This window comes from Pedobacter lithocola (genome assembly GCF_042650845.1).
Taxonomy (GTDB): domain Bacteria; phylum Bacteroidota; class Bacteroidia; order Sphingobacteriales; family Sphingobacteriaceae; genus Pedobacter; species Pedobacter lithocola.
In genome coordinates this window covers 749,731-845,236 of the sequence record NZ_JBHSBW010000013.1, presented here as the reverse complement: position 1 = coordinate 845,236, position 95,506 = coordinate 749,731, and the positions used below count along the sequence as shown (strand labels likewise).

The following is a 95,506-nucleotide window of genomic DNA, read 5'->3' as shown; positions in this document are numbered from 1 at the left end:
AGAATGATCAAAAAACCACCTCACACATATAAAATGATTATCACTTAAACGCCTATTTCAATAAATCAATATGTCTATCTTAAAAGAAATAAGTCACACTGGACTTTCTGCAACAAGAACCGAACACGACAGCATGGGGGAAGTTCAGGTGCCTAAAAACCGTTACTGGGGAGCGCAGACTGAGCGCTCAAGAAATAATTTTAAGATCGGGCCCAATGCATCCATGCCCGAAGAGATTATTGAGGCTTTTGGTTTCTTGAAAAAAGCAGCTGCTTTTGCTAATAAAGATCTGAATGTTCTGCCCGAAGATAAAAGGGATCTGATCGCAAAGGTATGTGATGAGATCATAGACGGAAAGCTGTTCGGGGAATTCCCGCTGGTGATCTGGCAAACGGGATCCGGAACCCAGTCGAACATGAATGCAAACGAAGTCATCTCTAACCGTATCCATGCGCTGCAGGGTAATAAAATGGGCGAAGGTAAACTGTATGTTCACCCAAATGATGATGTAAACAAATCACAGTCCTCAAATGATACTTTTCCAACGGCTATGCACATTGCAGCCTATAAGATATTGGTGGATTTCACTATTCCCGGTATTGAAAAACTCAGGGATACCTTAAGGATAAAATCAGAAAACTTCAAAAACGTGGTTAAGATTGGCCGAACCCACCTCATGGATGCAACGCCCTTAACACTCGGGCAGGAAATATCCGGCTATGTTTCACAACTGGACCATGGGTTAAAAGCTTTGCGCCATACTTTGGATCATCTTTCTGAACTGGCCCTTGGCGGTACAGCCGTTGGTACAGGAATGAATACGCCTGCCGGCTATGATGTTGCCGTTGCAAAATATATCGCCGATTTTACCGGTTTACCGTTCCGGACAGCGGACAATAAATTTGAGGCGCTATCGGCTCATGACGCTATTGTGGAAAGCCATGGCGCATTAAAACAGATTGCGGTCTCACTAATGCATATAGCCAATAACATAAGAATGCTGGCTTCCGGCCCCCGGTGCAGCATTGGGGAATTGCATTTGCCGGAAAACGAGCCGGGGTCATCCATTATGCCCGGTAAAGTCAACCCGACGCAGAACGAGGCTGTTACTATGGTCGCTGCGCAGGTAATGGGAAACGATGTGACAATTACCGTAGCGGGATCAAACGGACAGTTTCAGCTTAATATTGGTTTACAGCCTGGAAAGGTTTTCAAGAAATGACAATTCAATCTGGCTTAGTGGCGAGCTGAGGCGTTTGGGAATAGAAATTATTTCTGTTACTCAACCTATTGATACATCGAGTGCTTCAGGTCAGATGCAACAAAAATTACTTTTCTTATTTGGTGAATTTGATAATCAGTTGAGAAAGCAAAAGTGTAGTGCCGGGATAAAAGAAATGTTGCTCCGTGGCGACTGGCCGACTAGCCCACCATTAGGATTCGAGATTGATAGGTCAAAGAATAAAAGGCAGATTGTTATAAATGCTAAGGGCAGGCTTATTCGTCAGGCATTTGAATGGAAGGCTTACGAAAACGTCTCGAATGAGGTTATTCGTGATCGATTGGCTGTCAGGGGCCTAAAGTTAATCCATCAACGTATCTCTGAGATCTTTAGAAATCCTTTTTATTGTGGCCTGATGGTACACAATATGCTGGAGGGCCAGGTAGTTGTGGGAAATCATGAGAAATTGGTCAGCAGGGAGCTTTTTCTAAAGGTTAACGGTATACTCGATCAAAGATACAATGGATTTTCGCTCAATGAAGAAAATGTCCACCTACCGCTTAAGCGGTTCATGATATGCGCTAGTTGCGGAAAGCCACTAAGCGGTTATCTCGCACGTAAAAAAAATATTCACTATTATAAGTGTAAAACCAAAGCCTGCTGCAACAATAAAAATGCAGAATCCCTAAATTCAACATTTGCTAACATACTTGATTTTTTTAAAATTGACGTCGCCAGGGAATACATAGAGTTATTGGTTGAGCAGGTTGCTGCAACTTTCAATCAGCTTACTCAAAACAAGGAAGCCGATCTTTTGGAATTGGAAAACAGCCACAGAGAAGTAAAGAGGAAAGTAGAACGATTAGAAGAAAGATACATAGAAGAAGACCTAAGTCAGGAACTCTACAAAAAATATCATGATAAATATTCGGAGGAAAAAACGGAAATAGAGCGTAATTTACTCATCCTCTCAAATAAAAGTTCGAACCTCGTAAAATGTGTTCGGTTGGCAATAGAATATGCTGCTCAGCTACCTTTAAACTGGCTTTCTGGTGACTACCATACTAAGCAACAACTGCAAGCATTACTGTTCCCTAGGGGTATGAGTTATGATAAGAAAAATGATAAAGTTCGAACCAGTGAAATAAATTTAGTGTTTTTGTATATCGCTCATTTTCAGCATATTATCCTTAAAAAAGAAAGAGGCATACCAGAATTAAATCTGAATTATGCCTCTTTCGCCGATTCGGTAGAGCCAATCCGCGGAAGTTCGACCTTTTACGATTATTAGGCGGTTGTAAAATTTGAAAAAGTGCTGAAAAACAAAGTTGAATGGTAGTACAGTATGAAGTTTGACCTATATGTTAAATCAAGCATAACAGCAACGGAAACTAATATTGATGATATAAAACTCTTTAGGCTTAATGATCAAAACACCAAGTATTTGATAAAAACTTGGTTTAGTCGAAGAAGGAAATTTTTTTCGTTTTGTTTTTTAAATACAAACTTTAGGTGCATATATGTTTTATTATCAAGGTGAGCTTATCCATAAGTTTGATGTATTGCCCGGGAAAGAGTTTGATGTATGGAATTAGCTCGTCACCATACGAATTACAAAACAATTGTTCAATAATAAACATTGTATAACTACACGAACGATGTTTTGATTATGGGAAAGATTATAGTGGTTTTGGAGGATGATGAAGGAATAAGAGAGGTTATGCATCTAATTTTATCCTTGGAGGATTACGAGATAGCAAGTTATGAATCGGTAAAACAATTTGTAAACAGAGAGGGATCACCGCCTGACCTTTATATTTTGGATGTTATGCTCCCTGATGGAAATGGTATTGATGTATGCAGGGATTTGAAGAGCGTTAATAAAAATGTTCCTGTATTGATGATGAGTGCAAATGTATCAAGAAATGAGATTGAACACGCCTGCTTGGCCGATAGTTATCTTGAAAAACCTTTTGATATTAACAGACTGCTAGATAAAGTGAGAAGTTTAGTTGAGATGACAAATTAAACTAATATCCCAGACCTAAAACCGAACGCTATTAGAGCTGCGGTATTTTTCGCTTCGCTTTTCGATATCAACATCATTCGAACTCCTTCAATCGTGCGTCTGCTTTTAAAAATTTTATCTCCAATCTCCTGATTTGTTAATCCTTCGAAATTAAATTCAATACCAATATTTCCTGAACATTAAACTTGAAGATAATAGATGGAAATTTTGAGTTATAAATCATTCTTAAAGGTATGATTTATAATGAGTTTTTCTCATTCTTGCTAATCTCATACGTCAAATTTTACTAATTTTGATTACCTCAAACAGATCGTTATGAAAACTATTTTCGATTATAATCCAACCGAATCAGAACTAATAGAATTGTTTGGTTTTGATAAAGAAACTGATACAATGGCTTACGGCTTTTTGGTATTCAAATTGCCAATAAAAAATTACGATAAAGAAAATAGTGAGGATGGTAAGCTTTTAGACTTAGCATTATTATTTGAAAAGCGAAAACTACTTAATGAGGCAAATGCAATCTGGAAGCAAATACCCGACATAGAAAAACAATATCGTGGTGGATTCGATTACGTTTCTAAATCGATTTAATTTTGGCATACTTGGTAAAGAAATTCTTAATTCAAATTCAATACTTCTACGATTCTTCATTAAGATTGATGGTGATTTTCAGCAACCCACTAGTTCAGATGCTTGGGGCTTTAATACCCAACTACCTAAGGTGAGGCGGTTGGGCGGGCTTATCTGTGGAGGATGGTAAGAAAAAAAAGCTATATAAAACACAATAATTTAAATTATTTATATACAATAATTTTGATATATATCGGGGCAGAGCTAACTTCAACTTTCAAAAACAGAGATTATAAGATCTATTCTAATATTGTAACAAAGCAACTGGAAACTCAGGCTAAACGTATGTTACTTATTATTGGTGTGGCGCATATCGGTTCTTTAAAAAGTATCCTACGAGACGATGACTTTATCACAATCGATACAAAAGCACATATTAAAAAATAGTAATCAAAAAACTTATTGGATAGGCTTTGGGTAATCAAGATTAAGCTATGCTATGGCATTGTTGTTCAGTTCGGTTACAAGTAAGCTGTATTAAAACTATCAGGGGGCGCATGCATGGGCTAGTAAGATGCAGGTTGGCTAGATTATACCATTTAGAAAAGAATTAACATGATTAATTTTCCATCGAAGTAGCCCATGATGTATACTTTAGTAATCTTGAAATTAAATGATCGATAAATTTTTTTGGTTCCTTCTTTGCTAATTCATCTATCAAACCGTTAAAGTCACTTTTCAAATTCTCCAATTACTGTTGCTTAATCGTTTAGGTTTTTATCTACAGTTTTTTCGGCAGTTTTTGCCTTATTTTCCTGCACCCTTTTTTCTTGACGTTGTTCGTTTGGAGATTTTTCCTTCGCTCTTTTTTCTTCTCGGATTATTTTATTGATTTTTCTGTTATAAATAGCCGTTAAAATTCCTTGCCCGGTTCTGCTAAAAAATTTAATTTTTGGTTTTTCCGCAGTCCCAATCACTGCAACGGGAATAGCTATCCATCCGGCAGGAGGTAAACCAACCTTAACAAGTATATCTAATAGTCCGTTTAGACTTGTTGTACCACTAATGGAAGGCCGAAGAACGGAGACTTTGAATTTGAATTCCTCGATATGGATTAGATTGTTCTTGATATGCGTTTCAATATTTACCCCCTTCATATCAGGATTATTGAAGGCGTTTGCGCCAACATTATCCCCAATCACAGAAAGCATTTTCAGATTTTTGACTTCCACATCTCGCAGGTTTACCACGCCTCCTCCTTCGAGTGATGGGTAAATGGGCATCATATTTTGGTCGAAATCACCTTTGAGTTTATAATCCAATGAAACAATGCCATTTACATCCTTGGCCGATGTTGCCAACTCACGAACCATATCGATTTTTTTGTATGCTCGCTGTACATCAAAGTCGAGCACCTTTAAGGCAACATCAAAATTTGCAGTCAGGGGTGATTCGTCCTGATATCTGGCATCAATAGTCATTCTGCTACCAATAATATCAAATGATGTATTTTTCAAATAGATTTGGCCCTTTTTCAGAGATGCCGTACCTCCGATCTGATTAATCGTCATCCCTTTAAACCCTACTTTTTTCGCATTTAAACGCAGCGATACATCCAGGTTTTTTGGCACAATGACTACTCCGCTACTTTTGGGATTTTCTGCTTTTGCATATTTTATATCCAAAGATTTATCATTATTGTCTCCGCTTTTCAGAGCCATAAATTCATCGATGAGGATATAATTAGATTGCAAACCAAAATTTCCATGTAGGGAACCTCTACGTTCGAGAAAGTAATTTATCGTATTATCCAAATAGCCATTTAAGGAGAAATCGGATTTGCCATAGGTTGCATAAAATTTCCTGAACCACATCTTTTCGTTCTGAAATTCGAAATCACCCTCCTTTAGATAAAAGGTCTTAGGCAGATATGAAGTAGTTGCTTTAATGTTTTTCAGGACCAATGTTCCTTTATTATCCAATTTACTGTATTGACCGCTTGTAGCATAACTTTGGCGGCCATTAAGAGATAAATCGGCCTTAACCAATCCGCTCACATCAAGCCCTTTTTTAGCAAATACCTGATAGATTTTCCCAATGTTTAATAATCCTTTTGCACGTACTTTATAAAGTAAATCTTCAAAATTTTGAAGGTCTGCATTAATGAAAACAGGATTGCCTTCAAAGTCAAACTTAAAGGGATCTATTTTTACCATTAAGCTGCTAAAAGTTCCATCTGTATTATTCACACTGGCGGCAAGATTAATATTACTTATTGGGTTGGGATAAGACGAAGTCTTCACCCATCCGTTTTTTAAGTTCATATATCCATTTGTTTTGGGAAATAGTTTCTTATCCATACTGAACAATCCGTTAGCCTTAAGGTCGGCTTTTAAAAGTCCTTTCATGTTAAAATTTTTAAGTCCCAGTGCTTCATTCAGAATGCTGAGGCTTAGTGCTCCTTTTATGTCTGCATGCACATCCATTTCGGTTAATCCTTTAGTTTTCACTACCGCCCGAAATGTATTTTTTTCACCAAGATCGAAACTCAGTGTTTTAAGGTTGACGCCGAGTTGTTCCGGATTTAAGGAAGGCAGGTCAACGTTCAAATCTAGATTTAGATTATTCATCGGCACAGGGGCTTTATTACTGGAGATTTTGCCATCTTTAACAAACAGTCTCGCTGTAAGCCTGGGTTTTAGATTTTTCGGTTTGCTAAACTTACCTTTCAATGTAAAAAACAAATCGCTCTGTCCTTCAAGCTTTGTGTCTTTCGCCCAATCGAGGTATTGAGGCGGCAAAACAGAGATCATATCACTAATTGTTGTGTTTTCTGAGGCTGCATTAATATCCAAATCGTAACCCTCTTTAAGTACACTAACCCAACCGTTAAATTTTAAGGGGAGATCATTGATTCTTAGCTCATTTTTTCTTAGCACAAGCGTCAGGGCGTTGGTATTTATCCTTGTAATCAGGTCAGCATGAAGGAATTTCTGTTGAGCATAATATATATCGTTCAAACTAAAATCAAGCTTATTGATTTCAAGGTCTGTTTTAAGGTCAAAAATATCTTCACTTAACCCACCTTTCCCAGTGTAGTCAAGACCCTGAGCATCAAGGAGTATCTTTGCGGAATGATCATTGTATTTGATGTGCCAATTCCTAAATTTTATTAGGTCAAGTCTTATTGAAGTTCCTTTCTCTGTTGTGTCTTTGGACGATTTAGCCGGGCCTGATACATATACATTATAATTTGCAACACCCTTACTATTTACAAATATGTTAGCATATGCATCCCCTACATATATCTCATCAATTTTTACCTCACCGTCGAAAATCAGGCTTTTTAAATTAATACCGGCAGCCACTTCCTTAGCCGAGAGTAAGGTATCAGTGATGAAAGGTTTGGAACCATAAAGAATCAAATCATCAACAGATACCGTAAGAGAGGGAAAATGCCTAAAAAACGTAAGGTGGGTCTTTTTATAATCGAGTTTTCCTGCCAGGTGCTTATTGGCAAAAACTTTTACTTGTTTTGAGATCGTTCCAGGAAACAGCAAAGGAATAAGGAACATCAGCAATAAAATAAATGCTACAAAAATCCCTAACCATTTTAAAGCCTTAAATGCTATTTTTTTTATGTGTGCCATATGTGAACTACTAAGGTGGGCTTGAGCTATACTGAGGATATTGCCCCTAAAACTATCTTCGAGAATTAGACCAGTTTGATAACAACATAGCTGTAAAGGTTGTTTTGAAAATCTCCTTCAAACCTGCTATCCATTACTAGTCCATATAAGCTATTATCAATTCAGCAACCAAATTAGAACACATCTATTATTGTAATTAAGGTATAAGTAAATCAAAACCAGATTGGTAAACTATCTCCAGGATTTCTATTTTAGTTTCGCTCGGGGTAAAATCTATTTTGAATGGATTTAGCGAAAGGGAGCAGACCAGCTTTCTAGTAAGAGTGGTATTTTGCATTATTAATACATGCCACTAATTGTAATCCTGGAGGGTATTTAAGTAATATTCAATTTTGACTGCTGTCATCCATCAAATGAAGGAAATGGTATCATCAGCACTGGCAATGAAGTGTTATTACCGGGTTGGTCAATTTGCTACAGGGATATATTCAAAAGTATTTTCGAAGGTAGCTACAAAACGACCAGTTTAATAGTTGGATTATTATTTGTGTTAAACGCTTTCAATTTAATTCCTCTTGTCAATAATAATTTTATGATGAAAGATTATTTAAAAAGCAATACAAATAATTAATAATTGATGCAACAATTGTCAAATAAGTGGATTGTGCATATTTGATAATAATGTCTTACGATTCAAATATTTATTTCTATTGCGAGGAGTAACTGCTTATCAATATAGATTTATCTGGATAAATTCTTTAGCTATCCTCTATCTAATTCTTTTAGTTGTAAGGGCTTTAAACCACTCTTCACCCTGGCAAGAAGGACACTGAGTTATATTGTTAGAAGACAAATTAATTTCGCCACATTTTGAACAGCAACAATGTTTTTCATCATTAGATATTTTTTGTTGATCGTGATATATCGGTAGCCCCGGACGTACCATTTCATCTTCAAAAAAAAGAACGCTAAGGTTACCTGATGTTTCAACCAACACCGATCGAACCTGGCCCAGGTGCTCTACATTTAGAACCCTTAATTCAGCAAAAACTTCTTCTTGGCTTAAGCCCGTACTGTTAAGGCCATTAAGCAATATTTTTCCAGATTGGATAACATATACTGGTTTACCTTCCATTATCCGCTCAAACCAACTAAAGCGGTCGGTCAACCGGGTTATACCCATATACATCAAAATTATCACAAGAAAAACCGTTATTGCAGGTAAAATAGCCACATCTTCATAAAACATCGGATCTCCTGCTGCAGAACCAAGTCCAATTATCAGCACCAGTTCAAAAACCGATAATTGTTTGACACCTCTCTTACCGGATGCCCTTAGGGTTAACAGTATAACCAGGAACATTACCACAGATCGCATCACCACCTCCAATAAGAAAGCAAGGGGTAGATCATTATAAAGTATCCTGCTCCAATCGAATATTCCTTCCATGCTGCAATATGAATATTATTAATAAGAATTTTTATATTTTAAACACCTAATCTTATGTTAATCGCTTTATATAAAACTAATATTTATTCTCATTCAATACCATCTGTTGATTTTCTAAATTTGTTGTGTTTAAACGGTATCCTTTTGTTAGTATCCTCTTAAAATAAGCAACAAACGTTTTCTTTAACTTCTCATTTTCTCGCCCGATCAAAAAGGTGTAAGGTTGCAATAGCAGATAGTGCCTTCCAGTGACTGGTAATAGATAAATATAAACATGAATACATTCTAAGAGCTCTAAAGTAGCTACACGGCATTTCAGCATGCGAATAAATAAGATCAGGAATTGCCAGATATGGTTAGATGTGCATCATATTTTTTATCTCAATTTGCATACCTTTGGATTATTGATGAATACCGACCAAAGATCCCAAGACTTTAATTTCACTGAAAAACTGATCATGCAAGCACTTCAGTTTTCTCCGGAGCCCACTGCTATTTACAGTAGTGAAGATATGGTAATTCGGTTTGCAAATGATGGCATGCTGGCACTATGGGGGAAGGATGTGACGGTAATAGGAAAAACGCTTATTGAGGCTATTCCGGAACTGGAGGGGCAACCGTTTCTCCCGATTCTACAACAGGTCTGGCGTTCGGGGGTAACCTACTCTGTAACAGATGCTCCAGCGCAACTGATAAAGAATGGGATACGGACAACTGACTACTTTGATTATGAATACCGACCATTAGTAAGTCCGGATGGGCAAACCTGGTGCATATTAAATACTGCTAAAGAGGTTACATCAAGAAGAGCATACTTAGAGCAGATTCAGCAAAAAGAAGAAAAAGAACAAGCCCATATTGAAGAAATGGCCGCTACAGTTGAAGAGCTGACTTCTACAAATGAAGAACTTAACTCTTCGCTTAAACTACTGGAAGAGAGCCGGGAACATGTTCGTACCATTATCGAGCAGGCACCCGTGGGTATAGCAGTTTTACAGGGGTCAGAGCACATCATTGAAATCGCCAATCCGGCTATCCTTAAAATCTGGGGTCGTATTGCAGATGAAGTCTTAGGTAAACCACATGAGATGGCAAGACCAGAACTCAAAGGGCAGCCGGTAAATACATGGCTGAGAAATGTTTTCTCAACTGGTGAGGCTAAGATTAACAAAGAATTTCTGGTAAAACTACATCATGAAGGCGGACTGAGGGAGGCAATAGTAAACTCAATCTATCAGCCCATTATTTCTGCAGGAGAAATAACCGGTGTACTGGTCATTCTAGAAGAAATTACCCAACAGGTTCTCGACAGGCGCCGAGGTGAGAAAGACCAACAAATGCTCGCAATGGCAATTGATGCGGGTGAGCTGGCAACGTTTTATTACGAACCCAAGAGCAACCTTTTCTCCGGCAACGCTTTGCTCAAATCATGGTTTGGGCTTACGGCCGAGGAGCAACTGGATCTTTCCTTAGCATTAAGTTCTATCCATGATGAAGACAGGGAGCGGGTTATGGATGCTATATATGAATCTCTTCGTCCTGGGTCAAACGGACAATACTTTATTGAATATCGAATAAACTACGCCCAAGAGAAAAAAGGACGATTGGTACAGGCACGGGGCAAGGTGTTTTATGGTTCCGACGGAAAGGCATTGAGCCTCAACGGCACTTTAAGGGATATCACCAAGCAGAAGAAAGATGAACAGCGAAAAGATGACTTCATGAGCATGGTGAGCCATGAACTTAAAACGCCATTAACTTCCCTTAATGGCTATCTTCAGGTACTTCAACGCTATTCATCGCTCAGTGAAAACACTACCCAGCAAAGCATTCTTGCCAAATCAGTGAAACAGGTTGGTAACATGAACAATATGATTAATGGTTTCCTGAATATATCGAGGCTGGATTCCGGAAGAATGTTGCTCGAAAAATCAGAAATTAATATCAAGAAACTCTTTGCAGAGCTGGAAGAAGAAATGCTTTCAACAATACACACCCACATCATTGTATTTGAACCTACAGATGAGCTGACAGTGATGGCGGACCGGGAGAAAATCACACAGGTTTTCCAGAATTTGGTGGGAAATGCAGTTAAATATTCGCCAATGGGAACAACAATAACAATTTCTTGTCAGCAAAAACAAGCTAATCAAATACAGTTTTCTGTACGCGATGAAGGAGTGGGGATTGCAAAAGAAGACCAGGAAAAGATATTTGAACGTTACCATAGGGTGCAAAATCCCCAGACTGGATCAATTGCAGGCTTCGGAATCGGTCTTTATCTCTGCCGGGAAATTATTGATTTGCATCAGGGCGAGATAAAAGTTGTAGGTGATCAGGGAGCTGGAACATCATTTATAGTTGAAATCCCACAGGGAATAAATTAGATATATATTGAGACAACATATTCTTTTATTTAAACCATTTAAATATTTTTCTTTACACATTCCAAGTAATCTATCAATTATAAGAATGAATGGTTTTAACTTTGCTGTGCATTCAGGTAAAGTACAATAATAAACCTTGCTGGATTAAGCAGTTAGAAGCCTTAAAAGCGCCCCGCTGCCTCGAATTTGTAGTCTCTTTAAAAACAATCAATCTACTCCATTTTGCCGAATCAATATTGTTAATACAAATAGAATTTACAACAAATTAATTGTTTGCGTATCGGGGCAAAATATACTTGATTTTCCATCACCGTTAAATTCCATCTTCGGTAAGCCCTTCAAGGAACCAACCAGATTTATATTCGAACGGCACCTCCATATCCCCGGATTCGTTGATTACCTTTGAGCTGAAATCGTGAGCAATATCCTTTTTATCTTCCAGATGCGCTTTGGCAAGTCTGGCGAATTCCTCGAGATCAAGACCATCACGGATCACATAATAAGGTTCTCCACTTTCAGTCCACCTTGTTTCTATTAGGCCATCGTTAAATTGTTGCCTGTCGGCTGCATTAAATTCAGCCCCTTTACTGTTAGTTTGCATATTTGTTAAGCTTTAGAATCCATCTTCAATTTTTTTCAGGTGCAAATACCTGGAACATTTCAATCCTTTTACTAATTTCAATGCCGTTAAGTTGCGGCGATGCTAATTTTTTTTTGTTCAATTTTTGCATTTCGTAGCGAATCTTTAAATTCAGTTTCACTTTTAAAGGTGATATCTGTCAGTGTTCGGCACTCGTACATTACCTCAAAACTTTTAGTTTCAAAAGGCCAGGGTGTTACAATCAGACGATCTTCTTTTTGAAAAAACTGATAGGATGCACCATTTGGTCCCCGACTGATTTCCAATTGCCGCTTTTCTGGCGGAACCTGGTCCTGGCAGATAAGGAGTGAAAAAGCATCGCAGAATTCCAGCAGCTCATATGCGCTGTCAATTTCTTGATTACTGCTACAGGCATCTTTTATCCATTTACTTTCCAGTTTTTTCAGTTCTCCAAGATATCTTTTTGCTCTCGGATCGTTTCCATGGGTAAAATTAATGTGCCTTAAAAATAGCAGTGCGATGAAGCGGCTTTTGCTCAAAGCCATCTCAATCATCTTCCTACATGCATCCTCGTTAAAAGAGGTCATTTTAAAGTCCACAGGACCTCCATTACCGGTAAGCAAAGGACCAAGCTGAAACTCATTGAAAACGTCATCATGTTCCGTTGTGGCGATAAGGGTTTCTACCCACCTAGAGGGTTGATCTGAAATTTTCCACCTAGCGCAGATTTGGCCTGCCAAAAGGCCATGAGTACGTTGGGTTATTATTTCCCAACCATTTTCTGTATAGTTAACAATCAAACTGATTTCTCCTTATCAATACGCCCGCAGGCTTCACATAATTAGTTTACTTTTTTCTAACCGCCAATATATATTGTCTAAACTGCGGTGCGCATCAGGGCCCGTCTTGACATAATTTTTTCGATTAGAACCTTAACCCGTACACGATAATCCTCCCCAAGCCATTTTATGTAGTTTTTGCTTACCGTTCCAATACATTTTCCATATTGTTTTATCCGCCAATTAATTTCCTTATCCAGCACCTCAAACAGTTCCATGGCCGTACATACCGAATCCGCATTGTTGGCGCACATCAGAGCGTGTTGATGTATCGAATCCCTGAGCACTGTTTTTGCCTTCTTTCCATTCTCAATTGCTGCCTGATGGGCCGAAAGTACATCGAATGATATTTCTTTACTGTTAGAAAACCTGGTTCGCATTTCTGCGGGCATCTGATGAATATCCTCCACAGATTTGTTTAAAGTATGGTGATAGATCTCAGGATTTTCGAAAACATGTTTCCAGTCAATTGGTTCATCCCATTCTCCAAATCTTTCGGTATTATTACCAAGGTCTATGATATTAAATTTTTTCTTGCCAGGTAACTTTCTTGCTCCTCTACCAATCATTTGATGATAAAGGGTAAGAGAGGTCGTTGCACGATTGAGAATCACTGATTGGACTGATGGTTCATCAAAACCAGTAGTAAGAATGGATACGGATGTTAGTATTGCGCCTTTTGATTTTTTGAACCATTTCAATATTTCCACACGTGATGCTGCATCCGTTTTATTATCGAGATGGCGAATGGGAAGACCGGCAGCTGAAAAAAGTTCAAAAACTTTTCGGGAAGTAAATATCCCATTGTTGAATATCAAAGTCTTTTTACCTAACGAGTGCTCCTTGTAGGCATGGAGTAAAAGCTCGAGCATTACTTCGGAAGCATAAAGTTCGTCTGAACTTCTTACCGTAAAGTCTCCATTTATACCTCTGGTTAAGGTATTAAGTTCCACATCGTAACCGTACGTATGTGGCTTTGCCAAAAATCCCTGCTCAATAAGAGCGCCGATTGGTTCACCAATCACAAGTTCATGATAAAACTGCTTCATAGGTAGGTTTACATCTGCCGAAAAAGGCGTTGCGGTTACCCCGATTACCGATGCATTTGGAAATTTACCAAGAAGTTTATGAAAGGAATTGTGGTGGGCTTCATCTATAATGACAAGACCTACATTTTCCGTGCCAATAAGGCCATCGTTTATGCGATTCTTTAGGGTTTCGACCATGGCAACATAACACTCATATAACTCTTTCTTAGCAATGCGTTTAACAGCACTGTTGATCATTTTATTATTTACACCTGTGACTTTAAGTGCATTGGAAGTCTGCTTACATAATTCATGCCTATGGGTAAGTACAATAACCCTTTTCTTGTACTTTTGTGTATATCGATTTGCGATTTCAGAAAAGATAACGGTCTTGCCTCCACCTGTGGCCAGCTGGTAAAGCACGCGGTGGTTATTACCACCGTTGCTGAGTTTTTCAAAAAGCACCTCGATATCGTTTTCCTGATAGGGATATAGACTGTTCTTACGCTTTTGCTCTGATGACTGAAATGGAATCTGCATAATCCTATAACCTTGCAAAAGAGGGAAAGTTTTGTTCACTATTAAAATCCATTTTTAGCAGAATATGGCCAGCCGCTTTGGGTGTTGCGTGTAAGGAAAACATAGCTGGGAAAGAAAAAATAGAATATATCCAGAGCAGTGGCAAACCAGACCGTTAACTTTAACTGTATTAATCTGTACGTTTCAATAAACCAACTTTAGGGTTAATTGGTTGGTTGCCTGCACCTATATAATCAGATAAGTGTAGCCTAAACGGTCCTAATATATTTTGTTGAAATCAATAATGGTACAGTCCTTTTTTTTCGCTTCCTCGTAATTATCCGGTAATAGTCTGCTAAAGTCTGCATTTTTTAACTTTACACCCTCCATCTGTAAGAGCTCACAAGATGCTGCCTCAACGTTATCTGTGTTTTCAACATAAATTACTGAAAGATTCAGTATCATTTCATCGATATCCTGCTTCTATTGAAATATAAAACAAATTCGTTAACCCTTGCAAATAATTTTTAAAGCAAGATTTAAGTTGACTACTCGAATGGTTTCAGCCTATAGCGTATATGCTGATTGTTCTTAGGTACATTAATATTCCTAGAAAATATATAACAATTCTGTTATTATTCGATTTATTTTTAGGGGATTTACTAATTTAATATTCGAATCATTAATAATGAGAAAATGACAAATCAATCCATTAATTTTGACATCTCATATAGCCCTGACAAGTCTTTACATGAATTCAAGGGTAGCTTAGGAATATTAAATATGTTGTCGGATTTTCTTATTAATGAACGTTTTAGCGAGGATAAAACACTCGAAATTTTGGATATTATGATTTCGATACTAGAGAGAAACATAGAATCTTATCAACAAGAAAATGTAGGTTGACAAAGTAATGGCTTGCTCTGATTGGTTAATTAATGCTACATAAAAAAGACTAAAGATTAAGTCTAAAAATCTTATATTAAAATAGGTTTGTCTAATTTATGGAAATTAAATGTTTCCATTGGAAGGCATGCTCTGAGAGATCAGTACTATGGCATTATAAGTCCCGAACAGTGTTCCTCTTGTAGTATATCATCTGCAACAATGGAACGGAACAGGCATCTTATAAAACATGTTCCAAGGTAGTAAAATATTGACTGGAAAATTCAATCTTCTTTCCTATTTTAAAATTAATAAGGATGTATAAATTAGTTCCGGAATCGAACAACCCCTTGGAACTGATGTGTTGTTATGGAATTTAGTTTATTCCTTTTTAAAATCCCAAACGCTCGACGTATCACTGATTATTGATTCGTTTAAAGATTCTTACTAGAGTTTGATATTTTTTTTAAAGCACTGTAAGACTTTTCAACAGCTTTAAGTCTTTTTACCTAAGGTTACACATCTGAATTATGGTGAATATCTACATAAAATACCAAAATTTCTAATTTATTTCTTTATAGGGATTCAAACTTTTATAGGAAAAACCAAGCTAGAATATGTTAACAATTACACTAATATTGTTAATAAATACTAACTATTTTAGTAATATATTTGTTTTTACTAAATTCTTGAGCAAACCAGTAGCTCAAGAAATTAATGATGATAGAGGAAAAAAAGAAAATATTAACTCGGCTTAGACAGCAGATCGCAGCAGCGCAGGGATTCAAACCTGTCCCTATCACCACTGGTGATGGCTTTGGATTGGGGCCGATCGAGGCATGTTTTCCTAACAACGTTTTCCCAACAGGTACCATTCATGAATTTTTAGCAGAACAGCCTGAGGATGCAGCAGCCAGCGAAGGATTTATTGCCGGGCTCCTTGCAAAGCTCATGGAAAATGGAAATTCCTGTCTTTGGATCAGCAGAAATCGAAAACTTTTTCCGCCATCGCTTGAAGCCTTTGGAGTTGACCCCCAGCAAATCATTTTCCTAGACCTATACTACATTAAGGAAATCCTATGGGCTATGGAAGAAGCGCTAAAATGCGAGGGCCTGGCCTGCGTAATCGCCGAGCTCCCGGATATTGATTTTGCACAGAGCAGAAGGCTGCAACTGGCCACTGAGAAAAGCCATGTCACCGGAATACTCCTTCGAAAAGAACCTAAGCGCAGCTTATCTGCAACAGCCTGTACCGCAAGATGGCAGATTACGCCCCAACCCACCGAAATATCGGCTGGAATACCAGGCGTTGGCAACCCAAGATGGGAAGTGAACCTACGCAAAGTAAAAAATGGTGAAGGCGGCAGATTCTACGTAGAATGGGCAGAAGACAGGTTCGCAACGTTTGAAACCCAAGATACAAAACCTCAGCCCCAAGCTATACCAATGCTAGAAAGGGGGTTGATTGCATGAGCAGGTACTTAGCTGTATATTTCACTAATTTGCTGGCAGATTATCTGGCTGTAAAAAAACCGGAGCTAAAAGACAAGGTCTATGTATTCACTATGTCCCAAAGCAACCGCATTATGGTTACCGCATCATCCAGGGAAGCAGAAAAACAAGGTATATTTTCTAGAACGGTGCTTGCTGATGCCAAGGCACTTGTGCCGGATATTTTGGCTTTTGATGACGAGCCGGATTTCAATAAAAAACTATTGATAAGAATTGCCAAGTGGGCCATACGTTATTCACCTATAGTTTCCATTGATTTGCCCGATGGAATCATTCTGGATTCCAGTGGTTGCAGTCATTTACTAGGCGGTGAAGAAAAGTATCTGGAAACGATTTTATCTAAGCTACAAGAATACGGTTATAATTGTCGTGGTTCTATTTCGGATACCATTGGTACTTCCTGGGCAATAGCCAGGCTGGGCAGCAAATCTCCTATTATCCAACCCGGTCAGCAATATAACGCCTTACTCAATCTGCCTTCATTGGCCTTGCGCCTGGAACAGCATATTGTCCAAAGACTGAATAAGCTCGGTTTCGATAAGATCGGAAAATTCATACAGCTGCCTGCCTCGATGCTCCGCAGAAGGTTTGGACAGGAATTACTGCTCCGCCTTGGTCAGGCCCTAGGCACTGAGGAAGAAGCTATTACGCCCATCATCGTTAAAGAACGATTCGAGGAAAGGCTTTTCTGCCTGGAACCTATCTCTACCAAAACAGGCATTGAAATAGCGGTAGAAAAATTACTCGATGCACTATGTGAAAGACTGGCAAAAGAAGGACTGGGGATAAGATCTGCTGAACTTAAAGGATACAGGCTGGACGGCCGCATAACCGAAACCAAGATCGGCACCAACCAACCAACCCATCAGATACCCCATTTGGCCAAACTATTTGAGCTTAAGATTGATCAGATAGAACCAGATCTTGGCATCGAACTTTTTGTATTGACCGCAACCAAGACCGAACCAGTGCACATCACACAGGAAAAACTTTGGAGCGGAAAACCTGGTCTTGCTGACCAAAGCCTGGCTCAACTGCTGGACAGGCTTGCCGGAAAGGTCGGACCGCAAGCCATTAGAAGATATATACCACAGGCGCACTACTGGCCCGAACGCTCCCTCCGCCCAGCGGTATCGTTAGAAGAAAAAACGGAAATCAAATGGCAAAAATCAAATCCCCGGCCAATGGAAATGCTCCATAAACCGGCATCGATTCAGGTGACTGCCCCAATTCCCGATTACCCGCCCATGAACTTTCGTTACAAAGACGAACTTCACCTGGTTAGAAAAGCGGACGGCCCGGAACGTATTGAGCGGGAATGGTGGATGGAACCGGGTGAACATCGTGATTATTACATCCTGGAAGATGATAAAGGCAGGCGGTACTGGGTGTTTAGATCAGGTCACTATCACGAGGAACTTTCCGCATGGTTCCTGCACGGATTTTTTGCATAAAAAAGATATAGGAGAAAAAGATTATGGGCTACTGCGAACTACAGGTTACTTCCAACTTCAGTTTTTTAAAAGGCGCCTCCCATCCTGAAGAGCTGATTGAGCAGGCAGCAATTTTCGGCTACCCCAAGATAGCTATTACCGACGTGAACACCATGGCGGGTATCGTACGAGCGCATTGCGCAGCCAGAAAACACAACATTGAAATCATTCCTGCCTGCCGACTGGATTTGCTGGATGGACCAAGCCTACTTGCATATCCCACCAACCGGGAAGCCTATGGCAGGCTCTCTGCCTTGCTCAGCGAAGGCAATTTCAGGGCGGAAAAAGGTAAATGTTACCTTTACAAATCTGATGTTTTTGCAAATAAAGGTGATATTATTTTTATTGCCATTTCACCTGATGCTTTGGGTAAGGGCTTTGATTTTGAACTCAGTTTCCCCCAAGCCTTAAAAGAATACAAAGAAAACCTAGGTTCTTCACTATACCTGGCCGCCAACCGTAGCTACCAGGGCCAAGACCAGAAACGGTTGTTCAGGCTAGACGAATTGAGCAAAAAGCTGAACGTGCCTATGGTAGCGACCAATGATGTGTATTACCATCATGCAGATAGAAGGGAATTGCAGGATATTTTAACCTGCGTCCGCGAGAAATGCACCATTCATAATGCGGGTTTTCGCCTAATGATGAATGCTGAAAGACACCTGAAACCGATTGAAGAAATGCAGCGGCTCTTCCGCCCTTATCCAAAGGCTATTGAAAACACCTTAATCATTGCCGAAAAATGCCAGTTTACATTAGATGCTTTAGAATATGTATATCCAGAGGAAATCCTTTCTGGCGACCGCGAGCCGCAAGATGAACTCGAATTTCTGACTTGGAAAGGCGCAGAAGAAATGTTCGGTAATCCTCTGCCAGAAAAGGTAATCAATAACATCAACCACGAAATGAAATTCGTAAGAGAAATGAACTACGCCTCTTATTTCCTCACCGTTTATGATATTGTCAAATTCGCCAGGGAACAAAAGATTTTATGTCAGGGTCGTGGCTCTGCGGCTAACTCCACCATCTGTTACTGCCTCGGCATTACCTCGGTCGATCCGACAAAATTCGATCTGCTCTTTGAGCGATTTATTTCCTCAGCCCGTAATGAACCACCTGATATCGATGTGGATTTTGAACACGAACGCAGAGAGGAGGTCATCCAGTACATCTACAATAAATATGGAAGAGACCGGGCAGCTATCGTTGCCACGGTTACCCAGCTCCACCAAAAGGGAGCACTTCGGGATGTAGGCAAAGCAATGGGTTTGTCTACTGATACGATCGACAGATTGTCGGCCTCCATTTGGGAATTTACCGATGAATGGTTTGAAAGTAATCGCGTAACTGAGCAGGGATTGAATCCCAGGGATCCACTCCTGATAAAAGTACTAGACCTGACCCGCCAGATGATGGGCTTTCCTCGTCAGCTCGGCCAGCATACCGGAGGTTTTGTGATTACAAGGGGTAAGCTCACCGACCTCTGCCCAATTTTCCATGCCCGTATGGAAGACCGTACCAATATTGAGTGGAACAAGGACGACATCGATGCGCTCGGCTTTCTAAAGATTGATGTACTCGCCCTGGGCATGCTAACCTGCATTCGTAAAGGATTTGATTTGGCGAAAAAACATTATGACCTGAACCTCACCCTTGCCAGTATCAATAAAGAAGATGACCCAAAGGTTTATGAAATGATCAGTGCGGCCGATACCATTGGCGTTTTCCAGATCGAAAGCCGGGCGCAGCAGCAGATGTTACCAAGGTTGCGTCCAAACTGTTTTTATGACCTGGTTATTGAGGTAGCCATCGTCCGTCCCGGACCAATTCAAGGCGATATGGTGCACCCTTATTTAAGGCGACGAAATGGCGAAGAGTTAGTAGAATATCCGTCGAAGGAATTGGAAGATATTTTAGGTAAAACGCTTGGCGTTCCACTATTTCAGGAACAGGCAATGAAGATAGCCATCGTTGCCGCCGGCTTTACTCCAGCCGAAGCGGATGAACTTCGTAGAAGCATGGCCACCTTTAAAGTTCACGGGATGGTAACCCGGTTTGAAAAGAAACTGGTTGATGGAATGACCTCGAGGGGCTATACAGAAGAATTTGCAAAACGGGTATTCAGGCAGCTCGAAGGATTTGGTTCCTATGGATTTCCTGAAAGTCATGCAGCTAGTTTTGCACTCCTTGTTTATGTATCCTGCTGGCTGAAATGTTATTATCCCGATGTATTTGCCTGTGCAATCCTGAACTCCATGCCTATGGGCTTCTATCAGCCTGCACAGCTTGTAATCGATGCCAGAAACCACGGCGTAGAAGTACGGGAGATAGATGTAAACGTTTCCTTTTGGGATAATACCTTACAGGAAAAATCAGGAAAGTATTGCGCCTTACGTTTGGGATTTAGGCAAATCAGCGGCATTCGAGAAGATGACATCGAAGCATTGGTGTTGAGCAGAAAGACGGGCTATCGTAACTTGCATTCACTGTTGGATGCAGGAGTTTCGATGGGTGCACTGGAAAGACTCGCCGATGCAGATGCTTTTCGTTCGATGGGAATGGACCGCAGGCAGGCGCTTTGGGAAGTTTCCGCACTGAAGGATAGGCCGGTTGCGCTGTTTGAAGGACTGCATTCTGAATCTGAAAAAGAACAACAGATAGAGCTGCCATTAATGAGCAAGGGAGAACATGTTGTTCAGGATTATGCCTCCACCGCATTATCACTTAAAGCACATCCGGTGAGTCTGGTAAGAGAGAAACTCAAAATGTTCAACGTGAAATCTTCCCAGGAAATCAGGGATACCCAAGATGGAAGGATGGCTAAGGTTGCGGGCCTTGTGATTGTTCGCCAGCGCCCGGGAACTGCAGGAGGAGTATGTTTTATTTCTATCGAAGATGAAACCGGGTTTTCAAATCTTGTGGTATTTGAAAAGCTCTTTGAAACCTACCGTAAGGAAATCCTGCATTCCAAGCTACTAATGGTTGAGGGAAAGGTGCAAAAGGAAGGTGGAGTGGTTAACGTAATTGTTTCCAAATGTTTTGATTTTACCAAGCTGTTGAAAGGAATAACCACAAAAGCCGAAGAAGACGAGTTGCCAATTCTTACCCTTTCCCGCTCGGATGAAAAATCTCCACCATATTCTGCAACTGAAAATAAAAGATCTCAGGTGCGAAACATAGAAACCAAGGAAGCCTTCCACGGTGGCAGGAATTTTAAATGATTAACAATATGGAACAATTATCTTTTTTTTCCGCATGCGGTCAGTCAAAGGGCCTGCCAACTGAAGTACTGGCGTTGCTATGATCTTAATTCTGGCCAGATAAGTTTTACCCTTACGGCCTGAATGAATATTATGATTTATCCAACCGCCCCGCTAGAGAAAACATGCCGCGTGTGCATTTAACGCCAACATAAACCATCCTAATATCAATTTCCATAATTCAATTGGCTTATTGTGATACGGCTATAACCGGCTTCGTTTTATATCGCCAATTTTAACCCTAAACGCTTGCATCTACCTATCGCAAGCAGGTACCTATCCAGAATAAATAGCAAATGCTTTTGAATTTTCTAACGTAAATTTTGTTCGATGGTTAGGTTTTTCATTTCTTTTATTAAAGCATACACTTTATATTTTAAAAGCTAAATTGGTTTTACTTATTATATGCTTTTAGTTTTAAAGCAACAGGAATTAACCTTTTGATTTCCTTATTTATGGTGACTTAAATAAACAAAAATTTTTACCAATGAAAAATCAGATTTAATTGGGTACGATATGGCGTTGATACCTTCATTTTAATGAATTCTTAAGCTCCATCGAGATAACAGGATATGGTTTTCCTACTGCATCAGTTTCTGTGATGTCTGCAACTTCAAATCCCATTTTTTTGTAGAAGCGTAGGGCGTTCACATTTTGTTCATTAACATCAACAGATTTTGCATTTCGGTGTTTGATAGCATATTCAATTAGTGAATGTCCAATTCCTTTTCTCATTTCGCCTGGTGCAACAAATAGCATCTGAATAAAATCTTTTTTTAAACCTATAAACCCGGCAATATTGCCTTCATTTTTAATAAAAAAGATTTTAAGTTGCTGAAAGTAATAGTCATAGATTAACAGTTTATATTGCTGTATATCTCTTTGGGTTAGAAAATGATGGGTTGCATTTACCGAAGCTTCCCAAAGAATTATAAGCGAATCATAGTCGGTTTTTTTTGCTTTTAAAATCTTGTGATTTTGCATCAGATGGAATGTTAATTGCTAAATATAGGGGTATTTTGCATCTGCTGCTTAGTCTATCACCATAGATGTGCGTTTACAGAGTACGGCCTTTTGTATTCACAAAGTACAAGTTACTTTTTACATCCAATATTAATTTATCTTAGCGTACAGCACTTTTAATTATCCAATTCCAGAGCTAAGGCTAATCTTTCCGAAGAAGTTGTATGCCAGTATATGTAACCAGAGAGCACTGGTAGAAACCTGTAGAATGTAATTTATAATCAATTAGCTACTAACCATCCTATTTAATGTGGCTTTCTATTTTATCTACAACTAATCCATATATCTTAAAAAGATAAACAGGGTTAAAAAATATCTTTCTTTATTTGTTACAGTTTAATTAATGAAATAATAGATAGTCTAATGAACTTATTTTGAGCTATAATGGGTTTTTTGCCTGTAATTTATCTCTGGTACACTCAATGGGACACTTTTATGCTAATCATTAGTTTGGTGATCAGCACACTGGTGCTAATGCTTCCTATGAGATTTTTAAACTTGGGATAAGCCGAAAGAACCTAGAGGAAATTGGGATACATTGTTCAGGATGGAAAGCTTATTAAAAGGCTTACTTCAGAAAGAGGCCTTATAAACAATTTTCTGCATGCTACTAGGAGAGAGAGTTTTAGGCGTTAATCAGTGATGAATGAACGCTTTCACTTTGTTTGCTGCTTTTTTTTCTTAATTAGCTTGATCTTGGCGCTAATTGTGCAAAGGTTCATGCTTTCCAGTTTTTTATTTACATCAAATATTTTATATAATATATTACCATTACTCTTGCAGCAATACTATCGCTTAAGGGTGCAGGGTATTCAGAAGCTAGCACTTGCAACCAAGTAGGCTGATTCGAAAGCAATGTATTAGAAGTTTTGAATTCTGTTGGTTTTGGATTAATTTATGCAAAAATAGATATTGGAAGTATGATATTCTGACTAGTTGAAAGAACTTACATTCATATACACTCCAAAAGCAATTCTAAAACTTTCTCTATAATGGCAACCAAATTAACCACTACGCAAGGCAATCCTTTTAATAAAGGATTGGTTTTGGTAAATTCTTGAGGAAGATCAGTGCCATTTTCGAACAGTCCACAAGCATTTCTAAGCCATTATTCTTGGATTTTTCTAAAATTAAATATTAAGAAATTACCGGGTTAGATTTGCCTGAAGAAAAGAACTGAATGCAAAGACGATTAGCATTTAAAAAATTCAGGGGGATTTTAGCTTATTTCTAAAGTAATTATTGCATCATTCACATGCTGGGTGTTAATAAAACCAACCGAATTAGACCAATTTAACTGTTTTCAATTCACCAATTCATGTGAACGATTTTTTATCGCATGGCGTAATTCATTAAATGTCCGTTCTCTATCACGTATTTCTCTTTTTCTATGATTTGCATACTGGCTATGGGTAAATGTATTGTTTCTGATTAGTTTTCATAAATGCAAATTTATGTATATGGAATTGAATTAAATTCTTTTGAGCGCTGGGTAATTGAGCTTATAACTCTAACTCTTCTCCATACTACCATATATATAATCGGCTTGATATAGTCTATTTTCTTTAATCAATGAGAATACCCTAAGGATTAGTTTTGATCTGATAGCATTATACACCAACATTTTATGTTTTTTTTCATTGACTGTCTTCCTAAGAAAATAGGCTTTTATTTCCGGAACAAATCTTACGGAGAGGACCGCACAGGTATGTAACAGGGATTTAGTTTTTTTATTGGCTATGTGAGATATTCTGCTGGTTCCTATGATTGATATACCGGATTGTCTTTTGAATGGTGCCACACCTGCATAACAGGCAAACTTTTTTGGAGAACTGATATTTTTGAATTCATTTGTAGATAGGATAATATTTAATGCAGTCAATTCTCCAATGCAAGGGATGGACATGATGATGCTCATTTGATGTTTAAGCTGCTCATCGGAAGACCAGACTAACTTTATACGCTTTTCGATAACTGAGATATCATCTTTAATCGCATCGATACTTTTTGCACAGAGCACGGTGTTTTGATGAGAAAGCGCCTTGGTAATAAATTCTTTCTCCTCTTTTAAAGGAACTTTGAGTTTAAGCGAAATGGCACTTAGGCGTTCTCTTAAGGATAGCAACTGGGAAAGCTCATTTAGTATGGGCCTCTTAGGTGACCATATGGTTAGCTTTTTTTGAAAGAGACAAAGATATTCTGCAATCCGGTTTGCATCCAACTTGTCATCCTTTCCCCTGATTAATCCTAAAGAATTTTTTATTAATACCGGATTTTCATTAACTACAGAGGCTTTGAGAGTGTGTAAAGCTTTTAAAAGATGGTTTCCGTAGTATCCGGTATTTTCCAGTCCAAAAAGGCTATTGGATATTTTGATTCCAGGGGTCTTTTTAAGCCCGTTTATAAATTGTAATAGGGATTCAGGATTGTTTTCAACCCTTGAATACAAACTAAAACCCTTTTCATCTACTACCGCAACATCTACATAAGGCTTGCTAACATCGATGCCAATAAAAAACTTAAAATTTTTCATAGATTGTCCCCCTTCCAGCTGGGCATTACATCGTAATCCAGGTCTTTCCTAATTTTGATACTAATTCAACCCAGCTAAAATTTATACATCCATTTGCTATCACAATAATCCTTAATCATGCTTTAAGTCATCCTTAATGGTGTGGATAGGTCACTTATGATGATATGGCATAAAGGAATAGTATAAATAAGGGACATTGAACTATGATTTTATAATGATTTGAATATAACTTCTATTTGTAGCAATTTACGTTGATTAAGAAACTCTTTTATTCTGCGAATTATTTTACATATTTAAACGTCTAAATTCAACTAGTTATTATTCTGATATGAATATCTCTAGATTTTAAGGTTAAATTATTTTGAGTAATAAGAATAAATTGGCATTTCGAAGTTATATGTTTGTCACAGCCAGTTAATAGAGTATATATCATCATGAAATTATACCTAAAAAATATTAAGCGAAATGATTTATCTTTCATAGAGTTTAAGGAGGTGTTGGGATTAAATGAAAACCCATATCAAAGCCAATCTTTAACCTTTCAAAATGGAAAATATATGGAGTTGAATTTATTTCAATTTTATCAGATAGGCGCAGGGGGAGAAGTCCATGACTTATAGCTGCTGTTGGTAAAGGGAGAAATTCCCTTGGCCCGTTGGAAGCTCCTTGGAACAAAGATAAAAGATTATGTTTTGAAAGATGTACAGTTAACCGAGGAATATCTGGAGTTAAAGCATCTTGTGCTAGAGGTCAAACAAGTTTTTGAGCTGACTGGTAAAGCATTCTTAGTAAATTAAGGCGTTTTGATAACACTTCATCATCCCGCAATTACTTTACTAAATACTTATAAATTTGTCTGTTATCTGAATAAACCAAAAAAGATTATCCGCATCCCAACACAAATAAGTTTGTTGTAATTATTCCTTGTATTTATGTAAGTATGTTAGCGGAAAGGGGTCTGCCAGATTTGTTTATACAACTTATTTAATATTTATAAATTAATGCTTCCCTGGAACTAAATTTTTATCGAATTTTTTCGGTTTTAAGATAGGACCTTTTCAAATCTTTAACCAAATTTTGGATTGGAATACTGATCACAAATATGATCAAGAAATATTCTTTATTAAAAGTTATTCTGAAGTAGGTTGTGCGCTTTTGCTCTAACGGGGCGGAGATGGATTTGGATGCTCGGCTGGCTCTGGATTGACTAGAACCAAAAAGAAAGCCATTAACAATAAAATTGCCTATAAAGATAATTTAATGAGAGCTCTGCTACAAAGGAATAACTTTTAAAACGTTTGTGCCGTAAATAAATCCGGCAAAAATCTATATAGTAATAAATGCAGCCTGCTTTTAATTTATTTCAAGATTGTTATCAGTGATTTATTAGACGTAATTAGTTGTATTTAAAAAATTATTAATATTAGATGATCGTTCAGTATAAATTCAGGATCTAAAGATTTAGAAACAAAAATATTACTTCTCCAGAATGTCAGGCAAAACAAGTGCTAAAAGACTTTTATTTGATATACCAAGGTTTTTACAATCAACAAATACTGCTTTTATTTTAATGCCCAAACTATTCGGGAATAGACCATTCGCAGAATACGGATGCCCATGGCAGGTGAGTCTTACGCGGATGATATCCTTCAAATGGTTTCTTTCGGTTAATAAACTACAATTTTGAAAATTATCTTTCCTTTTTGTTTACGTATAAGCTTTGAGCGGTGGGTTATCTAAGTTTGAGCATCTAAAACAGAATTATTTTGATTTCTGATCACTTGCCTTTAAAGCATCTATTATGGTTATCACAAAATGAGAACCACTACCGACTTCGCTGTTCAAGCTTATCGAACCCCCTGAGGAAGTAATGATATTGTATACTAAATATAGTCCGATGGCTGTTCCTTCGACCTCAGGATTCAGTCGTTCAAATTTTTTAAATATCGTTTTTAAATTGGCTTTAAAAATTGAATACATCTTATTTGTGTTCATGAAATAGCAACTGATTGTTTAGGTATACAACTTTGTATTTCTTTATTTATATTGACCATACCAAATAGTACATCTTTTAATATTAAATTTCTATGGAACTCCACACAAGGAAGGACTCTGGTCAGGCCATTTCTATGTTTTCTTTGCTTTTGCGGGATATTTCCCTTCCTGCAATAGCGATAGAAGTTGACAAATCTCTATTGTATATTGTTGCTCATAATAAACTACTTGAAGATTGGGGCAAAACTATAGGATCGGCATCTATCTTAAATACTATAAAGGAATTTTACGATACTGCTGAGGGCAAAAATCTTTCGAGTAATGTGCTGGAAACTGCACGTAGCCAAGGAAATAATTCTTGCCACTTGCGATTCCCCCGGCATTTCATTGCCGGAAAAGAAATAAAATTTATTGCAGAAACTTTGTATTTGGTTAGAGAAAACGATTGTAGCTACTTACTTCAAACCTTTAAAAATTATGAAGAAACGTTTTTAGACCAGGAAAATCTTTCATCTAAAGGAATAGAGAATCTTTCGCCAAATTTTGCTATCCAAGAGTGGAATCAGGAGCTTCCCGTCCAGGTAACCAAGGTTTTGGATTGTTTCCCGGATATTATTTGCACCATCGACTCGATGGGGTTTTATGCCAGCGTAAATCTGGCATGCAACAAGATTTTGGGTTATCATCCTGCATTGCTGGAAAAAAAACTGGTTAAAGATTTTGTAACCAAAGATTACCAGGCAGGATTTGAACAATTTCTTTTAAGGGTAATGTCAGGAAAACAAACCACGGTTTATGAAAATGAAATGCTTCATGCTAGTGGAGAAGTATTATCGATGATATGGTCGGCTAGTTGGAATGCTAAGGATGAGTTGATGTACTGCACCTTTCGAGAAGCTGCAGAGAAAGTCGGATCTGAGCAAAGGCTGATTGAAAGCGAAAAGCGGTTCCGGGCCTTGGTACATGATGGCTCTGATATGATTGCTATCCTAGATGAAACTGCAAATTACCTTTACGTAAGTCCCTCATCAAAGACCGTATTAGACCTGGATGCTCAAAGTTTCATTGGCCGGAATGCCTTTGAGTATATTCATCCGGATGATATCGAAAAAGCCAACCAGGAATTTGCATCAGCTGCCGGACAAAAGAAAGTTTCACTAAGTCCATTTAGATTTCGGCATAATAACGGGTCATGGCGGTGGGTACAGACCATAATCACGGACTTACGGGATTCTCCTGCTGTAAGAGGGTTTGTTGCTAATTCGCGTGACGTAACAAACACCATTGAAATTCAAAGCGAACTGCTTATTAGTAATGAAAGGTATAGCTATGTTGGAAAAGCGACCTCAGATGCGATTTGGGATTGGGATCTGCGCTCAGACTCCATACGTTGGGGTGAGGGATTCACCAAGTTGTTTGGATATGCTCAAACGATGCTCAACTCAGACAGAGAAACCTGGAAGAATACTATTCATCCCCTTGATGTGGCCCGGGTACTTGATTCTTTGAACAAATTTTTGTCTTCCGAGCGCTCGAACTGGAGAGAAGATTATAAATTCCTGAAAGCAAATGGTGAGTATGCTCATGTTGTGGATAAAGGATATGTCATTAGAGACTCCCACGGTAAGGCGATTAGGATGATTGGCGCGGTTCAGGACATTACACTGAGAAAAAATGAGGAGGCTAGGTTGCGGGTTCTTGAATCGGTTGTGACCAATACCGTAGATGCCGTTTTAGTTGCAGACATCCAGCCTTCCGGGGAACTAAGGACTAAAATCAGCTTCGTCAACCATGCCTTTGAAGAGATGACCGGATATTGCTCGAAAGACGTTATAGGACATAGTCCCTGGTTTCTTCAAGGCTCAGGAACGGATAAAACGGAACTTAAAAAGCTAATGGCAAGCATTAAGGATAACAAATCCTACATGGGTACTATCACCAATTATAAAAAAGATGGTACGCAAATTTGGGTAAGCTATTCTGCTACCCCGGTTGCGGACAGCAGAGGTAATTATGCTCACTGGATTGCTATTTTAAGAGACGTTAGTTTGCAGAAAAGGACGGAGTTACAGCAGACCTTGCTGGCTGATATATCTCTAATTTTCAATAACAGCCTTGGTTTTAAGGAAACCCTCAGAAAAGTGCTGGTTAACATATCAGCATATGGACGATTTGGATTTGCCGCCATCTGGACAAAAGATCCCATACTTGATAAATTGCAACTTAGCGCCAGTTATTTTGCAGATGAGGTGGTTAAGGCATCCGCAGATCCACGCATTTCAATGCAACAAGGAGACATATTTGCTGAACAAATAAGAGTTAACCCTTTCTGGACAACATTTAATCTTGATAGTGATTCAATCTTGGACCAACCTACAAGCATAAAGTTAGTTCTTGGAATCCCGCTTTTTCACCATAAATCAATTGTCGGTGTCTTATTAATTGGATCCATGAAAAGCGATAACCCAAGAATATTAGATATTCCAACAGATTTGGATAAGCATCTTGGTACAGAACTTCATAGAAAAAGATTAGAACGTGACCTTTACCATATTTTTAATGTCGCGCCGGATATTATTGCGATTTCTGATTTTTCCGGAAACTTCAAAAAGCTTAATCCTGCGGCATCTAAAGTTCTCGGTTATTCAATGAAAGAATTACTTTCCCATCCCTTTAATCATTTTTTGCATCCAGAAGATCGTCAAGCTACTGTTAAGGAATTAGATAAAATCCGCAGGAGTGGAAAAGCTTATTATATCGAGGAGCGCTATTTAACTGCAGAGGGTCGCACGAAATGGTTGGCCTGGACTTCACAGCCGCTTGCTAAAGAAAAATTAATTTATTCGGTGGCTAAAGATATTACCGAGAAAAAAGAATTGGAAGATCTTTTGCAGAGTTCTAACAGCCTAGCCAGAATTGGTAGTTGGGAGTTAAGCTATCCTGATGGTATTGTTTCCTGGTCTAAAATCACTCGTGAAATACTTAACGCGCAGCAGGATGATTTTCTTTCTGCGGAAAGTCCCTTTGGCAGGTTACGATTTGAGCAGGATGAAGAAGGGATGAAAGAAAAAATAGCACGCTGTTTTTCTCTTGGCGAGCCCTGGGACGAGACGGTTCAAATCATAACTTATAGCGGGGATTGCAAGTGGGTTCGCACAATCGGTAGTAGGGAGTTTGTAGGTGGAAAATGTTTAAGGCTTTATGGAAGCTTACAGGATATAAATCTTCAAAGGCAAACAGAGATTTCTGTAGAGGAGGCTAGAGTGGCTTTAGAGGAATCTGAAAAACGCTATAGTGAATTATTTCACTTAAGTCCCTTGCCGATGTGGGTATATGAATTCGATACTTTAAAATTTTTAGATGTTAACCAAACCGCAGTGGTCAATTATGGATACTCCAGGGAGGAATTCTTGAATATGGACATTCGGGATATCCGGCCCGAGGAAGATTTGTACAAGCTAGATGCAGCTTTAAAAGAAACCCGGATGACTGATTGTTCCGCCTTCCAGGGGACCTTTAGACATAGGCGTAAAAATGGTGAAATCATGCATGTAGATATTCAAAGCAACATCATTGTTTTTAAAGGTAGAAAGGCGAAAATCATTGTTTCAACCGATATTACAGAACGTCTTCAGCAATTTCAGGCAATTCAATTGCGTAATGACCGTTTAAGGGAGATTGCCTGGATACAATCTCATAAAGTTAGGGCGCCGCTCGCAAAAATTATGGGCTTAGTAAATTTATTGACCATGAAGCCATCAGTTTCTGCTGAAACCTTGCGCCTTATCACCTACATCGATCAATCAGCCAATGAACTTGATGAGGTAATTATGGAGGTTACAAAAAAATCAGAAGAGCTGAATAGATTAGATGAAGAAGGATATGTGGATGGTTAATATGGCACAAATTTATCTATCAAGCTATCAACATAGTATAAAAATAATTTTATTATGAAGTAAATGTGCTGGGAATGTCCTAGGAGTAAAATAGGTTCGTTTTTTGAGACACTTATTGTGTATTATGCTACTAAAGTGACTGAACTTTTTATTCTTAACGATTAATACCTAATTTGTGTTAGCATTATACTTCTTTTCGGCAATAAGCAATTGAACCAAGACAAATGATTGATGAACGTTTCCAATGTGAAATATTGAGAGCAAGTAGGACCAGGCTTTTTAATTTAATAGAAGCAACAACGTCTGATATAATATTTAAAATTCCAGAGGGGTTCAATAATAATATAATGTGGCAAATTGGTCACTGTATCACCTCTCAACAGAGGCATATGTATATGCGGAGCGGGTTACCAATGTACATATCTAAAGATTTTATGGAGCTCTTTAAAATTGGATCGGCACCAGCGACCTGGCAAATAAATCCAGACGTCATCGAAGTGAAGCAGTTATTGAGTGAAACAATTAACCGCCTTGAGTCAGATTTGCAATCCGGCTTATTTATCAATTATGAGCCTTTTGAATTACCTATCGGTATTCAAGTAAAAAATCACATTCATGCACTGCAAGCTGCTATTTATCATGAGGCAGAGCATAGTGGAATAATTAACATGTATTTGAAGTTACTGTCATAGAAGATAATCCCATAACCTGATCGTTTTTTGAGACAATATTAATATAGAATTCTTGGCCTATCAAAAATCCACTGTTTAAAGATAATTTGAAATTTGCAGTAAAACTGGTACGATGATTAAATTTTATATTATTTAGTAAATTTTGTAGACAGTTTGTTTATCGTATTTTTGAGGATTTATTTTTAAGTTTGATTTATTGAAAAGACCTGAACTTACAAGACCTATATGCAAGTAGCAAGCCATTTCTGCGACGGTCAAAGACAATAGCCGTTAAACATCAATAACACGTAAATGAAAGGACTTTTATGTATCACTATTGTATTATTAATTACTTTGACTGGCAGAGCACAAACGCCCAAACAACAGAGCTTAGACGCTTATATTGACCATCTTTTTAAGAACAAAAAAATGATGGGAAATGTGGAAATCTCTTTTAAAGACAGTATTATTTATGCCAAATCCGTAGGATTTTCTAATGTAACTACTGCTGAAGAAAATAATAAGAATACTAAATTTCGTGTTGGTTCACTAACCAAAACTTACACTGCTGTTTTGGTGCTAAAAGCTATCGAAGAAGGACAATTACAATTAAACGACAAGCTGAGTTCTTTTTATCTTTATGTAAAAAATGCCGAAAAAATAACCATTGAGCAATTGTTAAAACATTGGACAGGTATTTATAATTATACTGAAATTGCAGACGAAGATCTATGGGAACAAAAATTTCATACAGAAGAAGAGTTTATTAACTACCTCATCAATGAAAAAAGCAATTTTGAGCCTGGAACGAAGTATGAATACAGTAACACCAATTATGCCTTTTTGGGCTTTATCCTGCAAAAAATTTACAATAAGCCATTTGCTGAAATTTTAAAGGAAAAAATTTGCTGTCCGCTCTATTTGAAGAATACTTATTTCTCTGTAGAAACAGATAGAACAAAGAATGAGGCATTATCGTACAACATACAAGATAGGTATATAGTAAATGCTAAAGTAAATTTTTCTGTTCATTTTGCCAATGGGGGAATAGCTTCTACTGCTATAGAGGTGGATAATTTTCTTACCCCTTTGTTTAACGGAAAATTGATTTCAGCAAAAAGTTTGGAAATGATGCTCCCAAAAAACAAAGGAGAATACGGAATGGGAATTGAAAAACTACCTTTTGACAACCCTCAAGGATACACACACAACGGGCGAATAGAGAACTACTTCTCAGAATATTGGTATTTCCCTAAAGAAAAATTGGGGATTGTAACTTTATTAAATGCAACCAATATTTATACTAGTGACATTCAAACGCTATTGCTTCAATATGCTTATGGTAATAAATACGAAATTCCAAATTCCAATCAAACAGATGAAATTCTTGAAAAAGATTTTAAACAAATCAAGGGGACTTATTTTGAAAAGGATAAAAAAGCCTTCTTTACAATTTCTTCAGATGGTAAAAACATGGTTTTTCAAGCGTCAGATGCTGGACAAATGTTTGTTCGGCTTGAATATGAAGGGAACAATATTTTTGAATACGAAGATATGGAATTGCAATTTTTCCCTTCTATAAAAGAAGCGATATTAACACAAGGCAATATTATAAAAAAATATAAAAAACTGTCAAAACAATAATTGCTAGGACTATTCTAATTAAAGCTTAATAATAAACAACAAAACGTGGTAAAGCACGGGCTTTTCGCCATTCGGGCTGAAGTGCAAACTCTAAATTTTGTGCATTTTACAAAATTTGTGCTAAATGCAAGCTTTGTGCATTTAATGTCCGAAACGGCACAAAGCTCTAAAACATTAATCTTACATAATTAAAAAACTCTCATTATCCCTGATTATTTAATAAGTTTCAGGAGGTAGGACTTAAGAATATTATAATTAGCAGAGTTGCCTACTATTATGCTGATGTACTCCGCTTTCTTCCTATATTATCATAAACTCATTTCATTAATCAAACTCAATTATTAGTTTTTGATAATGAGTAAATGATAAAATGTAATGGCAAATTAAAAGTTCGTTTTATAAGACAATAATTTTAACAGAGATTATAGTCTTATAAAAATCCAACGTTTTGATAAAAATTATATGAAAGATTAGTTTATATTAATGTTTAAAGCATAAATTATTGGGGGCTTTTACATTAGATTTCCCTCACGTAACAAATTTTGATATGTGATTAATAAGTTTTTTTGATTTTCAAAAAAAACACTTCCAAAATACCACCACAATATGATGCTGTTTATTTTTCATAACATTTTTTAACTCCCCATCCCATAAAAATGGTATTCGTCACACTTATAAAAAGTGTACTATTCAATGGCGTATCATTGTATCAAATATTTAGACAATGAAAGTCAAAATTAGAAAACACGAGCAATTGCTCATTGCCCTATTCGGTTTGATGACTATCATCAATTATATTTTACAGCAATTAGGTTTCATACCTGTGTACATCTCTGGATTTACTGAATATCTTAGAGCTCATCCTAGCGTTCACTTTACTTATTCAGCCTTCTTTTTGTTACCTCGAATCGGTGTAGTGCTGTTGTTTATGTTTAGTTATTTCTGGCTTAATAGGATTACCATCCCTCAGATCCGGAGAAATTATCTGTCATTTTTCACATATCCCTGGGTTTTAGTTCAGGTTTTAATCCTCGCTTATTTTCTAGCCATTGGCGTAAATTTTGCAACCTATTATGCACGGCCAGCCTGGAACAACTATGCCGATTTCAGAATATTTACTTTACTTGGTTATAATGAATACCCCTTAACTAATTTGTGGGCAGGTTTTGACAGGGCACTGCTCTGTTTGGCTGCTTACGGAGTTTATGCCACACTACGAGAATTGATTATTCATTTTATAGAAAATTACGGCTCAAAAAGAAATTACCGGGTGCTAATTGCCAATCAAATATCCTATTCCTTATGTATCTTTTTACTGCTTCCCGCTTTGGTATTTTCCCTTAATCTTATTAAGGAGGATGTCAATTATGGTGCGTATTTTGTATTTATACCTTCTGCAATTATCATATACTCAACCAATATCTACTGGCTTTTTCCTCGGTTTTTGAATACGCCAAGTAATAATGTTCGGTTGTTTTTGGCGCTTATAATTTCAACCTTCTTCTTATCATTTCCTTGGCTGGGATTCCTGTTCCATCTTGGAATAAATTTAAGTGTTTGGCCAATAAACTGCTTGATTCAATTTTTTCTTGTTACACCAATTACTTGGATTATCTATCAACAGAAAAAGGATAAAATAATGGAGTTGCGAGGTGCCAAAATTGCATTATCCAAAACAACAGCTGATCTTCAATTCCTCCGTTCACAAATCAACCCGCATTTTCTCTTTAATGTTTTAAATACATTATATGGTACTGCCTTGATTGATGGCTCCAAAAGAACTGCTAACGGCATACAAATGTTGGGTGATATGATGCGATTTATGCTAGATGACAATCATCTTGACTTCATCCCCCTGAGCAACGAGATCAGTTATCTCAAGAATTATATAGCCCTTCAAAAATTGCGCATTCAGGATTCGGAGGAAATCGACATCAGCGAAGAATTTAATATTGATAACTGTAATCATGAAATCATTCCAATGTTGCTAATCCCTTTTGTGGAAAATGCTTTTAAACATGGGATTGATTTAAATAAAAAGTCTTGGATAAATATAGCGCTGTCTTGTGATGATAAACGCATTACCCTTAACGTTAGGAACAGTTTGCATAAAGTAGATGCCAATGACCCAGAAAGGAAACATTCTGGCATTGGCCTGAAAAACGTTACGGAACGACTAATGATGTTTTATAAGGGGCAGCATGAGCTAAATCACTCATCAACCGAAAAAGAATTCATCATCAAATTAGTTATTGAACCAAAAATCCTTGAGTCATGAAAGAACTGCAAGCTATAGCTATTGACGATGAGCCTATTGCTCTGGAGGTTGTAAAAAACTTATTGGAAGAAATGCCTTTTATAAAACTAACAGCCTGCTTCACCAAGGCAATTGAAGCGATTGGTTACCTGAGCGAAAATGATATTCAATTAATTTTTTTAGATATAAAAATGCCTGGCCTTTCTGGCATAGAGTTTATAAAATCATTACCAAAACCGCCGATGGTAATCTTTACTACCGCCTACAGCGACCATGCGGTTCAAAGCTTTGAACTGGATGCTGTTGACTACCTTTTAAAACCGTTTTCATTTCCACGCCTGTTAAAAGCTTGTAATAAAGCCTTTGATCTGCATCAACTGAAAGGTAACAATATGGAGTTAACATCAAAATCCTTACCTAGCATATTTATAAAAAGTGGCTTCGAGCAGATTAAGATTGATTTGACTGATTTGCGCTATGGAGAAAGTCTTGGTAATTATATGAAGTTGCATTTAGATGGCCAACCATCTATCACCTCACGTCTAACTATCTCCGAGGCTGAAGGTTTGCTTCCGGTAAATTCATTTATCCGAGTACACCGTTCGTTTATTGTTGCCAGAGATAAAATAACTAAGGTGGATAAAAGGAGCGTGTGGCTGAATGAAACTGAGATTCCCATTGGCCCATCCTATATTTCTGAAATTGAAAACCTGTTGAAATCACCATCTTATAAGAATATCACAATAAAATAAACCACATATGAACTTTAAAAAATTAATGACAACACTATTGTCTATAGGATTCGTTTTGCCTGTTTTTTCCCAAAGTAAACTTGCTTCCAAAATCGATTCGCTCGTTGGTGCTTATGCTAATATTCAGGAATTTAATGGCTCCGTGTTGGTGGCTGTGAAAGGCAAGATCCTGTTAGCTAAGGGATATGGATATTCAGACCAAGCCTCAAAAAGGTTGAATACAGATAGTACAATATTTAGTATTGCATCTGTAACTAAAACTTTCACCTCAGCCATGATCCTAAAACTCGTTGAAGAAAAAAAACTTTCCCTTGATGATAAAATCACCAGGTTTTATCCAGGGTATCAATATGGCAGCCATATTTCGATTGCACATCTGTTAAACCATACTTCGGGCATTAACGATAGGAAAATAGAGGAAAAGAAGGAGAAGTATGATAGGGAGGTCTTGACCAGAGAACAAGTATTGTTGGCAGAATTGAATGGAACTGAACTCAGTTCTGAACCTGGATTATCATTTAACTATAGTAATCGTGGGTATTATTTATTGGGAAACATCATCTCCAAGGTTACAAATATGACATACGAACAAGCGATCCGAAAATACATCTTTACCCCATACATGTTAAAAAACAGCGGATTCGATTTTGCCAGCTTGAGAAAAAATGACAAGGCCAAGGGGTATTGGGCAGAAACTGGAAAAAACTACAGTAAGGAAACACCCCTAATGGACTCAGCCGGCACTTATTCTGCAGGCGCGATCTACTCCAATGTTTTCGATTTATATAAATGGCATGAAATCTTGCAGAATTATAATTTTATCAGTAAAAAATCTTTGGAACGTGCCTATAAACCATATACCAAAACCTATGGATATGGATGGATAATTGATTCTCTACAAGAAAAACGTAGGGTTTCCCATAGCGGAGCAGTCTGGGGATTTAGAAGTAATTTTTCCAGAATTCCAGATGAAGACGTGGCGGTAATATTACTATCCAACTTCGAGGTGCCGGGGCTAGATATGATAGCTAAGGGAATTATCTCCATACTTTATGGACAGCCTTATTATCTGCCCATTAAGAAAAAAGCTATTCATTTGGAACCTGTTCAACTTCTTAAATATGTTGGTGCTTATGAAATTTTGGAATCACATTTAGTTCTGGAAGTAAAACTAGAGAGCGGAAAATTAGTGGTCTATCCAAAAAATGGAAATAGCTCTGTTATACTTCCTGAAAGTGAAAACCGTTTTTTCGGCGAAACTGAGGAAAGTTTAGAACTGATTTTTGGAAAGAGATCGAATAAAGATGTTATTACGATAATAATGGGTGAAACGAAGCGTGAAGCAATAAAGAGGAATTAAGGTTTAGGCATATCTTATTGTAATTAGTAGTTAATTTGTAATTTATTTATCCTAAGAAAATTCCTTTGAATCATATAAAATCTTTCGTTTTTTGAGACATTTTTTCTCGTTGCCGTATTCGTTGCAAGTAGACTTACAGATGAAAGAAAGATATAAGTAGGGGAGGAATACTTTCCTTAATCGGATTTAAGATGTTAAAATTAAATTATCTATTTACAAGATATTAGATTAGAGTATAGGGAGTAAAATTAATTTGTAATTAGTTAAGATTAATGAAAAAAAAGCAACACATTCCCGTCATTATGCCCATGGCACCGAGGCATGAGTGAACTGGGGGCAATTGAATGTGAGGCAGATGCAGTTATAGGAAGCCATTTGGTGCACAAAATTTACCAAAGACAGTTCAGGATCTTTAGGAGAAATAGCCATTCATTGAATGTTCGTTACTAGAATGTTTTTTGTATGCATTGAGGGTCTTTATAAAGAGCATAATTTGTTTTGCAAACGAATTTATTTGAGGGTTGAGGAGAACTGTAAATTTATAAATCGTTTGGCTACAATACCCAGATGCGTACCCCAATCCATCCATTCAGCAGAAATATTCCGGAAAGATAACACAGCATAATAATCGTGAATGAAAGAACTATCTTTATCAACTTGTTTTTTAAAACATTCCATTGCCTAATGAGCATAACTAAGGAAATGAGGGTGAAAAAACCGAAGCCTATTGAAGTAAAAAATATAAATAGTGTCGTAGTATTTATTGATGAGAATGCAATTTTGTTCACTTCATCTGTTAAACTCAGCTTTCTGTATGCCAATAATCCGCTTACGCTGGCAAAAGCTGGCAGCACCAATACAAAAAATGTCTTGAAACTAATCTTTTTGAATAATAGTAAGATAAATGAGAGCAGACCTAAAACCAGAGTAATCAGCATTGAGAGTAAACCTGAATAGAAAAGGTATTGTTGGATAATAATAGGTGCCTTCGCAGTCTTGCTAAAAAACTGGGATGTATTATAACCCTGAAGAAAGGGATTTCCATTTTCATCCTTTGAAAAAAGAAAAGCAGGCACGATTTCCGATTGGATTCTAAACAGATTTCCATGCACATGCACAAGGGTATCGATATTCCCTCGATTATTTTTTAGTGTAATCTTCTGACCTGTAACCCTTACTGTTACACCATTAAATAATTTCTGCAGAAAATCCCAACGATCGTTCTTTGGATTTGCCAGGGCGTAATATCCCTCAAATTCTTTAAACCGGTTAAGATTTTCAGGTGATGAATTTATATGAACAGTAGGCAGACTGCGAGTAATAAAGGACTCAATGATTTGGGAAATTTCCCAGTTGTTTTGCCCCGAATTATTGGCTATAGCGTAAGCGATACCATGTGATCTGTTATAAAATATCCAGGAACTGAAACCTTCACCTAAGCCGTCGTGCCCTCTAAAAGTTATTTTTTTATTATTTGCAAATACTGCATTGCCAAAAGCATATCCGATTTGCAAACCATTTCTAGCCGCTAATGAGCTGTGTATGCTATCCATTTCCATAGCATTCTTTTCTGGAATTATATCCCCAGTCTTACCTTGATAATAGTTAAGTAAAATAACCAGATACTTTGAAATGTCATCAGCACAGGAAACCAAATTGCCCGTAGCGCCATTACTTGAAAGAGTATATTGAGGCAGCACCTGGTAACCATTTCCATTAAAATGATATGCTGTAGCCAGGTTTTGTATCATGGTACCATTCATTAAAATTGTACTGTTTTTCATATCCATCGGCAACAGAACATTCTTTTTAATGTATTGATCCACGCTCATTCCCGAAAATTTTTCTATTAAGTACCCTAAAACTTCATATCCGGGATTAGAATAAGACATGCGTTCACCTGGTTTCCATCTTGAGACAAGGGAATGTTTATGAAATTCCAATGCTTTTAGTCCGGACATACTTTTGCCATCTAGGGCTATCATCCTTCCAAGTTGTACATCCTCAAACCCGGCTGTATGCTCTAGCAAGTGTACAACGGTAACCGGATTACTTTTTTCGAAAACATTTTCAAATGGGATTTCAGGCGCAATTTTTTTCAGCGGATCACTAAGGTTAAACTTTCCGTCACTTATAAGCTTTTCAATAGCAAGGGCAGTAAACATCTTGGTTACTGAAGCCAATCGGAAAGCGGTCATACCTGTAACTTTTCTTTTTTTCTCTAAGTTTGAATAGCCTATTCCTCCAGAATATATCGTACCCTTTCTATTTACAATGGAGACCATAAGGCCGGGAATTTTGGATTTGATGATTGCATCATTAAGTTCAACCAACATAGAATCTATACTGTTATTAGATAATGATAAAACCTGCTTCGTTTGGGCAGAAACATTCAGAAAATAGGATAGTAAAATAACAAAAGCGGATAAACGATAATTTTTCATGTGATTAATTTTGAGGCAATCTGGAGAATCAAGTTCGCAGTTCTGTTCGGATTTATCCATCCGAACATCTTTTTTAGGCAGCCTCAGAAATACTATTTCTCATTTGCTTTCTTAAATTCGGAAGGGGTTTTTCCGGTAAGCTTTTTGAAAGCCGTATTAAAAACGGTTTTGGAATTAAAACCACATGCATAAGTAATGCCGACCATATTTAGGTGCTTATGGGCATCTGAAAGAAGCAGAGTTTTCGCCCTGTTGAGTCGGTAGGCATTTATGAATTGATAGAAATTTTGGTTAAATCCTTTATTTATAACATAAGAAAGATCATGCACAGGATAACCCAATGCGGTGGACAAAGAAGGTAGACTGAGGTCTGGATTAAGGTAAATCTCACTTGAAATCATAAAATCTTCAATTTCTTTTTTCTTCCTGCAAATTTCATCATCAGCAACTCTTGCTTGTAAAGTTTGCTGATTTTCTGATTCAAAAATTTCCCTGATGTATTTCAGCATTGGCTCACTGTAAGCAAAAACTTCTTTCTGTTTTAATGCATAATAAGCAATAAAAAAACTTGCCAGTAAATAAGCGGGGGCAGTAATTTTACCTGCAAATTCCAGGTGGAAATAAACAGTATTCAACCATAAAAGATACATGGCCAATAGAAAAAATAGCAAATAATATAACCAGTGTAAATGGATGGGCTGGAGGTCTGAAGCTAGAAAACGAATGTTTTTTTGATGTTTTTTAACTCGTAGAAATGCCAGCAGCCAATAAATGAGAAATTGTACTTTAATGGCAAAGGTTAGTAATATAACCCTGTAATTATCTGTAGATGTCAAGGCTTCTGTATGGGTCTGCATTAAACGTTTACTCTCTGCATCGTTGAAAAAGTAAGGTAGCTGATAGAGTAAAAATATAAGACAAGGTAAAAAGTGAAATAGACTAATACTTTTGAAATCATGATCCGGACTTGTAAAATAAAGCACGCTTAGATAAAGTGCCGGCGCCATAGCGAACATGAATAATTCACTCAATCCTTTGAGATGAGGATAGGTAATATACGTGCCAGACTTAGTAAGTACCATATCAATAAGGGTACAAAAAATGCAGAAAATAAGTAAGGACAGCCACCTGTTTGCAATTGTCTTTAATTTAAGAGGATTGCTGATTAATAATATAGAAAGTAACAAAAGTGAGCCACAGGTGAGCGTTTCAATAACCATCTATCTATTTTGTTATAAAAATTTATTAATGTGCGGTTGATTTTCACCTAAAATAATGATTTCTCCTATAGCCTGGAGTTTTTATTGCTCATCTGACAGCTGTTATGTATTATTCGCAGTAAAGAAGCTATCGTAGGCTGGAATTACCAGAAATGACATTTGAGCGTTATTAAATTTACATAATAAGATAAATTTGCGTCCTTTTTAAACAAGTTTAGCAAACACAAATATATATGTAAATATTTGTTTTGGTATTATGATCTATGCGTTTGGAAATCTCCAAATTATTTATTGCCATGGTTATTTATTACAATAAGGCACCAAGGACCAGACGGGATCGTCGTTGCAACACTAGGAGGAAGACTTTTAATCGCGGTTGAGAGTAGGCACGCATACTCATAAGAGCAATTAAACCTTGTAAAAGTCCAAGCAAAAGCAAAGGTTTCTTCATGTATAGATGATGTTTAAAATTTGCTATTCTATAAATTATTTAAGAAAATCTCAATTTATATCCTGACAGCAAATTCGACTATTACCCCTTTCAAAATTGTTCGTTTTTTTGAGACATTTTTTCTCTTTGCCGTCTTTGGTGAAATTAAACTTACAGATGAAAGAAACATACAAAGTAGGGGATGAATGCTTTCGTTTTTTGTGACAATAACTAAAATGGAAATCTTTAAGCCCTATCAAACATCGACGGTATTTTGATAGAAATTAAGCCGCCCAAATCTTTCTTTACTTAGCGGATGGGTAAGAGCAAATTGTAATTTCGCCCTGTGCAATATCTCCACCTTTGGAAATCCCAACTACAGTTATATGATCTACCTTGACGCCCATTCGAAGTAGGTTATCTATCCGATGTGAAATTTTTCTAGCATACAGCGTACCGTCCGTTTTAGCTGGCCTTTTTTCGCTTAAAACTTTAAAACCAGCATTTGTAAATGCATCAATTATTTCGAAATATTGCGATTTGCCTTAATCTAAATACTTAGGTTCCAAAGGCATGTCTTCAGTAAATTGTGTAAAAAAACAGATAGTTGTAACTTTTGGAGTTCGTTGTGTCTTAGCCATAACTATTACATGATATCAACACATAAAAATAGGACTGAACACTAACCTGTTTACATTCGTCTATTTAAAATATTACTTCCTAGAAATTGAATTATGAGATTGTTTATTTCAGATAGCTGCTCCTCTGTTCCGAAGCCTCCCATATCATCATGGACTGTATTCACATTTACTAATACTGTTTTATATTTCTTTTGGTCTTTTACTAATGGAAGTACTCCAGTGTCTGCAGGCTGGTCACTAGACCTGATAGAAAAAACCTTTGGATATTTTGATCGCGGAAAGGGCATTCTTCGATTATCCAGAGAAATGATGATACTCGCTACTTTCGGATATTGCTTGGCAAGAAGCATAGATATGTCACCACCATTCGAGTGTCCAATTATAATTAAATTTTCATAGTCTAAACTAGATTGTACTTTCTTTAACTTTCCAAGAACAAATAGTATGTTTTGCACTCCAACATTCCAATAAGATTGGCGAAGCTTATATAAATCCCCTTTTGTAGGAATAGGTAGATCGGAGGGCAGATTTTGTTGAATGGTTACAACATAATAGCCATGTTTTGCAAGGTTTCCGGCAATATATCCGTAGTCAGTGTTTTTTCCGGGATAGCCTGGATTAATCAAGACAACTTTTTGCTTATTATGCGTCCGTTTGATAGAATCAGATAGTGATTGACAGAAATAGGTGGCAATTGGTACTGGCCTATTACGACTAACGTCAAACCAAGTAGCGGTATCTCTTTGAATTTCTACTGACACTTGCAATTTTTGGTTTTTGAAAAAAGATCCTATTAGGGCATTACCAGTAATACTCGCATTTACTTTAATTAGAAGAGCAGATAGGATAAATAATAAAAACAGCTTTGAATACATTATAAAACTTTGTCAATAAAAGTACAACCTTCATTTATTTTTTCCTTAGCTCCACAAAAAATTGATTCAATCAAAATGATGGGACAGTATATTAAACAATTATTCGAATTCACCAGGCCATCCTTAGAAAACATTTAATTTATAATTCATAATGCCTTGGATTGTCAATAATTATATGAAATAATAAGACACTTTTTTATCTCTTATTCCAAAGTTCATTTCCTAAATACAGGCGTTTAGTTAGTAATTCTTCATAAAGTTTATCCACATTATCTCCATTCAAGAAAATTAAATATCCATTTTTTGATTTAGGAAACCACATTGCTAATGTACTAACGCCAGGATCTTTTCCTGTATGTAATAGCGCAAATTCATCATTGCTGAAATCAGTTAAAATTTCCCAACCCAATCCAAAAAAATCATTTTCTTTAAGTTTTACTTGTTGTTTAATCATTTCTTGATACAGGTTTTCAGATAGTCCAGCTCCATTGATTATATATTCTAAAAACTTTCCATAATCTTCAACCGTAGTCAAAAGGTTTGCGGCAGCATTTGCTTCATAATATTTTACCGTTTTAATTTTTTCTCCATCTTTGTTGAAGTTTAGAGCATATCTGGTTTCATCCAATTCTGAATCCCACCAAAAGTGAGTATCTGACATTTTTAGTGGATTAAATAAAAGTTCTTTTGCAAGTTCTTCAATGCTTTTGCCAAGTTTCTTCTCAATGGCTTTTCTCAAGTATTCAAAACCTTCACCCGAATATTGATGTTTTGTTCCAGGTTCAAATTCAAAAGCAAGTTTATTTGTTTCGGTCATATATCGCCAATTGGGAAAGCCAGTTTGGTGTGTTAAAATGATTCTTGGAGTCAGTTTTTTATATCTTTTATCATTTTTAATATCCGGGTCAACCCAATATTTGTGTAAAGGTTCGTCTAAACCTAACAGTCCTTTTTCAATCAGTTTTAATGTGGTCAAAGCAAAAATTGATTTAGTTAAAGAGGCTACTTTAAAAATAGTATTATAAGGTGCAGTTGTTTTTCTATCCAATGTTCCGTAAACTTCAACTTTAGTCAACTTTCCGTTTTCAATTATTCCCATTCCCAATGCAGGAACGTTGTTGTCTATTAATAACTTTTTAATATCATTTACTGGTTTTTCAACTACAGGGTCCTGATGGTCGTAACTCAAAACTTCGCTTAATTTCCAAATTTCCTTATCCAAAATCCAAATATGTGTGAATTTTGCAGTACTGGTCCATAAGTCTTTTTTTCCCTTTTCTCTTAAATAGAAATGATGTATCCCTTGTTGTATGGCACCATATATTTTTCCATTATTATGGAGTGGAAATACTTCCAAGCTTTTTGTCTGTATTTTACGGATTGGCTTTTGTTCTGAATTGGAACAAATGTATTTTTGCGTGTTCTCAAAGAAGGTTTTTTTGTCCTGAAATCCACTTTGGTCATGGTAAAATTTTAAATCTTTTGTAATGTGACTTTCTAAATAATCTAAATCACACTGGTTAAACCCCCGTTCGAAGAAAAGGCTATCTTGCTTTTTGAGATCAATAAATAAGTCTGAATTTTTATCTGCTTGTGCGACTGCACTAAAAATAGATACGGCAAGAAAAGCTGCAGTAAAGAAAATTTGTTTTGTCATAACTAATAATTATTTCTGCAAAAATGTGGTTTTTAATGATTTTCATTGTAAAAATCTACCCGCCAATATCCTGACAATGTACCGTCATCTGCACAAAAGGCTAGATGAGACTGAAATTCAATTTAAAAAACAGTTTCCCCCTTTTATCAATTTCTAATGCGTTTCTAAGGATGATAAACACATTAGATAAAACCAATAAAATCATGACGATTAAAATAAACTTATTCCCAAGCGAAAACCAACTTTTCGCAAATGAAGAAAACATAAAGATGATAACTGAAAATATTAGCCATGATATTTGAATGGAAACGATTTGCTTTGTCAATGGGTTAAATTGCTTCTTGGCAAAAATTATAACAAGAGGAACTATAATATTTGCAAATGGGGCTATAGTGAAAGGCAATGAAGAGAGGTTAATAATCTTTATTATGGCGAAGTCATTTTCACTTCTGCTTTCTACTTCTTCAAGCAATTCATTTTCTTTGATTCCTAAAGCATTCGCTAATAATTTAAGTGTTTGTCCTTTCGGTTCATTTCCCGATTCAATACGTTGAATGGTTCTTATAGAAATCTTTGATTTAACAGAAAGTTCATCCTGGGTCAAGTTAAGTTTTTCTCTGTTTTTTTTCAGTTTTGACATTTGGTTTGTTTTTTTAAATGTTGCATAACGTTTTGCAGCTTTAAGAATTTCGGTTTTATTTGCAGATACTCCGTCCGCAATAAATTTAATAAAATTGATTGAGGGCTAAAGGGTTAAAACATATAACTGCTTTTTCAGACCGTGGGGGAATATTGATTTTCGATAATTATCTCGGCAAACTCATACTCATTGATCATAACAAATGGCTACATTTATCATCACCCTCCCGCCTTATTTAATGAATCTAAAAACTTCTTTTTGAATGACGATCCAATGGGAAAGGTACTTTGATCTCTGCAAATAATAATATCCTGATTAATTCTAACAATAAAAGTTTTATTTAAGATAAAAGAACGATGGCACTGGAAAAAATTGTTTGCGTTTAATTTGCTTAAGATACCTTTTAACGTATGGTAAACTACGTACTCCCTTTCCTCAGTTACAATTCGGATATAATCTTTTAAACCCTCTATATATAAAATACTCGACTGCAAAATATTAGAGATTCCATCTTTTTCGCGGATCGCAATAGTATCATCCGAGGAAATATCCGGCGAAGTTTGATTCATTTTGCCAATTGCTGTCAAAAATCTATCATAAGAAAAAGGCTTAAGCAGATAATCAATCACACCAAGTTCAAATCCCTCGAAGGCATATTGCTTGTAAGCGGTTGTGAAAATTGTTGTAGGTTTTTCTTTTAATGCTTTCAAAAAACTGATCCCATTAATCAAGGGCATTTCGATATCCAGAAAAAGCAAATCAACAGTATTTTTGTTCATATATTCGTAGGCCTCAACAGCGTTTCTAAACCCCGCTGCAAGCACAAGCCCCGGTGTATCGTTAATATAAACTTCCAATACTTGATGCGCAAACGGCTCATCATCTAAAATGATACATTTCATCATACCGTGATATCCAAATTAACTATATATTCATTCGCTGTGCGATTTACGATCATTTTATGCTTTTTAGGATAGTAAAGTTCTAGCCTTTTTTGAATATTTGATAAGCCAATTCCACCTCGGGGATTAATATTCGTGTCCTGTTGATTTGGTAAAAGTTCATTTTTTATGATAAAAATCAAAGTACTTCCCTCGAGTTTGATATAGGCTTCAACCCCAAAGTTATCTTCCAACTTATGCCTTCCATGTTTAAAACTATTCTCTACCAAGGGCAAATAAAGCAAAGGAGGAATTTTGAGCTCAGGCAAATTATCTTGTATAGCTAAAGATATTTTCGCCCCTGGGAATTTTTTTTGTTCTATTTCAAAATAACCTTTAAAAAATTCTATTTCATTAGCCAGCAATACTTCTTCACTATTGCAATCATAAAGAATATACTGCATCATTTGCGACAATAATAGAATAAACCTTGGCGTTTCCATCGACCTGGTTAAACTCATACCGTATAAGCTATTAAGGGTATTAAACAGAAAATGGGGCTGTAACTGAGTTTTTAGCTGACTAAGCTGTAACTGAAGGTGGTCTGTTTCGATTTTGTGCCTCAAATATTCATTATGAAAGGAAAATCTCGAAAACGCAATACATAAAAACGCAATGCTATCTGTCATAATTAGGTTCCAATCTAAAAAATATCCTTCATATGCACTAACAAAAAACGAATTTACAACCATGCCATTCGTTATTTTTATAAATGTCCAGGCTACTGCATCGTTAAAAAATGGAAGTACAAAAATAAAATAAACAAAAGTGATGATGAACAGCCAAAAATATTTTTTTAGAGTTAACAACATCGGAACCAAGTAACGGTAATACGGAACGAGTCCGAGGGTAGTTAATATCGCATAAAGGCAAATTTGCAAATAGGGCAAGTCGTTGTGAGGTATGTGTGGCAAATCGGACGATTCTAAGTAGTAAGAATATTTATAAAAACTTACATAAAATAGCCAAATGAAAATTTCTAAAACAATAGGAAAATTGAATGCAGACTTTTTAACCATGACGCTAATTTGGAAAATTTCTTTAACTATAAATAATGTGCACGACCAAAGCTATAATCTGCACGACGAATGAATGTGCTCTCCTGTTTGTGGCGAAAAAAAGTCACTTAGTCGAATTTTTTAAATTAAACAATTTTGGCTACGTTTCTTTGGATCATCAATTAAAAACATATGAAACTCCAACACCTAAAAGCAGTAGTTTTAATAGCCTCGGCATTATTAATTTCATTTAAAGGCAAATCGCAACACACCGAGCCAAGTTCTGCACAACTACGACAGACTATACCATTTTCTATGCGTGATTATAAATCCTTTAGAGCTTCAATGAAATCGCAAGTTAAAGAAATGGCTCTAAAACAAATTGTAGGTTTGGGAGAAGGTACACATGGCACGGCCGAATTTTATCGCGTTAGGTATTACATCACCAGAATGTTAATCGAGGATTTTGGCTTTAACCATGTAGCCTTTGAAAATGATGTTACTGAGGTTTGGCAGTTTAACAAACAGCTTAAAGAAACAACAGATATAAATTCTCTGATGAAAAAATACCTGCTCACACTTTGGCAAAATGAAGAAACGAAACAACTTTTCACTTGGATTAAAAACTTCAACGCAAAGCGTAAAAACAAAGTTAGTATTGATGGAATTGATTATCCTTCGCAACTTCCTGATGTAGAAATGATCAGTGAACTTTTATCCTCATTAAATGAAGCCACATTTTCAGCAGCGCTCGAAAATTTGCGTGAAGCAGCAACGCTGCAAGACGATGCTTGGTCTGGAATGAATAAAGCAGGTTACAAATCCGACTGGAAATTACTAGGACGTCTTGTTAAAAATGGTTATCTAACGGCTGATTCGCTTGAGAAGATTTTCCAACAAAAAAAATGGAACTCCGATACAAAGCAAGGATTGTTGTTGGCGATAGCTAATTTAAAACAAGGTTTTGAGCCATTTTACCGTAGATTACCCGAAGCCGCTAGAGATAGTATCATGGCGCACAATGTCATCAAACTAGCAAAAAGTAGCCAAGATAAAATTGTAATCTGGGCACATAATGCACATTTGGGGAAAACTGGAATTTACGGAAATGTTGTAGGTGGCACAGGTGGTTACATCTTAAAAACTTTACCCAATAGTTATTTTGTGTTAGGTACAGCAACCGCTGAAGGAACTTTTGGAGGTACAACCGATGCTAGAGCGATAAATAATAGTCCTATTAAGCCTTACAAATTAGAAAAACCGATTGCAGGCTCTTGGGAAGAATATCTTAGTGGTGGTCGTACGTCAAATTTTTATCTAAAAACTGATAACTTCAATCCTGCCAAAGTAGAAAAGCCACTGCGGTTTGTAGGGTATGGAATAAAAAGTGGCGCAAGTTCCTATGATAAAACCAACTTAAGCGATTTATTTGACGCGTTGCTATTTCTTAAAATTACACATGCACCAACCCCACTTAGATAAACTTAATTTTAGTCTTTATTACCCTAAAATACTCGTCATGAAATCCATATTTTTTATCGCCTTTTTGCTAATGCTTTTTACCAAGGTATCTGCACAGCAGGAAACCCAAACTTCTTCCGCAACAGCAGGAAAATTTGTTACCCTTTATAACGATGGTAGACCATCAGAGATTTTCGATATGTTTTCGCAAGAGCTGCAAACAGCAATGCCTTTAGAAAAAGCTATAGCCTTTTTAAACGGACTTGCATCTCAAGCTGGAAAAATAACAAACCAAAAGTTTCAAAAATATGAAAATAGCTATGCCATTTATCTGACCAAGTTTGAAAAGGCAGAGTTTTTGGTAAAAATTTCTACAAATGCTAGCTCAAAAATAAATGGATTTTCTGTTGAAGCCAATAAACAAAAGCGTCTGGCAACAATCCAAAGAAATCTCAGTTCGTTAATATTGCCATTCACAGGAGAGTGGACGGTTATTTGGGGCGGTGATACCAAAACCCAGAATTACCATATAGAGAGTGAAACGCAAAAAAATGCATTCGATTTTGTAATCACAGATGACACTGGGCGATCATTCAAAAATGATGGAAAAAAGAATGAAGACTATTATGCATTTGGCAAACCTATCATCAGCCCTGTTGCCGGAACTGTCGTATTGGTTGTGAATGGTGTAAAAGACAATATTCCCGGTGCTACAAACCATTTTAATGCAGGGGGAAATACTGTTATTGTAAAAACTAGTGCAGGTGAATATTTTGTTTTTTGCCATCTAGCTCATTCAACAATTAAGGTTCGCGAAGGAGATAAAATCAAACAAGGCCGTTTTATTGGTAAGTGTGGAAATTCCGGTCACTCCTCCGGACCACATCTTCATTTTCATATCCAAGATGAAGAAAATCTTGACACAGCAATTGGTGTTAAGGCTTTTTTCAAGAACATTTCATTGAACGGTACTTTACGCCAAGATTATTCTCCAGTTAAAAATGATAAAATCCTACAATAATGAAATTTAGATTCAACATGGCCAAAAATCTACTTCAATCGAAAATATTCTCCTGCAGCGGGCAATTTAAAAATCAACTATTGTTAACGTGTGGTATTATTTGCCAGCTAATTTTAGGGTCAATAACAACATCGTTTGCTCAAACAAACGTTATTCAAAAGCTAAACGCTTACATGGAAGGCCAATACAAAATCAACCGCTTTTCCGGTAATGTGTTAATCGTAAAAAACAATGCTGTGCTAATGCATCGGGCCTTTGGACAAGCAGACTTGGAGTGGAACGTTGCCAATACTACTGACACGAAGTTCGGCCTAGCATCAATCTCAAAGCAATTTACTGCTGTTGCTGTACTTCAACTGGTTGATAAAGGGGCATTAACCCTGCAAGATCGATTGTCAAAATTTTTCCCGGGTTATCCTCATGGAGAAAATATTTCCATACATATGATCTTGACCCATACAGCTGGTTTGCCATTAGATTTTGAGGAATTATACCTTAGTAGCACAGAGTTAAATAAGGATACTGTACTAAATTACATCAAATCCCTACCACTACAATTTCAACCTGGAAATGGCCTAGCGTACAGTAATGTTGGTTATTACTTGCTGGGCCAAATTATTGAGAAAGTTTCCGGATCAAGTTTATCGGATTTTTTGAAAAACAATATTTTCGAACCTGCCGGAATGAAAAATACTGGATTAAATAGCAATGAGCGCATCATAGTTAAACTTGCCCGCAGTTACCTAAGAACCGATGCTAATTTCCTCAAAAACCCATACATTAATTGGGAAGTAAATACCGGACTTGATGGTATGTACGCTACGGCCTCAGATTTATTCAAATTTAACAAGGCTCTTCATGGGGGCAAATTACTCTCCGATAATTTAAAGACAAAAATGTTTACTCATTACAATAAAGCATATCCTGACGGGAAATTTCTCGATACGTACGGGTATGGTATTTTTATCAATCCATACTTTAACCAGGGGCATCAAATGTTTACGCACAGCGGCGGATATTTTGGGGTTATGACAACCATGGACTACTATCCAAAAGATGATTTATTCATCACCGTCCTTTCAAATAATGAATCCGAATCACATTGGATTGCCTATGGCCTTGCAGGCATTATGTTTGGCAAACAAGTTGAAACTCCATACAAGCACATCGAAAAAAAAATTGATCCAAGATTGCTTACAAATTATATTGGTAAATTTGGGGATGTTGAGTTCATTAAGAAAGAAAATAAACTCGTGATCAAAAAAGGTGAAGTTGTCCTTGTTCCAGAATCCAACAATAGGTTTTTTAGGAAAGATCTGCCAGACCGAACCTATGAATTTGTACAACCAAAAGGCCAAAGAAATAACTTGCTGATTAGTACAAAAGGAGGTGTACGAGACACTGTTTATAGAAAGTAAATAATAAATATTTTAAGAATTTTGTAGCTGCCTTTAGTTTTTCATTACTAATCTCGTTCGCCAAATCGAAATAAAACTTATCACAACTAAGGCGGCAACCAATATTGGGTTCCATAAAAGCAACTTTTGAGCAATGGGGCCTAAATTTTTTGAGAGCGTAATTAGCGCCATGTTTAGCAGCGTTAGCGTAATAATTGATAGGTGCAATTTTGTTAAAACTTTTAGCTGTAAAAAGTTGCAGCAAAGTGTTATAAAAAACAAAAGCGCAAAAATATTAGTAGCCATAAGGCTGAAGCGGGCAACGAATAATGCCATGAAGGCAAATACCATTGCTATGACGTTAACCCAATGCTGACTATAAGCATCAAGCGCGGTTTGGCGCACTAGTTTAGTAAATCCGGACTAACAAGCACTTTAAGTTTGTGCCAATCATAAATGAGAATAGCAATATTAAGCATTGTAAAAAATCTATTTACATATGGTGTTCCTGTCCAATTCATCGAAATGGTGACGGCCACAATAGAAATGTAGATTGGCAACAACATTACGGCGCCAAGTGTGCTAAAACCTTGCGACATCAATAACGTACCGCATACGACTTGAGAAATCGCAACTATCCAAGCAAATATGCCAAGGCCGTACTTGGCAAGAGCATCCTCAAGTAATGGCGGCCCCATGATCTGACCAAATTCGCCGTGGGTAAGCTTGCAAAGACCAGCTGAAAAAAATAAGTAACCCAGAAAAAGGCGGATGAGGATAACTATAAAATCCTTTTGATTGATCATTTAATAAGGTTTGATGCAAAAATGCGGATACGCAGAGAATTGTACAAAAATTTTAGACAAAGCAACCATATCGAACGACAAAAGCCGATGTAACAGTATAAGTTAAAATATTTAGAGTGATTTTTGCGTAAAAAGCTCGTTTTGTGAAATGGTTTTTCTCTTTGCCGTAATTGGTCGAAGTAAACTTACAGATGAAAAAAGGATATACAGTAGGATAGGAATACTTTCGTTTTTTGAGACAAAATGCTAAATATCTGGGTCAAATAATCTTATCATAAAATCACCGTTTTTTAAAGCTATAAACAAGATTTGACCCAGACTTAACTGCATTATTACTCACTTGCATTAATCTCAGTTGAAGAAATCCTTTAACCACGCGGGTGTTTTGCAAGATGTACTTTTGTATACACAAAAGAACCTTGCGCCCTTGTGGTCGGGCATTTTTCTCGGAACTCGAAAATGCTGAGTCTAACCAAAAAAAGCATTTCATTCACGTTCGGATATCCGCCTGATCAGGAAATTACCGGAGTAGAAATTTTGCGCCGCTTAACGGGCGATACCACCTAGTTGTCCTTGGCGAAAATCGGTAAATTGGCGAGATCGTTTTCTGACTCGACCATTATCTCTGGCAACGCCTATGAGTACACTGTTCCAACAGTTGATGTATATAATTTACCTTCCCTGAAAAGTTTTCCCTTAAATATTAGTGCTAGTCAGGCGGATCATCAAAACCCAATAGCCTCTCTAACAGCAAAACAGGACGATAAAAAAGCTATCCGCTTAAACTGGGCTTTAACTGGATAAAAGCCAATTTTTTACATTGTATATAAAGATGGGGGAAAGGGTCTTGTTCAATATAGATCGGTCGACGCTGCAACATTGTTTTTTCTCGACAATCAAATGTCCCCCGTCGGATCAAAATATGGTGTTCAGGCAGTATATTTTGATCAGAGTAAGTCAGAAATCGCCATGGTAACTGTGGAGCCCTGAACGCTAGACGATATCAAGTCAATTTTGATAAGAGAAGGGTAAACGAGGATATTTCATAAACCATCATCTTTAAATTATCACGTTGAGCTCAGCCTCGGCTAAGTTCAACAAAATCATCGAAATGTACTGAAAGATCGTTTCTACAAGTCCTTAGACAAGGTTAGAATGATATTTTGTATTTAGGATAGCTTCACAATTTCATAAATAACATTAAACTTGAATCGACTCAGTTACTTCTTCGGCAACAAATAATAAAGGCAGCGTGATTATGGCAATGGTTCCATCGCGGTCTTTATTTTCTGCCACAGAAAATCCGGCAACGTTTGTTTTGTACTGAAGATTTATCATTTCTACTCTTTCCTGAATGGACTCTATGCCAATAGATTTTTCTTTAATTCCATGCATCCTGTTGGCTCGGGAGCTTTTGCTCAGCCCGATCCCATTATCTTCAACCGTGATTTTCAGTCTGTTTTGCGCTTTTTCCATTCGGATGTATAACTGCTTATCATATTTTTCCAAAGGAATCAATCCATGGTAAATCGCATTCTCGATTAATGGTTGAATGAGCATAGGCGGAAGGAGCAGGCTTGAAAGTTGCAGGTCTTCAGGCTGGATAAATTCATATTTAAAAGTATTGTTATAGCGCAGCGCCTGCAGTTCGGTGTATAGGATTAACGCTTTCCATTCTTTATCCGCTGTTACTAAACTCTTAATTGAATTTTCAAGAATTAAGCGACTTAAAGAAGCAAACTTTTGTACTAGGCGTGATGCTGTTTTTTTATCGTTTTCCATGATGTATGACTCAATCGAATTTAGCACATTAAAAATAAAATGTGGATTCATTTGTGCACGAATGGCTTTCAACTTACTTTCTGAGAGCTGATGCTGGTAGGTTAGCTCTCTTGATTGTTGCTCCGATTCCTGGCGTTGCAGCGTGTTCTTATACTTCAACTGGCGGATGCGATACAAGTTAAGCAGGTAAAGGGAAACGGAGATTACGATTACAATGAACAAAATCCCATAAAGCCAAAACTGATTCATTCGTAATTTATTTAATTGTTGCTCTTGCGATAAAGCTTTTAACTTTCCCCGCTGCAGTTTCTCTTTATTGGTAGAAATGATCAGCTTTTTTTCCTTTTCCTGGGTTTGCAGTTTTTCATTCTGCAACTGAATTGCTTGTAGATCGCGGAGCTGTATGCCCTTTTGAATTTCAGCAATATTTAACGCGATCTGAAGTTGCTGTTGTTTCAGCTTTTCATCCGATAAAAGTTGATGTTGTTTGTAGGTCGTTTCTTTTTTATCAAAATCATATTGAATATTCATTCGGATAATTTCCTTCGTTTTCTGGTCATTGCTGATGCTATCTTTCAGTGTAGCATATTGCCGGTAATACAAAAGGGAACTGTCGGGCATTTTCCGTTTTTCATAAATCCGGCTCATCGTTTCACTGGCATCGCGTTGAACTTCCAGTATCTTTAATTTCTGACTAGTTTCGAGTGATATTAAACCATAATAAGCTGCCTTTTCGAATTCATTTCTTCTAAAATATATCTCAGCTACATTATTCATATTGTAACTTAGGCTTTTCGTATTTCCGAGACTTTTATTTATTTCAATAGCTTTTATTCCTGACTTTAAAGCCAGATCGTATTGGCCGGCTTTCATGTAGTACTCACTTAAATTTCCATTTTCCCGAGCTACACCCACTTGGTCGCCTACAGAATCGCACAGTAAAACAGCCTTTTTTCCATAAAATAACGCTTTTTGAATGTCATTTTTTTTTGCATTTATCACGGCTAAATTTCCAAGAGAAGCGCCTGCACCCTGAAAATTATTTAACCTTCTAAAAATGATATAACTTTTTTCCATGTGTTCCAATGCCTTATCATACTCTTTCAGTTCGCTGTAAATGAGGCCAATATTGGCATATACACCGGTGGCATCAGACTCTCTTCCTTTCAAATTATCAAATATTTTGGCAGCCTGGAGGTAATAACTCAAGGCTTCCTGGTAATTCGACAGGGCCAGGTAAACTGTACCAATGGTAGCAAGGTCGCCCGATAAGCCATTCATATTATTATTTAACCTATCCATTCGGGCAGCTTTTTGGATGGAGGTAAGTGCTTTTGGGAAATCCGAAAGAATGTATAGGGCCATCCCCTTCAAACGATAGGAGCTAGAAACGACACCGGTATTGTTTATTTTATTTTCAAAGGTTAAAATTTGATCGAGCAGACTCAAAGCCTTTTTCGGATTGCTATATAAGTATTTCGTGCTCAATTCATATAACATCCTGGCTTTTTGCTCATCATCAGGAATATAAAGCGCAATTTCTTTGGTCAGAGAATCGATGACATTGGTTTGTCCAAAGGCACTTTGGTCACCTGCAAAAGAACAGAACAGTAACAAGAACAAAAAATATTTTGAAAAGTTAGATCGAATCATTTTAGCATCTCCTTAGTGTTATAAAGATATTTATTTAGGCTTAAAAATCAATCATTTAGCCTACTGCCTTCGATCATTGTAAGTGCAGCTTTACACAGTTAACCTCCCTCTTCAATCATTTGGTAAAAAAAGCGAACATCAGACATTTTAGTTTAGCATCATCATCAAACACAATAGTGCTTAATTTTTTGATCAACCTAAAACAGAAAATAATGAAAAAATTACTTTTAATTCCATTGCTTCTATTTGCAATTATCATGGCCTACAAGAAAAATAACTCTGAGCAGCAGAATGAAGTCGTTCCATCCACCATGGCATCAGAAATTCTTCCTTCATAAATAAAACAATTAGTATTTTACTGAATGAAACTGAATCTGAAATTATAATTATAGTAGAATACAACGGAATTGGTTTTGATGAAAGTGCAAATCTTAAAGCTTTCTATGCTGTTAAAAATAAATCCATAGGTCTTGAAGCTATACGCGAAAGGAGAGATTCTAAATTCGGTAAACCAAAACTTTCAGGCAAGCTTTGAAATTTGTCAGAAAAATGCTGAAACTGGTACAGGTACCGTAGCAACATTAATTCTTCCTAAGATGTACGATTAATACAGCAATATCAATTTTAAATTGATGCTATAATTTTTATTTCTTTGAATAGGCTACGGTCAGCTAAATGCCTCGCTCTTCAAATGTAACCTTTCACTCATTCAAACCCTTATCCTGCTCATTGGTCTGTTTTTCAATGTTTAGTGTATGTAAATTGTGGTCAAATCAATCTTTACAGAACATTTTTTACTAAAACCTAAGACAATGAAAACATTTAAATTCTTCTATCTCGTCTATCTTCTTTTAACCAGCCTTCTGGTGTTGGGCAATCATTCACTTAACGCTCAGATTAAAATTGGTAGCGTAAAACAAGTACCTATACAAACGGGAAAAAAGCCTGGTTTACCAAAAACCGTTCAAACTGGGCCAAAGATTCAAAATGCCAGTCGGGTGTTTAGTAAAACAGCAATCAATTCTGGTTTTTTGGCTCGTTTTACAAATCCTTCTAAAACCATCACACTAAGCGATGGGACCAAACTAACGACAAGGATGCTAATCAATTCAAGCAACGCTTTGCAACTTAAGCAGAGTCCGGGCGTAATAAAGGGAAGTGAACGAAATAAAAAACAGGAAAATAGCAACGAGTGGATTTGCGAAAGTGCTCAACTAAGGGTTTCTCTGGAAGATAATAGTTTCATGAATGCTACCAATGAACAACAGTCTCAAAATATTTATCCAGGGGCAATCTACACTTTTGATAATTTTTTTAGTGGCTCATTTAAAAACGAAACAGCTGCCAGAAATCCAATCCGCATCACCAGTTCGGCTCCAGGAATTAGCGGAAATATTTATGAAGATGTAGAAAATCCAACGCCTAGCGAAATCAAGAATGCGGTAAACAAGCTTTATTCAAGAATGCCATCGGGAAATGCCATTAGCGGTTATACCCATATGCTATATGAATGCAATAGCGCAGCAGATATGGCCCTTAAAATAGGTGCAGGAGCATCGGGCTATGGCGTGAGCGCAAGTTTTGATTTCAATAACAAAGAGAAAAGTGAACGTCGATATTTTATGATAGATGCTACGCAGGAAATGTATTCTCTAAATGCTGAAGCTCCAAGCGATGGGCTATTTAAAAACGTGGCAGACGCTTCAAAAACAAATTTAATGATGATGGGTACAGTGACTTATGGTCAGAGGGTTCTGGTATCCATAGAAACTAAAATCAAAAGTCAGGAACAGGGCATTAAACTAGATGCTAGTTATAGTGGTTATGGGGCAAAAGCAAATATAAACATCAGTACCTTTTTAAAAGAAACAAGTGATGAAACCACCGTAAAAATGTATGTTGTTGGAGGAAGTAATCAGGGTTTTATTACTCTGGATAAAAACTCTTTAATGAGTAAGCTAAACAGCTATTTTGTTGGAACAAACTTCAAAAATGCAAAGCCGATTCGGTATCAGTTTCGCAATATGAACAACGAGGTCATTGTATCTCAAAGCGCCACGGACTTTTTTCCTACAAAGCAGTGTGTACCCAACGATGCCAATAGAGATTATAAGGTTACCGTTAATCTATTGTCTATCCGTAATAGCACAAATCCAATGGAAGAGGTTAAGTTTGGCTTAAGTCAATGGACAGATGCCCGTGTAAATGGAAATACCGTTGTGCCGGTTACCGGAGAATCTACTGAAATTGTATGCTGGTGGGATGGAGTAGGGGAAGAAGGCAGGGTATTTAAAGGCCAGGCAAAATTAAATCGAACCCGGACATTTACCATAAAACAGGGAGATATAATGAATGGAGCATTTCTTGATATCTGGACCAAATACATTGCTATGTATAAAACTAAAATAGGGGGTAAAACCAACTCCCGATTAGATAATAAAGGTTTCCAGCATGATAAGGTTTTTTTGAAAGATGTGTTGCTTTCGAATGGAGGCAAGGGTTCATCTATTAGTAAGGATGTGGATGTAAACTTTAATAGTAGAGTTTTTACTATGAACTATGTTATCAAAATACAATAAAATACAGAAAATTATGAGAAATTTAATCCTACTTATTGCATTGTTTATAGTATCTGGTGCAAAAAATGTTGCAAAAGGCCAATGTGAAACTACAATTGGTAAACCTGCTCTGCAAACCAATATGATGATTTGGGGAGCATTCGAAACGGATAAAAAGTCCCGGCCTTATGTTGCGGAAATCATAAATGTTAATGGCAATACACTAAAATGTAAATTTGTGCATACCAACTCTATTTACACCATGCAACTTATCAAGAAAGATAATCAGGGAAGTGTAACCTCATTTAGTGCTAAGGTTACGGGCACCGTGGGTGGAAAGTTCAGTACAGGCAATATATTTACATTCATTGCTTATTCTCCCGAGCCTGATGGATGCGATTTAGAAGCAAAAATGGATTATACAAACTTAGATGCAATTGCGGTGTTTCCAGATGGAAAATTATTTTATGGCATATTAAGTAAAAAGGATGGTAAGTATATTATGACCTTTGCTCATTCGGGCAGTGTTTACACATTTGACAAAAGCTGGAAGGTTACTAAGCAAGTTGGAGGTAGTTACAAAGTTGGTACATTGGTTACCACTGTATATGCTAAAGGGGTAATCGTAAAATAATCAATATGGAACCTAGAAGCGTAGCATACTGCATTTTACTATCTCTGCTTGGCATTGGTTTGAGGTCTCAAGCGCAGCTTAGTGGTTTGCCTACATGCATTTTGGAAATGATAATGCAAGCAGAAAGGGATACTAATAGCAGATTGATCTCGGTTCGTAAAGTCAGTGTGAAAGGGCAAAATCTATACTATTTTGAAAGCCTGGTGTTTAGTAAACCGAAGAAACCGGGCAGGCCGCCACTTCCAGTATACTATGCTTATCTTGATTCGAACTGCAAAGTGGCGGCAAGTTATACCCTGGGTGGCATCATAGGTATTAGAGTTACTCCAGGTTATTCTATTGACGATTTCTTCTTATGGCGAACAAGTCCGGCGTTATGGAAGCGAAAAACTTTGGATTTAAAAACTTCAGGAAAAGAAACACCTCCTCCATCTCCATATTCGCAACCTCAAAAATACAAGATCGTAAAGGTCGAAATAAAAGATTCTGCTTTCCATTTTAGCTTAGATGACGAAATAAATATTTCCCAAAGAAATGGGCTCTATTACTACAGAAAAGGCATGTTTTTCAACCGTTATTTGGTCGTACCCAAAAAATACCGTGTACAAAACTCCGAAATATATTATCTTGAATGGGACAATATTCCATTTCGTATTGTTCAGCTGGGCGGATCAATACGTTTTCAGATAGCAAATTCAATTTCAGAAGAAATAAACGGAGAAACCATTTGGAAAACGATATTTTTACTAAAAAAGCTATAATATGAATTCAGAAAAGTTGAGAGCAGTATTGTTAGATGATGAAGAAAGGGCTTGTACCTTACTGCAAAAAAAGCTAATGTCTTTTGAACCGAATTTAGAGGTTATCGCTATTTTAAATAATCCAGTTATAGCAGTTGAGGCAATTCAACATTTAGAATTTGATGTATTGTTCTTAGATGTAGAAATGCCTTTACTTAATGGCTTTCAGTTCTTGGAAAGGTTGGGTGCTTTTGATTTCGAAGTCGTTTTTGTTACCGCCTATAATTCTTATACTTTAAATGCTTTACGAATCAATGCCTTAGATTATCTCTTAAAGCCTGTCGATGAAGAGGAACTTCAAGCAGCTGTAGAACGATTGGTTAAGCGAACCTTTGAGCGTATAAAATTGAAGACTAAGCCTGCAGAGCCAATAAGTAGTCACAATAGGATTGCGCTACCAACTGCTGAAGGTATTTATCTTGTCAGAAAAGCAGAAATTATCAGAGTAGAGGCGATGAGCAATTACAGTATATTTTATCTGTCAGATAGTAGGAAAATAATTGTTTCCAGAACCTTAAAAGAATACGAAAATGTGTTAGTTGATAACTTTTTCATGCGTATAAATCGATCTGCGATTATAAATCTTGAATTTGTACTAAAATATAAGAAGGGAGATGGTGGAACCATTTCATTGAGCGACGGACATGAAATTGAAGTTTCTCCATCTAAAAAGGATTTATTACTAAAAAAATTATTTGAAGATCAATAAATACTTAATTCTCCATTCGAAATCTGTAAAGGCTTGTAAGGGGCGTAATAATTAAATTGCCATATCAATTAATAGTCTAACATATTAAAACTTAAAAACTGATTACAACAATTATTTGCATGATATTTGTTTTGGCTTTTTCATACTCGTTTTTTGTTTCGGATAAGTATATCGAAACTCAATATGCTTATTTTTTGACGACAATAATCTTATTCAGTAATACAGATTGAGATCCATTGGTTTAAAGAGACCGAGGTGCCATTTTTCCAATACTGCGCAACGCTCGATTCTCCGTTTGAATTTCCAAGCCTATAACCAGCTTCGTAAATGTCGGTGCCAGTTATTGCTATAGATTGTCCAAAAGCACTTTCCGGGCCACTGGATAAAGTCACAGCTATTCCGTTTTTCCAGTGTTTTGCCATAATCGCACTATTAAGGCCATTGTTTCCAAGGCCGCCGATGTACACATCATTTCCTAGAAATAAAAATGTTTTATTCTAATAACGATTCAAATCTATCTAAGAGAACAGTTAATTTTTTTTTAAAAAACATTAAATAAAAAAAGATATATTTGAGTTATAGCATTTGCAGCTAAAACGTATTGATTAAAGGTGAGTCATTCGGTGAGTTAAAATTACAAACCCGCCCAGGCATTGATTAAAGGGCTTTTTTTAGGCTAGGTTCGAACCCCTGAGGGGTCACCACCGCATGTAACATAAGTAATAGCTTAATTTATTGCGAATTCTGAATTTTATAGGTTATTTGCGAAAACATTTCTGATAAGCAATGTTTGTTAAAACTAGCCAAAATGAAAAAATCCCTGTTGCTATTTGCTTTACTTTATTTCTGTATACTTTCTGTATCAGCGCAAACCAAACCACCATTTTGGGATGATGTACAAATCATTAAAAAGTACGACCAAATGTTTAAACCACCTGTTAATCCGGTGTTGTTTGTTGGCAGTTCTTCTATCAGGAAATGGGATGATTTAACTCAGGTTTTTGCAAAATATAATGTTTTAAACCGAGGCATTGGCGGTGCTGTAATTAATGATATAACCTATTACCTTAATGATGTAGTTTTTCCGTATCAGCCACGCCAAATTGTTTTGTACGTTGGTGAAAACGACATTGTAAATGATAATGTAACTGCAGATACGGTTTTGAATAGAACCAAAGTATTGTATAAAGCCATCAGGACTAAATTGCCAAACACCCCAATTGCTTACATTTCAATTAAACCTAGTCCAAGTCGCGATAAATTTAGAGACAAAGCCGTAGCATCCAACGAGCTTATTAAGCAATTTTTATCAGGCGAAGCAAATACATCATACATAGATATTTTCCCTAAAATGCTAACAAAAGATGGTAAGTCTCGTAAAGAATTATTTGTAGGCGATATGCTGCACATGAATGCTGAAGGTTATGCAATTTGGCAAAAGGCAGTTAAACCTTATCTAAATTAAACCGTAAAACGTTTTTGCAAGGTTAGAGAATTAAATTTATATAGCTATTTTTGTATAAATCCTCCTTTTCTTACCATGAGAAAATTTCTGCTCGCTTTAGTTTTTGTTATTGCCTCATTTTCATCCTACGCACAAGATTTACTTGGCATACCGCAAGTTGTTAATTATAATAATGAGCAATATAATGGTGGTGTACAGAATTGGGATGTTCAGCAAGATAAAAACGGAATACTTTACTTTGGCAACAATGAGGGCTTATTAACTTTTAATGGAAGGTTCTGGAATTTATACCGCTTGCCAAATTTTACTTCTGTCCGTTCGCTAGGCATTGATTCTAAAAACAGAATTTATGTTGGTGCACAAGATGAAATCGGTTATTTTTTTCCTGATGATAATGGGATTTTAAAATATCATTCATTGCTGGGTTTGGTGCCAGAAAATTTGCGCAAGATTGCCGATATCTGGGATATTTCCATCATAAACGACGAAGTTTTTTTTCGTTCTGTAAACCTTGTTCTGCATTATAAAGATGATGTAATCAAAGCTTACAAGCCTGCAGAATCGTGGTCGTTTTTAGGGAAAGCAAATAATAAAATTTATGCGCAATCGAAAAATGCTGGCTTGTTGGTTTACGATAAAGAGCTTTGGAAACCAGTTTGCACCGATGAAGTTTTAAAGCAATCATCCATCACATCTATATCAACTTACAATGGCGACACCTTATTGGTTTCTACCTTAAAAAGGGGTTTTTTCCTACTTCATAATAATCAGCTTTTGCCTTTAGTTACCAAGCTCGATAATATTTTTTTTAACGACAGAATCTTTTTCGCCAACCAGATTAATAAAAATCTTTATGCTGTAGGTACCACATCTGGTGGGGTTTATCTAATGAATAAACATGGAGAATTGGTACAAAAATACAATTATAGAGAGGGTTTGCAGAACAATAATGTTCGGGGAATTTTATTAGATTATGATAAAAACATGTGGCTTGCGCTTGATGATGGAATTGCATACGTAGCCATAAATAGTGCGATTAAAAGTATATCTCCCGATAGAAATAAGCAAATTACCAGTTACGCTTTTAGGAAAGTCAATCAAAATATTTATGTAGCTACTTCTAACGGATTATACACTTCGAAGCTAAATTCAAATAGTCTTGATTTAAGTTTATCTCCCGTAAATTTTGAAGAGGTGAAAAACACCAAGGGGCAGGTTTGGGGATTAGATGAGATTAACAACCAGCTTATTATGGCTCATGAAGATGGTGCTTCGATTATAAACAACAATGTTGCAACGCCTATTTATTCTTTACCAGGAACCTGGATGTTTCAACCTTTGGAAAATGTTTTTCCTGCAAAAAATGTTCTTGCTGGTACTTATTTGGGTTTGCAAAAAATAAACTATACCAATGGTGCATTTAAGAATGGTGGCGAAATTAAAGGCATTTCAGAAACGCTGCGGTTCATTGTGGTTGATAATGATGATAACATTTGGGCCTCGCATCCTTATCATGGGGTTTACAAAATCCATTTATCTGCCGATAGGAGCAGGGTTATTAAAACTACACTTTTCTCGGATATAAATGGTTTGCCATTCAAATTGTACAATTATGTTTATCGAATTAAAAATAGGGTTGTAATAGCAACCATTGATGGGATTTACGAGTACGACCAAAAACAAAATCGATTCTTGAGATTTAAGATGTTTGGCAATGCCTTAAACAAAATTTCTATTCAATATTTAAAAGAAGATAACGAAGGCAATGTATGGTTTGTGAGCAACAAGAAAGTTGGTATCATCGATTTTCATAAACCTTCAGGTTCAAGCGCATTTAGCATATTTTATTTGCCCGAGTTAGATGGGAAAGTTGTTGGGGGCTTTGAAAATATTTATACACTTGATAATGAAAACGTTTTTATCGGGGCAAATAAAGGGGCATACCACATCAATTACGATAAGTATGTAGAAAATATTGCAAAGCCAAAAGTAGTAATTGGTAGTGTTAAATTGCTGGCTCAAAAAGACAGCACAGTGTTTGGTGGCTACTTTTTAAAAAATGGTGTGCTTTCAGCAAAGCAAGATTTAGCTAAAATACCAGAATATAAAAATGCTTTAAACTCGCTGCATTTCGAATTTGCTTCAACACTTTTTGAACATGAGAAGAATACAAAATTTAGCTACCAATTGGTTGGTTTTGACGATGAATGGTCGGCATGGAGCAATAAAAGCGAAAAGGACTACACAAATTTACCTGCCGGGAAATACACTTTTAACGTAAAGGGCAGAACCGATATTGGCAACGAATCGGAAGTGGTAAGTTATACGTTCACCATTTTGCCGGCCTGGTACAATGCCATTTGGATGAAAATTCTTTATCTGATTATTTTTGTGCTGCTTATTAGGCTATTAATTATTTGGCAAAAGAAAAAGCACATTAAAGAGCAAGACAGAATGAGTTACCTTCATCAATTGGAACTTGATAGATCGGAAAAGGAAATAGTTCGGTTACAAAACGAGAAATTGGAAGCTGATGTAAATTATAAAAATAAAGAACTCTCTACCATGACCATGCATTTGGTGCAACGTGGTAAAGTGCTGGCTAAAATTAAAGAAGTTATCTCATCAGTAATTAAAACCAATGATGATGCAATTACCGAAAACTCACCAAGCTTTAGGCATTTAATTCGTTTGATAAAAGATGTAGAAAAGAAGGACCAGGAGTTGGAGCATTTAAGCGTTCACTTCAATCATGTAAATACCGAATTCTTTAATAAGCTAAAAGATCTATATCCCGATTTAAGTCAAAACGATTTAAAATTTTGTGCGTATCTGTGCATGAATTTATCATCAAAAGAGATGGCACAATTAATGAATGTTACCATAAAAGCGGTAGAAGTTGGTCGATATAGGTTAAGAAAGAAACTACAATTAAAGCCAGAAACCAATCTTTATGAGTTTCTAGTTGATATTTCCCGCCGAAAAATGGCTTAAATCGAGTATAATCTGTCTATTGCCTTAATTTCTCCAGATAAATTTTAAGTATCTGATTATCAGTAGTAAAATTTTGGTTTGTAGTGTGTATGTAGTGCCAAAAGTAGGGCTAAATCAGTAGATTTTCGCCTTTGTAGGGTTTGTGTAGCATATCGAAATTGCACCAAACAAAATCACATACATAGATTTGAAGTGAGTTATGGAACCAAACCATACTCTAGATAACCAAATATTAACTTAAAATTATTTTCTATGAGAAGAAGATTTACATTCGTATTCTTCATTTACTGTATCATGGCATTTCCGATGGCACTATTTGCCCAGGATATTACTGTTACAGGAAAGGTAACAGACCAGAAAGATGGCACTCCACTTCCCGGTGTTACTGTAAAAGTTGAGGGCACAACCCGAGCAGCATCTACAGATCCTAACGGATTATTTACCATTCAGGCGCCAGTAGGCGGAAAATTATCCATCAGTCAGATTGGTATGGTATCGCAAACCATTACCATACCAGCTAGTGGGAAAATTAACATTTCATTATCAACAGATTCTAAAGATTTAAGTGAGGTTGTAGTTGTTGGTTATGGTACACAAAAGAAAAGCTTGGTAACAGGCGCTATCTCGAGCGTTAAGGCAGCCGACTTAGAAAACCAACCAACCACTACGCGATTAGAACAAGCTTTGCAGGGTAGAACTTCGGGTTTAACCATTGCTGCACAATCTGGTCAGCCAGGTTCTGCATCTACGGTAAGGTTACGTGGTTTCACATCATTTGGCGGTAAAAATGATCCGCTTTGGGTAATTGATGGTGTTGTGGTAGATAACGGTGGAATTGGTTATTTAAACCAATCTGATATCGAATCAATCGAAGTATTAAAAGATGGTGCTTCGGCCGCAATTTATGGTACTCGTGCAGCATCAGGTGTAATTTTAGTAACCACCAAAAAAGGTAAAGCTGGAAGTTTAAATTTAACGTACAATGGTTACTATGGTGTAGCTCGTGCGGCTAAAAAATTAGAATTATTAAACGCCACGCAGTATGCAACATTAAGAAACGAATCTTATTTAAATGATTTTACGGGTACAACGCCAACCTTACCTTATCCAAATGCAGCTTCGCTAGGTGAAGGAACAGATTGGCAATCATTAATTTTTAACAATAGTGCGCCTCGTCAAAACCACGAAGTAAGCATTAGTGGCGGTAGCGAGAAATCTACTTTCTTCTTATCCTTCGGATATTTCAAAGTTGATGGTATCGTTTCTACAGACGTTTCAAAATACAATCGTGCAAACATTCGTATTAATTCTACCCACAAATTGTACAAATGGTTAACCATTGGTGAAAACTTAGGTTATAGCCACTCTATCACAAATGGTATTGGAAATACAAACAGCGAATTTGGTGGTCCGTTAAGTTCGGCTATCAATTTAGATCCGCTTACGCCGGCTGTAATTACAGACCCAGCAGTATTTAATGCTCCTCCATATAGTAATCAACCGGTTTTTAGGGATGCAAATGGTTTCCCTTATGGAATTTCGACACGTGTTGCACAAGAAATAAGCAATCCTTTAGCTAGTATAAAACGCCAGATTGGAAATTACAGTTGGGACCATAACATCGTTGGTAATGCATTTTTAGAAACCGAGCCAATAAAAGGTTTACGTTTCCGTTCTACTTTAGGTTCTAAACTAGCTTTTTATGGTAGTGATGGTTTTAACCCGATTTACTATTTAAACTCTTCAACATCAAACACCAGAACGCAATTTTCAAGAAACATTAATTATGTAATTACTTACAATCTTGAAAACACTTTATCTTATACAAGATCTTTTGGTAACCATAATTTAAGTTTATTGGTTGGTCAGGGTTCATATAGTGATGGATTTAGCCGCAGTGTAAGTACAACATTCTTTGATGTCCCTGCAACCGATTTTTATTCGGCTTCGATGAGGTTTAAACCTGTAGCTGCAAACAGAACATCTGATGGTAGTGAAGGTACAGACCACAAAATCTTCTCTTTATTTTCTCGTTTAACGTATGATTATAATGAAAAATATTTGTTCTCAGCATTAATCAGACGAGATGGTTCATCAAGGTTTGGTGCGAATAATAAATATGGTTATTTCCCATCTGGTCAAATTGGTTGGGTGCCAACTAAAGAGGATTTCTTCCCTCAAAATGATTATGTAAACTTCTTAAAAATTAGAGCGAGTTACGGTGTTACCGGTAACGACGGTATTGGTGATTTCGCTTATGTACCAACCGTTGGTAGTGGTAGAAACTACACTTTTGGTAACGCAAACGTAGTTAATATTGGGTACAGTCCAAATGCATCTGCAAACCCTGATTTGAAATGGGAAGAAACCAGATCTACAAATATTGGTATCGATGCAACCATCTTCAAAGATTTCTCTTTAACGGCAGATATCTATAAAAAGAAAACGGTTGGTATTCTTCAAAACCCACCTGTTCCTGGTTATATTGGTAGTGGTAGCCCTGCTGCAAACATTGCAGATATGTCTAACAAAGGTTTAGAGTTCGAACTTTCTTACCGTAAACAAGTTGGTCAGATTGGTTTAAACATTAGCGGTAATGGTTCATTCATTAAAAATACGATTGATAAATTAAGTCCGGGTATTAATTTTATTGATGATAGCCAGGCAACTTTCCAAACTTTAGGAAACATCACGCGTACACAAATCGGTCATTCGTACAACGAATTTTACGGTTATGTAAATCAAGGAATTTTTCAATCACAAGCAGAAATTAATGCTTACACTGGTCCAAACGGGCAACCTTTACAGCCTTTGGCAAAACCAGGTGATGTTAAATTTGCCAACTTAAATGGTGATAACCTTATTAATGAAAGCGATAGAGATTTTATTGGCAACGGTTTACCAAACTTTACTTACGGCTTAACCATTAACCTAACTTATAAAAACTGGGACTTAATCGCCTTTGGTAGTGGTGTAGCAGGAAATATGATTTTCCAGGGAATTAGAAGATTAGATATTCCTAATGCAAATTATTCTACTGCCAGATTAGATAGATGGACGCCTTCAAATCCATCAACTACGCAGCCTAGATTAACAGATGCAGATCCAAACAAAAACTTAACTAAATTCTCTTCATTGTATTTAGAAAAAGGAGATTATTTCAGGTTGAGAACATTCCAGATTGGTTATACTATCCCTAAAACACTTACTGATAAACTTGGACTGAAAAAATTCAGGGTGTATGCATTATCTGAAAATTTATTTACAATAACAGGTTACAGTGGTTACGACCCAGAATTAGGTTCGAATAACAGCGGTAACGCATTTAGTATAGACCGTGGAGTATATCCACAAGCTCGTTCGTTCGTATTTGGTTTAAATGCTAATTTTTAAAATAATAAAATGAAAAGAAAAATTACTTATGTAGTTGTAATCCTGGCTGGATTGCAACTATTTGCAGGCTGTAAAAAATACTTGGAAATTAATCCTCAGGAACGTGTTCTTTTGGATAATTACTATAAAACCCAAGCTGATGCATTTGCTGCACTGGTTTCTATTTACGATAGATTTGGAGCTCAGGCTGGTGGTTTATATGATAAAGTTGCAATCACGTCTGCTGCATCTGATGATCAGGTTGCAGGCGGCGGTGGGCCTTCAGATATCAATGATTTGCAAGTTGTAAATACTTTCACCCTAAACCCAACAACTGGTCCGCAAGGTTATTTGTGGAATAAAGGTTATGCTGGTATTTTCCGTGCCAACGTATTCTTATCAAAAATTGGTGGCATAAGTATGGATGCAACGCTTAAAGCCCGTTACACTGGCGAAGCCAAAGCACTAAGAGCTATCTTTTATTTTGATTTGGTGCGTTTCTTCAAAAACATTCCATTGCTAACTTCAGAGGTTGATCCAAAACAAATTTATGAGGTTTTACAAGTAGCACCAGCCGAGGTTTATGCTTTAATCGAGAAAGATTTAACAGAAGCAATCCCAAGCTTACCAAATACAATAACCGGAGCATCAGAAGGTGGAAGATTAACAAAAGGTGCTGCACAAGCAATGCTTGGTAAGGTTTATTTACAGCAAGGAAAATATGCACAAGCTGCAGAACAATTTGCAATTGTAAACGGTTCTACTCCTGGACAGGCAAATGCTACTTACGGTTATAAATTACTAACCAACTTTGGCGATTTATTTAAAGTGAACAACAAATTCAATACCGAATCTATATTAGAAATTGTGCACTCTAATGCATCAAACGGTGGTTGGGGCGATGCAGGTGCGTCTGAAGGTAACTTGTTAAACATCATTGTTGGTCCACGTGGTTACAAACCAGTGTTGGCTTCTGCACCTGATTATTATTCGGGCTACAGCTTTTTGGTATTCACAAAAGAGTTTTTTGATTTCATCCACTTCGACCCTAGAAATAAAGCAACTGTTGCAAATTTAGATAGTTTGGAAAAAAATGGCATTGCTACTTACGAAAAAGGTTACCAAAACAGTGGTTATTTCTTAGAAAAAACCATTGGTCGCGTTGCTGATAAAGCACCTACAGGACAAACAGAGTTAAACTTTCCTCAAGATTCGTACGAAATTCGTTTGGCTGATACTTACATGTTAGAAGCAGAAGCTATTTTGCAAAGTGGTGGTGCAGTTGGTGTTGGAAGTCGTGCTTATCAATTGTTTAATGCAGTACGAGCTCGAGTTGGATTAAATCCGGTTGCAGTTACCATGGATAACATTATGAGAGAAAGAAGAGCTGAGTTGGCAGGCGAAGGTCATCGTTTTCTTGACTTGGTTCGTTGGGGTAAGGCAGCAACAGTGTTGGCTTATAAAGGTTTTACTGCGAATAAAAATGAAATTTTCCCTATTCCTCAAGCAGAATTAAACAACACTAAAATACAACAAAACAAAGAGTACGGAGGTACAAAATAATTATAATAGGCTGTATCATAAATCAATTTCAATTGAGAATTATGGTACAGCCTTCTCTAAAGGGAAGTTATTCTCTTCCAAATATATATGAGTTCATTTAATTACTTGCCAATATGAAATTTAAGGCGATAAGCTGCTGTTTTGTAGTTATGTTTAGCATATCAGCGCTACAATCAACTGCACAAAATAATGTGAGTTCATGGCTTACCAAGACAGATAGATCAGTGTTGTTTGGCAAACAAACTGCGGTGCTAAAATTTTCATCTGAGCAGAATAAAAACCCAACTATCATTGTAAATGATAAAGAAACTTACCAACCAATTGATGGATTTGGTTATACCTTAACAGGTGGAAGTGCGCAACACATCATTAAAATGTCGGCACCTGCCAGAGCCGCTTTGCTTAAAGAACTTTTCGCAACGGATGGAAACAATATTGGTGTTAGTTACATCCGCCTAAGTATTGGTGCTTCAGATTTGAATGAAAAAGTATTTTCTTATAATGATTTGCCCGAAGGAGAAACAGATTTACAACAGGCAAAATTCGATTTAGGTTTAGATAAAGCTGATGTTATTCCGGTGATGAAGGAAATCCTTGCGATAAATCCAAAGATAAAAATCTTGGGCTCGCCATGGTCTCCTCCCTTATGGATGAAAACAACATACGACGCTCGTGGAGGAATGTTAAAGCCCGAATTTTATGAGGTTTACGCCAAATACCTGGTGAAATATGTGCAAGAAATGAAAAAAGAAGGCATTACCATTGATGCCATTACTGTTCAAAATGAGCCACTGCATCCAGGTAATAATCCAAGTTTATTAATGGTTGCTCCAGATCAAGCTATTTTTGTAAAGAAAAATCTTGGACCTGCTTTCGAGAAAGCCGGATTAAAAACTAAAATTATTATTTACGATCATAATGCCGACAGACCTGATTATCCAATTTCAATTTTGGATGACCCTGAAGCTAAAAAATATATCGATGGCTCTGCATTTCATTTATATGGTGGAAAAATTGAAGCATTAACCGATGTACACAATGCCCATCCTGATAAAAACATTTACTTTTCTGAACAAATGGTTGTAGAGGAACCTGGTTCATCAACCATAAATATTATCAACCCGGTAAAAAGATTAATAATTGGTGCAACACGCAATTGGAGCAGAAATGTTCTAGAGTGGAATTTAGCCGCCGATTTGGAAAACAAACCATTTACAGATAGAGGCGGTTGTCCGACTTGCCAAGGTGCGGTAACCATCGATAAAGATAGGGTGAGCAAAAACCTTGCTTATTATTCTGTTGCACATGCATCTAAATTTGTTCGTCCAGGTTCTGTTCGCATCGCATCAAATGAACCTGCGGGTTTATCAAATGTCGCATTTGAAACACCCGATGGAAAGAAGGTTTTAATCGTAGCCAATACAGGTAGTACAAATACAGCTTTCAACATTAGTTATAATGGAAAAATAGTTTCTACAACTTTAGAAAAAGGATCTGTTTCAACTTACATCTGGTAAATAATCCACAATAATTCTACTATGTATTCAAAATATATAATGCTCCAATTTCAAAAGCGTATTCAGCTTGTGTGCTTTCTTGGCTTAACGCTGTTATCATTTCAATCTGTTGCTCAAGGGTTTTTAAAAGCTGAAGGAAAGAAAATTGTTAATGCTAAAGGCGGAAATGTTCTGCTTCGTGGCTTTGGTTTAGGTGGATGGATGTTGCAGGAAGGCTATATGCTAAAAATAAATAAAGACGGGCAGCAGTATAAAATTAGAGAAAGGCTCGAAGATTTAATGGGAGCAAAACAAACCCAAGAGTTTTACGATGCATGGTTAAACAATCACACCCGAAAAATCGATATCGATTCTTTAAAAGCCTGGGGATTTAACTCTGTTCGTTTACCCATGCATTATAACTTGTATACTTTACCCGTAGAAAAGGAGCCTACAGCGGGCAAAAATACATGGTTAGATAGGGGTTTTGCTTTAACAGATAGTTTGCTTGCTTGGTGTAAAGCCAATAAAATGTACCTGATTTTAGATTTACATGCAACACCCGGCGGACAAGGAAACGACACCAATATCGCAGATAGAGACGATTCAAAACCTATGCTTTGGGAAAGTGAAGCCAATCAGCAAAAAACAATTGCACTTTGGGCAAAACTTGCAGAGCGATATAAAAATGAAGAATGGATTGGTGCTTATGATATCATAAACGAGCCAAATTACGGGTTTACAAATCCTGCTGAAGATAAAAACGGGACCAAAGAAAAGGTTAATGCTCCACTTCGAAAATTAATGGTAGATATTACTAAAGCAATACGTAAGGTTGATGAGAAACACATTATAATTATAGAAGGTAACGGTTGGGGAAACAATTATAATGGCATATTTCCTTTATGGGATAAAAATATGGTGCTTAGCTTTCATAAATATTGGAATTATAACGATCAGGCTTCCATATCAAATATGATAAAGGCAAGAGATGAGCAAAATGTACCAGTTTGGCTGGGCGAAACAGGAGAGAATTCTAACACTTGGTTTACGGATGCCATCAGCCTTTTAGAACGTAATAATATTGGTTGGGCTTGGTGGCCATTAAAGAAAGTTGGCTTTAATAATCCAATGGAAATTCATTCTAATCCTAACTATAACAGCGTGGTAAATTATATAAATAATGGCGGCGAAAAACCAAAAGAAAGTAATGTGTATAGCGGTTTAATGGAGTTGGCAATTTACACCAAGTTGGAAAATACTATCATCCACAAAGATGTTATTGATGCGATGATTCGCCAGCCCCATTCTAATGAAACTAAACCTTTTAAGGCAAACAACATAAAAAATGGCGCTATAATTTATGCAGTTGATTACGATTTAGGAAAAAACAACTTTGCCTATTTCGATTTGGATACTGCAGATTATCATACGGTAACCAATAAAAGAACAGCAGGCAATCGTGGCAGGATTTATAGAAACGATGGTGTTGATATTTCGAAAGATTCTATGTTGTATGAGAAGTATTTTGTTAACAGCATAGAAAAAGGAGAATGGTTGCAATACACCGTAAACGTATCGTCAAAAGGAAATTACACTTTAAAATTAAATACCGCATCTGCGAATAGTGATGGCAAACTAACCATATCCATCAACGGAAAAACTGTTGCTTCAGGCATTCAGGTTCCAAAAACCGGTGGAGCAAAAAAGTTCGCAACGTTCGATGTTAAAAACATAGCTTTAGCTGACGGTAAACAGGTTATAAGGGTTATTTCAGATACAGGCGGTTATAATTTTAGCTATATTCAATTTGTAAAATAACCACCAAACCACTTGTGTTAAAAGGTAACAAACGCGTAATTTTTATTTTGGGTGTTATGGCGCTCGTCATCCTGGCACTGTCGCGTTGTATGAGTGAAGGTGATAAAATCCCGACTGATGTTAGAGGTGAAAATTATGCTGGTGCCGCAAGCTGTGTTAAATGCCATGCTGATGTTTCCAAATCATTTGTGCATAATGCACACGGATTAAGTTCCGGTAGTGTAGATAATAAGAAGCTTGAAAAATTGGTGGCTGCTGATGCTAATACTTTTGCTTTTAACGATCGGCTGAAAATTAAAGTAGAACGTAGAGATAGCGGATTATACCAGGTTGGCTACATCGATGGTAAGCAAATTAGAGCAGAACGATTTGATATTGCTTTTGGTTCGGGCGAGAAAGCATTTACCTACGCCTATTGGAAAGGTAATAAATTATTTCAGTTGCCTCTATCGCATTTCTCAGAAATTAATACCTGGGCCAATAGTCCGGGTTTTCCTGCAAATGCGATGTATTTCGATAGACCAATTACCAAACGTTGTTTGCAATGCCACAGCTCATTTGTTAAAACAGAAACCAAAGAAACCACATCATTAGCTATAGAAGAAGACCTGCAAAAAGGAACTTTAATAACTGGAATAGATTGCGAACGCTGCCATGGTACAGCTAAACAGCATGTTGTTTTTCACTTAGAAAATCCCAAAGAAAAGAAGCCTAAATTTATTGCCATTTACAAAACCTTAAGTAGAAAACAAAAAATGGATGCTTGTGGTGTTTGCCATTCAGGAAATACACTAACAACCATTCAAGATGTTTTTAATTTTCAGCCGGGAGATAACCTTGATAATTTTTATGCGCAAGATTTTGTTTCCTTTAGTGGTGATAATCCCGATGTTCATGGCAACCAGACTGCAATGTTAAAAGGTAGTATTTGTTATCAAAAAAGTGAAATGACTTGCCAATCTTGCCATAACATGCATGAAAGTGTAAAGGGAAACATGCAATTGTATGCTCAAAAATGCATGAGTTGTCATCAAACGCAAAAACACAGCGCAGAAACTTTAGCAAAAGATACTATAAAAGCAAACTGTATTAATTGCCACATGCCCATGCAAGCATCAAAATTAATATCTTTTCAAACTGCTGGGAATAAAAATGTAAATCCTTATTTGCTGCGGTCGCACCATATTGGTATCTATCCTTCTCAGTAATAATTTGATTAATACTGTGATATAAATTTATCCGTTAATTTAGAGGACTACAATTTGTACATTTGCATTTCAATTGTAATTACATTTTCTCTTTATGCCGATAAAACATTTCTTACCATTTTTTTTACTTTTCTTCTTTTACAATTTTGCGGCGGCACAAAATAAATATAACCTAAGCGGAACGATTCGCGATGCTGGTACTGGTGAAACACTTATTGGCGCAACAGTTAAATTGGTTGGTAAAACATCAACCGGTACTTTAACAAATTCCTATGGCTATTATGCTTTAACACAACCTCAGGGCGATTATACGGTCGTGGTTAGTTATACCGGTTACGTTTCTATCACTAAAACCATCACTTTAAATAAAGATATTAAGCTAAACGAAGAACTTAAATCGGCCAATGATTTGGATGAGGTTACCGTAAGTGCGGCAAATCGAAAAAATGAAAATGTACGTAGTGCACAAATGGGTTTAGAGCGTGTAGATATGAAATCGCTAAATTCCATTCCCGTTTTACTGGGTGAAAAGGATATCTTAAAAACGATACAATTGTTGCCCGGAGTAAAATCAGGCGGTGAAGGCAATACCGGTTTTTATGTTCGTGGCGGCGCTGCTGATCAGAATTTAATTATTTTAGATGAAGCCGTGGTTTACAATTCATCACATTTATTAGGCTTCTTCTCAACCTTTAACGCCGACGCAATTAAAGATGTTAGCCTTTACAAAGGTGGCATGCCTGCTCAATATGGTGGTAGGTTATCATCTGTTTTAGATGTTAAGATGGATGACGGTAACAATAAGGAATTTAAATTTCAGGGTGGTATTGGTTTAATCGCATCGAGGTTTAAAGCTGAAGGACCAATTGTAAAAGACAAAGGCTCTTTTATGGTTAGTTTTCGAAGAACTTATATCGATTTATTTTTAAGGCTTTCTCCCGATTCGGCGATTAATGGAAGTACCCTTAATTTTTATGACATTAACGCCAAAGCCAATTACAAAATAGACGATAAAAACACCATTTATTTGTCTGGCTATTTTGGTAAGGATAATATTGGCGTAAAAGATTTGTTTGAAAACAATTGGGGTAACGTTACTACAACCCTGCGTTTAAACCATATTTTTAGCGACAGGCTTTTCTCAAATACATCACTAATTTACAACAATTACAACTATACGGTTAGACTGTTAAACGACGTTACTAATTTTAAAGCAACATCGCTGGTTCGAGATTTTAACTTTAAACAGGATTTTCAATATTTTAGCAACAAACACACCATTCGTTTTGGTTTAAACGCCACACATCATCGTATTTCTCCAATTGATATTACTACGACACAAGAATCGCAAATAAACCCACTTACTCAGCAAAAACGTTATGGCCTGGAAATAGCGGCGTATATTTCTGATGAATGGGCAGTTACCGAAAAACTGAACTTTCTTTATGGTCTTCGCCTAGCAGCGTTTTCGTTATTAGGTCCGGGTAATTTTAGCACTTATGATAATGCAGGCAATATCTTGGCTACGGATAGAGCCGAGAGCGGTAAATTTTATAAAAACTACCTCAACTTAGAGCCACGTTTTTCATTAAGTTATCTATTTAATGAAGAAAATTCGGTCAAAGTATCATACAATCGAAACACACAAAACATTCATATTTTAACAAATGCAACGTCTAGCTCGCCGACAGATCAATATGTTTTAAGTAGCAATAATATTAAACCAGAAATTGCAGACCAAGTTTCATTAGGTTATTTTAAAAATTTAGAAGATAACAATTATGAACTATCAGGAGAGGTTTATTACAAGTGGTTGCAAAATCAAATTGATTACAAAAATGCCGCTCAGTTGCTTGCAAATAGCAATATCGAATCTGAATTACTTTATGGAACAGGAAGAGCTTATGGTTTGGAACTGTTTTTCAAAAAGAAATTTGGCAAACTTAACGGTTGGGTTGGCTATACATTATCCCGGACAGAAAGAAAATTTGCCGAATTGAACAACGGAAATTATTTCCCCGCAAGGCAAGATAGAACTCATGATATCTCTGTTGTAGGTATTTATAATTTAAATAAGAGATGGACATTTTCTTCGAGCTTTATTTACAGTACCGGAAACGCGGTAACTTTCCCGGCAGGTAAATATGTTGTAAATAGCCAAACGGTTTATTATTACACAGAAAGAAACGCCGGACGAATGCCTTACAACATGCGCTTGGATTTAAGCGCAACATTAGAAGGAAAAAACACAGGAAGATTCCAATCCAGCTGGAACTTTGGAGTTTACAACGCTTTAGGAAGAAAAAATCCATATTCCATTGAGTTTATTAACGACCCTAACGACCCAAGCAGAACTGTTGCCGAACAAACATCATTATTTGGTTTAATTCCTTCGATAACCTGGAATTTTAAATTTTAGTACCATGAAGAAACTCATTTTATACATCTCTTTATTCAGCATGATTTTTACATCATGTAAGAAAATTATTGAAGTTGATACCAATAATGCCGAACCTCAACTGGTGATTGAAGCAAACATCACCGATAGGTTAACGTTACAACAAATCAAAATCAGTAAATCTGTTTCTTACGATAGCAAAAGTATCTTCCCGGCGGTTAGCGGGGCAGCTGTTACGGTAACCGATTCAAGAGGAAATAATTACGTTTTCACAGAGAGCCAACCTGGAATTTACACATTAAATATGCGAGGTGTTGTTGGTGTTACGTACAACATGAAGGTCGTGGCAGAAGGTAAAACCTACATGGCAATTTCTAAAATGCCCACCCTGGTTAAATTAGATTCTATTGGAATTATTTCGAATTCATTTTTTGGTAATGAAAGAAAAACCATCGCAGCTTTTTTGAAAGACCCGGTAGGCGTCGAAAATTTTTATCATTTCAATTTATATGTGAATGATGTCATTTCAGATCGCATTTATGTAAATAACGATAGACTTACAGACGGAAACAGTTTAAGAACACAACTTTTTTATTCGAATGATGATGATGACGACGACGATTTGGTTAAGGGTGATAAGGTTGTTGTTGAGATGGAAACCATAGATTCGAATATATTCGATTATTGGTATGCCTTAAGTTCGCAAACGGGTAGAGGACCAAACCAGGGTACAACACCTGCAAATCCAACTTCAAATATATCAAACGGCGCTTTGGGTTATTTTAGTGCACATACCTATCAAAGATTAAACATTGTAGTTCCATAATAAATTAAACAACCTATTATTTTAGCTGTTAATAATACATGAAAGTTTTTATAAGCGGCAGAATAGCTCAAAGTGGTTTAACTCTATTGAAAGAAAACAATATCGAAGTAATTCAGTGGAAAGAATCCAGGCAAATTACTGCCTCTGAGTTAATAGAAGCTTGTAAGAATGTGGACGGATTGGTTAGTGTTGGTCCGAATAAAATTAATGCAGATTTTCTTAATGCCTGCAAACACTTAAAAGTTATCGCCTTACATTCGGTAGGCTTTGATAATGTTGATGTTGCAGAAGCTAAAAAATTAAACATCCCGATAGGAAATACACATGGTGTTTTAAGCGGCGCAACTGCCGATACCGCATTTTTATTGATGCTTGCCGTTTCGAGAAAAGCATTTTACTTACATAAAAAGATTATTAAAGGGCAATGGCAAAATTATGAGCCAACACCCGAACTCGGCATAGAGTTAAACGGTAAAACTTTAGGTGTATTTGGTTTAGGCAACATCGGACTTGAAATGGCCAAAAAGTGTATTGGCGCTTATCAGATGAATGTTATCTATCACAATCGAAACCAAAACCAAGAGGCAGAAAAAGAAATAGGAGCAAAGTATGTTTCTTTTGAAGAATTACTGGCAAACAGCGATGTTATTTCAGTTCATACCTCACTTACGGAGGAAACAAGAAACAAATTTGATAACACTGCTTTTGAACAAATGAAGCCTAAAGCTATTTTTATAAATACAGCAAGAGGAGGCATACATAACGAGGTAGATTTAATAGCCGCTTTAGAGCAAAAAATAATATGGGGTGCAGGTTTAGATGTTACAAACCCTGAACCGATGAGCGCTGATAATCCATTATTGAATATGGAAAGTGTTGCTGTTCTACCTCATATTGGCTCTGCAACTGAAGAAACCAGAAGCGCTATGGCAAATCTGGTTGCCAAAAATATTATTGCCGGGTTAAATAGGGAAGCTTTACCAAGTGAAGTAGCTAATTAGCTTTTCCTCTATGTAGATCCGATTACGTTATTGCAAAGAACTAAGCAATCTTCGTTCACCAACTTCTTACTTAACTGTATATCTAAATATAGATCTTCCTATATTTCCGTTCGCATCAATACCTTCTACAACAACTTTGTATTGCCCTTTACCGTCAGCATTGTAAAAATCAAAAGATGTTGTTCCTGTAGCTTTATCCGTTAAAACTTTTGGGTTCCAATATATTGTTGTGCGTAAATCGTTTCGGTTTAAATTTGCTGGCACGTCATATTTAGGCGAATAAAACTGACGTTCTTTATTATAACCTTGTGGCGAAAAGGTAAGTTCATAATACTTTGGCAACATATCCAGCAACTGGCTTTTAGATATTTTCGTTCCTTTTGGTGCTTTCTTTTGGTTAATAACTAGTACACCATTAACATTATTGTTTCTGTTAACTAAACCCAATTCATCTCTTAAAAAGATTTCTACTGATTCTACTGTCGTTGCATCAATATTTGCCAATTGATTAACATCCATAAGCATTCCGTTTATAAAAATACCCATTGGTGTTTTATTGCCCTGATTATAATCTCTGGTTACATAAAAATTACCATCGATAAAAGTTGTTCCAGTTGCCATTGTTTGCAAGCAATTGATAAACATATTACAACCCGTTAGTCTATCGCCGGATATCTCATGGTCGGCCATTGCCGATAAACCCGTAAGTGCAGGGTAATCTTTATGACTTACCTTAGGAATTGCGGCGGCTTTAATGGTTACATCTTTTAAGGTATGGAGATAAGCATATTGCTTTTTACTGTTATCTAGGTAGGTAGTTAAGGTACTGTCTATATTAAGCACTTCATCTGCTCCATTAAAATTTCTACTTACAGATGGTGTTGGCGAACCATTTAAACTTAAAGTCATGTTTTTATAGTTAACATTGTACTTTGCAGTAATGGTTACTTTCGAAGAATCGTTAAAAACCAAATTGGAAAATTTGAAATTTCCTACCGGATCTGTAGTTCCTTCCATGTTGATTCGTTTATCTGGAATGGTAAGTAGTAGCGCACCTTTCCTTACCGGAATTCCGTTGCTTAACCTTAAAATACCCGAAAACTCAATTCCTTGTTCTGGTAAGAAAGTGATTTTTGGCAGCTTATTGGCAATAATATCAGTGTATGAATATTTTCTATAACCTTGCGTTAATAGCAAAACATCTAAATCGGCAGCTTTCTTAGCATCTGTTGTAGTGAAATAGTAATTTGGTTTTTCGATATAACCTTTTAAATCGCTAGCCAAAAGCAAACCGGTAAAAATTGTGCTGGCACCATCTTCATTAAATGGAACTTTGGTTTCATCAACCACAGCTACCGAAAAATTACCATCAACCGGCAAGCCATCTTTTTTAGCAGCTAAATTTATTTTTACTTTTTTCTTAATTCCGTAACTAAGCGCCGGACTGCTTACCGTTAATGCCAAGCCGTTTTTGTGTTGTACAAAAACAATTCTTTCGCTTAGTGGTTGGCCGCTTTCCGTAAATAGCGTAAACTGCGCAATACCTGATGGAAATTTCAATTTAGGTATAGTTGTATTGTACTCTTTATTTGATAATGCAGTTTGAGCGCCATAACATATAACGCCTTTACTTTGTGCAATAAGATAAAATTTCTTGCCCTGATTCTGTTGAAAAAAGTTATCGTTTGAAGTAATTTTAACTCCAATATTTTCATCGTCTGTATTGCTAATTATGATAGAAATTCCCGTAGCGGTAACAGCCGGAAGGTTTACGGTTTGTGTGGTTCCATCTGCGTAAGTTATGTTTGCTTTATATGTTTTTCCAGCTTCTGGCAACATTGTAAAACTGCCCATGCCTAAGTGTTGTGCGGTAAATGTGGCAACCTGCTTACCATCACTATCCGTTACAACGCCTTTGGCATTTATACCCAAACCATCACTTTTTACTGCCTTAAAAGCAACTTTACCCGTTAAGCCGGCAATTAAATTTCCCCCTTCCGGGAAAAACTGAGCATCTTTATTTATGATGGCGTTTTTGAGTTGAAAGGTATTGTTTACAACATCTTTTTCGGTTGTGTTAATGCTGGTAATTAGCTCGCCTTTTTGAAGTTGATATTCTGCTTTTTGGTTGGCTGTGAGGCTAATAGTAAGGTAACCGCTAACATCTGTTGTGCCTCTTCCTCTTGCAATTGTGGTATAACTGGTTACAACCTGCCAATTTACGGTTCGGTTAGAGTAGGGTTTATTATTTACATCCTTAAATTGTATCCTCGCATCAATTTTCTCTTGCTTATCTGTTGATGAATTTTTGTAAGTAATGTGTGTTTTAACTTCTTTACCAATGGCCTCACCGATGTAAAATGTTTTGTTAAAAAAGGCAGGGTCATCCGAATTTAGCATCCATAAAGTATATGCTCTGATATGGTAATTTCCTTGCACATAATTTTCCATCGAGAGTGGGATATTTCCTTCTGCTACGCCACCGGTTAATGGAAGTTTTAATGTCTGAATTAAAGAATCGCGTTGATTAATTACATCAACATATACGATTTTACTTAATCCCGATAGGAAATTTTGATTCTCTGTTACATAAGCTTTAAACCAAACAGTATCGGCAACAGCGTAATAAGGTTTATCGAAATGAAGGTAAATTTTCTCTGCTGGATAATCTGTTAAAACTTTATTGGTTTTAGTTATTATGGTATTTATACTAATGGTATCAGTTTGTGCCGAAGCGGTAAAATTTATTAAATACAAAAATGAAACTGCAATAAATAAAATTCTAAAAATCTTCATGAACAGGAAATTAATTACTTAGGATGTAAATATATCCAATTATAAATAGAGCTCATAGCCTGCTAAAAGGTTTAACATTTTTTTACATAAAAAAGCCGGTTTCGAATTATCAAAACCGGCTTTTTCGCTAAGCTTAAATCGCTTATTTATATTCAATAAGGAATTTATCCATTGGTGTACGAACTTTCTTAAGGTTGGCCAACCAATCGTTTGCTTCATCACGGTTACCTAAAGGAAGTAATACAATTGATTTTAAACCTTTTTCATTCAAACCTAAAAGCTTATCAAGTTCTGGTCCGTTAAAACCTTCCATTGGTGTAGAATCTACTTTTAATAAAGCGGCTTGTGCAATTGCAGCACCTAAACCAATGTAAGCTTGGTGGGTTGCATGATTGAAGTTTTCTTCAGCGGTTCTTGATAAAACCATTCCTTTAAGTTGCGCTTTATACGCATCAGTAGTAGAATCTGGCAAGCCACGCTCTGCATTCATGCGACTAAATGTTTCGTCAATTCCTTCTTCAGTGTAGTTTTCGAATGCTGCAAAAACCAATAAATGTGAAGAATCTGTAATTTGCGATTGATTGTATGCAATCGGCGTAATTTTTTCTTTAAGTTCTTGATCTGTGATTACGATAAGTCTGAAAGGTTGCAAGCCTGAAGATGTTGGAGCAAGGTGTATTGCTTCAATAATTTTGTCAACTTTTTCTTGTTCAGCTGGCTCGCCGTTCATTTTTTTAACTGCATAACGCCAATTTAAAGCTTCTATTAAACTCATATCTTAAATATTTTTTTTACAATTTGAATAGCAAATATCAATATTAGATAATAACACTTTGTTGATGTATGGTAAGAAATAGAAGCTGAAATGTAAAATAATACTGACTGTTCGCAACTAATTTATTCTTTATCGATAAACTTTAAATCTGTTCTAACCGGAAAGTGATCTGATAATTTAGCTTTGGTGATTTGATAATTTAGAACTTCAAAGTCTTTAGATGTTGAAATGTAATCGATTTGAAAATTTGGAAATTTACCGTTATAAGTCTTGCCAAAACCCGTACCTTTTTTAGTAAACGAATTGTTCAAGCCTTTCGTAATTTGTGTTACTGCATAAGATGCAGGAGTATCATTAAAATCGCCTGCAATTAGGTATGGCGTTTTGCATTTTGCCATTTCTTTCTTCATCGTATCTACCTGATTGCTTCTTTTAATAAAAGCATATCTCAGCATCTTTAAGATTCGTTTGGAGGCATATAATTTACCTCTGGTTTTTTTAGTAAGCTGATCTATAAACTCATAATCTTGAGGTTGGAAACTGATGGATTGAAAATGAACGTTAAAAACCCTAAATATTTTTCCATTCACATCTAAATCAGTATAGATACTCATATTGTCACCGTGCCCATCAAATATAATATCACCTTTGTTCTTAATAGGATATTTTGAGAAAATCGCTAATCCAAAAGCATCGTAAGCGTTATTTTCTACAGGTTTAAAATAGTAATATTTAGTGTTTAATAGTCTTTTTAAGCTATCAATGGTATTAAAATCACCTTTGTGTCTGGTGTAAAATTCTTGGAAGCATATCACATCCGGATTTTGTTCTTGCACAACCGCAAGCATTTTATCTTTAACAGATGTGGTATTGTCTTCTCCAAAAAGCTTAAAACTGTGAACATTGTATGTCATTATTCTAATGCTGCCTTCTTCTTTTTTTGAAGTGCCTTCAATACCGCCAAAACCGAAAGTTGCGTGAACGGTATTATATCCGATTGCGATGATACAAAATATGGCGAAAGCAAATAACCATCTTTTTTTTACTGCCCACCAAATTAGGAACAACACGCAAACTAGGAGGGAATAAGGATAAGCCAATGCGAAATAGGCTAGTAATATATTTTTGCGTGGATCTATATTACCGGCAACGGTGCCAAGTAATAGGCATGTAACCGCTATAATAGTTAGTAGTAAAAATATTTTATCAAAAAAAGTATATTTCAAATTAGGCTTAGGCATTTAATCTTTACTTGCTTTAAACAATTTTTCTTTTTCTGTTGCAGTTAACTTATCGTAACCCGAGGTAGAAATTTTATCTAAAATTTCATCTATCTCGGTTTGAGATACGCCTTTAAAAGTAGGCTTTTTTATTGGTTGCTCATTTTTTACTACCCTTAATTTTGGTTTTCTTTCGAAAATTTTACTCCAATCGCTACCGTTCTGTAAGCTTTTGATATATACAAAACCTAAAATAGCACCACCAATATGGGCCAAACTTCCGCCTACATTTAGTGAGCCAATAGATAAAAAATCTAATATAAAATAAACCAATGCTATCCATTTAATTTTTACCTCACCAAAAAAAAGCAGCATTATAGTGTAATTGGGCACCAAGGTTGCTGCTGCAAATATAATTGCCATAACCGCTGCAGACGCACCAACTATGTTAACATTGGATAAAGAATCAGCAAAAACAGGGAAAATATTTAAAAAAGCAACAGCAAATAAACCGCCAAAAATGCCCCCTGCGATGTAAACAAAATGAAATTGCCTGCTTTGTAGAAAGTTCATAAAGATGTTTCCGAACCAATACAATCCTAACATATTAAACAGAATGTGAAAAATATCTGTATGAAAAAACATGTAAGTAAAAATTGTATAAAATCTTTCTGGAAGCTGAGCAAAGCTTGCCGGCAAGGCAACATATTCAAACAACCACGATTTAAAGCTTAAATTGCTGCCACTCAAAAAAACGAATATGCCAATAATGGCAACTACCAAAAACAGAATAACATTTATCCCAATGTAAAGGAAAAGCGGATTGCCAGATTTAAAAATCTTGAATCTTAAATCTTTAAAAGTATTATTCATAAAGTGTATAGAATGTATCGTTTTTATCTTTCCAAATCTTAACCAGAATAAAACCAATTAAAGCCCCACCCAGGTGTGCATAGTGAGCAATAGAATCTCCTTCGAATTGAGCTACACCTAATGATAATTCAATAAGAATGTAAATAGGAATAATATATTTTGCTTTAACAGGTACAGGTATAAACATAATGTACAATTCGGCATTTGGGTAAAGCATACCAAATGCAACCAGCAAGCCAAAAATTGCACCAGAGGCGCCTAACATGCCGCCATAATAAATGGAGCCTAATGTTTGAACCTGAGTTTGATTTGTGATTTTTTGCTGCCATCCATCAAACAAAGTGATATGGCCAATTAACTGATGAACCTCAAAAGCTTGTACTGCCCATTGTAAAGCTAAAGCACCTAGTCCGGTTATGAAATAAAAAATAATAAACTTTTTTGCACCCCATCTGGTTTCTAACAAACTACCGAAAGAATATAAGGCAAACATATTAAAGAATATATGCGCAAACCCTCCATGCATAAACATGTATGTTAATGGTTGCCAAATCCTAAACTTTGGCGAATCGAAATAGTAAACCGCCAGGCTATCTTCAAAGTTTATAATTCCTTGCATTTGAAATAGCCAAGTAGCGGCAAAAAACAGAATATTTATGATCAGAAGATTTTTTACAACTGGTGGTATATATATGTTATTCATTTACTTGTATCGTTTTTGGTATTTCGTCTTTCGTTTTCGCTCTACTCAACCTTAGTCTTTATTCTTTCTTCCTTTATCTCTTCCTCAATCTCTATCTCAACCTCAGCCTTGATCTTATCCTCAATCTCAACCTAATCCTCTACTTCTCAAATTTCTTATCTAGTTCTGCTAAAGTTATGGTTTGGATGATGGGTTTTCCGCTTACACTAAAGTTAGGGGTTTTGCATGCAAAAAGTTCATCAATAAGGGTGTTCATTTCTTCCTGACCAAGCGCTGTGCCTGCCTTAATAGCACTATTTTTTGCTAAGCTTCTGGCAAGGCTATCACGCTTCGTTAATTTCAATTCTTGCTGGGTGTTTTTAAAGCCTTCTATCAGTTGTTCAAACAGCTGTGTTTCATTAATGTTTTTACTGCCTAAATCAACCGGGATTCCTTCTACAACCAGTGTGTTTTTACCAAACTCACGAACATCAAAACCTAAACTTTTTATATCATCCAGTAAACTTTTTGCCAATTCAAAATCATTGGCATTTAGCGTTATGGTTTGTGGAAATAAACTTTGCTGTGAAGCGCCTTTTCTATCATCAAGATGTACGAGAAATCGTTCATAAAGGATGCGTTCGTGTGCCATTTGCTGGTCGATAACCATTAAGCCAGATTTAATTTGCGAGACAATATAACGATTATGAAGCTGAATATATTGTTTCTGTTTTGTTTCTAAGATAGCATCATCAGTATAAAATGTAGTTTGCTCAACGGCTGGTTCTTGTGTTATTTCATACAGCGAGCCCCAATTTTTAGCGCTCGGCTTAGCTTCATAATTTCTAGGTGATGATGAATATCCAGATACTGAACTTGTTTCAGCAGCAAATGGATTAAAATCGGGATTAAAATTTATACTTGGTGGAACAATGTCTTCAACTGCTTTCAGCGAAATCATATTACTGAACCCTGTTTCTTGGTCAAAATCTAATGTTGGAGAAATATTATACCTGCCAATTGAACGCTTTACTGCAGATTTTAAAATTGCATAAATTGATTTTTCATCTAGGTATTTAATTTCTGTTTTTGTTGGATGAACGTTTACATCAATCTTCGAGGGGTCGATTTCTATAAACAAAACATAGAGTGGATAGCTATCGTCGGGCAATAAATCATCAAATGCAGAACTTACCGCATGATTTAAATATGGGTCTTTAATAAACCTGTTATTTACAAAAAAGAATTGTTCACCTCTGGTTTTTTTTGCGAAAGCAGGTTTTCCTATATATCCTTTTAGGTTAATAATCGTAGTGTCTTCTTCTACAGGTACTAAACGTTCGTTGTAATTATTACCGAACAAATGAACAATGCGTTGTTTTAAGTTTCCTTTTGGGAGGTTAAAAATCTCTGTCCCGTCGTGGTGCAAACTAAAAAAAACAGCAGGATGTGCTAATGCAACCCTGGTAAATTCATCAATAATATGACGCATTTCTACCGGGTTGCTTTTTAAGAAATTCCTCCTTGCTGGTGTATTGAAAAATAAATTTTTAATGGCAATTTGTGTTCCCGGCGAAGTTGCTACAGGTTCTTGTGCCGTAACCATAGCACCTTCAATGGTAATGCAACTGCCAATTTCATCTTCATGGCGACGGGTTTTCATTTCTACCTGAGAAATTGCCGCAATCGAAGCCATTGCTTCTCCACGAAAACCCATGGTACGAATGGCAAACAAATCTTCTGCTTTTTTAACTTTAGATGTAGCATGGCGCTCGAAACACATTCTCGCATCGGTAACACTCATTCCGCAGCCATTATCAATAATCTGAATTAATGCTTTTCCGGCATCTTTAATCACCAACTGAATTTTATCTGCACCGGCGTCGATAGAATTTTCGAGCAATTCTTTTACAGCAGAAGCAGGTCGTTGAACAACTTCTCCGGCAGCAATTTGATTGGCAACAGCATCAGGTAATAGGTGAATAATATCAGTCATGTAATTGGGCAAAATGAATTCGCTAAATTATGCAAAATAAGCTTAGGGAATACGTTTTGTTTAAAACTCAACACCTAAATGACTGTGGGTAAATATGATTAAAAATTTGCAACAAATACCACAAAATTTCTCTATAGTACCAACAGTTTCTAGATTCTAAGCTTACAGTTTTTTTGAAAATTATCGTCAGCATTTCATCGGGGGTTTTAGCCCTGCCAACCGCTATCGCCCTCGTAGAAAAACTCTGGGCTGTCGCTATTTTCAGGTTTAGAAACAATGGTTTGTATTATAGAGGCAAGAAAATTAGAGCATTTAGCAAAAGAATTTTTAAAACCAGCACAATCGTAACATCTCTAAACCCGACTTAGTGAGATGCCGATTTTTCATCGGCAGAAACGTGGGCGGGGCTGCTTTTTCAAAAGCACTACTGCAATTGCTTTCCAAAAAAATTAGTTTCTAAATAGTTTATTTATACAATTTCGGCTGTTTTTATTTTAGAAATTATCGTCAGCATTTCATTGGGGGTTTCAGCCCTGCCAACCGCTATAGCCCTCGTAAAAAAACTCGGGGCTGCCGCTATTGTCAGGTTTAGAAACAATGGTTTGTATTATATCGGCAAAAAAATTAGAGCATTTAGCAAAAAAATTTTTAAAACCAGCACAATCATAACATCTCTAAACCCGACTTAGTGAGATGCCGATTTTTCATCGGCAGAAACGGGGGCGGGGCTGCTTTTTCAAAAGCACTACTGCAATTGCTTTCCAAAAAAATAGGTTTGATAAATTTTTCGATCACTTTCTAGTAAAGCCGAAGTACATTGTAAAAAACAATTAATCAGCATTTCAGAGATTCCTCAGTTATCATATTCCTCACACAAGATGACGACAATTCCCTCTTCTGTAAAATTCAATTTACACAGCAAACGATTTCAATTATCTATCTTTATCGATATGAAATCACTCTTTTACGCATTATTTATAATCGTTTTTTTATCCTCTTGTGGTAAAGAACAAGCCGATGTAATTGTTTACAACGCCAAGGTTTATACCGTTAATTCGGCTTTTGAAACCGTTGAAGCTTTTGCAGTTAAAAATGGTAAAATATTAGCTATTGGTAAATCCGACGAAATTAGAAAAAAATATAAAGCTGACGATGAAATTGATGCCGCAGGCAAAGCAGTTTATCCTGGCTTTATAGATGCGCATGCACATTTTTTTGGCTACGGACAAAGTTTGCAAACAGCCGATTTGCGTGAAACAAAATCATGGGAAGAAGTAGTTAAAAGGCTAACAGCTTTTGCTAAAACACATCCTGACGGTTGGCTAATTGGTAATGGTTGGGACCAAAATGATTGGGAAAATAAGGCCTTTCCCACGAATAAAGAACTAACAGAACTTTTCCCTAATCGCCCGGTTTTTTTAAATCGTATTGATGGTCATGCCGCAATTGCAAACCAAAAAGCTTTTGATGATGCTGGTATAAAGGCTGAACAAAAATTAATAGGTGGCGATATGTTAACCGAAAATGGCAAACTTACCGGTGTTTTGATTGATAATGCTGTAGCATTAGTTGAAAGTAAAATCCCATCGCCTGATGCAAAACTTGCCGAAAAGATTTTAACCGATGCCCAGAAAAATTGCTTTGCTGCTGGTTTAACAACTATTGATGATTGCGGTTTAGGTTTCGAAGCTGTTGATTTTATAGAAAAACTGCAAAAGGAAAATAAACTGAAAATGCGTTTATATGTAATGTTATCTGATGCTGAACCAAATTACGATTACTTATTTAAGCGTGGTGCAATAAAAACAGATCGTTTAAATGTTAGGGCATTTAAAGTTTATGCAGATGGTGCTTTGGGTTCTCGAGGTGCTTGTTTACTAAAACCCTATACCGATATGACAGAAAAATCTGGCTTTTTGCTAAGCGATGTAAAACATTATGAAGAAGTGGCGGCAAAAATTGCTGAACATAATTTCCAAATGTGTACACATGCCATCGGCGATTCGGCCAATAGGGTAATGTTAAAAATTTACAATAATGTTTTAAAAGGTAAAAATGATAAGCGCTGGCGAATTGAACATGCCCAGGTTGTTAATGCAAACGATTTTAATCTTTTTGGTAAAGCAAGTATTATTCCATCGGTACAACCAACTCATGCCACATCAGATATGTATTGGGCCGGACAAAGATTGGGTGCTCAACGTCTGAAAGATGCTTATGCATACAAACAATTGCTAAAACAGAATGGATGGATTCCGCTTGGAACTGATTTTCCGGTAGAAAACATTAATCCATTATTAACGTTTTATGCTGCAACTGTTAGAGAAGATGCAAAGGGTTTCCCAAAAGGTGGTTTCCAAATGGAAAATGCACTAACACCTGAAGAGGCATTAAGAGGAATGACGATTTGGGCTGCTAAAGCAAATTTTGAAGAGCAGGAAAAAGGAAGTTTGGAAATTGGCAAATTTGCCGATTTTGTAATTCTTGATAATGATATTGTAAAATCATCACCCCAAAACATATTAAAAACCAAAGTACTAAAAACCTATTTGAACGGAGAAAAAGTATATGAAGCGAAATAGATTAATTATTCTGGCGGCAGCAAGTTTTCTAAATATTTTATGTTTAATGGCTTGCGCACAAGAGCATGCTACAAACGAAAAAAAACTCACTATTGCCAATACTATTACACAAACAACAGTTTTACTAAATAACGAAAAGGGAAATATCCCTTTAAAATCGCTTGATAAGAAAAATATCGCTTCGGTAAGTTTAGGTTTTGCTTATAACTTGGTTTTCGATAGTTTGGCAAACAAGTATGATAAAATTACTTCATTCTCTGCCGATGCTTACAAAGACAGTTTGAATTTAAATGATTTGGAAGATGATTTAAAATATTTTAATGTTATTCTGGTATCTATAGATGATAAGAACATTACCAACACAAAATACCTAAATTTCATTAATAGCATTAGTAAAAGCAAATCGGTAGTTGTTTCTTATTTTGGTAACGGGACTGGTTTAAAAGCGTTCGATTTATTAAAATCGCCAATAGTATGGACTGCCCAAAATTCTACCGATGCGGCAGCAATTGTACCGCAGTATATTTTTGGTGGTATTGCCGCGAGCAATAAATTAGCATCAACTTTTTCTGCAAAGTTTGCGCTTGGCTCGGGTTTTATAACCACTGCTACTCGATTGAAATATACCGTTCCGGAAGATGCTGGTGTAAATTCTAACAATTTGAAAGAGATTGATGCTATAGCTGCCGAAGCCATCAGTCAGAAAGCCACACCTGGCATGGTTGTTTTGGTGGCCAAAGATGGAAAGGTGATTTTTAACAAAGCTTATGGCACGCATACTTATGATTCTACTTTGCCTGATAAGGTTACCGATATTTTCGATTTAGCCTCTGTTACTAAAGTTACTGCAACAACACCATCAGTAATGCGCCTTTTTGAAGAGGGCAAATTGAAGTTAGATACCAATATTGGTGCTTATATTTCTAAAGCCAGAACAACACCTATGAATAACATTCAGGTTAGAGAGGTAATGTTGCATCAGGCCGGTTTTATCCCATTTATTCCTTTTCACGATTATGTAAAAGCTGGCGATTACAGTAGAGATTCAACTGCTGCATTTCCAACAAAGGTTGCAGATAATTATTATATCAAAAAAGGTTTTTTTAAAGATTTTATGTGGCCCAAGATGTTGAATTCGCCAATTAGAACCCGAGGACAATATGTTTACAGCGATATAAGCATGTATGTGATGAAGGATATTGTTGAACACATTAGCGAAGAGCCTTTAAATGAATATGCTTATGAAAATTTTTATAAGCCATTGGGCATGCAAACGGCAGGTTTTTTACCTAGAAATCGTTTTGCGAAAGACCAAATCATTCCAACAGAAGATGATAAATACTTTAGAAAAACATTATTGGTTGGTTACGTTCACGATCAAGGTGCAGGTTTAGCTGGCGGAGTTTCTGGTCACGCAGGCTTATTTTCTAGTGCAAACGATTTGGCTATAATCTATCAAATGTTGTTAAATAAAGGGACTTACGGTGGCGAAGAATATTTTAAACCATCAACAGTTGATATGTTCACTTCAAAGCAATCGGCAGTTAGTCGCAGAGGTTTGGGGTTTGACCGTTGGGATCCTGATTCAAGTAAACACTATCCATCAGATTTAGCTTCACCGCAAACCTACGGACATACCGGATATACAGGAACCTGTGTTTGGGTGGATCCATCACGAGGTTTGGTTTATGTTTTTCTTTCTAATCGTGTAAACCCCACTGTGACCGATAAATTATCGAACTTAAAAGTTAGAGGTCGAATTCAAGATGTTGTGAATAAGGCCATTGATGAATCGAGGAAATAGTTTTTCACTAAACCTATAAGGTTTTCAAAACCTTATAGGTTTAAAAATTTTACTCATCATCTAGCAAAGTAATACAACCTTCAGCAAGTTTCTTAATACGGTCATCAAGCGAAGTTAAAGCTGTAGGGTTTTTAGATGTCTGGTATAAATAAGTAATCATATTCATTGTATCATCGTCCGGATCGCAAGCATAAGATCGCTCTAAATAAGCAGCTACTTTTGTTGCCAGTTTCTTATAATCATCTGTTAGTTTTGTATGTGAAGCCAAATCTTTAGCTTCGGCTGCGGCATTCATTTTAACAATTAAATCTTTACAATTTTTAAAATAATAATTACCTAAAGCTAAATACGGAACGTAATAGCCAGGCGTTAGCTGAATACTTTTTTCGTAGTATGGAATAGCCAAAGGCATTTGATTGGTTTCTTCGTAAAGCCTGCCCAAATGGTAAGTAACATTAGCAATTTGCTTTGGTGTTAATTCTGAAGAATGTTTCAAAACATCTGTCGCCAATGCAATCGCTTTAGGCTTTTCAGTATCGGTCATTCTTATCATTGTATAATCCCAATACAAATCTTTTATGCTTGAAGATTGAGCAAATACAAAAGTTAGGTTTATTAATAAAATGAGATGGATTAAGAAGATTTTTTTCATTGTGTTAAGGTATAGAATATTTGTAAACCTATTATTAAATTATAGTAAGCAAGATTACAAATTCATCGTTAACCTGTAAATAGTAGATTTTAATTCTTCTGTATCTCTATCTTCGCAGAGCAGAAATTCTATTTTATTGTTCGATTCTTTTAAAAAACAAATGCCTTCGAACTTATTTACATCCGATATTTTAGTAGCAAAATTCAGCTTTAGTGTTTGTAAATTAATGCTTCCTATAAAACTTCCAAGTATTGCACCATCATTATAAGTAGAATTTGTGTCTTCTGCTGTTGCAATGAAAAAAATCTCGTTCTTGTATAAAATAGCATCTGTAAAAGTAGATTCTATATGATTTATATGAGGCAAATTTATCCTCACAAATGTGGGATTATCAGCATTAGTCAGGTCTTCTCCTTTGATAAGAAATATCCCATTTTTAGCATTTATGCCGTTACCTCGATTAAATAAGAGCCACAATTTGCCTGTGAAAATAGCACCTTCTATATTAAAATTGTCATCATCAATTTTTGCAGTAGTTTTTATTTTGTTGTAAACAGTAGTTAAATCATGTTCGATAATTTCTTTAGATTTTAGATTAAAGTCTATCATCAAATTCCTATTCTTTGTAGAGCCAGAACCTAAAATAAATAATCTGTCTTGATAATTACAAAGTACTTCAAAATCGGGTTTATCTGCTTTTGCTATGTTCTGAGAAGCATTTAAATCTTTGTTAAACAGTATTTTAATTTTGTTGAGTTGCTTGTTAGATACATCAAATTCATTTAGATTGGCGCTATTGTCTCCAATGATATAAAGTTTATTCTCTTTCAAAAATAATCCTGAAGCGGAACCAATTCCGTCGATTTCGGCGAAAATTTCTAAATGAGTTGAATGCATATTTCAAGGTAGAAAAAAAGCGCCGAATTTCTTTGGCGCTTTAAATTTTCATCTGGACAAGCTGAAAGACTTTTTTACCTCACCCTATGAATAATAGTGATTATTTTGAGTCATTGCATCCCTCTCCTTAAAGAGAGGGAAACGAAAGACTGTGTTTTAAAACAATGGTTATCATATTAACCACTCCCATTAAATCCATCTTTTCAAGGAGAGGGACAACACACCATTCGCCTAACCAAAAACTTTGATAAGGTGAGGTTAAATAGGAACAGAGAACAGACAACTTATAACTGAAAACAGAAAACTATTTCTTCAACCCAATTTCTCTTAACCTTTCATCAAGATACTCTCCAGCAGTCATATCACTATATACTTTTGGATGTTCAGCATCAATGGTAGATGGTAAACTGGTTAAATCCATATCGCTACGCGGATGTAAGAAAAACGGCACCGAAAAACGAGAAGTTTTCATCAATTCGCGTGGAGGATTTACAACTCTATGTGTAGTCGATTTTAACTTATTGTTAGTTAACCTTTGCAACATATCGCCAACATTTACCACAATATCAGTATGATGCGCTTTTATTGGCAACCACTCATTGCTTCGGGTTAATACTTCAAGCCCATCTGCACTGGCGCCAATTAATAGCGTAATTAAATTAATGTCTTCATGGGCTCCTGCACGAACCGCATCATCAGGTATGGTTTCAGGATTTTCGATTGGGAAGTAATGGATGCCTCTTAATATCGAGTTTCCATTATGAACGTGTTTATCAAAGTAATTAATTGGTAGTTCGAGATAAGTTGCTATAGCACGTAACAGATGAGTTCCGTTTTCCTCTAGTTTTTTATATATACCGTTTGTTACCTTATTAAATTCAGGTAGTTCTTCTAAAACCTCGTTATCAGGGTAATCATTTTTCACCGGATCGCCGTCTGTAACTTCTTGTCCAATTTGCCAGAATTCTTTTAAATCGGGAGTTTTAGCGCCCTTAGCTGTTTCTTTACCGGCGCTAGTGTAACCTCGCTGACCAGCAAGTTCTGGTTTCTCGTATTTTTTCTTTACATCTAAAGGCAATGCAAATGCAGCTTTAATGTTTTCGTAAAGCTTATCAATTAAATCCTGACTTAAACCGTGATTGGTGATGGTTACAAATCCAGAATCGTTGAAAGCCCTGCCTAGCTCATCAGAAAATTTTTTACGTTCTGCTTCGGTTCCGTTAATGTAAGAACCTAAATCTAAACATGGAATATAGGGTGTTGACATATTTTTAATTTTAGTATTACACGAATTTACTAAGAATTGTTAATAAGGCTTAAGTAGATAGTGTTTGCTTATATAAATTAAACATTATCAATAACTTAAGTTATTAACATCTAAATTTAAATCCACAAAATATAGCTATTGTCATTCTAAACCCATTATTGATGGATTGGAAACTTTAAATAATTTTATTTCGTAATATAGTTAGCAAATAACAATGCAATCTTATCGCGAAACATTAACAACAAGATTGTATTGTTTACAAAACAATAAACACACAACATGAAAAAGATAATTTTAATTTTATTAACTGCATTAACTTTAAATCAAGCTAATGCACAAGGAAAGAAAACCGAGAAGGCAACATTTGGAATGGGATGCTTTTGGTGTACGGAAGCTATATTTCAAAAATTGAAAGGTGTTGTATCTGTAAAATCGGGGTATGAAGGTGGTAAAATTGCTAACCCAACTTATGAAGAAGTTTGTACAGGTTTTACTGGTCATGCGGAGGTTTTAGAAATTACCTATAACCCAATGCAAATTACCTATAAAGATTTATTAGAAGTGTTTTGGAAAAGTCACGACCCTACAACACTTAACCGCCAGGGTGCAGATAGCGGAACGCAATACCGTTCGGTTGTTTTTTACCACACACCAGAGCAAAAAGCTTTAGCCGAAAAGTACAAAGCAGAATTAAATGCTACTAATGCTTACGGCAAAAAAGTAGTTACAGCAATTGAAGCAGCAAAACCTTTTTATGCGGCAGAAAGCTATCACCAAAATTATTACAAAAACAATGCTGATGCGCCTTATTGCAGATTGGTGATTCTACCTAAATTAGAAAAATTAGAAAAAGTTTTTAAAGCAAAGCTTAAATAAGGCTGTAAATTAGAGGAGTAGATTTTAAGCTTCCTGTAATATAAATTTTAGCAGCGCAAGACTTGTACAAGAAACTAAATTTGTTCCCGTTTTACGCTTTACTGCACTAACAGCCGAAATGGCTGTTGCTACGTGTTCGCTTCAACCGGGGCTATTTTGCAAATGTGGTGTTCCATTTTAAGGGTTTGCATGTTGCGTAACCATTTGTTTTCAAACCTGAAAAATAGTTTCCAGGCTTAAACATCTACACTTAGATTTTCTAAGGTGACTGAGGTGGTAAATAAATAACGCAATAAACTTATTTCCAAAACAATTTGAAACGGGTCTAAATATATAAAGCGGTTTATAATTCAGCAGCGCAAGGCTTGCTCCAGAAACTAAATTCGTTCCCGTTTTACGCTTTACTGCGCTAACAGCCGAAATGGCTGTTGCTACATGTTCGCTTCAACCGGGGCTAATCTGCAAAAGCTGTATTCCATTTTAAAGGTTTGCATGGTCCACAATCCTTCGTTTATAAACCTGATGGTAGCGGCAGCCCGAGCTTTTTCGCGAGGCTACAGCGAACAGCAGGACTGAAGACCGCCAAAAGGTACTGCCCTTTCATTTCCAAAATAATTTCAAATTGGTTTAATACACCAAACGGTTTATAATTTAGCAGCGCAAGGCTTGTACAAGAAACTAAATTTGTTTCCGTTT

General features: G+C 36.4%; 64 protein-coding genes and 1 pseudogene. 38 read left to right on the top strand and 27 right to left on the bottom strand.

The genetic code is table 11. From position 1 onward, the window contains the following. Nucleotides 1-70 precede the first annotated feature (70 nt). The 5 genes and pseudogenes from ACFOWA_RS17750 to ACFOWA_RS17730 form a co-directional block, all read left to right on the top strand. Nucleotides 71-1,189: pseudogene (locus tag ACFOWA_RS17750) on the top strand (class II fumarate hydratase); the annotation flags it as partial. Continuing rightward, nucleotides 1,188-2,513: a recombinase family protein gene (locus tag ACFOWA_RS17745; protein ID WP_378987726.1), complete on the top strand. Its 1,326-nt coding sequence runs from the start codon at nt 1,188-1,190 to the stop codon at nt 2,511-2,513. The pseudogene ACFOWA_RS17750 and the gene ACFOWA_RS17745, both read left to right, overlap by 2 nt. Before the next feature lie 378 nt (nt 2,514-2,891). Continuing rightward, a complete protein-coding gene (locus tag ACFOWA_RS17740; protein WP_378987724.1) occupies nt 2,892-3,251 on the top strand; it encodes a response regulator transcription factor in 360 nt (119 codons plus the stop codon). 315 nt (nt 3,252-3,566) lie between these two features. After that, a complete protein-coding gene (locus ACFOWA_RS17735; protein WP_378987721.1) occupies nt 3,567-3,845 on the top strand; it encodes a hypothetical protein in 279 nt (92 codons plus the stop codon). Between the two features lie 162 nt (nt 3,846-4,007). Next, nucleotides 4,008-4,271, top strand: a complete 264-nt coding sequence (locus ACFOWA_RS17730; RefSeq protein WP_378987718.1) for a DUF5694 domain-containing protein — start codon at nt 4,008-4,010, stop codon at nt 4,269-4,271. 314 nt (nt 4,272-4,585) lie between these two features. Here the strand turns inward: ACFOWA_RS17730 and ACFOWA_RS17725 are convergent, their stop codons facing one another. Both ACFOWA_RS17725 and ACFOWA_RS17720 read right to left on the bottom strand, forming a co-directional pair. Continuing rightward, on the bottom strand, nt 4,586-7,474 hold the full coding sequence (locus tag ACFOWA_RS17725) for an AsmA-like C-terminal region-containing protein (RefSeq protein WP_378987715.1): 2,889 nt from the start codon (nt 7,472-7,474) through the stop codon (nt 4,586-4,588). 769 nt (nt 7,475-8,243) lie between these two features. After that, complete coding sequence (locus ACFOWA_RS17720) at nt 8,244-8,924, bottom strand: DUF421 domain-containing protein (protein ID WP_378987712.1); 681 nt, start codon at nt 8,922-8,924, stop codon at nt 8,244-8,246. A gap of 407 nt (nt 8,925-9,331) precedes the next feature. On the opposite strand from ACFOWA_RS17720, the gene ACFOWA_RS17715 reads away from it, so the two are divergent. Continuing rightward, a complete protein-coding gene (locus ACFOWA_RS17715) occupies nt 9,332-11,311 on the top strand; it encodes an ATP-binding protein (RefSeq protein WP_378987755.1) in 1,980 nt (659 codons plus the stop codon). A 313-nt stretch (nt 11,312-11,624) separates the two neighbouring features. Here ACFOWA_RS17715 and ACFOWA_RS17710 read toward each other — a convergent pair whose 3' ends face one another. The 3 genes from ACFOWA_RS17710 to ACFOWA_RS17700 all read right to left on the bottom strand — a co-directional run bounded on the left by ACFOWA_RS17710 (nt 11,625) and on the right by ACFOWA_RS17700 (nt 14,358). Then, on the bottom strand, nt 11,625-11,912 hold the full coding sequence (locus ACFOWA_RS17710) for a hypothetical protein (protein WP_378987709.1): 288 nt from the start codon (nt 11,910-11,912) through the stop codon (nt 11,625-11,627). Nucleotides 11,913-11,998: 86 nt separating this feature from the next. After that, complete coding sequence (locus ACFOWA_RS17705) at nt 11,999-12,712, bottom strand: DUF3891 family protein (protein WP_378987706.1); 714 nt, start codon at nt 12,710-12,712, stop codon at nt 11,999-12,001. 77 nt (nt 12,713-12,789) lie between these two features. Next, nucleotides 12,790-14,358, bottom strand: coding sequence for a DEAD/DEAH box helicase (locus ACFOWA_RS17700; RefSeq protein WP_378987703.1), 1,569 nt, complete (start codon nt 14,356-14,358; stop codon nt 12,790-12,792). A 1,542-nt stretch (nt 14,359-15,900) separates the two neighbouring features. Here ACFOWA_RS17700 and ACFOWA_RS17695 point away from each other — a divergent pair. From ACFOWA_RS17695 to ACFOWA_RS17685, 3 genes are read left to right on the top strand one after another with little or no spacing between them, the layout of a single operon-like run. Then, nucleotides 15,901-16,656, top strand: coding sequence for an ImuA family protein (locus ACFOWA_RS17695; RefSeq protein WP_378987700.1), 756 nt, complete (start codon nt 15,901-15,903; stop codon nt 16,654-16,656). Next, nucleotides 16,653-18,149: a Y-family DNA polymerase gene (locus ACFOWA_RS17690; RefSeq protein ID WP_378987697.1), complete on the top strand. Its 1,497-nt coding sequence runs from the start codon at nt 16,653-16,655 to the stop codon at nt 18,147-18,149. Before ACFOWA_RS17695 ends, ACFOWA_RS17690 begins: the two co-directional genes overlap by 4 nt. 23 nt (nt 18,150-18,172) lie before the next feature. After that, nucleotides 18,173-21,409, top strand: a complete 3,237-nt coding sequence (locus ACFOWA_RS17685; protein ID WP_378987694.1) for an error-prone DNA polymerase — start codon at nt 18,173-18,175, stop codon at nt 21,407-21,409. 570 nt (nt 21,410-21,979) lie between these two features. On the opposite strand, the gene ACFOWA_RS17680 is transcribed toward ACFOWA_RS17685, so the two are convergent. Continuing rightward, nucleotides 21,980-22,432 (bottom strand): GNAT family N-acetyltransferase, encoded by a 453-nt coding sequence (locus tag ACFOWA_RS17680; RefSeq protein WP_378987691.1) that lies wholly within the window; start codon nt 22,430-22,432, stop codon nt 21,980-21,982. Nucleotides 22,433-23,113: 681 nt separating this feature from the next. Here ACFOWA_RS17680 and ACFOWA_RS17675 point away from each other — a divergent pair. Next, entirely contained in the window at nt 23,114-23,311 is a 198-nt protein-coding gene (locus tag ACFOWA_RS17675; RefSeq protein WP_378987688.1) for a glycosyl-4,4'-diaponeurosporenoate acyltransferase CrtO family protein, read from the top strand. A 670-nt stretch (nt 23,312-23,981) separates the two neighbouring features. Here ACFOWA_RS17675 and ACFOWA_RS17670 read toward each other — a convergent pair. After that, on the bottom strand, nt 23,982-25,004 hold the full coding sequence (locus tag ACFOWA_RS17670) for an IS110 family transposase (protein WP_378987685.1): 1,023 nt from the start codon (nt 25,002-25,004) through the stop codon (nt 23,982-23,984). 1,761 nt (nt 25,005-26,765) lie between these two features. Then, a complete protein-coding gene (locus ACFOWA_RS17665; protein ID WP_378987752.1) occupies nt 26,766-26,984 on the bottom strand; it encodes an ATP-binding protein in 219 nt (72 codons plus the stop codon). A 107-nt stretch (nt 26,985-27,091) separates the two neighbouring features. Here ACFOWA_RS17665 and ACFOWA_RS17660 point away from each other — a divergent pair, with 107 nt between their 5' ends. The 6 genes from ACFOWA_RS17660 to ACFOWA_RS17635 all read left to right on the top strand — a co-directional run bounded on the left by ACFOWA_RS17660 (nt 27,092) and on the right by ACFOWA_RS17635 (nt 37,579). Then, on the top strand, nt 27,092-30,895 hold the full coding sequence (locus tag ACFOWA_RS17660) for a PAS domain S-box protein (protein WP_378987682.1): 3,804 nt from the start codon (nt 27,092-27,094) through the stop codon (nt 30,893-30,895). Nucleotides 30,896-31,119: 224 nt separating this feature from the next. Continuing rightward, nucleotides 31,120-31,587 carry a DinB family protein gene (locus ACFOWA_RS17655; RefSeq protein ID WP_378987679.1) on the top strand — a complete coding sequence of 156 codons (468 nt, stop codon included), beginning with the start codon at nt 31,120-31,122 and terminating at the stop codon, nt 31,585-31,587. 291 nt (nt 31,588-31,878) lie between these two features. After that, nucleotides 31,879-33,210: a serine hydrolase domain-containing protein gene (locus ACFOWA_RS17650; protein WP_378987677.1), complete on the top strand. Its 1,332-nt coding sequence runs from the start codon at nt 31,879-31,881 to the stop codon at nt 33,208-33,210. 724 nt (nt 33,211-33,934) lie between these two features. Beyond that, complete coding sequence (locus ACFOWA_RS17645; RefSeq protein WP_378987674.1) at nt 33,935-35,488, top strand: sensor histidine kinase; 1,554 nt, start codon at nt 33,935-33,937, stop codon at nt 35,486-35,488. Then, nucleotides 35,485-36,219, top strand: coding sequence for a LytR/AlgR family response regulator transcription factor (locus tag ACFOWA_RS17640; RefSeq protein ID WP_378987671.1), 735 nt, complete (start codon nt 35,485-35,487; stop codon nt 36,217-36,219). Before ACFOWA_RS17645 ends, ACFOWA_RS17640 begins: the two co-directional genes overlap by 4 nt. 7 nt (nt 36,220-36,226) lie before the next feature. Then, entirely contained in the window at nt 36,227-37,579 is a 1,353-nt protein-coding gene (locus ACFOWA_RS17635; protein ID WP_378987668.1) for a serine hydrolase domain-containing protein, read from the top strand. A 554-nt stretch (nt 37,580-38,133) separates the two neighbouring features. On the opposite strand, the gene ACFOWA_RS17630 is transcribed toward ACFOWA_RS17635, so the two are convergent. The 7 genes from ACFOWA_RS17630 to ACFOWA_RS17600 form a co-directional block, all read right to left on the bottom strand. Continuing rightward, the gene (locus tag ACFOWA_RS17630; RefSeq protein ID WP_378987666.1) at nt 38,134-40,083 is read right to left on the bottom strand and encodes a serine hydrolase domain-containing protein; all 1,950 of its coding nucleotides are present in this window, start codon (nt 40,081-40,083) and stop codon (nt 38,134-38,136) included. A gap of 32 nt (nt 40,084-40,115) precedes the next feature. Continuing rightward, nucleotides 40,116-41,243 (bottom strand): helix-turn-helix domain-containing protein, encoded by a 1,128-nt coding sequence (locus tag ACFOWA_RS17625; protein ID WP_378987664.1) that lies wholly within the window; start codon nt 41,241-41,243, stop codon nt 40,116-40,118. 1,121 nt (nt 41,244-42,364) lie between these two features. Next, the gene (locus ACFOWA_RS17620) at nt 42,365-43,189 is read right to left on the bottom strand and encodes a poly(ethylene terephthalate) hydrolase family protein (RefSeq protein WP_378987661.1); all 825 of its coding nucleotides are present in this window, start codon (nt 43,187-43,189) and stop codon (nt 42,365-42,367) included. A gap of 196 nt (nt 43,190-43,385) precedes the next feature. Then, on the bottom strand, nt 43,386-44,846 hold the full coding sequence (locus ACFOWA_RS17615) for a serine hydrolase (RefSeq protein WP_378987658.1): 1,461 nt from the start codon (nt 44,844-44,846) through the stop codon (nt 43,386-43,388). 100 nt (nt 44,847-44,946) lie between these two features. Next, entirely contained in the window at nt 44,947-45,486 is a 540-nt protein-coding gene (locus ACFOWA_RS17610; protein ID WP_378987655.1) for a helix-turn-helix domain-containing protein, read from the bottom strand. A gap of 218 nt (nt 45,487-45,704) precedes the next feature. Beyond that, nucleotides 45,705-46,391 (bottom strand): LytR/AlgR family response regulator transcription factor, encoded by a 687-nt coding sequence (locus tag ACFOWA_RS17605; protein WP_378987652.1) that lies wholly within the window; start codon nt 46,389-46,391, stop codon nt 45,705-45,707. Continuing rightward, nucleotides 46,388-47,446, bottom strand: a complete 1,059-nt coding sequence (locus ACFOWA_RS17600; RefSeq protein WP_378987649.1) for a sensor histidine kinase — start codon at nt 47,444-47,446, stop codon at nt 46,388-46,390. Before ACFOWA_RS17600 ends, ACFOWA_RS17605 begins: the two co-directional genes overlap by 4 nt. Before the next feature lie 171 nt (nt 47,447-47,617). Here ACFOWA_RS17600 and ACFOWA_RS17595 point away from each other — a divergent pair, with 171 nt between their 5' ends. The 3 genes from ACFOWA_RS17595 to ACFOWA_RS17585 all read left to right on the top strand — a co-directional run bounded on the left by ACFOWA_RS17595 (nt 47,618) and on the right by ACFOWA_RS17585 (nt 51,325). Further along, on the top strand, nt 47,618-48,907 hold the full coding sequence (locus ACFOWA_RS17595) for an erythromycin esterase family protein (RefSeq protein ID WP_378987646.1): 1,290 nt from the start codon (nt 47,618-47,620) through the stop codon (nt 48,905-48,907). 37 nt (nt 48,908-48,944) lie between these two features. Beyond that, nucleotides 48,945-49,907: a peptidoglycan DD-metalloendopeptidase family protein gene (locus ACFOWA_RS17590; RefSeq protein WP_378987643.1), complete on the top strand. Its 963-nt coding sequence runs from the start codon at nt 48,945-48,947 to the stop codon at nt 49,905-49,907. Between the two features lie 173 nt (nt 49,908-50,080). After that, nucleotides 50,081-51,325: a serine hydrolase domain-containing protein gene (locus tag ACFOWA_RS17585; protein WP_378987640.1), complete on the top strand. Its 1,245-nt coding sequence runs from the start codon at nt 50,081-50,083 to the stop codon at nt 51,323-51,325. A gap of 383 nt (nt 51,326-51,708) precedes the next feature. Here ACFOWA_RS17585 and ACFOWA_RS17580 read toward each other — a convergent pair whose 3' ends face one another. Next, nucleotides 51,709-52,110, bottom strand: a complete 402-nt coding sequence (locus ACFOWA_RS17580) for a DoxX family membrane protein (RefSeq protein ID WP_378987637.1) — start codon at nt 52,108-52,110, stop codon at nt 51,709-51,711. Nucleotides 52,111-53,310: 1,200 nt separating this feature from the next. Next, on the bottom strand, nt 53,311-55,509 hold the full coding sequence (locus tag ACFOWA_RS17575) for a tetratricopeptide repeat-containing sensor histidine kinase (RefSeq protein ID WP_378987634.1): 2,199 nt from the start codon (nt 55,507-55,509) through the stop codon (nt 53,311-53,313). Between the two features lie 248 nt (nt 55,510-55,757). Between ACFOWA_RS17575 and ACFOWA_RS17570 the strand changes: the two genes are divergently transcribed. From ACFOWA_RS17570 to ACFOWA_RS17545, 6 genes are all read left to right on the top strand, one after another. Further along, nucleotides 55,758-55,883 carry a hypothetical protein gene (locus ACFOWA_RS17570; RefSeq protein ID WP_378987631.1) on the top strand — a complete coding sequence of 42 codons (126 nt, stop codon included), beginning with the start codon at nt 55,758-55,760 and terminating at the stop codon, nt 55,881-55,883. A gap of 132 nt (nt 55,884-56,015) precedes the next feature. After that, nucleotides 56,016-56,153 (top strand): hypothetical protein, encoded by a 138-nt coding sequence (locus tag ACFOWA_RS17565; RefSeq protein WP_378987628.1) that lies wholly within the window; start codon nt 56,016-56,018, stop codon nt 56,151-56,153. Between the two features lie 204 nt (nt 56,154-56,357). Beyond that, nucleotides 56,358-58,124, top strand: a complete 1,767-nt coding sequence (locus ACFOWA_RS17560) for a thiol-activated cytolysin family protein (protein WP_378987625.1) — start codon at nt 56,358-56,360, stop codon at nt 58,122-58,124. A gap of 13 nt (nt 58,125-58,137) precedes the next feature. Next, nucleotides 58,138-58,737 (top strand): hypothetical protein, encoded by a 600-nt coding sequence (locus tag ACFOWA_RS17555; protein WP_378987622.1) that lies wholly within the window; start codon nt 58,138-58,140, stop codon nt 58,735-58,737. A 5-nt stretch (nt 58,738-58,742) separates the two neighbouring features. Then, nucleotides 58,743-59,498, top strand: coding sequence for a hypothetical protein (locus ACFOWA_RS17550; RefSeq protein ID WP_378987619.1), 756 nt, complete (start codon nt 58,743-58,745; stop codon nt 59,496-59,498). Between the two features lies 1 nt (nt 59,499). Further along, a complete protein-coding gene (locus ACFOWA_RS17545; protein ID WP_378987616.1) occupies nt 59,500-60,246 on the top strand; it encodes a LytR/AlgR family response regulator transcription factor in 747 nt (248 codons plus the stop codon). Between the two features lie 209 nt (nt 60,247-60,455). Here ACFOWA_RS17545 and ACFOWA_RS17540 read toward each other — a convergent pair whose 3' ends face one another. After that, a complete protein-coding gene (locus ACFOWA_RS17540; protein WP_378987613.1) occupies nt 60,456-60,668 on the bottom strand; it encodes a hypothetical protein in 213 nt (70 codons plus the stop codon). Nucleotides 60,669-61,054: 386 nt separating this feature from the next. Between ACFOWA_RS17540 and ACFOWA_RS17535 the strand changes: the two genes are divergently transcribed. The 10 genes from ACFOWA_RS17535 to ACFOWA_RS17490 all read left to right on the top strand — a co-directional run bounded on the left by ACFOWA_RS17535 (nt 61,055) and on the right by ACFOWA_RS17490 (nt 78,390). Next, a complete protein-coding gene (locus tag ACFOWA_RS17535) occupies nt 61,055-61,711 on the top strand; it encodes a GDSL-type esterase/lipase family protein (RefSeq protein ID WP_378987610.1) in 657 nt (218 codons plus the stop codon). 75 nt (nt 61,712-61,786) lie between these two features. Next, nucleotides 61,787-64,705, top strand: a complete 2,919-nt coding sequence (locus ACFOWA_RS17530; RefSeq protein ID WP_378987607.1) for a ligand-binding sensor domain-containing protein — start codon at nt 61,787-61,789, stop codon at nt 64,703-64,705. A 252-nt stretch (nt 64,706-64,957) separates the two neighbouring features. After that, nucleotides 64,958-68,098: a SusC/RagA family TonB-linked outer membrane protein gene (locus tag ACFOWA_RS17525; protein WP_378987604.1), complete on the top strand. Its 3,141-nt coding sequence runs from the start codon at nt 64,958-64,960 to the stop codon at nt 68,096-68,098. Nucleotides 68,099-68,107: 9 nt separating this feature from the next. After that, nucleotides 68,108-69,640 (top strand): RagB/SusD family nutrient uptake outer membrane protein, encoded by a 1,533-nt coding sequence (locus tag ACFOWA_RS17520; protein WP_378987601.1) that lies wholly within the window; start codon nt 68,108-68,110, stop codon nt 69,638-69,640. A gap of 149 nt (nt 69,641-69,789) precedes the next feature. Then, nucleotides 69,790-71,157 carry a glycoside hydrolase family 30 protein gene (locus ACFOWA_RS17515; RefSeq protein ID WP_378987598.1) on the top strand — a complete coding sequence of 456 codons (1,368 nt, stop codon included), beginning with the start codon at nt 69,790-69,792 and terminating at the stop codon, nt 71,155-71,157. Between the two features lie 39 nt (nt 71,158-71,196). Continuing rightward, complete coding sequence (locus ACFOWA_RS17510) at nt 71,197-72,957, top strand: cellulase family glycosylhydrolase (protein WP_378987595.1); 1,761 nt, start codon at nt 71,197-71,199, stop codon at nt 72,955-72,957. A gap of 14 nt (nt 72,958-72,971) precedes the next feature. Next, nucleotides 72,972-74,165, top strand: coding sequence for a cytochrome c3 family protein (locus tag ACFOWA_RS17505; RefSeq protein WP_378987592.1), 1,194 nt, complete (start codon nt 72,972-72,974; stop codon nt 74,163-74,165). A 94-nt stretch (nt 74,166-74,259) separates the two neighbouring features. Next, nucleotides 74,260-76,584: a TonB-dependent receptor gene (locus ACFOWA_RS17500; protein WP_378987589.1), complete on the top strand. Its 2,325-nt coding sequence runs from the start codon at nt 74,260-74,262 to the stop codon at nt 76,582-76,584. A 4-nt stretch (nt 76,585-76,588) separates the two neighbouring features. Further along, entirely contained in the window at nt 76,589-77,389 is an 801-nt protein-coding gene (locus ACFOWA_RS17495; RefSeq protein WP_378987586.1) for a DUF4249 domain-containing protein, read from the top strand. Nucleotides 77,390-77,427: 38 nt separating this feature from the next. Continuing rightward, nucleotides 77,428-78,390: a 2-hydroxyacid dehydrogenase gene (locus tag ACFOWA_RS17490; protein ID WP_378987583.1), complete on the top strand. Its 963-nt coding sequence runs from the start codon at nt 77,428-77,430 to the stop codon at nt 78,388-78,390. Nucleotides 78,391-78,456: 66 nt separating this feature from the next. Here the strand turns inward: ACFOWA_RS17490 and ACFOWA_RS17485 are convergent, their stop codons facing one another. The 6 genes from ACFOWA_RS17485 to mutL form a co-directional block, all read right to left on the bottom strand. Further along, the gene (locus ACFOWA_RS17485; RefSeq protein WP_378987580.1) at nt 78,457-81,186 is read right to left on the bottom strand and encodes a carboxypeptidase regulatory-like domain-containing protein; all 2,730 of its coding nucleotides are present in this window, start codon (nt 81,184-81,186) and stop codon (nt 78,457-78,459) included. 142 nt (nt 81,187-81,328) lie between these two features. Then, a complete protein-coding gene (locus ACFOWA_RS17480; RefSeq protein ID WP_378987577.1) occupies nt 81,329-81,961 on the bottom strand; it encodes a nitroreductase family protein in 633 nt (210 codons plus the stop codon). Between the two features lie 122 nt (nt 81,962-82,083). Further along, on the bottom strand, nt 82,084-83,187 hold the full coding sequence (locus tag ACFOWA_RS17475) for an endonuclease/exonuclease/phosphatase family protein (RefSeq protein WP_378987574.1): 1,104 nt from the start codon (nt 83,185-83,187) through the stop codon (nt 82,084-82,086). Between the two features lie 15 nt (nt 83,188-83,202). Then, nucleotides 83,203-84,054, bottom strand: coding sequence for a rhomboid family intramembrane serine protease (locus ACFOWA_RS17470; protein ID WP_378987571.1), 852 nt, complete (start codon nt 84,052-84,054; stop codon nt 83,203-83,205). Then, nucleotides 84,047-84,757, bottom strand: coding sequence for a rhomboid family intramembrane serine protease (locus tag ACFOWA_RS17465; protein WP_378987568.1), 711 nt, complete (start codon nt 84,755-84,757; stop codon nt 84,047-84,049). The genes ACFOWA_RS17470 and ACFOWA_RS17465 overlap by 8 nt, the downstream gene beginning before the upstream one ends. A gap of 139 nt (nt 84,758-84,896) precedes the next feature. Further along, nucleotides 84,897-86,732 (bottom strand): DNA mismatch repair endonuclease MutL, encoded by a 1,836-nt coding sequence (mutL, locus tag ACFOWA_RS17460; RefSeq protein WP_378987565.1) that lies wholly within the window; start codon nt 86,730-86,732, stop codon nt 84,897-84,899. A gap of 950 nt (nt 86,733-87,682) precedes the next feature. Between mutL and ACFOWA_RS17455 the strand changes: the two genes are divergently transcribed. Beyond that, on the top strand, nt 87,683-89,314 hold the full coding sequence (locus tag ACFOWA_RS17455; RefSeq protein WP_378987562.1) for an amidohydrolase: 1,632 nt from the start codon (nt 87,683-87,685) through the stop codon (nt 89,312-89,314). Then, nucleotides 89,301-91,118 carry a serine hydrolase domain-containing protein gene (locus ACFOWA_RS17450; protein ID WP_378987559.1) on the top strand — a complete coding sequence of 606 codons (1,818 nt, stop codon included), beginning with the start codon at nt 89,301-89,303 and terminating at the stop codon, nt 91,116-91,118. The genes ACFOWA_RS17455 and ACFOWA_RS17450 overlap by 14 nt, the downstream gene beginning before the upstream one ends. A gap of 49 nt (nt 91,119-91,167) precedes the next feature. Here ACFOWA_RS17450 and ACFOWA_RS17445 read toward each other — a convergent pair whose 3' ends face one another. The 3 genes from ACFOWA_RS17445 to ACFOWA_RS17435 all read right to left on the bottom strand — a co-directional run bounded on the left by ACFOWA_RS17445 (nt 91,168) and on the right by ACFOWA_RS17435 (nt 93,934). Then, the gene (locus ACFOWA_RS17445; protein WP_378987556.1) at nt 91,168-91,770 is read right to left on the bottom strand and encodes a tetratricopeptide repeat protein; all 603 of its coding nucleotides are present in this window, start codon (nt 91,768-91,770) and stop codon (nt 91,168-91,170) included. A gap of 54 nt (nt 91,771-91,824) precedes the next feature. After that, the gene (locus tag ACFOWA_RS17440; protein ID WP_378987553.1) at nt 91,825-92,667 is read right to left on the bottom strand and encodes a DUF6929 family protein; all 843 of its coding nucleotides are present in this window, start codon (nt 92,665-92,667) and stop codon (nt 91,825-91,827) included. A 304-nt stretch (nt 92,668-92,971) separates the two neighbouring features. Next, complete coding sequence (locus ACFOWA_RS17435) at nt 92,972-93,934, bottom strand: isopenicillin N synthase family dioxygenase (protein ID WP_378987550.1); 963 nt, start codon at nt 93,932-93,934, stop codon at nt 92,972-92,974. A gap of 279 nt (nt 93,935-94,213) precedes the next feature. On the opposite strand from ACFOWA_RS17435, the gene msrA reads away from it, so the two are divergent. Further along, complete coding sequence (gene msrA, locus ACFOWA_RS17430; protein ID WP_378987548.1) at nt 94,214-94,810, top strand: peptide-methionine (S)-S-oxide reductase MsrA; 597 nt, start codon at nt 94,214-94,216, stop codon at nt 94,808-94,810. Nucleotides 94,811-95,506 lie beyond the last annotated feature (696 nt).

Excerpts from the sequence above, each read along its gene's own strand:
- ACFOWA_RS17740 (WP_378987724.1), top strand. The coding sequence starts at position 2,892 with ATGGGAAAGATTATAGTGGTTTTGGAGGATGATGAAGGAATAAGAGAG.
- ACFOWA_RS17735 (WP_378987721.1), top strand. The coding sequence starts at position 3,567 with ATGAAAACTATTTTCGATTATAATCCAACCGAATCAGAACTAATAGAA.
- ACFOWA_RS17730 (WP_378987718.1), top strand. The coding sequence starts at position 4,008 with ATGGTAAGAAAAAAAAGCTATATAAAACACAATAATTTAAATTATTTA.
- ACFOWA_RS17725 (WP_378987715.1), bottom strand. The coding sequence starts at position 7,474 with ATGGCACACATAAAAAAAATAGCATTTAAGGCTTTAAAATGGTTAGGG.
- ACFOWA_RS17720 (WP_378987712.1), bottom strand. The coding sequence starts at position 8,924 with ATGGAAGGAATATTCGATTGGAGCAGGATACTTTATAATGATCTACCC.
- ACFOWA_RS17715 (WP_378987755.1), top strand. The coding sequence starts at position 9,332 with ATGAATACCGACCAAAGATCCCAAGACTTTAATTTCACTGAAAAACTG.
- ACFOWA_RS17710 (WP_378987709.1), bottom strand. The coding sequence starts at position 11,912 with ATGCAAACTAACAGTAAAGGGGCTGAATTTAATGCAGCCGACAGGCAA.
- ACFOWA_RS17695 (WP_378987700.1), top strand. The coding sequence starts at position 15,901 with ATGATGATAGAGGAAAAAAAGAAAATATTAACTCGGCTTAGACAGCAG.
- ACFOWA_RS17690 (WP_378987697.1), top strand. The coding sequence starts at position 16,653 with ATGAGCAGGTACTTAGCTGTATATTTCACTAATTTGCTGGCAGATTAT.
- ACFOWA_RS17685 (WP_378987694.1), top strand. The coding sequence starts at position 18,173 with ATGGGCTACTGCGAACTACAGGTTACTTCCAACTTCAGTTTTTTAAAA.
- ACFOWA_RS17680 (WP_378987691.1), bottom strand. The coding sequence starts at position 22,432 with ATGCAAAATCACAAGATTTTAAAAGCAAAAAAAACCGACTATGATTCG.
- ACFOWA_RS17675 (WP_378987688.1), top strand. The coding sequence starts at position 23,114 with ATGAATGAACGCTTTCACTTTGTTTGCTGCTTTTTTTTCTTAATTAGC.
- ACFOWA_RS17670 (WP_378987685.1), bottom strand. The coding sequence starts at position 25,004 with ATGAAAAATTTTAAGTTTTTTATTGGCATCGATGTTAGCAAGCCTTAT.
- ACFOWA_RS17665 (WP_378987752.1), bottom strand. The coding sequence starts at position 26,984 with ATGTATTCAATTTTTAAAGCCAATTTAAAAACGATATTTAAAAAATTT.
- ACFOWA_RS17660 (WP_378987682.1), top strand. The coding sequence starts at position 27,092 with ATGGAACTCCACACAAGGAAGGACTCTGGTCAGGCCATTTCTATGTTT.
- ACFOWA_RS17655 (WP_378987679.1), top strand. The coding sequence starts at position 31,120 with ATGATTGATGAACGTTTCCAATGTGAAATATTGAGAGCAAGTAGGACC.
- ACFOWA_RS17650 (WP_378987677.1), top strand. The coding sequence starts at position 31,879 with ATGAAAGGACTTTTATGTATCACTATTGTATTATTAATTACTTTGACT.
- ACFOWA_RS17645 (WP_378987674.1), top strand. The coding sequence starts at position 33,935 with ATGAAAGTCAAAATTAGAAAACACGAGCAATTGCTCATTGCCCTATTC.
- ACFOWA_RS17640 (WP_378987671.1), top strand. The coding sequence starts at position 35,485 with ATGAAAGAACTGCAAGCTATAGCTATTGACGATGAGCCTATTGCTCTG.
- ACFOWA_RS17635 (WP_378987668.1), top strand. The coding sequence starts at position 36,227 with ATGAACTTTAAAAAATTAATGACAACACTATTGTCTATAGGATTCGTT.
- ACFOWA_RS17630 (WP_378987666.1), bottom strand. The coding sequence starts at position 40,083 with ATGGATAAATCCGAACAGAACTGCGAACTTGATTCTCCAGATTGCCTC.
- ACFOWA_RS17625 (WP_378987664.1), bottom strand. The coding sequence starts at position 41,243 with ATGGTTATTGAAACGCTCACCTGTGGCTCACTTTTGTTACTTTCTATA.
- ACFOWA_RS17620 (WP_378987661.1), bottom strand. The coding sequence starts at position 43,189 with ATGTATTCAAAGCTGTTTTTATTATTTATCCTATCTGCTCTTCTAATT.
- ACFOWA_RS17615 (WP_378987658.1), bottom strand. The coding sequence starts at position 44,846 with ATGACAAAACAAATTTTCTTTACTGCAGCTTTTCTTGCCGTATCTATT.
- ACFOWA_RS17610 (WP_378987655.1), bottom strand. The coding sequence starts at position 45,486 with ATGTCAAAACTGAAAAAAAACAGAGAAAAACTTAACTTGACCCAGGAT.
- ACFOWA_RS17605 (WP_378987652.1), bottom strand. The coding sequence starts at position 46,391 with ATGATGAAATGTATCATTTTAGATGATGAGCCGTTTGCGCATCAAGTA.
- ACFOWA_RS17600 (WP_378987649.1), bottom strand. The coding sequence starts at position 47,446 with ATGGTTAAAAAGTCTGCATTCAATTTTCCTATTGTTTTAGAAATTTTC.
- ACFOWA_RS17595 (WP_378987646.1), top strand. The coding sequence starts at position 47,618 with ATGAAACTCCAACACCTAAAAGCAGTAGTTTTAATAGCCTCGGCATTA.
- ACFOWA_RS17590 (WP_378987643.1), top strand. The coding sequence starts at position 48,945 with ATGAAATCCATATTTTTTATCGCCTTTTTGCTAATGCTTTTTACCAAG.
- ACFOWA_RS17585 (WP_378987640.1), top strand. The coding sequence starts at position 50,081 with ATGGAAGGCCAATACAAAATCAACCGCTTTTCCGGTAATGTGTTAATC.
- ACFOWA_RS17580 (WP_378987637.1), bottom strand. The coding sequence starts at position 52,110 with ATGATCAATCAAAAGGATTTTATAGTTATCCTCATCCGCCTTTTTCTG.
- ACFOWA_RS17570 (WP_378987631.1), top strand. The coding sequence starts at position 55,758 with ATGAAAAAATTACTTTTAATTCCATTGCTTCTATTTGCAATTATCATG.
- ACFOWA_RS17560 (WP_378987625.1), top strand. The coding sequence starts at position 56,358 with ATGAAAACATTTAAATTCTTCTATCTCGTCTATCTTCTTTTAACCAGC.
- ACFOWA_RS17555 (WP_378987622.1), top strand. The coding sequence starts at position 58,138 with ATGAGAAATTTAATCCTACTTATTGCATTGTTTATAGTATCTGGTGCA.
- ACFOWA_RS17550 (WP_378987619.1), top strand. The coding sequence starts at position 58,743 with ATGGAACCTAGAAGCGTAGCATACTGCATTTTACTATCTCTGCTTGGC.
- ACFOWA_RS17545 (WP_378987616.1), top strand. The coding sequence starts at position 59,500 with ATGAATTCAGAAAAGTTGAGAGCAGTATTGTTAGATGATGAAGAAAGG.
- ACFOWA_RS17540 (WP_378987613.1), bottom strand. The coding sequence starts at position 60,668 with ATGGCAAAACACTGGAAAAACGGAATAGCTGTGACTTTATCCAGTGGC.
- ACFOWA_RS17535 (WP_378987610.1), top strand. The coding sequence starts at position 61,055 with ATGAAAAAATCCCTGTTGCTATTTGCTTTACTTTATTTCTGTATACTT.
- ACFOWA_RS17530 (WP_378987607.1), top strand. The coding sequence starts at position 61,787 with ATGAGAAAATTTCTGCTCGCTTTAGTTTTTGTTATTGCCTCATTTTCA.
- ACFOWA_RS17525 (WP_378987604.1), top strand. The coding sequence starts at position 64,958 with ATGAGAAGAAGATTTACATTCGTATTCTTCATTTACTGTATCATGGCA.
- ACFOWA_RS17520 (WP_378987601.1), top strand. The coding sequence starts at position 68,108 with ATGAAAAGAAAAATTACTTATGTAGTTGTAATCCTGGCTGGATTGCAA.
- ACFOWA_RS17515 (WP_378987598.1), top strand. The coding sequence starts at position 69,790 with ATGTTTAGCATATCAGCGCTACAATCAACTGCACAAAATAATGTGAGT.
- ACFOWA_RS17510 (WP_378987595.1), top strand. The coding sequence starts at position 71,197 with ATGCTCCAATTTCAAAAGCGTATTCAGCTTGTGTGCTTTCTTGGCTTA.
- ACFOWA_RS17500 (WP_378987589.1), top strand. The coding sequence starts at position 74,260 with ATGCCGATAAAACATTTCTTACCATTTTTTTTACTTTTCTTCTTTTAC.
- ACFOWA_RS17495 (WP_378987586.1), top strand. The coding sequence starts at position 76,589 with ATGAAGAAACTCATTTTATACATCTCTTTATTCAGCATGATTTTTACA.
- ACFOWA_RS17490 (WP_378987583.1), top strand. The coding sequence starts at position 77,428 with ATGAAAGTTTTTATAAGCGGCAGAATAGCTCAAAGTGGTTTAACTCTA.
- ACFOWA_RS17485 (WP_378987580.1), bottom strand. The coding sequence starts at position 81,186 with ATGAAGATTTTTAGAATTTTATTTATTGCAGTTTCATTTTTGTATTTA.
- ACFOWA_RS17480 (WP_378987577.1), bottom strand. The coding sequence starts at position 81,961 with ATGAGTTTAATAGAAGCTTTAAATTGGCGTTATGCAGTTAAAAAAATG.
- ACFOWA_RS17470 (WP_378987571.1), bottom strand. The coding sequence starts at position 84,054 with ATGAATAATACTTTTAAAGATTTAAGATTCAAGATTTTTAAATCTGGC.
- ACFOWA_RS17465 (WP_378987568.1), bottom strand. The coding sequence starts at position 84,757 with ATGAATAACATATATATACCACCAGTTGTAAAAAATCTTCTGATCATA.
- mutL (WP_378987565.1), bottom strand. The coding sequence starts at position 86,732 with ATGACTGATATTATTCACCTATTACCTGATGCTGTTGCCAATCAAATT.
- ACFOWA_RS17455 (WP_378987562.1), top strand. The coding sequence starts at position 87,683 with ATGAAATCACTCTTTTACGCATTATTTATAATCGTTTTTTTATCCTCT.
- ACFOWA_RS17450 (WP_378987559.1), top strand. The coding sequence starts at position 89,301 with ATGAAGCGAAATAGATTAATTATTCTGGCGGCAGCAAGTTTTCTAAAT.
- ACFOWA_RS17445 (WP_378987556.1), bottom strand. The coding sequence starts at position 91,770 with ATGAAAAAAATCTTCTTAATCCATCTCATTTTATTAATAAACCTAACT.
- ACFOWA_RS17440 (WP_378987553.1), bottom strand. The coding sequence starts at position 92,667 with ATGCATTCAACTCATTTAGAAATTTTCGCCGAAATCGACGGAATTGGT.
- ACFOWA_RS17435 (WP_378987550.1), bottom strand. The coding sequence starts at position 93,934 with ATGTCAACACCCTATATTCCATGTTTAGATTTAGGTTCTTACATTAAC.
- msrA (WP_378987548.1), top strand. The coding sequence starts at position 94,214 with ATGAAAAAGATAATTTTAATTTTATTAACTGCATTAACTTTAAATCAA.